The following is a 112428-nucleotide window of genomic DNA, read 5'->3' as shown; positions in this document are numbered from 1 at the left end:
GCGGGTTGGCATAGATGGGGAAGTTGCCGGACAGGTAGCCCAGCCCGGTTTTGAGCACGCGCGCGCCATAGCGCAGCCGCGCCAGCTGGCCGTTGTAGCCGTAGATGGCCCAGGCGTCCAGGTCGCCCCGGTCAAAGGCCGAGAGGCCATCGGCCGGGGTGAGGTTGATGGCCTGGATGTCGTTGAAGCCCAGGCCCGCCTCGGCCAGTTGCTTGCTCAAAAAATAGTGCGACGTGGTGGCACGCACATAGCCCACGCGTTTGCCCTTGAGGTCGGCAATGCGCTGGATGGGCGCATCCTTGCGCGCCAGCGTGACCTGGTTGTTGAGGTCTTCGCGCGTGACGGCAATGAAGCGCACCTGCGCCTTCTGGCGCGCGGCAAACAGCGCCGGGATCTCGCTACCAGAGCCCACGTCCAACGCATCGCCGTTCAGGGCCTCGATGTGCAGCACGCCGTTGTTCAGCTCGCGCCATTCAATGCGGTACGGCGTTTGCCCCAGACCTGCGGCGGTGATCAGCGGGCGCCACAGTCCCTTGTAGGTGCCGATGCGCAGCGTCACTTTGGACAGGTCTGCCGCCGTGGGGGCCGGGGGTGCAGCCCAAGCAGGCGCGCTGGCCGTGGCAGCCCAGGCGGCAGCGCCCAGGCTGGCTTGCAGGAGGTGGCGGCGGTTCAGTGGATGGGTGTTTGACATGGCAGTGGGTAAGGCGGGTGAATGAAACAGACCATGAGGTTCTGCCAAGCGCGGCCACTGCGCAAAGACTGTTCCGTAGCATCGATATGCAAGAAATGTGGCGGCCTTGTCGCAACACGGCAGTGACTGTTCGCACCGCAGCCGTACATGCCAAAACCGCATGTGGTCACGCGAAATTCTTCGTTGGCGGGACGGGAGTGGACTTCTATGGTGGACGCATAACGCGTTCTTTTTCTATTGAATCCCACCCCCTATGAAAGTCGTAGCCATGTCCGCAGTTCTCAAGCCCGTGCCCGATGCGTCCGTCAACCCCCACCCACAGCGCAAAGACTGGTTTGACCCCGCCCCGGCACGCCCCACGCTGGAGGCCGAGCGCCGCTACCGCAAAGAGCGCCTGGCCGTGGCCTTTCGGCTGTTTGCGCAGTTTGGTTTTGACTACGGCCTGGCGGGCCACATCACCGCCCGCGACCCGGAGCGGCTGAACCACTTCTGGGTCAACCCGCTGGGCATCCACTTCTCGCAGATCAAGGTGTCTGACCTGCTCTTGGTCAACGCCGCTGGCGAGATCGTGGTGGGTGAAGGGCCACTGAACCGCGCAGCCTTCGCCATCCACGCCGCCCTGCACGAGGTGCGCCCCGATGTGGTGGCTGCCGCCCACACCCATTCCACCTACGGCAAGGCCTGGTCGGCCCTGGGCCGCAAGCTCGACCCGCTCACGCAAGACTCTTGCGTGTTCTATGGCGACCATGGTCTGTTCGACGACTTCAGCGGCGTGGTGCTGGAGACGGACGAAGGCTTTCGCATTGGCAAGGCCCTGGGCCAGCACAAGGCCGTGATCTTGAAGAACCACGGCATCCTCACGGCCGGGCCTTCGGTGGAGTCGGCGGCTTGGTGGTACATCGCGCTAGAGAACGCCTGCCAGGCCCAGCTGCTGGCCGAGGCGGCCGGTACACCCAGCCCGATTTCGCCCGAGGTGGCGGCGCTCACGCATTCGCAAATCGGCCGCCCCGGCGGGGCCGAGCACGCCTTCCAAAGCCTGTACGACATCGTGGTGCGCCAGCAGCCCGAGGTACTGCAGTGAACGCGCCACTGACCTGGGAGCAGACGGCGCGCACGCTGGCGGTGGAGTTTGCCAGCCGCGCTGCGGCGCACGACGCCGAAGGCAGTTTTCCGTTTGAGAACTTTGAGGCGCTGCACCAGGCCGGGCTGCTGACGCTGGCCGCACCCCAGACGCTGGGCGGCCAGGGTGCCACGCTGGCGCAGCTGGGTGCGGTGATTGGCGCCGTTGGCTACGCCTGCCCGGCCACCGCCTTGGTGTTGACCATGCAATACATGCAGCACCGCAGCATGGGCCGTGCACCTCCGGCGCGCTCGTGGCCCGAGCCACTGGCGCGCAAGCTGGTGGCCGAGGCGGCGGCGGGCGTATCCCTCGTCAACGCGCTGCGCGTGGAGCCCGAGCTGGGCTCGCCCGCACGCGGCGGCCTGCCCGCCACCGTGGCGCGGCACACGCCCCAGGGCTGGCGCATCAGCGGCCACAAGGTCTATTCCACCGGATCGCCCATCCTGCGCTGGTACAGCGTGTGGGCCCGCACCGACGAGGCCGTGCCCCGCGTGGGCAATTTTCTGGTGCAGGCCGGTCTGCCCGGCACGCGCATTGTCGAGACCTGGGACCACCTGGGCCTGCGCGCCAGCGGCAGCCATGACGTGGTGTTGGACGACGTGCTCATCCCGCACGACCACGCGCTGGACCTGCGCGCCCCGGCTGACTGGGTGGGGGGTGAGCCCTGGCTGCAGGTGGAGATGGCGGTGATGCTGGGCGCGCTCTACACCGGCGTGGCCCAGGCCGCGCGCGACTGGCTGGTGCGATTTCTGCACGAGCGCAAGCCCGCCAGTCTGGGCGCAGCGCTGGCCACCCTGCCCCGCGCGCAAGAGGCCCTGGGCCACATCGAAGCCCTGCTGCTGACCAACCAGCGCCTGGTGGCCAGCCTGGCCCGCGATGCGGACGAGGGCGCGCCGCTGTCTGCCGTGCACAGCGGCCTCATCAAATCCATCACCACTGGCAACGCTGTGCAGGCGGTGGAGCAGGCCCTGGCCTTGACCAGCAACCACGGCCTGGCCCGCAAGAACCCGCTGGAGCGCCACCTGCGCGACGTGCTGTGCGGCCGCATCCACACGCCTCAAGACGACAGTGCCCGTGTGGCAGCGGGGCGGCTGGCGTTGGGCTTATGAGTGCGCCGGGCATGCACGCAGTTCGAGAGTGAATTTTCGGCCTCTCTGGGGCATTGTTTCCAGCAGTGGCACTGCGCTACAAACCGCATATTCAAGTACCAAACGCTTCGTTGGTTTTTGCGTTGTTGACTGATGGAATGAGGTCAGTTTCATCCTTGACCCATTCAGCATGACCATGCAACGCCGCCAATTCCATCGCCTGCTCACCGCTTCGGTGTCCGCCGCCTCGCTCCTCTCGCCCGTGCTGGTACACGCCCAGACCAAAACCGTATTGCGCGCAGGCGACCAGAAGGGCGGATTGCGCGCCCTACTTGAAGCAGCAGGCGAACTGAAGAATCTTGCTTACGACATCAAGTGGACCGAGTTCCCTGCGGCCGCGCCGTTGGCAGAGGCACTCAATGCAGATGCTGTGGACTTTGGCCCTATTGGGGATGCACCACTTCTTTTCACTCTGGCTGCAGGCAGCCGCGTCAAGGCCTTCGCGGCCAATCGCTCTGACGCATATGGCACGGCCATCCTGGTATCACCGGAATCGCCCCTCAAAGACGCCAGCAGCCTCAGGGGCAAGAGCATCGCCACAAATCGCGGCTCCATTGGTCACTTCGTCACACTCAAGGCGCTGGAATCCGTGGGCCTTACGGCTGACGATGTGCAGATCAAGTTCATTCCACCGGCCGATGCCAAGCTCGCACTCACACAGGGGGCTGTGGACGCCTGGGCCACATGGGAGCCCTATACAGCGCTGGCCGAAACCAGCAAACACGCTCGCGTGCTGGTCAACGGGCGAGGCCTGTCGTCCGGATTGAGCTTTCTGGCCGCTACCGACTCGGCCTTGCTGAACAAGCGCTCCATCCTGCAGGACTTCAAGGGGCGCGTCGAACGCGCACAGGTCTGGTCATACAAGCACCCTGCGGAATTTGGCGCAGCACTGGCCCGCATTGTCGGCATTCCAGAAGAGGCAGCACGACTGCAGTTTGAGCGAAGGGCCACACGCTGGGTGCCAATAGATGCGCAAGTGATAACGGATCAGCAGCGCACAGCGGACTTCTATCTCAAGGTGGGGCTAGTCAAGCAAAAGCTGGATGTCAGCAAGACCTTTGACAGCCAATTTTCCGGTCAAGCCTGATCGATTGCGCTGTTGCACGGGCAACAAGCACGTCTTCATCTCGGCACTCGACTGCAGAGGTTTCCGGAACTACTCTCGCACCGAGAAGCGGCTGGCTGAACACCCGAAAGCCTAGCGAGATAGTTGTCCATGCGATTCAATCACGAACTTTGTAGGTGATCCCGCGTCGAACTGTGCATCCCCTTCAGGGGCCTGGTTGAGCGACAGATCTGGTTCTGTGGCCAACAACCTTGACCCTACAAATTTCTCCACACTCTGGACATCCGACAGGGTCAAACGCAAAACGTCCATAGCGCGAACCCTGCTGCGCCATATCCGCCGTCGCGACCAGAAAGAAGATGGGGCGGTGCTCCGTGTGGATTCAGGGTTGAGAGGAGCGAGTCGCAATCCAGCGGCTCTCTTCAATCAGCTCTTGTAACCCAGCCTGGATGATGTCCAAGGTAGGCTTGTCAACCAACTGGCCCTCTTGAATACGCGTTGCCACTCCAGCAATCGCGATATGTTGGCGCACCAAAGGGCGCGCCAGCGTAGCTGCCAATGCGTCACGAATCTGGGCTTGTGCGCGCACGCCCCCAGCTGTGCCTGGCGACGCTGTCATGACGAGGGCGGGCTTGCCCTTGAGCGGCGATGCAAAGCCAGGGCGCGACGCCCAGTCAATGGCATTCTTGAGCACTCCCGGTATTCCGTAGTTGTATTCAGGCGAACAGAAAACCAGGCCATCGGCGCTCTCGATCGCTCGCTTGAGCTGCGCCACTGCGGCGGGTGGTTGATCCCCGTCCAGATCGGCGTTGTACAAGGGAATCTCGTCGAGAGGGAACAATTCCAGTGTCGCCTCCGGCGGCAGCAGAGGCTGCAGGCTGCGCAGCACGGCCGAGCAATGCGAGGCGCGGCGGATGCTGCCCGAGATGGCCAAGAGGCGCACTGGGGATGGGGTCGAGGCGGTGGTCACTGAGGTTTTCTCCTTATTTCAATGGGCCAAGTTTATGCATAAAATTCAAAACATGTATAAAAATGACACTTCCCAGCGCACCCCGCCCCTGGTGGATCAAGCCTTTGCGCAATTGCGCAGGGATGTGTTGAGCGGCACCTACAGCCCAGGCGCCAAGCTCAAGCTCGATGAATTGCAAGCCGCCTATGGCTTTTCAAGCAGTCCTCTGCGAGAAGCACTGAGCCGTCTGGCCCAGGAAGGGCTGATCCGCGCCGACGAGCGCCGGGGGTTTCGCGTTACGGCGATCTCTGCAGAAGATTTGATGGATATCACCCGCATGCGGGTCATGCTCGATGTGCAGGCGCTGCGCGAGTCCATAGAGCACGGAGATGACGCATGGGAAGCGCAGGTCGTGGCAGCCTTCCACCGCCTTGAAAAGGTGGAAGGTCGGCTGAGCGATGGGCCGGTCGTTTTGGATCAGGGATGGACCGACGTACACACGGCCTTTCACATGGCCCTGATATCGGCAAGCCCCTCGGAGCGCCTGCGCACCTGGAGTGCCAGTCTCTTTGACCAAGCAGAGCGCTACCGGCGATTTTCTGCACGTTATCGGAAAACCTTCAAGAACAAATCCAGCGAGCACCGCAAGCTCATGGATGCCACTTTGCGGCGCGATGCGGACACCGCCTGTGCGCTGTTGCGAGAGCACATCTTGGGCACGGAGCGCAATGTGCTGGCCGTGCTGAGCAAGGTGGAACCTGATCGCGGCGGCTGAGCGTCGCCTCACAATTGCACACTAGGCCTTTGCCTGGTGGCGGCCATGGAGACCGTCTTTCCACGGACGATCCCCTCATTCTTCAACGCACGCCGCTCCCGCGGCACACAGCCCGCAGGCCTCGCACTGCGGGCTTTTTTGCTTCTGGGTTCCTCTCCTTTTACGTGGGCTGCGCAGCCTTCTGCAACTCGTTCCACACAAGTTCCCGGAAATTGCTCGGTAGAAACCACTATGCATGAAACATGTTTTATGCATAAAAATAACTTCATGCATTTGTCTGGGCAATGCGGGGTTGTTAGATCACTCCCCTCCGCGCCTCTTTCCATCCCTCTCTAAGGAAACCCATGAAACTGATGTCCTACTCGATCGGCGGCCGTGAAACCTGGGGTGTCGTCCTCGGCGACGGCGTGGCCGAACTGGCCGGTCGCACTGGCCAGGCCACCTTGGCCGACTTCATTGCCAGCCCGGATTTCCAACGCCGTGATGCGCTGGTGGAGGGGCTCAAGGCTGATGCGAAATTGGCTGAAGTGACCTTCTTGCCTGTGATTCCCCGTCCAGAAAAGATCGTCTGCGCGGTGCGCAACTACATGGATCACCACCAGGAAGTGCTCGCCGCAGGCATGCAGCGCGAGTTGTCCGAGCAGCCACCGATCTTCTTGCGCGTGTGGCGTTCGCAGACACCCCATCAAGGCCCCATCATCCGCCCCCACGTTTCGGAGTCGCTGGACTGGGAAGGCGAGCTGGCGGTGGTGATCGGCAAGGAAGGTCGCGACATCAGCGAGGCAGACGCCTGGTCTCACATTGCCGGCTACAGCTGCTACAACGACGCCAGCGTGCGCGAGTGGCAGTTCCACGCCAAGCAAATCGCATCCGGAAAAAACTTTGAATCCACCGGCGCCTTCGGCCCCTGGATGGTGACGGCCGACGAGATCGCACCGGGCCGGGAACTCAAGCTGGAGACACGTCTGAACGGCGCCGTAGTGCAGTCCAGCCACACGGGACACATGATCTTCCCCATCCCCCGACTGATCGCCTACGCCTCCACCATCTTCACGCTGGTGCCGGGCGACGTGATCATTACCGGCACCCCGGCTGGCGTGGGCTGGAGCAAAAAGCCGCAGCAGTTCATGAAGCCGGGTGACGTGGTGGAAGTGGAAATCGAAGCCATTGGTGTGCTGCGCAATCCGGTGGTTGCGCAGGGCTGATCCCCATCCGTCCACCGTCACCTTTTCGACCTTCCACCCAATCCCTGCAAGGGCAGAGCCAGGTCCCATGCGGCCGCCGCCCACGGAGACAAATACGATGCACAGAAGACATGTCCTGGCCGCCTGTGGCGCGGCTGCCCTTGGATGGCCGACTTTGTCGGCCTGGGCCCAGGCGTACCCCGAGCGAGCCATCAAGCTCTACCAGGGGTTTGCCCCCGGCGGCAACGCCGACGCTATCGCCCGCGCCGTTGGAACGGAAATGGCCAAAGCCTTGGGCCAGCCGGTCGTGGTGGAAGCACAGTCGGGCGCGGGGGGGACCATCGCAGCCACCACGGTGGCACGCGCCAAACCCGATGGGTACTCGCTGCTGCTGGCCACCGGTGGCCATGCCGTGGCGGGCGCCCTGTACAACACGCTGCCCTACAAATCGGTGGCGGACTTCGAGATGGTTTCCACCATCACCTTCTTTCCCTTCTTGATGGTGGTCAACGCCAACTCAAAGATTCAGAGTCTGCGCGAAGTGATCGCCAACGCACAGGCAGCGCCGGGATCGGTGGGGTACGGCACTGCGGGTGTCGGCTCCACCCACCATTTGGCGGGCGAGTTGCTGGCCAAGATGGCCCGCGTGAGCCTGCTGCACGTACCCTATCGGGGCGATGCTGCATCGATCACCGCCTTGTTGGCGGGCGATGTGCCTTTCATCATCGCGCCTCCTACTGCGGTGTTGACCAACATCCAGGCCGGCAAACTACGTGCCATTGCTACCACGGGGCTGCAGCGGTGGCCCGGCCTGCCCAACGTCCCTACTGTGGCGGAGCAAGGCGTGACGGGGTACGACGTGCGGTCGTGGGCAGGTTTGATGGCCCCGACAGGCACGCCCCGTGCGGTCGTGGAACGCCTCCATGCCGAGGTTCTCCGCGCGCTGCAAGCGCCCGCCGTGCGCCAACGCCTGGAAGACATGGGGGGCGAGGCACGAGGGAGCACGCCCGAAGAAATGAAAACCATGGTGAGCCACGAAATCGAAAAATGGCAGCAGGTGGTGGCCGACGCCAAGATACCCAAACAATGATTGCCACCAGTTTCATCGAAGGACCTATTGCATGACCTTGATCGCTATCCGCAAGCGCAGCTTGACCATCGAAACGGTTTACCACGAAGGCGGCCCGCCGCCGCAGACCCCACTGCGCGTCGCCTCTGCCTGTGCTGTGATTCGCAATCCCTACGCCGGCCGGTATGAGCCGGACCTCTTGCCTTTCATGGCCGAGCTGCGCAGCCTGGGCACGACGCTTGCCGAAGAACTTGTCGCGGTGCTGGGCCAGGACAACGTGCAGGCCTACAGCAAGGCAGCGATTGTTGGTGTCAACGGCGAGCTGGAACACGGTGCCGTCTGGCACGAAGCTGGCGGCTGGGCGATGCGCCAGGTGCTGGGTGAGCCCAAGGCTATCGTGCCGTCGGCCAAGGTCGTCGCAGCGACGGGCTACCGGTTGGTGGTGCCGCTGCACTACATCCATGCGGCCTATGTCCGTAGCCATTTCAACAGTGCCGAGGTCGGCATCCAGGATGCACCGCGCCCCGACGAGATCCTCTTTGCGCTGGTGATGGCCGATGGCGGTCGCATCCATGCGCGCCTGGGCGGGCTCACGCGTGAGCAGGTTTCCGTACACGACGGCCAACGCTGAGGGTGAAGATGGCGACCTCTTCTGAAGGCACGATGAAAGCCGTGCAACTGCGGGTGACGGGTGGTCCAGAAGTACTGTCCTGGGTCGATCTGCCGATGCCCCAGCCCGGACCGGCCCAGGTGCGCGTGCGAGCGCATGCCATTGGTGCGGGCGGCCCGGACGTGCTGATCCGCAACGGAACCTACAAATGGATGCCGCCGCTGCCAGCCATACCCGGCAATGAGCTGGCCGGAGTCGTGGACGCCGTGGGCCCGGGCGTGGCACGGCTGCAAGTAGGGGATCGGGTGCTGGTAAGTGCGCGCGAGCTGCCCCAGCGCGGCGGCTGCTATGTGCAGGCCATCTGCGTGCCGGAGTCGGTGCCTTTTGTGCTGCCCTCCAGCATCGCGTGGGAAGACGCGGTGAGCCTGGGCAACTTCCAGTTGGCCCTTGCTCTGCTGGCCAGCAACGGCAACCTGCCGGCCCAGGCCATCCTGGTGCCGGGCGCAGCCGGTGGGGTGGCCACAGCGCTCGCGCAGGTAGCGCGCTCGCGTGGCCTGCGGGTGATCGGCACCGCCTCCACGCCAGTGAAGCGGGCATTCGCATTGGAGAACGGTGTGACCGACTTGGTGGACGGCGACGTGCAGGCGCTGCCGCAGCGGGTGATGGAGCTGACCGGTGGCCGCGGCGTGGACCTGGCTTTCGACCACGTGGGTGCCGCGCTCTTCATCGCCTGCCTGCGCTCGCTCGCGCCGTCGGGCATGGCCGTGTCGTACAACATTCTGGGTGGCCCGCCTTCGGCCGACGTGTTCGATGAGTTGCGCAAGCTGCTCGCTAAAAGCCTGGCCATCCGCACCTTCTCCATCCACGCGGTGGACGCCGATGTGGCGCAGCGCCGTGGGTTGATGGAGCAGGCCATCGCCCTCATGGCCAGCGGCCAGGTGCGTGCGCCGCGCTCCATGCGCATGCCGCTGGCAGAGGCCCGCCGGGCCCACGAGCTTCTCGACAGCGGTGGCACGCTCGGCAAGCTGGTCCTCATCCCCTGAACCCATGGAGTCCGACACCGTGAACCCACCCTATACCGCCAACCTCTCCCATTGCGGCATCTTCTGCCGTGACCTGGAGGTGATGAAGACCTTCTACACCGGTGTGTTCGACATGCAGGAGACCGACCGGGGCGAGGGCGTGACCTTCCGTTTCGAGATCGTGTTCCTGAGCGGGCGCGACGACCAGCACCACCAGCTGGCTCTGGCCGGGGGCCGTGGAGCGGACGCACCCAGTACGGTGATGCAGTTGTCCTTCAAAGTCCAGACCCTCGACCACCTGCGCGAGGCCCGCCGCCGCGCTCTGGCCCTGGGTGCAACGAAGATGCGCGGCCTCAACCACGGCAACGCGATATCCATCTACTGCATGGACCCGGAAGACAACACCGTGGAGATTTACCTGGACACCCCTTGGTACGTGAGTCAACCACACGGCGACCCCTTGGACCTGGATCAGACCGACGAAGCCATCTGGTCCCAGACAGAGCGCGTTGTGCGTTCGGACCCTAGCTTTATGCCGGTATCCGAATGGGCCGCGCAGTTTGCGAAACGAAAAGCGGCTTTGAAGGCGAGGAGCATGTAGAGAAGACAGCCTTTCGTGATGACACGGAACTCTCGGGTTGAGCGTCGTTGCCTACCCACCACGCTTCAACCTGCTTGCACTACTGCAGATGCTTCTTGGACCGCTGTGACCGCCTTCCACACAAGTGCGAGGTGAATGCAGCGTGACTCTATTAGGCAAGAATATAAAGGCCATCGGCAGCACATCTCTCACTCCACAGTCACGGATTTTGCGAGGTTCCTAGGCTTATCTACATCCGTCCCCCGCGCGCACGCCGTGTGATACGCCAGCAGCTGCAGCGGCACCACGTGCAGCAGCGGGCTCAAGGGGCCGTAGTGCTCGGGCATGCGGATCACGTGCAGACCCTCGCTGCTTTCGATGCGGGTGTCGGCGTCGGCCAGCACATACAACACGCCGGCGCGGGCACGCACCTCCTGCATGTTGCTCTTGAGCTTTTCCAGCAGCGCATCGTTAGGCGCCACGGTGACGACGGGCATGGCGCTCGTCACCAAGGCCAAGGGGCCGTGCTTGAGTTCACCGGCCGGGTAGGCCTCGGCGTGGATGTAGCTGATTTCCTTGAGTTTCAAGGCGCCTTCGAGTGCGATGGGGTAGTGCAGGCCCCGGCCCAGGAAGAGTGCGTTTTCCATGCGTGCAAAGTCTTCGGCCCAGCTGATGATTTGTGGCTCCAGCGCCAGCACGGCTTGCAAGGCCACGGGCAGGTGGCGCATGGTTTTGAGGTGGGCGGCCTCCTGCGCGTCGCTCAGTCGGCCTTTGGATTGGGCCAGCGCCAGCGTCAATAGGAACAAGCCTGCCAGCTGCGTGGTGAAGGCCTTGGTGCTGGCCACGCCAATCTCGACCCCGGCGCGTGTGATGTAGGCCAGCTTGCATTCGCGCACCATGGCGCTGGTGGCCACGTTGCAGATGGTGAGCGTGTGTTGCATTCCCAACGACTGCGCATGGCGCAGCGCGGCCAGGGTGTCTGCCGTTTCGCCGCTCTGGCTGATGGTGACGACCAGGGTGCGTGGGTTGGGCACACTGGTGCGGTAGCGGTATTCGCTGGCCACCTCGACCTGCGTGGGGATGCCCGCGATGTCTTCGAGCCAGTATTTGGCGGTGCAACCGCTGTAGTAGCTGGTGCCGCAGGCAAGGATCAATACGTTGTCGATCTCCTTGAACACGCGCCATGCGGCGGCGCCGGGCTCGCCGTGCAGGCCTGCGCCGTCAAACAACTCAGGCACGATGCCTTCCACGCCTTCGAGCGTGTCGGCAATGGCGCGGGGCTGCTCGAAGATTTCTTTTTGCATGTAGTGGCGGTAGGGGCCCAGCTCGGCGGCTCCGCTGTGGGCTAACACGGTGCGCACGGGGCGCTGTGCGGGGGGCAGCGCGTTGCCGTCCTTGCCCACGATCCAGTAGCGGCCCAGTTGCAGGTCCACCAGGTCGCCCTCTTCCAGGTACACGATTTGGTCGGTGACGCCCGCCAGGGCCATGGCGTCACTGGCCAGAAAGTGCTCGCGCGACGCCGAAGCCCCGACGGCGGCATCCTTGCCAACCCCCAGGATCAGTGGCGACCCGGCGCGTGCGCCCACCACGCGGTGGGGTTCGTCCTTGTGCATGACGGCGATGGCGTAGGCGCCATGCAGTTCGGCCACGGTGGCCTGCACGGCTTCGAACAGGTCGCCGCTGTAGTGGCTGTCTACTAGGTGGGCGATGACCTCGGTGTCGGTCTGGCTCGCAAACACATAGCCACGCGCCTGCAGGCGGGTGCGCAGTTCTTCGTGGTTTTCGATGATGCCGTTGTGCACCAGCGCTACGCGGCCTGTGGCCTGCGCGTGGGCGTCCGCTCCCGTGCCGTGGCTGAAATGCGGGTGGGCGTTGTGCACAGCGGGCGCGCCGTGGGTGGCCCAACGGGTGTGGGCAATGCCAGTGGCGCCGTCGATGTGTTCGGTGCTCACCTGCTCCAGCAGCTCTGCCACGCGGGCGGTGCTGCGGGCGCGCTGCAAACCGGCGGGGCGCGTGGCGTCCAGGCTGGACGCATGTACGGCCACGCCGCAGGAGTCATAGCCCCGATATTCAAGCCGCTGCAGGCCCTGCACGAGGATGGGAACGATGTTGCGCGTGGAGACTGCGCCGACGATGCCGCACATGGTGATTGCCTCTGGGTTGGATTGGATGGGGCGATCGTAGGCAGCACATTGAAAAATTATTGATTTATATTGGCATAAATTTGAAATTTAATTTCATCATTCTCTATTGATGAAATTTTCACTCAATTTCATTAAATTTATGGAATCCATATCCATCGACACCATTGACCTGCAGCTGCTCAATCTGCTGCAAACCGACGCGGCGCAGAGCAACCAGTCCCTGGCCGAACAGGTGCATGTCTCCCCGCCCACCTGCCTGCGCCGCGTCAAGCGCCTGCACGATGCGGGGCTTATCGAGCGGCAGGTAGCCATCCTGCAGCCCGACCGGCTGGCAGCGCTGCAAGGCCATGGGCTGGCTTGCATCGTGGAGGTGTCGCTGGACCGCCAGGGCGCCGAGCAGCTCGACGCCTTTGAGGCCCGCGCTGTGCAAGAGGCCGCCGTGCAGCAGTGCTGGCGCGTGTCGCCTGGGCCGGACTTTGTGCTGGTGGTGCATACGCGGGACATGCCAGGCTACCTGGCGCTGTCGCAGAGGCTGTTCACGGGCGATGCCAACGTGCGCAACGTGAAGACATTTTTTGCGACCCGGCGGGCAAAATTTGAGACAAAAGTGCCGGTAGCGCAAGACTCATAATCCTTAATAGCTATCAATAACATAGCAATCAACACCTGCTGCTGCTGCGCCTGCATCGGGTGGTCGCGTTGTCCTATTGCCTTAGGGCCGCATCGGCATAGAGTGTCCCGATACACAGGGTATGCGCCGCGCATGTTGCCAACGCCCCCTGTGCAGGAGCCTGCCGCATGGAGTTCAAGGACTACTACCAGACCCTGGGCGTGAGCCCCACAGCCACAGCTGACGAGATCAAGAAGGCCTACCGCAAGCTGGCGCGCAAATACCATCCCGACGTGAGCAAAGAGCCCGACGCCGTCGCCCGCATGACGGCGCTGAATGAGGCCAACGCCGTGCTGTCCGACCCCGAAAAACGCGCCGCCTACGACCGTCTGGCACAGGAGCCCCACGCGCAGCCAGGCCAGGACTTTCGCCCACCGCCCCACTGGGATGCAGGTTTCGAGTTCTCCGACGGCGCGAGCAGCCAAAGCGGCCCCCATGGGCCCGGCGGCGCACCGGGCGACTACAGCGACTTTTTTGAGCAGCTGTTTGGCCGCGCCGCGCGGGCACGTGGCACATCAGGCCGCACCGAGTGGCGTGATGAACCACAGGGCCCACAAACCCACGCACAGCGCGGCACCGACCACCATGCCCGCATCGAGCTTGATCTACCTGACGCCTACCGAGGTGCCGAGCGCACCCTCACACTGCAAAGCGCACACCAGGCCGACGACGGAGCGCTGGTACGCGACGAACGCCGGCTGGTCGTCAAGATTCCCCAGGGCGTGCGCGAGGGTCAACTCATCCGCCTGGCTGGGCAAGGCAGCCCAGGCTGGGGCGGTGCACCAGCGGGCGATTTGTTTCTGGAGGTGCTGTTCAAGCCCGACCCGCGCTGGCGTGCCGAGGGCCGCGATGTGTACCAGCCACTGGCCGTTGCGCCGTGGGAGGCCACCCTGGGCGCGTCGGTCGAGGTCAGCACGCCGAGCGGATCGGTGATCGAAGTGACCGTGCCCGCAGGCTGGAAGCCCGGGCGCAAGCTGCGCCTGAAGGGCCGGGGCATTCCAGGTCAGTCCCCAGGCGACCTGTACCTGGAGCTGCACCTGGCCCTGCCTCCGGCCACCAACGATGCCGAGCGCGCCGCCTACGCCGCCTTGGCGCAGGCGTTTGCCCACTACCAACCACGCCCCAACACAACGGCGCAGCCAGGAGCCCAGCCATGAGCCACCCCACGCCCACCAGCCCACTCGCCGAGTTGCTGGACGACACCGACCACGCCACAGCCGCCTCGCCCCAAGGTGCGGCCCTGACCCTGGACGCCCTGGCCCACGCCTGCCGCATGGACGCCGACTGGGTCATTGCCCGACTGCAGGACGGCCTGCTGCAGCCGGGCGCCGAGGGTGTTGAAGACCCCAGCGCCTGGCACTTCAGCGGTGCCACCGTAGTGCGCGCCCGCCGCATCGCCCACCTCGAGGTCACCTTTGACGCCGACCCCCACCTGGCCGCGCTCACGGCCGACCTGATCGAGGAAGTGACGGCACTGCGCCAGCAACTGCGGCACCTGCGGGCGCGCTAAATGCCATGGCCTCCTTTCCACAAATCGGCCTGTAGGCCTATGCCCCAATAGGTCCGAACGACGATTGCTATCCGCTGGCACAGGCCCTGCCAGGGCTCTACGGCAGCGCAACACGGCGGCCCGGTGCGTGCGGGTGGTCATTTCGTGCTGGCATCGCCCTGCAGCGCGTTGTAAGCTCCGCCGCACCTTCCACCCATGGCCCGTGAACGCCCTCCGTGGCGGCCCCGGCCCTGCCGCACACCCATGCCCACGCCCCGCCGCCAGATGCCCTTGCGCATCTACCCCTTACGTGTCCTGGGCATGGGGCTGGGCGGCATGGTGGTGGCGATGGTGTTGTGGGAGCGCCAGGCGTCCGCCATGGCATGGGCGGCGCTGCTGCTGTCCGCGCTGGTGTGGCCACATGTGGCCTACCTGTTCACACGCCGCGCGGCCGACCCCTATGCCGCCGAGGTGCGCAATCTGCTCATCGACTCGGCCCTGGTCGCCATGCTGGTGCCACTGATGCACTTCAACCTGTTGCCCAGCGTGCTGCTGCTCACCCTGACCATGGTGGACAAGATCTCCACCGGCATCCGGGGGCTGTGGGGGCGCGCGCTGTGGGTGATGCTGGCCGCAGGCGTGGCCAGCACCGCCATCGTGGGCCTGCACTGGGCGCCCGAGACCTCCATGCGCGTGATGGTCGCCTGCCTGCCGGTGATGTCCCTGCACACGCTGTCGGTCAGCATCGTCAGCTACCAGCTCATCCGCCAGTCCGCGCGACAAAACCAGATGCTGGACGAACTGCGGCGGGTGGACGCGCTGACCGGCCTATTCGGGCGCGGCCATTGGCAGGAGCAGGCCGAGGCCGCGCTGCGCCGCCACCACACCACCGACGAACCGGCCTGCATGCTGATGCTGGACATCGACCACTTCAAGGAGATCAACGACGCCTACGGCCACACGGTGGGTGACGAGGTGATCCGTGCACTGGCCCATGTGGTGCGGGGCAACGTGCGCGCGGGCGACTGCGCGGGGCGCTATGGGGGAGACGAATTTGCCATCGTGCTGCCCGGCATGCAGGCCAAGGACGCACTGGCCATTGCCCACCGCATCCGCGAGCAAACCGAAGGCGTGCGCCTGCGCAGCCTGCCCGGAGTGCGCATCACCAGCAGCATCGGCGTAGCCCCGGCCGACCACCGCCACAGCAGCCTGCGCGCCTGGATCGACGCCGCCGACGCCGCGCTGTACGCCGCCAAGAACGGCGGGCGCAACCGCGTGGCGGGGTGCATGGAACCGGCGCTGGCGCCAGCGGTGTAGCAGCCCGCCCTGTGGGTGGCCTCAGCGCTGGTGGGCGTTGGCGTTGACGTTGGCAGCCACGTTGACGGTACCGGCGGCGGCGGCATCCACGGGCCACTGCACGCGCACCGCGCAGCCGCCCCCTGGCACCGCTGTCGCACTGATCTGCGCACCATGGCGCTGCGCAATGGCGCGGCACAGCGCCAGCCCCGCGCCCACGCCGTCAAACTCGGTCTCGCGGTGCAGGCGCTGGAACACGCCAAACAAGGTGCCCGCACGCGCGGGGTCAAACCCCACGCCGTTGTCCTGCACCGCAAAAGCCACCTGGCCTGCGGGTGCCGCGTCGGCCAACACCGCGATGCAGGGCTGGGCCACCGGGCGTGTGAACTTGAGGGCATTGCCCAGCAACTGCACCAGCAGCTCCTGCAGCAGAGTGGAGTCGGCCTGCAGCGTGGGCAGATCAACACCCACACGCCACTCCACGGTGCGCCCCCTTTCGGCCGATGCCAGGGTGGTGCGCGCATGGGCGATGGCATCTGCCAGCGGCACGGGCTGCAGGCGCAGGGGCGCGCGGCTGGCGCGCACCAGGGCTTGCAGCCCGTCGATCATGAGCCCCATGCGCCGGGCCGACTGGTCCATGGTGGCCAGGAACCCCAGCGCCTCCTGCACTTCAGCGCCCTGCAGCACCTCGGGTGGCAGGTCGCCCAGCACCTCGCGCACCAGCGCGCCGTAAGACGTCACATGCCTCAGCGGCGCGCGCAGGTCGTGCGATACGGCACGCAAGAACTCCTCTTGTGCAGCGGCCATGTCGGCCACCTGCTGCTGGCTGCGGGCCAGCGCGGCGCGCAGTTGCTGCAGTTCGTGCTCAGCACTGGCGTCTGGCTCGTTCATGGCTTGGGTTGTTTGGCAGGACGAGACCAGTTGGCAATGCTCACCTGCTTACCCCGCGCCACGCTCAGCGAGCCCGGCGCCGTGCTCTTGGTGATGGTGCTACCACCGCCCACCGTGCCACCCGCACCAATGGTTACCGGGGCCACCAGCACGCAGTTGCTGCCGATGTGCACGTCGGCCTCGATCACCGTGCGGTGCTTGTTGGCGCCGTCGTAGTTGGCGGTGATGCTGCCCGCGCCGTAGTTCACGCGTTCGCCCACCGTGGCGTCGCCCAGGTAGGCGAGGTGGTTGGCCTTGGCGCCATCGGCCATCGTCGAGTTCTTCACTTCCACAAAGTTGCCGATGTGCACTTCGCGGCCCAGTTGTGCGCCGGGGCGCAGGCGGGCAAAGGGGCCGATCAAGGCGCCTTCACCCACGGTGGCGCCCAGCTTTTCACCGTCGATGTGGGTGTAGGGGTGGATCACTGCGCCCGCCGCGATGCGCGCGTTGGCAATGCAGCAGTTCGCGCCAATGCTCACGCCCTCGCCCAGCTCCACACGTCCGGTGAAGACGCAGTTCACGTCGATCTCCACGTCCTGCCCGCACACCAGCTCGCCACGCACACCGGTGCGCGCATCGTCGCGCACATCGAACCGGGCCGGGTCGGCCAGACGCACGCCCTGCTCCATCAGGCTGCGCGCAGCGCGCTGCTGGTGCGCCCGCTCCAGCTCGGCCAGCTGCAGCGGGCTGTTGACGCCCGCCACCTGCAGCGCATCGGTGATGCGGTGGGCCACCACGGACACGCCGTCGGCCACGGCCATGGCGACGATGTCGGTGAGGTAATACTCGCCCTGGGCGTTGTCATTGGTCAGCCGCGCCAGCCAGGGCGTGAGCAACCGCGCGGGCACGGCCATGATGCCGCTGTAGACCTCGGTGATGACGCGCTGGGCGTCGCTGGCGTCCTTATGCTCCACGATGCCTTGCACGGCGCCCTCTGCATTGCGCACGATGCGGCCGTAGCCCGTGGGGTCGGGCAGGGTCACCGTCAGCAGGGCCAACTTGCCACCTTCGCTGGCAGTCACCAGCGCGCGCAGGGTGTCGGCCTGGGTCAGCGGCACATCGCCCGACAGCACCACCACCGTGCCGTCATCGCGCAGGTGGGGCACGGCCTGCAACACCGCGTGGCCCGTGCCCAGTTGGGGTTCCTGACGCACAAATTTCAAGTCAAAAGTGCCGATAGCGCGTGTTGCACCTGCGGTAGCAGCTTCTACTTCTATAGCGCCGTGACCGGTGATAACGATGGCGCTGCGGGCCTGCAGGTGGACGGCCTGGTCCAACACATGGTGCAGCAGCGGGCGCCCGGCCAGACGCTGCAGCACTTTGGGGAGGCGGCTCTTCATGCGAGTGCCCTTGCCGGCCGCCATGATGAGGATGTCGAGTGAGGTCATGAAAAAGGAGGTGGGGTTGCGCAACCAAAGCCCGGCGCGCGGGCATGGCGTGGATTATCGGCTGCGGCCAATGTGGCACAACGCGCCGAAAGACGGGGCAAGACGCTATTTAAACCATAGCTTCTCGCGCTTACCCCATAAGCACCAATGGCCATTTTGGCCAAATTTCTACCGCCACAACCACTCTACAGCAGCGGCATCAGCCAGGGCTGCGTGTCGTAATACTCGGCGCCTTACGCAGCCTCGGTCCAGCGCCGCAGTATCAGCGTGGCATTCACGCCCCCAAAACCAAACCCGTTGAGCATGGCATGCGTGAGCGCCATGGGCCGGGGCCGCAGCGCCACCATGTCCAGCCCCTCGGCCAATGCATCGGGCGTGTGCAGGTTCAGCGTGCCCGGCACCACCTGGTCGCGCAGCGCCAGCGTCGTGAAGATGGCTGCCACGGCGCCCGCAGCCCCCAGCAAGTGGCCGGTGGCCGACTTGGTGGAGCTGATGGCTACCTGCGCCCCCGCGCCGAACACCCGGCGGATGGCGGCCAGCTCGCCCCGGTCGCCCACGCCGGTGGACGTGGCGTGGGCGTTCAGATGCTGCACGTCCTGGGCCGTGAGCCCTGCCTGCGCCAGCGCGACCTCCATGCTGCGCGCGGCGCCGTCACCGTCTTCGGGGCCGGAGGTGATGTGGTACGCGTCGGCCGACGTGCCGTAGCCCACCAGCTCTGCCAGCGGCTGCGCGCCGCGCGCGAGGGCATGGTCCAGCGCCTCGATCACCAGCATGCCCGCGCCCTCGCCCATCACAAAACCGTCGCGCTGCGCATCAAACGGGCGCGATGCCTGCTCGGGGGTGTCATTGAACGCCGTGCCCAGGGCCTTGGCGGCCGCAAAGCCGCCCAGGCTCACGCGGTCAATGGCGGCCTCGCTGCCGCCACACACGGCCACATCGGCCTCGCCGCTGCGGATCAAGCGCACGGCGTCGCCAATCGCCTGCACGCTGGCAGCGCAGGCGGTGACCGGCGCCCCCAGCGGCCCCTTGAGCCCGTGGCGAATCGACACCTGCCCCGCCGCCAGATTGACGAGGAACGATGGCACCGTGAACGGCGACAGGCGCTGCGGCCCGCGCGTGTCGGTGGTGCGCACGGCCTCGGCAATCGCGCCGAAGCCGCCAATGCCCGAAGCGATCACGGTCGCCGTGCGCTCGCGCGCACGCTCATCGGCAGGCGGCCAGTCGGCCTGCGCCAACGCCTGTTGCGCGGCTCCCAGCGCAAAGGGGATGAATCGGTCCATCTTGCGCTGGTCCTTGGACGAGACGATGGAGTCCACATCCCAGCCGCCCTCGGGGTCTTGCGCTATACCGGGAACCTGCCCAGCGACCTTGGCGGCAATGCCTTCCGTCACCGCGTCCGGCAAGCGCGAGAGGCCGGAGCGCCCAGCCAGCAAGCGCTGCCAGACCAGTTCCACACCGCAGCCCAGCGGCGACACCAGGCCCATGCCCGTGACCACAACGCGCCGCATCAGGCCACCGCCTTGTTGCAGCACACACCGCTCCACACGTCGCCACCACGGCCGCCAGGGGTCATTTTTTTCATGGATTCACCTCGTCAGACAGATAGACAGGGCGCAGCACCAAGGCACTGCACCGAGGCACAGAAAGAGTCCGCGCCTTTATGATTGCAGCCATCATCATAAAGGCACAACCAGCTTTTGCGTATGGTCACAATCAATAAGAGGCCCCCATGAAGGTTTCAAAAGCACAGGCCGCAGAGAACCGGCAAGGCATCCTGGACGCGGCGGCCCGCCTGTACCGCGAGCGGGGGCTGACCGGCGTGGGCGTGGCCGACATCACGCGCGATGCAGGGCTCACGCATGGCGGGCTGTACCGGCATTTCGCGTCCAAGGATGCGCTGGTGCAGGAGGCGTGTACACGAGCGTTTGATTGGTCGATCCCGGTTCTGGATGGCGCCCAGCCCCATGCCACCGTGAGCGATCGAATCGAGCGCTACCTCTCGCCCGAACACCGCGACGCTCCGGGCTCGGGCTGCCCCGTCGCCGCGCTGGCGGTGGACGCCGCGCGGGCGGGCGGCGAATTGTCAGAAGTGTTTGCCCAAGGCATCGAGCGCAACATCCAGCGGTTTGCCCAGTTGCTGGCAGACAGCGCTACCGATGCAGGTGGTGCCACCATATCGCCACAAGACCGCGCCCGCGCCATCCATGTGCTGGCCACCATGGTTGGCGGGCTGGTGCTGGCCCGCGCCACCGCTGCGGCGCAACCCGCGTTGTCGGACGAACTGCTGACGACGCTGCAGGCCCAACTGATCGGGCTGCTGGACGAAGAAACGCGCTGAAGGTCTGGCGCCTCATTCGCTATCAAAAAAAGAGCTGCTGGCGCTTTATGGAAAAGCGCCAGCAGCTCTTTGAGCTCAAAATCCCCACCAAAAACGGGGCGACCAAGCCCCCTCGGATCAGGTCAGGCGCAGCAGGCGTCGCCCCAGGCGGGAGCCCCGTTGCCCACAGACGCACGGCGCCACCACGTGGCAGGGCGCGCATCGGCGGCATCGCCGCGCACCCAGCGGTATTGCAGACGACGGCCATTCAGGGGCTCGACCACCACCGACTGACCTGCGGCCACGGGCAGCGACTGGCCGGCGCACAGAAACACATCGCTGCTGTCGCCCAGGCCCTTGCCCAGCGTGACCCAGGCCTGGCCTTCGGCAATGCGCAAGGTCATCGCAGCCTTGGGGGCCAGGGTGACGGCGGCGCCTGCGGCCACGCTGCCAGCCTCACCGGCAGCAGCGCCCGTGGCGCGGGAAGATGCAAACAGATGAAGAGCGCGAGAGGTTGTCATGATTTTCTCCGGGTTAACCCTAATAAGACCGTATGGTGCGCGGCTTGCAGAACAACGTCCAATGAAAAGCACGGCACCTATTGATGCTTTTCCTGCATGAGCTACTCAAGCGGGCCTGCGCTGTAGCGGCGCTGCTATCCGAAGCAGAGCAAACCGGGCGAAGCCGACGGCAAACCGGCCGCCCGCGCCCGCCACACTCGCCAGCGCCGTGCCCAGGGCGCGTCCGCCCTGCCCTAACGCCTGCCCCAGATCGCGCAGCGGCTGCACCACGCCACATTCCCAATCCCTGGCGGCCGTGCTGGCGGGCTGCGCCAGAGCGGGGGCTGCCAGGACGTCCCAGCGGAAAGCCACCGGCTCTGCGCAGCCGGAACCGCTCCAGGCTTCCATCACCACATGCTGCCCCGGCGCAACAGTCAGCTGTTCGCCGGGCCGCAGTACGTGGTCTACAGCGGCGCCCGGCATGTCCGCCAAAACGCCACGCAAGGTGACCCACGCCTGCCCCTGGGCGATCTGCAGCACGCCATGGGTATCTGGGTGCAATGACAAGGCCTGGCCTGTGGCCAGTTTCCAGCAACCGGCCGCGCGACGGCCAGCCGTGGCGGCGTGGACGAATTGTTGCGATTCCAGAACGTTGCGGGGGGACATGACAGGCTCCTTGGCTTCATCAAAAGGTGTTGAGGAGCCTGAATGGTGCGCTTTGCACCGCACACAGTCCAATGAAAACGCGGTACGCTATTCATTCCATCAACGCATGAATCCTCCTCTACAGGAATGCCGCCATGTCCTCCGCCGAATACTCTCCCGCCGTCTTGCGCACCCGGCCCGTGGCCACCGGGCACTGGCGTGCCTTTCTGGCCGTGGCCAAGCACCTCAACTTCCGCGCGGCCGCTGACGAGCTGGCGCTCACCCAGTCGGCCGTGAGCCGCCAGATCCAGGCGCTGGAGGAGGAAGTGGGCGTGCCCCTGTTTCTGCGCCACACGCGTGCCGTGGAGCTGACCAGCGCGGGCGCGCAGCTGCAGCGCGCCGTGGTGCCCGCACTGGAGCGCATGGACGCCGCCGTGCGCCAAGTGCGCCAGACGGCTGGGCGCCGCAGTGTGGCCATCACCACCTGGGCCAGTTTTGCGTCGATGTGGCTGATCCCGCGCATGGAGGAGTTCCAGCGCGACAACCCAGGCATCGACATCCGCATTGATGCCAGCGATGTGCAGGTCGATCTGGAAACCTCGGACGTGGACCTGGCCCTGCGCTACGCCATGCCCGCAGGCGCCACGCAAGGCGGCATCCGCCTGTTTGGCGAGCAACTGGCCGTGGTGGCCAGCCCCTGGCTGCTCAAGAGCGGCAAGCCGCTGCGCACCCCGGCGGATGTGGCGCAGTTCACCCTGATCGAGGCGGGTGACGCCCACCGCACCCACTACCTGGAGCACCTGAGCTGGCGCCGCTGGTTCGACACACGCGACCTGACCAAGCTGCAGCCCCAGCGCTGGCTGTACTTCAACTACGCCCACCAGATCGTGCAGGCCGCGCTGGCCGGCCAAGGCCTGGCGTTGGCGCGCATGCCGTTGATTGCCGACGCCCTGGCTGCAGGCGACCTGGTGGAGGTGCTGCCCGGCCACCGCATCGACTCGCCGCTGTCCTACTGGCTCATGGTGGGGCCGCGCAGCGCGCAGCGGCCAGAGATCAAGGCGTTTTGCGCCTGGTTGCAGGTACAGGCCGAGGCCACCCGCCAGGCGATTGGCGATGTGCCCGACCCGGATTTGAATGACAACCTGGACTGACAACAAAAAAAGCGCTGACCCAGCCCGGCTCAGCGCTTTTATTTTGATAGCTACTAGCGCTTATCCATCAAGCGCCAGCGGCCATTTTTACCCAAAAATCAGGCCAACGTCACCCTGGCGAACTTGCGCTTGCCCACCTGCACCACGTAGGTGCCGACCTCGAGCTTGAGGCCCTTGTCGCTGACCACGCTGCCCTCCACGCGCACGCCGCCGCCGTCGATCAGGCGGTTGGCCTCGCTGGTCGAGGGCGCCAGGTTGGCCTGCTTGAGCAGAGCACCAATGCCCAGGGGCGCGCCAGACACGCTCACCTCGGGGATCTCGTCCGGCACCCCACCCTTGCTGCGGTTGATGAAGTCCTGCTCGGCCGCGTCGGCCGCAGCCGCGCTGTGAAAGCGCGTGGTGATCTCCTTGGCCAGCATCACCTTGGCGTCCTTGGGGTTGCGCCCGCCAGCGATCTCAGCCTTGAGCGCCGCGATGTCGGCCAGGCTCTTGAACGACAGCAACGTGTACCAGTCCCACATCAGGGTGTCGCTGATCGACAGCACCTTGGCAAACATGGTGTTGGCGTCTTCGGCAATGCCGATGTAGTTGTTCTTGGACTTGGACATCTTGTCCACGCCGTCCAGCCCCACCAGCAGCGGCATGGTGAGCACACACTGCGGTTCTTGGCCATACTCCTGCTGCAGGTGGCGACCCATGAGCAGGTTGAACTTCTGGTCGGTGCCGCCCAGCTCCAGGTCGCTTTTCAAGGCCACGGAGTCGTAGCCCTGCATCAGCGGGTACAAAAACTCATGCACCGCAATGGACTGGCCGGTGGTGAAGCGCTTGTGAAAATCGTCGCGCTCCATCATGCGCGCCACGGTGTACCGGGAGGCCAGCTGGATCATGCCGCTGGCACCCAGGGGCTCACTCCACTCGCTGTTGTAGCGGATCTCGGTCTTGGCCGGGTCCAGCACCATGCTGGCCTGCTTGTAGTAGGTCTCAGCATTCACCTTGATCTGCTCGGGCGTGAGCGGTGGGCGGGTGCTGTTGCGGCCCGAGGGGTCGCCGATCAGGCTGGTGAAGTCGCCAATCAAGAAAATGACCTGGTGGCCCAGATCTTGCAATTGCCGCATCTTGTTCAGCACCACCGTGTGGCCGATGTGGATGTCGGGGGCCGTGGGGTCCAGGCCCAGCTTGATGCGCAGCGGCTGGCCGGTGGCCTCCGAGCGCGCCAGCTTTTTGACCCATTCGTCCTGTGGCAGCAGCTCTTGCACACCACGCAGCGAAATTTCGAGGGCCTGTCTTACACCATCAGAGACCGGGGTTGTTGTAACAGCAGATTGATTCATAAGGGTTTTTTTGGATGTCTAGACAGCATGCGCCGCTATACTTCAGCCCACATTGCAGAGGCGGATTCTAGTGGGCCCGCCGTTTCGACCTGTTTTTCACCATCCTGTCGAATGGCTGCAGCCTGACAGTCTGTGTTCCCCGCCTTGCCCCGTCTTCGCACCGGGGGAGTGTCACGGGTTCGCAATCACCCTGGGGATAGACCTTTGATTCACGGCCTAACTACGGTCCGCACCGCCAGCATCGCTTTGCTTGACCGGCTGTCCCACACGATCCAACAACATCCCAAACGCATCACCGCCGCTGTCGCAGCCATCCTGCTGACAGGTGGCGGCGGCGCATTTGCCGTGGCCTCCTTCGCGCCCGATCCGGCCGAGCTGCCGGTGCGCATGGTGAACTACCCGGTCGAATCGCTGGCCGAAGACCTCGTGCTGGGCCAGCTGGACGCCCCCAGTTTTTCGCTGTTCCGCTCCGAACAGGTGCGCAGCAGCGACACCCCCGAGTCGCTGCTGCAGCGCATGGGCGTGGCCGACCCGGCCGCCGCCGCCTTCATGCGCAGCGACACGCCGGTGCGCCAGAACGTGCTGGGCCGTACCGGCCGCATCGTGTCGGCAGAAACCACGGACGACCACCGCCTGATTCGCCTGACGGTGCGCTGGGTGCCGGACGACAGCGGCAACTTCCGCCGCCTGATCGTTGAGCGCACGAGCGACAACCAATTTGCGACGCGCATCGAAACCGCCAAGATGACGACCAACAGCCGTCTGGCGGGCGGCATCATCCACAGCTCGTTGTTTGCCGCCACCGATGCGTCCAACATCCCCGACGCCGTGGCCGTGCAGGTGGCCGAACTGTTCTCGGGCAACATTGATTTTCGCCGTTCGCTGCGCAAGGGCGACCGCTTCTCGGTGGTATACGAAACGCTGGAAGCCGATGGCGAGCCGCTCTCCAGCGGCCGCGTGTTGAGCGCTGAATTCGTCAACAACAACAAGACCCACCAGGCCATCTGGTTCCAGGAACCCCAGGCCACCAAGGGCGCCTACTACACGCTGGACGGCGAAAGCATGCGCCGCGCCTACCTGACTTCGCCCGTCGAGTTCTCGCGCGTGACCAGCGGCTTTAAGATGCGCCTGCACCCCATCCTGCAGACATGGCGCGCTCACCTGGGCACCGACTTTGCCGCCCCCACCGGCACCGCCGTGCGCACCGTGGGCGATGGCGTGGTGGAGTTTGCGGGCGTGCAAAACGGCTACGGCAACGTGGTGTTCATCAAGCACCGCAACCAGCACGTCACGGTGTATGCCCACCTGAGCCGCATCGACGTGCGCCAGGGCCAGTCGATCGAACAGGGCCAGACGCTGGGCGCCGTGGGCGCCACCGGCTGGGCCACCGGCCCCCACCTGCACTTTGAGTTTCGCGTCAACGGCGTGCACCAGGACCCGATGACCATCGTGGCCCAGAGCGAAGCCGCCGCCCCCGTATCGGCGGCTGCGCGCCCTGCGTTTAACCGCCTGGCTGCCAACATGCGCGTTCAGCTGAACGCCGCGGCGCTCATCGAGCAAGCCAGCGCAGACTGATCTCGCCCCCGCAGCCCAAGACATCACCCAACAGGCCATGTCCGATCTGTACATCGGCCTGATGTCAGGCACCTCGCTCGACGGGATCGACGGGGTGTTGGCCGACTTTTCCGGCCCGCGCATGCGGGTCCCGCTCCATGCCAGCACAGCTTTTGCGCCCGCGCTGCGCGCCGAGCTGCTGGCCCTCAACACCCCCGGCGACAACGAGCTGCACCGTGCCGCGCTGGCGGGCAACGCCCTGTCGCGCGCCTATGCCGAGGTGGTGCACACGCTGCTGCAGCGCAGCGGCTACCCGGCGAGCGCCATCCGTGCAATAGGCGCCCACGGGCAGACGGTGCGGCACCGCCCCCAGGAATTCGACGGCATGGGCTACACGCTGCAACTGGGCAACCCAGCCCTGCTGGCCGAGCTGACGGGCATTGCCGTGGTGGCCGACCTCCGCAGCCGCGACGTGGCCGCGGGTGGCCAGGGTGCGCCGCTGGTGCCCGCCTTCCACCAGGGCGTGTTCGGGCGGCCGGACGAGACGGTGCTGGTGCTGAACATTGGCGGCATCTCCAACCTCAGCGTGCTGGGGGCGGACGGCAGCGTGCTGGGTTTTGACTGCGGCCCTGGCAACGCCCTCATGGACCACTGGTGCCAGCAACACACCGGCCAGCCATTTGACAAGGATGGCGCCTGGGCCGCCACGGGCCAAGTGCTGCCGGACCTGCTGGCTACGTTGCTGCAGGAGCCGTATCTGCACAAGGCGCCCCCCAAAAGCACGGGCCGCGACCTGTTCAACCCCGTCTGGCTGGCAACGCACCTGCAGCCCTTTGCGCAGGCCGCAGCGGCCGACGTACAGGCTACATTGACCGAATTCACCGCAAGCGCTAGTGCTATATGCGCTAACAGCTATCTAAACAATAGCAAAACTCTGGCCGTATGCGGCGGTGGCGCGCTCAATGGCCAGCTCATGCAGCGGCTGCAGACCGCCTGCCCGTCCTTGCAGGTGGTGGCCACCGATGCGCTGGGCCTGCCCGCCCTGCAGGTGGAGGCCGCCGCCTTTGCCTGGCTGGCGCGCCAGGCACTGTGCGGTGCGCCGGGCAACCTGCCCAGCGTGACGGGCGCTGCCGGCCCCCGCGTGCTGGGTGCGGTGTACCCTGCTTAAATCGTCCTGGCTAGGCGCCCCTTTGCAGGGCGCTCAGCCGTGATCCCCGGCATCGACCGAAGCCCCAGCCTGGCTGCCGGACCGGTCTTGCGGCGACAGTTGCCAGAAGATGCCCGCTGAAGCCACCGTGATCAGCCCCATGCAGGCAAACGTGGCCTGAAAGGCTTGCAGGGTCTGGGCCGTGCCAGTGGGCTGGAAGAAATCAGTGAACGCCGCCAGCACCGCCCCCGCCGCAGCCACCCCCATGCCCATGGCCACCATCTGCACCATCGACAGCAGGCTGTTGCCGCTGCTGGCCATGTCGTGCCCCAGATCTTTGAGGGTCACGGTGTTCATAGCCGTGAACTGCAGCGAGTTGACCGCACCAAACACCGCCAGCTGCACCACATGCACCCACAGCGGTTGCGAGGGTGCCGCCAGCCCGAAGCTGGCCATGGTCAGGCCCACCAGCAACGTATTGCCCACCAGCACCTGGCGGTAACCAAAGCGGGTGATCAGCGTGGTGGTGAACCGCTTCATCGACATGCCCGCCACCGCCACGGGCAGCATCATCATGCCCGCCTGCAGCGGCGAGTAGCCCATGGTGACCTGCAGCAGCAACGGAATGAGGAACGGCATGCACGAGCTGCCCAGCCGGGCAAACAGATTGCCCAGCAGCCCGATGCGCAAGGTATCCACCGAGAACAGCCGGGGCGAAAACAGTGGGTCAGGCCGCCGCGCCGCGTGCAGCCAGTAGGCCACCAGGCTGGCCAGCCCAAAGATCATGAGCACCAGCACACTCGCCTGCCGCAGCCCCAGGCTGGCCAGGCCGTCCAGCGCCAGCGACAGCGCCACCATGCCAAAGGCCAGCATCAGGTAACCCGCCAGGTCAAACCGCGCCACCGTCGGCGCTGGCACCCCCGGCATGTAGCGCATGGTGGCCGCACAGCCCAACAACCCCACCGGCACGTTGATCAGAAAGATCCAGTGCCAGGATGCGACCTCGACCAGCCAGCCACCCAGGGTGGGGCCGATCAGCGGGCCAATCAGCCCGGGAATGGCCACAAAACTCATGGCCTGCAAGAACTTCTCGCGCGGGAAGGTGCGCAACACCACCAGCCGTCCCACGGGCAGTAGCAAGGCGCCTCCCAGGCCCTGGACCACCCGCGCGGCCACCAGCTGAGTCAGACTGTGCGACAGCGCACAGAACACCGAGCCCGCCACAAAAAAGACGATGGCCAGAAAGTACACCCGGCGCGCACCAAACCGGTCGGCCACCCAGCCCGACGCCGGGATCAGCATTGCCATGGCCAACGAATACGCCACCACCACCGACTGCATGCGCAGCGGGCTCTCGCCCAGACTCTGGGCCATGGCGGGTAGCGCGGTGTTGACGATGGTGGCGTCCAGCGTCTGCATGAAGAAGCCGACGGCCACCAGCCACAGCAGCACTTTCTGGGAGGGTTCCTGGCGCATGGTTTGCAGGTCTTTCAAAAACGAAACAAACGACCCCATGAAAAAACCGCCCGAAGGCGGTTGATTCATTCAGAGGCGCAGGTCTTTGCCTGGCACGGTGCCGCTCAGGCCGAGAAGCTGGAGCCGCAGCCGCAGGTGGTGGTGGCGTTGGGGTTCTTGATCACGAACTGCGCGCCTTGCAGGTCTTCCTTGTAGTCGATCTCTGCGCCCACCAGGTACTGGTAGCTCATCGCATCGATGAGCAACGACACACCATTCTTGGTCATGGTGGTGTCGTCTTCGTTGGTGATTTCATCGAACGTGAAACCGTATTGGAAGCCGGAGCAACCACCACCCTGCACGAACACCCGCAACTTCAGGTCAGGGTTGCCTTCTTCGGCAATCAGGTCCGCCACCTTGGCCGCCGCGCTGTCGGTGAACAGAATGGGGGCGGGCATTTCGGTCTGGATGTTTTCGGCAACTGCGCTCATGGGGTACTCCGGGTTCAGTGTTTGCAGGGAATACTACTGCAAACCTCTCGGGAATTCAGGTCACTGGCTGTTTGACGCTAACTTCAGTGGGGGCTTTTCTGCCACCAGCACGGCCATTGGAATCAATTGCCCCGCGATCACGGCGCCCTGGTGCATCTCCAGGGCCTTGTAATGCACATTGCCGCTGATCTGCGCCTTGGGCTGCAGCTCCAGCAGCTCGCCCGCATGCACGGGGCCCAACACCTGGCCGTTGATGATCACATGGTCGGCATGCACCGCCCCCTCAACCCGCGCGGTCTCCGAGATCACAAGGATGCTGGACTGGTCCGCCGCAGCCCGGATATCGCCGACCACTTCACCATCAATGCGCATGCCCTCGGCAAAATGCACATTGCCTTCAATCTTGGTGCCCTGCGCCACCAGGCTTTTGATGGGCGGCTGCTTTTTGCGTGAGAACATGGTCGGGGGACTCCTGAAGGGGCAGGCGGGCTCTGAGACCCGCTTGCGGATGGAATGAGGCCAGATCGGCTACGGGTGACGGCAGGTGGCACGGGCTAACTGAGCGAGTGCGTCGGGACCTTGCCGGGGCATCATCACCAACCTCACACTATTCGATGGCCATGGTCTGGCTGGTGCGGACGGTAGCCCCCTCCAACACACGTGCGGTCACGGTTTTTACCACGGCCTGGGGCGGCAAATCGAGCACGCCCTCGATGCGGCGGTATTGTTTGACCTGCAGCGACTGGCCCTGGGGCGGCTGGGTTTGCGTCCAGGGCTTGCCATCCAGCGTGCCCGCCAGCACCAGCTCCAGCCGCCCGTTGAACTCCGGCGCATTGCGGGCGGCCTGGATCACCAGCACCTGCCAGCGCAGTTGCATCCCGCCCAACACCTCGGCCTGCAGCGCGCGAATCGCCAGCCCATCGGTCTTGGCCGCAGGAATCAGCTTTTCGAAGAAGCCCAGATCCTCGCGCAGCGTGCGGTTGTCGGCTTCGAGCTGGCGCACCTGGGCCATCAGGCTCTCCTTGGCCGCGCGCTCGGTGGCCAGCAGGCTCTCGGCAGTTAATGCGACGGTCTGGCGCTCCTGGCCCTCTTCGCGCAGGCGGCTGATCTCCGCCTTCATCTGGACCACTTCGTCACGCGAAACGGTATCGAGCCCCGCAATGGACTTGCCAAACTCGAAGGCCCACAACGCCACGGCGGCGCAAAACCCCATCACCACAGCCAGGGCCATCCAGCGAAAGGGCCATGGCAAGGCGCTGCGGATGGCCACCCGGGGGGCGCTGATGGTCAACCGACGGCGAAGCAGGCGAAAGCGCATAGGCTCAACAGGCGGACCATGGAAGCCCCCCCCAAAAAAAGAAAGAGCGCACCATAAACGAAAAAACCGCCCGAAGGCGGTTTTTCTCTGTAAAGCACTCGCGAGGAGTGCCTTGCAGTGGATGCTGCCCAGGGCAACATCCGGCAGGGCCAAAGCTTAACGCTTGGAGAACTGCTTGGCGCGGCGTGCGGAGTGCAGACCGACCTTCTTACGTTCGACTTCACGCGCATCGCGGGTCACAAAGCCGGCTTGGCTCAGGACGGGCTTGAGGGATGCGTCGTAATCGATCAGAGCGCGGGTGATACCGTGGCGGGCAGCGCCAGCCTGGCCGGATTCACCACCACCGTGCACGTTGATCTGGATGTCGAAGGTTTCGACATGGTTGGTCAACGCCAGGGGTTGCTTGGCAATCATGATCGAGGTTTCGCGGCCGAAATAGGACTGGATGTCCTTGCCGTTCACCGTGATCTTGCCGGAGCCTTTTTTCAGAAACACGCGGGCGACGCTGGACTTGCGACGGCCTGTGCCATTGTTCCATTCACCAATCATCTCAAGGCTCCTTAGATTTCCAGCACTTTGGGCTGCTGGGCGGTGTGGGGATGCTCAGCACCACCGTACACCTTGAGTTTCTTGATCATCGCGTAGCCAAGGGGACCCTTGGGCAGCATGCCTTTGACAGCCTTTTCCAGCGCGCGGCCGGGGTGCTTGGCTTGCATGTCGCGGAAGTTCGTGGCCGTGATACCGCCGGGATAACCCGAGTGACGGTAGTACACCTTGTCCAGGGACTTGGTGCCGGTGACCTTGAGTTGGGCTGCGTTGATAACGACGATGAAGTCACCGGTATCGACGTGAGGCGTGTAAATGGCCTTGTGTTTGCCGCGCAAACGGAGAGCAACTTCGCTGGCTACTCGTCCGAGGACCTTATTGGTCGCGTCAATCACAAACCACTCGTGCACGACCTCAGCGGGCTTTGCGCTGAAAGTAGTTGTCATGAGTTTTCTCTTCAAAAGAGGGTTTGGCGGGTCCTTTTCCACGGTCGGTGCTTCTCTGAAGGAAGCCTCTTAGGTGGCAAAAAGTCTTCGCCGCGGGACCACAAAAGCGCTGCGAAGCCTTCCATTATACGAAAGAGCCATGCTTTCGCGCAAGAGCATCACCGTGATTGCCCTGACGCGGCCTACAGCAACTAGTTCGGCGTCTGACGGCGGCGCTGCTCGTCGGCCTCGTAACGGCGGCGGTTTTCCACGCAGATGGTTTGATTGGCCTGGGACGGCTTCTGGCATTCCTGGTGGATGCACATCGGCCGGGCTAGGAAGTTGGCATCGGCGCACACCTCCTGCGGCGAGGGCAGGCGGGGCGGCGGCGCAGGGCGGGGTTTGGGCTCGGCCACCACCGGAGGCGGCGCGGGCACGGGCTCTTCATGCACCACGATGGGAGTGGGCGTGGGTTCGGCGCGTTTGGAAGGTCTGGGCACCGCCTTGGGTACAGAGGCGACAACAAAGGCGGGCGCAGGCGCGGCCGCAGAGGCTGCGTTGGCTGCTGCAACCGCAGCCCCCTGGGTTGCGGCTTGCGTGTCGCCTCCGCCGACGGTGGGTACGGAAGCCTCGGCCAGGGGCGCATCAGCGGGGGCGGCCACCGCAGGGCGCTCGGCCATCTCGGTGATGATGTCGTCGCGGGGCGGCTTGTTGCCCTGGCTCCAGCGCCAACCGGCTCCGGCCACCACGGCCACCAGGGCAGCCACCACAATGCCGACCACCAACGGCGAGCGCCGTGGCGACTTGGCAGGCTTGCCGTTGCCGCGCACCAGGTCCCGCTCCAGCGGCGCAGAGCGATGGTCGGCAGCCCGCGGGCCGCCCGCCCCCTGGGAGCGGTGGTACGGCAGGTCTTCGAAACGCGAATCATCATCGGCCACTACGGTGTCACCGGCGTCAATGAATACGGTGTCGCCAGCATCCGCCGCCACCGTGTCCGGACCGGCCAACATCACCGTATCCCCACCCAAGTCATCGCCAGGGCGACCGGCATCCGATGCCGCAACCGCCACTGCAGCGTCCTCACGCGAGGCCAGCGCCTGCATTTCGGCCGCGATCTTGGGAGCGGAGGTCACGTCCACAGTGGGTGTTGGCAGGCCTGGGCCGGGCTGGTCGGCAGGCTCCACCCAGATGTCACCCAACTCCGCCCGAAAGTCGAAGTGCTGCACATCGTCGGGCGCCGAAGTCATCTCCATGGTCTGGAGGAAGGCGTCAATGTTCTGGGGGCGGTCCTCGGGCCGCAGGGCCAGCGACTGGGCAATCGCCGCGACAAAAGGCGCTGAATACTCCACGCCAAACTGCCGCTTGACGGTTTTGGCGATGCGTGAGAACGACACCATGCGGTCGCGGATGGAGCGCAGCGTGGCGGGTAAGGGCGTGTCGTTGGTCAGGCAGCCGTGCATGACGGCAGCCAGCGAGTACAGGTCGCTCCACGGGCCCTGGCGCAGTTCCTCGTCGCCGTCGGAATACTGCTCGATGGGCGCGTAGTTCACCTTCAGCACAGCCGTGTGCTTGCGATCCTGGTCATTGATGGCATGCCGGGCAGCGCCCAGGTCCAACAGCACCGGAGGGCCGTTGTCCTGCAGGAAGATGTTGTCCGGCGAGATGTCGCGGTGCAGCGTGTTGCCGTCGTGCAGCACACGCAGCGCGTCCAGCACCGACCACAGCAGCTTGCGCAGCCAGGCCTCGGGTGGGGGGGTGCGCATCTGGGCACGGGCTTGCTTGAACGTCATGCCCGAGTACAGCGGCATGACCATGTAGGCCGTGTTGTTGGCCTCCCAGAAACGGAACACCTTGACCAGCGAGGGGTGGTCAAACTGCGCCAGCAGGCGGGCCTCGCCCACAAAAGACACCAGCCCGGTCTGAAAAGTCTGCTGGTCAGACGAGGACCGCACCCACAGGGACTGCCCCTGCGAACGCCCTGCCAGCGCCGAGGGCATGTATTCCTTGATGGCCACCGCTCGGTGCAGGGAATGGTCAAACGCCTTGTAGACCATGCCAAAACCACCAACCCCCAGCAAAGCCAGGATCTCGAACTCTGCCAGGCGGGTGCCGGGGGGCAGCGCGTCAATATGGCTGACACCACTGGCGGGGGCTGTGCTGGAGCTTGCGGTCATGGTCAGAAGACGGGGCGGGCTGGCAGTGTCAAAGGCAAATCAATAGGGGCAACGGTGGAGCACTGGCCCGCCGCAGGCGCGATCATGAAGCATGGCGGCCCCGGATTTGGCAACAAATGGCTAACAAAGTGCTGCCTGTCTGCCAAAAACATCACGTACCCAACGGTCACACGGCCCCGGATTGTGCCGCCCCCGGACATGGGAGCCCACTCTTCACGGAGCACACTCGTTACTATTGGGCCATGTTCAGTTATCGCCACGCCTTCCACGCAGGCAACCATGCCGATGTGCTCAAGCACACCGTCTTGATTGCTGCATTGCAACACCTTACCGAGAAAGACGCGGCGCTGACCGTGCTGGACACCCATGCGGGCGCGGGCCTGTATCGGCTGGACGGGGACTATGCCAGCACCAGCGGCGAAGCCGCCGATGGCGTGGCCCGGCTGTTTGCACCGACCACGCCCGCCCTCACACCAGCCCTGCAAGCCTACGTGGACATGGTGGTCGCCTTCAACCAGGGCAAGGCGCTGCGCGTGTACCCCGGCTCGCCCTTCATCACCCAGCGCCTGCTGCGCGACCACGACAAGCTCAAGCTGTTCGAGCTGCACCCCACCGACCTGCGCGCACTGGCTGGCAACGTGGCCCAGCTGGAGGCGGGCCGCCAAGTGGCGGTGCTGCACGAAGACGGCTTTGAGGGCATCAAGAAGTTTTTGCCCCCACCTGCCCGGCGCGCCCTGGTGCTGTGCGATCCCAGCTATGAAATCAAGAGCGACTATGCCAAGGTGCTCGACATGGCGGCCGATTCGCTCAAGCGCTTTGCCACCGGCACCTATGCATTCTGGTACCCCATCATTCCGCGCCCCGAAGCCCATGACCTGCCACGCCGCCTGAAAACGCTGGCCACCAAGGCGGGCAAGGGATGGCTGCACGCAACGCTCACGGTCAAGTCCAGCAAGATCACCGAGAACGCCGCTGGCGACACCAAACGCCCCGGCCTGCCGGCGAGCGGCATGTTCCTGATCAACCCGCCTTACACACTGAAGGCCGCACTCAAAGACGCCCTGCCCCAGATGGCTGAGCTGCTGGCGCAGGACAAACACGCCACCCATACGCTCGAATCGGGCGGCTGACCGGCCAGAAGGGCCCATTGGGGGGCACGAGGCCCCAGCCGTGACATCACGGCGCCGGGCAGTCCTCGTCGTCCTCCTGAAGGGCAAACAATTCCACCGGCTTGAGCCCCAGGCCCACCATGCCCAGGGCCTCGGCGGCGCCCCGGCTCAGGTCGATCACCCGGTTGCGGACGTGTGGGCCACGGTCATTGATGCGCACGATCACGGTGCGCCCCGTGGCCTGGCTGCGCACGCACACACGTGAGCCAAAGGGCAGCGTGGGGTGCGCGGCCGTGAGCGCTCGCATGTCAAACAGCTCCCCGCTGGCAGTACGCCGCCGGTGGAACTGAGCCCCGTACCACGAGGCCAGCCCCACCTCATCCGCCTCCAGATTGAGCGGCGACGCGCCGGGAGTGCTGGGTTCCGGTTTTGCGGGAGGATCGATCAGCATCGCCTCCCCCGGCACGGACAGGAGGTTGGGTGCCAGCGCATCCGGCTCAGCCTGCAGCCCCTGGGCCTGCGCAGCCGTGCAGGCGCTGCACAGCAGCCACAGACCCACCGCTCGCCGCAGCAGCACCCGCAGGGCAGCGCCGCGATGGGCCCCGGGAGGCTGGGTGCCCCCCGCCATCAGATCCCCAGCCGGCGACAGATCTCCAGCGTCGCGGCGCTTTGGTTCATGGTGTAGAAGTGCAGTGCGGGCACGCCGGCACTGCGCAGCTGGTCGCACAGGTCGGTCACCACATCCAGGCCAAACGCCTTGATGCTGGCCGTGTCGTCGCCAAACGCCTGCAGGCGCAGGCGGATCCAGCGCGGGATCTCGGCACCACAGGCATCCGAAAACCGCATCAGCTGCGTGGAGCTGGAAATCGGCATGATGCCCGGCACCACCGGCACGTCGGCGCCCAGCTGGAGGGCGTCTTCGACGAAGCGGAAATACGCATCGCCGTTGTAGAAATACTGAGTGATCGCGGAGTCCGCGCCCGCACGCACCTTGGTCACGTAGGCCTGCAGGTCCGCCTCGGGCGACTTGGCCTGGGGGTGCACCTCGGGGTACGCAGCCACTTCAATGTGGAAGTCGCGGCCCGTTTCTGCGCGGATGAACGCCACCAGGTCGCTGGCGTACTGGAACTCGCCGCCTGCGCCGTAGCCGCTGGGAAGGTCGCCGCGCAAGGCCACCAGGCGCTTGACGCCCATGGCCTTGAGCGTGGCCAGCTGCTCGCGCACCGACTGGCGCGTGGCCCCGATGCACGAAAAGTGCGACGCGGCACCGACGCCTTCGGACAGGATCTCACGCACCGTGCCAAACGTGCCTTCTTGTGTGGAGCCCCCTGCGCCGTAGGTCACCGAACAAAAATCTGGGTGCAGTGCATACAGCTGCCGGCGCGCCACACGCAGCTTGTCGGCCCCTTCGGGCGTCTTGGGCGGAAAAAACTCGAAACTCACCGGGAACCCGGTGCCTTGCGCGTTGGCAGCATTCATGCGGCTCTCCTTGCGTGTACAAAAAATTCTCGGTTGCCATCGCCGCCCTGGATGGGGCTGTCGATCCACGCCAACACCTCCAGGCCCAGCGTGGCGCAGCAATCGCGGATGCGCTGCTCCACCACCGCATACAAGGACTCGTCGCGCACGATGCCACCCTTGCCCACCTGCCCCGGTTGCAGCTCGAACTGCGGCTTGACCAGCATGACCAGATCACCCTGCGGCGCCAGCAGCGGCACCAGCGCGGGCAGCACCAGGGTGAGCGAGATGAACGACAGGTCGCCCGTCACCAGGCCAAATTCGGGCGTGATGTCCACGTCGGCACGGTCCGCGCGGCGGCGGCGCTCCACCGGCAGCGTTCCCTGCGCGCGCGCCTTGGCCAGTTCGGCGCGTTCGGACTTGAAGGCTTCGATGTCTTTTTCCTTGGCATCGTCGCTGTCGTCGTAGTCCTCATCCACCTGGCCGCCATTGCGCATCCAGCTGTAGGGGGCTTCGGGCTGGGTCTCGTTGTCTTCTTCCAGCTCGATGACTTCCGAGAGCGCCAGCTCGCAGGCCTGCCGCAGCGCTTCGGCCGTCAGCGAGCGCGCGTTCACGCCCTCGACACACACCACCCGCAGGTCGCTGCGCAGCCGCTCGTGCAACTGGTCGTGGCCCACGTCCACGCCAATCACCTGCGCCGCGCCGCGCTGCAGCAGGCAGTCGGTAAAGCCGCCGGTGCTCTGCCCCACGTCCAGGCACCGCACACCCGGCACCTTCAGGCCCAGCGTGTCGAGCGCGCCTTCCAGCTTGAGCCCGCCGCGCGAGATGTACTTGGCCTCGGAGCTGTCGAGCAACTGCACCTCGGCAATGGCCGGGATGTCGTCGCCATTCTTCGCCACCTTCTGCCAGGGCGCGAGCGGCGACAGGCGCCATTCGACACCCGACGCAATCAGGCGCTGCGCCTGCGAGCGCGTGGCAGCGTGGCCACGTTCCACCAAAAACACATCTGCGCGCATCGCGCCCATCCTTTTTGAGTCAAATCGGCTGGTAGCGCTAGTGAATCATGCGCCAGCAGCTATAAATTTAGGAGCAATCAAAAACTACTCCGTACAACCGCGCCAGTCCACCGTGCGTGCGCCCCGTAGCAAGGGCGCGCAGCACCGGGATCAATAGCGGTACGTGTCAGGCTTGTAAGGGCCTTGCTTGGGCACACCAATGTAGGCGGCCTGCTCGTCGGACAGCTCGGTCAGCATGGCGCCTACCTTCTTGAGGTGCAGGCGCGCCACCTTTTCATCCAGGTGCTTGGGCAGCACATAGACCTTGCCGTTTTCATAGTAGTCGCTGTGGGTGAACAGCTCGATCTGGGCAATGGTCTGGTTGGCAAAGCTCGACGACATCACAAAGCTGGGGTGGCCCGTGCCGCAGCCCAGGTTCACCAGGCGGCCCTTGGCCAGCAAGATGATGCGCTTGCCGTCCGGGAAGATCACGTGGTCCACCTGGGGCTTGATCTCTTCCCACTGGTACTGCTCCAGCGTGGCGACCTGGATCTCGTTGTCAAAGTGACCAATGTTGCAGACGATGGCCTGGTCCTTCATGGCCAGCATGTGCTCGTGGCGGATCACATCCTTGTTGCCCGTGGTGGTCACGAAGATGTCGGCCTTGTCAGCGGCATATTCCATCGTCACGACCTTGTAGCCTTCCATCGCGGCCTGCAGGGCATTGATGGGGTCGATCTCGGTCACCCACACCTGGGCGCTCAATGCACGCAGGGCCTGGGCACTGCCCTTGCCCACATCGCCGTAACCGGCCACGCAGGCCACCTTGCCGGCAATCATCACGTCGGTAGCGCGCTTGATGCCATCCACCAGCGATTCACGGCAACCGTACAGGTTGTCGAACTTGCTCTTGGTCACCGAGTCGTTCACGTTGATGGCGCGGAACATCAGCGAGCCCTTGGCTGACATTTCCTTCAGACGGTGCACGCCGGTGGTGGTTTCTTCGGTCACGCCGATGATCTGCGCGCTCTTGCGGCTGTACCAGGTCGGGTCTTGCTCCAGCTTGGCCTTGATGGCGGCGAACAGGCAGGTTTCTTCTTCGCTGGTGGGGTTGGCGATCAGCGAGGCGTCCTTTTCGGCGCGCTTGCCCAGGTGCATCAGCAGTGTGGCGTCGCCGCCGTCGTCCAGGATCAGGTTGGGGCCTTCGCCTTCGGTACCCGCCGCGCCGAAGTCAAAGATGCGGTGGGTGTAGTCCCAGTATTCGGCCAGGGTCTCGCCCTTGATGGCAAACACGGGCGTGCCAGCAGCAGCAATCGCCGCAGCCGCGTGGTCTTGTGTGGAGAAGATGTTGCACGAGGCCCAGCGCACTTGGGCACCCAGGGCCTGCAGGGTTTCAATCAGCACAGCGGTCTGGATCGTCATGTGCAGCGAGCCAGTGATGCGTGCGCCCTTGAGCGATTGCTTGGCTGCGAATTCTTCGCGGATGGCCATCAGGCCAGGCATTTCCGTTTCAGCGATGCGGATCTCTTTGCGACCCCATTCGGCCAGGCCGATGTCGGCAATGATGCAGTCGGTGTTGACCGGGGCGTTGACGCGTGCGTTCATGGTTTGCTCCAAAGCATGTTTGAAAAAACCACTCGCCGGGGGGAAGGGAAAAAGCTCACCACGCGGAAAGTGGATGAGCGTCGTTGCTTGATGACTCCGAGCCTCACGCCCCGCCAATATGGGTTGCGCTGCAACGCTCCTCGGATGGGTGGCGATTATACGGACTCGCGCACCCGGCGCCAGCCCATCTCAGCCTCTGGCGTTTGGCAGCCCCGTGGAGCGGATGGAGTGGGCGGCAAGCCAAAGGCGGCCGGAACACGGCGGCGAGGATGGGAAACCGCAGGCCTGCGGACGGCGCACAGAGCGAAGCATCCGCAGCCGGGGGGCGCATTTTCACCAGCCCCATGGCACAGCATGCGCAGGGCCTACTGGCCTACTGGTGCAGGCACGGCAGCCCCCTTCATTTTTCGCCGTAAACCACGAGTGCACTGGCATCAATCTGGACATTGCCATCGGGGAATTTTTGCTGAACGGCCCGATACACCTCTTCCCGGATCTTCTCTTGCGTGGCTTCATCGGCTTGGCTCAGTGCGGCGACCACCGGTGCGGCCACTTCGGTCATGGCATGCCAGTACACATCGGCGGTCTGGCAGTTGAACCGCCCCGCCACCTCCCGGACCGATACGTTTTTCAGCCCGGCCTGCGAGAACAGCGTCTCGCCCCAGCCCCCCTGGGCACAACGGAACATGCCAGGCGCGCCTGGCACCGGAGCCGGCAGGGCCATGTTCCGGTTGATCGCGCCCATGATGGCTGTGACCCAGAAATTTTTCTCCGCGACGTTCCAGACCGCGGTGGCCAGGCGCCCACCGGGCTTCAGGACACGCGCCATCTCCCGGGCCGCCAAGGCCATGTCGGGGAAGAACATGAAGCCGAAGCGGCAACTGATGGCATCAAAGCTCTGGTCCGCAAAAGGCAGCGCGCACACGTCGCACACGCGGGTTTCCACATTGGTCAGCCCGCGGCGCTGCGCGTTCTCCCCGGCGATTTCCAGCATGCTCGCCGCCAGATCGGTGATGACCACCCGCCCCTGCGGTATGCGCGCGGCAATCGTCAACCCGGGCTCGCCGGTTCCGGCGGCGACATCAAGGACCACGTCCTGGCCCTTCAGGTCCAGCAAGTGGATGATTTCCTGGCCCATGGGGCGCAGAAAGTCCATGAACAGTTCATCCCATTTCTTCCAGCCCGCAGAGAACCGGTTCCAGGACGCTTTCTGTTGTTCGCGAATGCTTTCCAATTGCGAGTCCATTTGGGGTGCCTCCATAGAGTATGTGCAAACGTCCGCCCCTGCAGCGCGACCGCGCCGACAGAGGACCGATCAGACGCGGATGATGTGGCCCTTGAGTGAGTAGAGGATGCCGACGACCTCGTTCTTCGTGCCATCGTCCAGCTGGTTCTTGCCCATGGCGCCCACGATGTCATCCATGACCGCCAGATACTCCTGCTCACTGATGTTCATGCCCTTGTGCGCCGCGAGCATGTCCTTGCCGGTGTAGGCCTGCGGCCCCCCGGCACCGGCACAGAAGAACTCGGTCGCCATCTTCTTGGTGCGCTCCAGATCCTTGATGTTCTCGAAGCGGGTTTTGACGATGGGGTTGGCCAGGTGCGCGGCGATGACATCGTCTACGAGGCGGGCAATGCCCGCCGATTCGCCCAGCCGCTGGTAAAGCGTGGTACCCATGGTGAACTCCTTTCGGTCATGAAGGCTTTGCATTCGGTGTCCGGATGGCCCGGGCCACTGCAGAGAACCATACCCAAGTCCGCACCGGATTGCTTGGCGCCGGGATGGGGATGGCGTGGGGCTTTGATGGGGATGAATGGGCGCCGTATGATCCCGGTTGTGTCGGTGAAGGAGTGGCCCGTGCTGCTGACTTTCAGAGACTGTGAACTCGATACCCGTCTGTTCACCTTGCGTTGCCAGGGGCTGCCACGCCAGGTCGAACCGCAGGTGTTCGACCTGCTGGTTTACCTGGTGCGGCACCGCCACCGCATCGTGCCCCGGCAGGAGCTGCTGGATGCACTGTGGGCCGGCAAGGTGGTCAGCGAGTCGGCCCTGAGCAGTTGCCTCAAGGCGGCACGCCAAGCCATCGGGGACAGCGGGGAAGAACAAGCCTGCATTGCAACCCTCCACCGGCGTGGCTACCGTTTCGTGGCGGCGGTCACGGAACACGAGCCACCCGAGCCCCGGCAGGAGGACGAACCCGACACAGACGCACAGCCCGTGCCCGGCGACGCCCGCGCCATGCCCCCACACCGCGCCTCCATCGCCGTCATGCCCTTCGCCGATCTCTCGCCCGTGGCCAGTGCACGGGGCGGCACGGCCGATGCGCTGGCCCACGACGTCATCACCCGGCTGGCCCAACTGCGCAGCCTGTTCGTCATCGCCCAGGGCACCATGTTCGCGCTGCATGAACGCGACATGGGCCCGCAGGAGGCCGCACGCCTGCTCGATGTCGACTATGTCGTGAGCGGCACCGTGCGCCGCCACGCGCAGCGCCTGGTGGTGACGGCAGAACTGGTCGAGGCCCGCACCGCACGCGTGGTCTGGGCCGACATCTTCGACCGCCCCCTGGGCGACGCCTTTTCCGTGCTCGACGACATTGGCAGCCAGATCGTCGCCATCGCCGCCAGCGAAATCGAGCTGGCCGAGCGCAACCGCGCCCTGCTGCGCCCACCCAACACCCTCGATGCCTGGGAGGCTCACCACCGCGGCCTGTGGCACATGTACCGCTTCAACCAGGCCGACAACGAGCGCGCCCGCCAGTTCTTTGCCATGGCCGTGCGCCTCGACCCCACTTTCGCGCGCGCCTACGCCGGGCTGTCGTTCACGCATTTCCAGAACGCCTTCCAGGGCTGGTCCGAGCGCGCAGCCGCCTGCGACTTGGCCCTGGCCACCGCCCGCCAGAGCCTGGGCGCCGACGACCGCAACCCGGCAGCCCACTGGGCCATGGGCCGGGCACTGTGGCTGCGCGGCCAGCAGGATCCGGCCGTGGCCGAACTGGAGCAGGCCATCCACCTGAGCCCCAGCTTCGCGCTAGGGCACTACACGTTGGCCTTTGTCCAATCCCAGGCGGGCGACCCACAGGCGGCCATCGCTGCGTCCGACCACTCGCGCCTGCTCAGCCCCTTCGACCCGCTGCTGTTCGGCATGCTGGGGGCCCGCGCCATCGCGCTGGTGCGTCTGGGCCAGTTTGAAGAGGCGGCGGACTGGGCCGTCAAGGCCGCCGCCCGTCCCAACGCACATGCGCACATCCGTGCCATCGCCGCCTACAGCCTGGCACTGGCGGGCTCGCTCGACCTGGCGCGAACCTACGCGGCCGAAATACACCAGGCACTGCCGAACTACCAGACCGGTGACTTCTTCGCGGCTTTCCGCTTCGATCCCCAGGGCACAGCCCTGTTTCGCCAAGGGGCCGCGCGCATCGGCATGGGGTGAAGCCCGCCAGGGCTCTCAGGCCACCGGTTAAAATCCCCCTTCGAGCTTCGCCCCGCTGCAACGCAGCGGGCTGCCCCATTCTTGCGCAGGTTCACACCTGGCCTGCCCCACTATTTTCTGGAACCGTCGTGTCCCACGCCTCTGAAACACGGCGCCGCCGCACCTTTGCCATCATTTCCCACCCCGACGCCGGTAAAACGACGCTGACCGAAAAGCTGCTGCTGTTCTCGGGCGCCATCCAGATCGCTGGCGCCGTCAAGGGCCGCAAGGCCAGCCGCCATGCCACGTCCGACTGGATGGAGATCGAGAAGCAGCGCGGCATCTCGGTGGCGTCATCGGTCATGCAGATGCTGTACCGCGAGCACGTGATCAACCTGCTCGACACCCCCGGCCACAAGGACTTCTCGGAAGACACCTACCGCGTGCTCACCGCCGTGGACTCCGCGCTGATGGTGATCGACGCGGCCAACGGTGTGGAAGCACAGACCCGCCGCCTGATCGAGGTCTGCCGCCAACGCGATACCCCGATCATCACCTTCGTGAACAAGATGGACCGCGAAGTGCGCGACCCGCTGGACATCATGGACGAGGTCGAGCGCGAGCTGGGCATGCCCTGCTGCCCCATGACCTGGCCCGTAGGTCAGGGCAAGGCCTTCGGCGGCATCATCAACCTGCGTACGAAAACCATGACGGTGTTCGAGTCCGGCAGCGAGCGCCGCCCGCAGGACTTCGAGGCCATTCCTCTGTCGGATGAAACCACACTGCGCGCGCGCTTTGGCGCCGAGTTCGACACCGCGCTGGAGAGCATGGAACTGGCCGTGGGCGCCTCCCCCGCGTGGGACCACGAGGCCTTCCTGGCCGGAAAACTCACCCCCGTGTTCTTCGGCTCCGGCGTGAACAACTTCGGGGTGATGGAAGTTCTGGACGCACTGGTAGACATGGCACCCCCCCCCGGCCCGCGCGTGAGCACGCTCGAAGTCAACAAGCAGCCGGTGGTTAAAACCATCCAGCCCGAAGACGAAGGCTTTGCCGGCGTGGTGTTCAAGGTGCAAGCCAACATGGACGCCAACCACCGCGACCGCATCGCCTTTGTGCGCGTGGCCTCGGGCAAGTACATGCCGGGCATGAAGCTCAAGGTGCAGCGCACCTCCAAGGAGCTGCGGCCCACCAGCGTGGTGACCTTCATGTCGCAACGCCGCGAGGCCGTCGAAGAAGCCTACGCGGGCGACATCATCGGCTTTACCACCCACGGCGGCGTGCAACTGGGCGACACCATCACCGACGGCGCCAACCTGCAGTTCACGGGCCTGCCGTTCTTCGCGCCCGAAATGTTCATGACCGTGGTGCTCAAGAACCCGCTGCGCACCAAACAGCTCCAGCAGGGCCTGGCCCAGCTGGGCGAAGAAGGCGCGATCCAGGTCTTCAAGCCGGATGCTGGCGGCAACATGCTGCTGGGCGCCGTGGGCCAGTTGCAGTTTGAAGTAGTGCAACACCGCCTGAAGGCCGAGTACGACGCCGACGTGCGCCTGGAAGGCTGCCAGTACACGGGAGCGCGCTGGATCACCGCTGACGCCCCGGCCGACCTGCGCGCCTTTACCGACGCCTATCCGCTGCGCCTAGCGCATGATGCGGCTGACACGCTGGCGTATCTGTGCACATCGCCCTACGACGTGCGGCTGGCGCAGGAGCGCTTTCCGAAGATCCACTTTCATCCGCTGCGGGAGCATGCGGGGTTGGCGTTGCAGAAGGCGGGTTGAACCCGCATGCAGCCTTTGGACCTCTGGCCGTCTGCGGCCCGCCACGATCTGGTGGGCGTTTTTACCGACATCGACGACACCCTGACCACCGAGGGCGCCATCACGCCCGATGCGCTGCAGGCGCTGGCTGACCTGAAAGCGGCGGGCCTGGTGGTCATTCCCATCACCGGGCGGCCGATTGGCTGGTGCGAGCCTTTCATGGCGGGGCCTGCCGGTTCGACCTGGCCTGTCGAGGCCATGGTGGCCGAGAATGGTGCCGTGGCATTTACCCTGGGCTCCAGCCCGCAACAAACGCTGGTCAAGCGCTACCAGCAAGACGCCGCCACGCGCAGCGCCAACCAGGTACGCATGCGTGAGATCGCCGCCCAGGTGGCTGCGGAAGTGCCAGGTGTCGCCCTCAGCCGCGACAGCGCAGGGCGCGAGACGGACTTGGCCTTTGACTACGCAGAGTTCGCCCGCCACACGCCCGACACCGTGCAGCAGGTGCTGGCCGTGCTGCAGCAGGCGGGCATGCAGACCACGGTGAGCAGCATCCACATCCACGGCTGCTTTGGTGACTTCAACAAATGGCAGGGCGCCAACTGGATCGTGCGCGAGCTGTTGGGCCGCAATCTGGCGCAGGAGCTGGACCGTTGGGTGTTTGTGGGCGACTCGGGCAATGACCAGGCGATGTTCCAGCACTTCACCCACAGTGTGGGCGTAGCCAACATCGCGCGATTTGTGCCGCAGCTCACGCACCTGCCGCGTTATGTGACCCAGGGCGAGCGGGGCGCAGGGTTTGCCGAGGTGGCTCGGGCGATTCTGGCGAGCAGGTAACGCAGCGGGCTCGTCCTCTGAAGAGGCCTCGACCAGGAAACTTTGGTGAGACTTACCCAAATCGGGGGGTAACGGCCGCCTCGCATTGAGGCGATCCGCTTACCGTAACCCTGCTATGCGCAAAGCATGTTTGAATAAAACTCCGGCCTGGCGCCTGATGGATATGCGTCAATAGCTATATTTTTAATAGCAAACACGCCATCTCACGCCCTTCTCAAGCCTTGAGAAAGATGTCCGTATCCGGCGCAAAACACGCATGCAGCGGCAGCAGCGCCCCGCCCAGCGCCCGTGCGTCCGAGCCCATGGTGCCCAGCTCCAGCCGGGGCGGCTGGTGCAGGCCTTCCCAGTTGTAGTCGGCGAGCGCGTGGCGGGCGCCTTCGCACAGGGCCTGCAGTAGCTCGGGGGCGGCGGCGCCATCGACCACCACGGCGTCCAGGTCCAGGAACGCCGTGGCCGAGACAATGCAGTGCGCCAGGCCCGCAGCCGCACGCGCGATCCAGCCCCGGCTGTGTTCCAGCCACGGGGCTTGCAGCACGCGCTTGTCGTAGGCGGCCATGGGGTCCAGGCCATGTTCGCGAAAGCGCTGCTCCAGCTCCCACAGGGATGCCTGGCTGATGAGCTGCGCAGGGGCCTGGCCCGGCTGGGCCGGTGCCAACGGCAGCGAGGCCACCGCGCCTGCGTTGCCATGCAGGCCCCGGTGCAGGTGTGAATTGATGACCAGCCCGCCGCCCACAAAGGTGTCCATGAACAGGTACAAAAAGCTGGGGATGTCGCGCCCGCGCCCCTGCAGCAGCTCGGCCACGCAGGCTGCGGAGGTGTCTTTGGCAAAGCTCACGGGCAGCTCGGTCATCTGCTGCACCTGCTCGGCCAGGTCGATGTTGTTCCAGGCTTCGGACTGCGCTTCGGTCAGCCCCAGCATGCGGTGCCAGCCGCCGAGCTGGAACGGCGCTGCCACGCCCACGCCCACCACGCGCGAGCGCAGCGGGCCCAGGCCGTCGAGCAGCTGGTTCAGGTGTGTGCGGATGGCGGGCAGCAGCACGTCGATGTCAGGAAAGGCGTAGTCGAGCACGATGCGCTCGCGCACATGGCCGGTGAAGTCCACCAGCAGCCAGTCGGCGCTGCGGCGGCCGATCTTGATGCCGATGGCAAACGCGCCGTCGGGGTTCAGGCCAATCGGCACCGAGGGCTGGCCCACACGGCCGCGCACAGGCGCTTCGCGGCGCAGCAGTTGGTCTTCATCGAGCCGCGCGGTGATGAGGCCGATGGTCTGGGCCGTGAGGCCGGTGACGCGCGCCATCTCGGCCTTGGCCAGGCTGCCGTGGGTGCGCAGCGCCTGCAGCACCACACGTTCATTGAACTGGCGCAGCCCCACGTGGTTGGAGCCGCGCTGGCGCAGCAGCGCGGGGCTGGCGGCAGTGTTGTCAACGGCGGGTAGGGATGCGTCGGTGTCCAGCATGGTGATGAAACGGTCAGGCGTTCAGAGTGTCGCCGATGACGCCCTTGCGCAGCAGGAAGTTCCCCCAGGGCTGCAGTTCGCCCGTCACCACGATGGCATAGGCCTTTTTGACGCGTTCGTAGAACGCAAAACGCTCCACGCCTTCGGCCTGCTCGCTGGCCACACCCTCGCGCGCCAGCACATCCAGAGTCTCGCGCTGCAGGGCCGAGCGGTACGGCACCTCGGTGCCACCCACCTGCATGTAGGCCACGGGGTGCGGCACATCCTGCGCCAGGGGCAGCACGCTGGCCACGGCCTGCACAGCGCGCGCCATGCCAATGCCGGGCAGGCGCAGCACGGGTTTGCCCGCGCCCAGGCTCATGGCGGTGAAGTTGGCGTCGGCCAGCACGATGGCGTCGTCGTGGCCCATCTCGGCCAGCACCTTGAGCAGGTCGGGGGTCAGCAGGGGATCAATGTTTTTCAGCATGGATTCAAGCAAGGCATTCAGCAGGCAAATCAGACGCAGCCATGGCCCCGGTCATCACGGCCACGGTGTCGCTCATGCTGATCTTTTTGGGGTTGACCACGGCGGCGCGCTTGCCCAGGCGGGCAATGTGGATGCGGTCGGCAATCTCGAACACATGGGGCATGTTGTGGCTGATGAGGATGACGGGCAGGCCCTTGTCGCGCACGCGGCGGATCAACTCCAGCACCATGTTGCCCTCCTTCACGCCCAGGGCGGCGGTGGGCTCGTCCATGATGACGACATGGCGGGCAAACGCTGCGGCGCGTGCCACAGCCACGCACTGGCGCTGGCCGCCTGACAGGGTTTCGACCGCCTGCGTCATCGAGCGAATGCCCACCTTCAGCTCAGCCATGCGGGCCACGCTTTCTTCCAGCATCTTCTTCTTGTCGAGCATGCGCAGCGCGCTGCCCAGCAAGCCGGGGCGCAGCAGTTCGCGGCCCAGGAACAGGTTCTCGGCAATCGTCATGGCGGGGGCCACGGCCAGGTCCTGGTACACGGTTTCGATGCCGGCCTTGCGCGCGTCGATGGGGCTTTTGAAATGGATGCGCTGGCCGTCGAGCAGGATCTCGCCTTCGTCCGGCACGGTCGCACCCGACAGCGCCTTGATGAGGCTCGACTTGCCCGCGCCGTTGTCGCCGATCACGGCCAGGATCTCGCCCGCGCGCAGTTCAAAGTCGACACCATCGAGTGCGACGACTTGCCCGTAGCGCTTGACCAGGCCCTTGGCCTGCATCACCAGCGGGGCAGTCGTTTGAGTGGAATTCGTCATCAACGCACTCCTTTGCGCGAGAGTTGGTCGGTGGCCACGGCCAGGATCACGAGGATGCCGGTGACCAGGATTTGGTACACCGACGACACGCCCATGAGCGTGAGTCCGTTACGAAACACGCCCACAATCAGCGCCCCCACGAGCGTGCCCAGGATGACGCCGCGCCCGCCAAACAGGCTGGTGCCGCCCAGCACCACGGCGCTGATGGCGTCGAGGTTTTCGGTCTGCCCGGCATTGGGGTCGCCCGCCCCGGTGCGCGCCACCGACAGCACCGACGCGATGCCGTAGAACAGGCCCGCCAGCACGTACACGCCCAGCAGCACCTTGTCGGTGGCAATGCCGGTAAGGCGTGTGGCTTCGGGGCTGTTGCCCACGGCGTACACGTGGCGGCCCGGCGCGGTCTCGCGCAGCGCAAACCAGGTGACGAGGTACAGCACCAGCATGAGCACCGCGCCCCAGACGATGGCGGTCTGCCCCAGCTGGAAGGTATTGCCCAGTGCGGTCATGCCAGCGGGGATGTCGGTGATGGTCTGCGCGCCCGAATACAGCTGCGTGGCGGCAAACGCGATGTTGAGCGTGCCCAGCGTGACGATGAAGGGCGGCAGCTTGATCTTGGTGACGAGCAGGCCGTTGATCAACCCGAACAGCATGGTCACCGCCATGCCGCAGGCAATCGCCACGGGTGCCGAAAGGCCGTAGTCCGCCGCCATCTTGGTCATCACGATGCCGCCCAATGCCATCACCATGCCACACGACAAATCGATGCCCGCTGTGAGGATGACCAGCGTCTGGCCAATGGCGATGACCGCCACCACCATGACCTGCTGCAGGATGAGCGCGAAGTTCTGCGCCGACAGAAAGCGCTCGCTCTGCGTGGCAAAAAAGGCGCACGCCAGGATCAGCGCGATGAACGGCCCCAGCGTAGCCAGCGGCGGTAGTTTGGAAGCGGTCGAGGACATGGCGGCTCCGTGCGGGTGGACAAAGGTGGCGCTCAGAAAGCAGTTGACGGTTGGGAGCCGATTGCAAAACTCAGCGAAGCGGTTCTGGCTAGGCGCTGCGTCGCAGGCAGTACGGTCGTACGACAAGACGCAGCAACGACGCCAGAAGAGTTTTTCGAACGGCTCTTACTTGGCGCCCCAGCACAGGTCGGTGCCAGTCTTCACATCCTTGCTGTCCACGCCGGCCATGGGCTTGGCAGCGATCAGCGTCACGCCGGTGTCGGTGTAGCCGCTGACCTTCTTGCCGGTCTTGGCGTATTCCACGCCGGCTGCCACGCCCATGGCCGCCATGCGCAGCGGGTACTGCTGGCTGGTGGCGGCGATCACGCCCTTGCCCACGTCGGCAATGCCCGCGCAGCCACCGTCTACCGAGACGATGAGCACATTCTTCTCCTTGCCAGCGGCCTTGAGCGCGTTGTAGGCACCGGCGGCGGCGGGCTCGTTGATGGTGTAGACGATGTTGATGTCGGGGTTCTTCTGCAGGCAGTTTTCCATGCCGGTCTGGCCCTTGGCGCGGTCGCCAAAGCTGTCGGCCATGCAGACCACTTCGGCGGGGCGTGACAGCTCGTTGCTCTTGGCGTCATTCGCCTGCAAACCAAAGCCTTTCAGAAAACCGTTGTGCCGCTGCGCGCCGACCGGATGGCCGGGGAACAGGTCCAGCGTGGCGATCACGGGCTTCTTGCCCGCAGCGGCGGCCTTGGCGTACTGGCCGATCAGCTCGCCCGCCTTGTAGTTGTCGGTGGCAAACAGGGCGTCGGTGGCGTCCACGGGCTCGGTAGGGCTGTCCAGCGCAATCACCATCACGCCCTTGGCCTGGGCCTTCTTGATGGCGGGGACGATGGCCTTGGCATCACTGGGGGTGATGAGGATGGTCTTGGCGCCTGCGGCCATCAGGTTTTCCATGGCCGTGACCTGGCCCGCGTTGTCGCCATCGGTCTTACCAGCAGCAGACACCAGCTTGGCGCCGAGCTTCTTGGCCTCGGCCGTGGCGCCTTCTTTCATCTTCACGAAGAAGGGGTTGGTCTCGGTCTTGGTGATGAGGCCGATCACGGGCTCGGACGTCTGTGCCTGGGCCAGGCCACCGGCAAGGGCGCCGGTGAGGGCAAGGGCAGAAAGCGCGAAGGCGGGGGTGCGTTGCATGGCGTTGTCTCCGGGTTTTGGGATGGCAGATTCCTGTCGGCCCCGTGCTGCGCGGCTGGCAGGTGAACCACTCTTGTCGGGTGGATGGGATCGAACTATAGTGGCCGACAAGTTAATAAATCAAGTGGATTTACTTATGGTTTTCCCTATCCAATCCGCCAACTCCAGCCACGCCCACACGGCACCGCCGCTGCGTGTGGCCACGGCGGGCGAGGCCCTGTTTGACCTGATCGAAGAGCCCGATGGCCGACTCAAGCCCTGCGCGGGCGGCGCGGTCTACAACCTCACGCGCGCGCTGGGCCTGCAGGGCGTGGGCACGCTGTACCTCAACCCGCTGTCGGGCGACCTGCTGGGGCGACAACTGGCGCGCGGCCTGCACGATGCGGGCGTGGCCCTGGCCTCCCCCACGCCTGTGCGTGAGCCCAGCGCGCTGGCGCTGGCCGCGCTGGATGCCGAGGGCAAAGCCAGCTACAGCTTCTACCGCGACGGCGTGGCCGACCGCCAGGTGACGGCCGATGCGCTCATTGCCGCGTGCGCGGCCCAGCCCCACCTGCAGGTGGTGGCCACGGGCTGCCTGGCGCTGATGGCGCAGGACGCCGCCATCTACCAACCCTGGCTGGCGGCACAGCGCGCAGCGGGCCGCATGGTGGTGGTGGATGCCAACCTGCGCCTGTCAGCCGTGGACGATGCCGACGCCTACCGCGCCAATGTGATGGCCGCCCTGCAGCACGCCCACCTCATCAAGGTGAGCGACGATGACCTGGAGGCGCTGGGCATTCCGGGCGCCAATGCCCTGGAGCGCGCCCACTATTTGCAACAACAGACGCAGCCGCAATGGCTAGCCCTCACGCTGGGGCCGGATGGTGCCTGGCTGCTGCAGCGCGACGGGCTGGCCGTGCATGCGCGCGAGGAGGCGCCGATCACGGTGGTGGACACGGTGGGTGCGGGCGATTGTTTTTTGGCGGGCTTGATCACCGGCTTGCTGGCAGGGCCCGAGCGTGGTGAAGAAACGTTGGCTCTGCGCACAGGTGGCCTGACTGCGCCCGTCACGGAAGCCCGGTTGCGCGCCGTGCTGCACCATGCGCTGGCCAGCGCCAGCCACTGTGTGGAGCGGGCGGGCTGCACTCCCCCGCGTTACGAAGAAGTGCGGGAAAGGCTGTCGCTGCGGCGCTCAGCGACCGCAGCGGGCCGATAGCCCTTACTCGGCGGATTTGGTTGCCGGTTTGCGGGCCCGGCTGCGTGGACGCGCAGCGGCCGCCTTGGCGGGTGTCGCGCCTTCTGCCTCAGCAGCAGGGGCCTCGGTTGCAGAAGCTGAGGCCTCGGCACCGGCGGCATCTCCAACATCCACCACGGCACGCGTACCGCGCGCTCGGGGCGTGGTGGCAGCCTTGGGGGAACCAGCAGCTGGCTTGGCACCACCTCCACTGCGGGCGCGGCCACGGCGAGGAGCAACAGGCTCGGCCTCATCGTTCTCAGGAGGCATCTGCTCTGCAACAGCCTCGGCGCCTTCCAAAGCCTCCGAGCGCGCACCCTGCTCAGGGGTTCCCTCGATCACCTGCGCCAATGGCGCGACCTCGGGGGCCACGGGCTGGCTGAAATAGCGGCTGGCCGGGCGCTCTGACGGAGCATCCGTCTGCTCAGACTCCTGTGGCTCAGGGTACGCGTCATTGCGCGACTCGTTGCGCTGCGTGGGACGCGTGTCTGGACGGTCCGCGCCCTCGCTGCGGCGCCCTCGGTTCCGCCCCGACGGGCCCTGCCCTTCGCCACTGTCAGAACGCAACTCAGGAGCTGTCGCCACCGCATGAAAGTCGTGCCGCGTGGCCCCGCCCTGGTTGGCGCGCTCACCGCCTCCATCGGGCCGCGCGGGCGCCGCCGCTGCGCTGGGCTGGCCATGGCTGCGGTACACATACGCGCCCGATTTTTCATCGCGCCCAAACTCCAGCAGCCCACGCGCCTGCGCTTCTTCGAGCAGGTTGCCAAAGGTGCGGAAGCCATAACGGCCTTCGCTGAAATCAGGCTTGCGGCGCTTGATAGCCTCTTTGAGCACCGACGCCCAGATCTTGCCGGTGTCGCCCCGCTCGGACAGCAGGGCCTCAAACGTCTCGGCCGCCAGCTCCACACCCTGGGTGCGGCGCGCATCCTGGGTTTCCTTGCGGCTGCGCTCCTCTTCGGGGCTGCGGCGCGGTGCGGGTGGAGGGGTGCTGCCCGGGGTCTGGCGGCGGGCCTGGGCGCGCTGGTTCTCACGCACCAGGTCGTCGTAAAAGATGAACTCGTCGCAGTTGGCGATGAGCAGGTCCGAAGTGGACTGCTTCACGCCCACACCGATCACCTGCTTGTTGTTCTCGCGCAGCTTGGACACCAGCGGCGAGAAGTCCGAGTCGCCGCTGATGATGACGAAGGTGTTGACGTGCGACTTGGTGTAGCAGAGGTCCAGCGCGTCCACCACCAGGCGGATGTCGGCCGAATTTTTGCCCGACTGGCGCACATGGGGGATCTCGATCAGCTCGAAATTCGCCTCGTGCATGGTGGCCTTGAAGCCCTTGTAGCGCTCCCAGTCGCAATAGGCCTTCTTGACCACGATGGAGCCCTTGAGCAGCAGGCGCTCCAGGATGGGCTTGATGTCGAACTTTTCGTACTGCGCATCGCGCACGCCCAGGGCGACGTTTTCAAAGTCGCAGAACAGGGCCATGCTGATGCTGTCGGAGGGGGATGCCATATCGTGTGTGAGTTCCGTTCAATGCTGCGGATCATCACACGGAACGCATTGCGCCCTCCGAAGGGAGTGGCCTCAGGTCGGTTTGGCCAAGCCCAGTTTCTCTACCAGCGCCTTCTCGCGCGTGAACGTATCCTGCGCAAACTTCTTGTACGCCGACGTGCTCATGTACATGGGCACCATGTCGTAGCGGGCCAGGGCCGTGCGGTAGCTTTCCTGCTCCATGGCCTGCTTGAAGGCATCATGCAGGCGCTTGACCACCGCGTCGGGCGTGCCCTTGGGTGCGCCAATGCCAAAGGGCGAGTTCTGCACCAGGTTCAGGCCCAGCTCCTTGAGCGTGGGCGCATCGGGGAACTTGGCCAAGCGCTCGGCGCCCCAGGTGTTGAGCACGCGCAGCTTGCCGGCCTCGACTTGCGGCGCAAAGCCGGTGGAGTCGGCGGCCGCCATGATCTGCCCACCCAGGATGGATTGCATGAGGTCGGCACTGCCCTTGTAGGGCACATGCAGCAACTCCAGGCCCAGCTGCTGGGCGATGAGCTCCATGGTCAGGTGCGGGCTGGTCATGGTGCCGGTGGAGCCGTAGCTGAGCTTGCCAGGGTTGGCCTTGGCCCAGGCCACGAAGTGTGTCCAGGTCTTGAGGGGCGAATCGGCGGGCACCACCAGGCCAAACGCATAACCGGTGACGTTGAGCACGTAGCTGATGTCCTTGACCGGGTCCCAGTTGATCTTGGTGGTGTAGGGCAGGCGGAACACGCCCAGTGGGATCTGCGCCACCGTGTAGCCATCGGCAGGCACGGTTTGCAGGGCCTGCGCAGGCAGCGTGCCACCCGCACCGGGCTTGTTCTCCACGATCACGGGCTGGCCCAGGATCTTGCTGGCGTTGTCGGCCAGCGACCGCATGGTGATGTCGGTGGGGCCACCGGCCGGGAAGGCGATGACCAACTTGATGGGCTTGTTGGGAAAGCTCTGGGCCTGCGCCATGAATGCGGGGGCGGCGAGGCTGGCGGCTCCCCATTGGATGATCTGGCGACGTTGCATGGCGGGGCTCCTGAAAAAACAAAAACAAAGACTTCGCCATTGGACTGCAGCCCGCGCCGCGAGGGCATGCGGAAACCCCTAGCCGCTGTCGCCCAGGTGCCAGCGGCGGCGCCAACCGCGCCGTATCAAGCCTTGTACGTGGACAACAGAATGCTGGTTTCGGTGTTCGCAATACCGGGCGTGAGGCGAATGCGGCCCAGTGCCGCGTCAAACGCCTCCAGGCTCTCAGCGCGCACCTCGGCCACGATGTCCCAGCGGCCATTGGTGGTGTGCAGCGTACCCACCGTGGGCTCGCCGCGCAGCGCGCGGATGACGGCGGGGGCGGCATTGCCCTCCACCGCAATGCTCATCCAGGCGCGGATGCGCTGGGGCTCGGAGTCGGGCCGCAGGCGCACGGTGTAGCCGGTGATGACGCCGCTCTCCTCCATCTTGTGCAGGCGGTTCTGCACCGTGCCGCGCGACACGCGCAGCTTTTGCGCCAGCGTGGCCACAGGGGTGCGCGCGTCGGCGCGCAAGATGCTGATGATTTCGCGGTCGGTGTCGTCGAGCTTGGTCATAGTGGGTTTCAAAACTGGCAGAACGGCAATTTACCAGTCATTTTGACCAATTCTGAGGCTAGGGGATAGCGGGGTCTGCCAAGAAAATTCTGGAACTCCTTCCCTGTTCTTTCACACACCACCTCGCCATGCATGCCTCAGTCCAAGCCCCCAGCGCCGTTGTGATGGTGCGCCCGCACCGCTTTCACCCCAACCCCGAAACCGCTGCCGACAACGCCTTTCAGGTGCGCACCGCGCAGCCTGCCGCCAGCGACACCTCGCGCCGCGCGTTTGCCGAGGTCACTGCTGCTGCGGCGCAGTTGGAGGACGCCGGTGTGCGCGTGCACCTGTTCGACGACTCCGGCGAGCACGACACGCCCGACGCAGTGTTCCCCAACAACTGGTTCTCCACCCACGCGGGCGGCCATGTGGCGATCTACCCCATGTACGCCAGGAACCGGCGGCGCGAGCGGCGCAGCGATGTCATCGAGCTGCTCAAGGCCGAATATCGCGTGCAGGACGTGATCGACTACTCGGGGCTGGAGGCCGACGGCATGTTTCTGGAAGGCACGGGCGCCATGGTCCTGGACCACATCGGCCGCATTGCCTACACCGCGCAATCCCACCGCGCCGATCCCGTGGCCCTGGAGCGCTTTTGCACGCACTTCAACTACGAGCCCATGGCCTTCGCCACAGCGGACGAGGGTGGTCAGCCTTGCTACCACACCAACGTGATGCTCTGCATCGGCACCGCGTTTGCGCTGGGGGGCTTTCACATGATCACCGACCCTGCGCGCCGCTCTGCCGTGTGCGAGCGCCTGCGCGAGACGGGCCGCGAGGTCATCGCCCTGAGCCCCCACCAGATCAGAGAATTTGCCGGCAACGCGCTGGAGCTCTCAGGCACCCAGGGCCGGGTGCTGGCGCTGTCGGCGCGCGCCGCTGCCAGCCTCACACCGGCGCAGCGGGCCACCATCGAGCAAAGCGCCCGCTTGCTGCCGCTGAACGTGCCAACCATCGAACTGGCGGGTGGATCGGTGCGCTGCATGCTGGCGGGCGTGCACCTGGCACGGCGCAGTGCCAGGGTGTGAAACTTCAGTCAAATCGACTGCTTGCGCCCTTAGGATATGTCTTAATAGCTATTATTTTTATAGCAATCTACCTCGACTAACGACTAGGCGGCGCAGCCTGCACGTCCAGCCGCGCATCGCAACCCACACCCGATGCGATCCAGCGCCGCGCCAGCGCCGACATGGCACGCACTGCCCAGGGGTGGGTGAGCCCCGTCACCCCAGCCGGGTCGGCCACCATGCCGCACCAGTAGCGCTGGTCCGCATCGCTCCAGCGCAGGGCCACGCAGGCGCCCCGGCGGCGACGCGAGACCAGTACACCCAGAGGGCAAGGCTCTGCCAGGCAGCACAGACCACAGCCATTGCAAGGCGCACCTTCGGCCGGCTTGGCGGGTGCTTCGGGATGCAGCCACACCACAATGGATGGGTCAGGGGGTTGTGCAGGCATGGGCGACGGATGGCGTGCGACGCGACGACAGCGCCGCACACGCACCGGCACATTGTGCCGCCAGCAAACCCTTGCACGCACCGAGAGCGCGCAGCATGCAAGTGCGAAGAGCGTGCGGGGCAACCCGCACCCTGCCCATGCGCCATAAAAAAGCCCCTGCAGTTATCGCAACAGGGGCTGAACCGGCCGAAGGGGCCGGGGAGGAAGGCAAGCAATGAGAGGGGTCGAAACGCGGACTCAGCAGCCCAAAGGACGGTTGGGGCGCATGGGCACGATGCCACTCACGCGGAGCGTGGCGCCAGATCCGTCCGAGGCCGTCAGCGTCTTGCTGGTGAACCGCACCTGGTCGCTTTCGCGCACCACGGCGGTGTCGGTGGGTTCGCCGCTGCCGTATTCCTTGCCATCAAACGTCAGGAACACCTGGTGCAGGCTGGTGGCGTCGGGGCGGTAACGGATATCGCCAAAGGCCGTGGCGGACGAGCCCACCTTGTTGGCGCCGTCAAAACGGAAGGTGCACAGCTCCGGCACCGACCCGACAGGGTTCTTCTTGTCCACCTCGGTGAGGTTGAGTGCGCCGTTGCCATAGATGCCATTCAGGCCATCGATGGTGGCGTTGCTCACCGTGAGCACACCGGGCTCATTGCTGGGTGTCGGGTCGTCGTCATTGCCGCCGCCACAGGCGACCAGCAGCACAGAGGCAGCCGCGAGGGCGGTACAGGTCTTGAGGAAATGAAAAGCGTTCATGATGATGGGCGTCCGTAGATGTGGATGGAAGGTGGGGAGCCGATCCCCTGCAACCCATCGTAGAAAGCCCACCCCGCGCAGCGCGTGCGCCATGTTCCGCGTTGTGCGTAGGACATGGGCCGACAGGGGTGTGCACCGACCTGGGGGCTGGCACCCCGGCCACCATACTTTCTCAGCGAGCCAGAACCGCCGCCAGCGCCTTGTCGGTGCGCAGGCCCGGCGTGCTGCATTTCACGCCGCGAAGGACCGCCATTCCAACGCGGACACGGGCCTAGTATGTAATTACACAAGCTTCGCCGATCCATTGCGCCATGCCTGCATCCCCCCACCCCCACGCCTCCCCATCCCAGTCCCCGGCCTCCGCCCAGCAGCGGCTGTGGCAGGAACTCGATCTGCTGTGCCGCCTGGGACTGGGGCTCGCGCCCATCGCGCCGGACGTCTGTGCGGTGCTGCGCGCACTCGTTGGCGCAGAAGCGGCGGCCCTGTTCTGGCTGGACGAGCACGGCCTGCCCGAAGGTTTTTTCCACGAAGACTCGCCCGCCGCAGCGCAGGACCTGTTTCTCAACGAATTCGAGCGTCTGTTCGTCGGCGAGGGCGAGACCAACGTCGTTGCCCTCGCCAGGGCAGACGGCCCCGCAGTGGGCCGCCTCCTCACGCCCGATGCGCAGTACTTTCGCTCCAACACCTACAACCTGCTCATCCGCGCCGGCGGCCACCACCACACGCTGGACCTGCGCGTGGAGGCGCATGGCCGCACGCGCGCCGTGCTGCTGCTGTTTCGCGCGCAAGGCAGGGCTTTTGGTGCGGCGGAAGCGGCCCTGCTGGAGCGCGCATCGGCCAGCCTGCAGCGCGCCTTCGGTCCGGGCCCCATTGCCGCGCACACGCTGCCCCCCCGGCCGGACGGCGGCACGGGTCACATCGTGCTGGACGCCATCGGCCAGCGCCCCGTGCTGGCCGATGCAGCCGCACTGGCGCTGCTGCAAGGTGCGCGACTGCGCGGCCTGGGCGTGCTGGGCCCCCACGCCGCGCTGCCACCCGACCTGGCCCTCCGCCTGGGCGTGCGACCCGGCTGCTCCAGCCACATTCCGGTGCCCCACGGCCTGCTGCTGGCACAGGCCCATGAGCTGCTGACGCCTGCGGGTAACACGGCGCAATGGCTGATCACACTGCAGCTGCAGCGCCCGCGCCAGATCGATGTGGTGCGCCGCGTGCTGCAACTGCCGCTGTCGCCCCTGCAGCGAGAGATCGCCGCCCTGGCGGGCCTGGGCTATGCGCGTGCCGATGCAGCCCCCCTCACCGGCGTGGGCGATGCTGCACTGAAAAAGCACATGCGCTCCATCCTGGAAGCGGCGGGCGCGGGCGATTGGCACGAACTGGGCATGCACCTGCGCGGCTGACACCGCGCTCTGGAAAGAATCACCCCCTGCGCTCTTCCGACGGTCGTGAAACGCTATCAACCATATAGCAAACCAGAGACCGTACCCCTTGGGGGAATGGTGCACACACCGCATTCTTTGAACAATCGCGCGGCCTCCACATGGACCCCTGAAGACCGCGCATGCCCCCTCACACCGACCACTCACTCCGCCTCCGCCTGGCTGCCTTGCTGGCGCTGGCGGCCACGCTGACCTCCCCCGCCGCCACAGCGGCCCCCCTCACCTTTCCCGGCTGCGGCGCTACGCTGCAGGCCTGCGTGAACGCAGCCGCCAACGGCGACACGGTGGAGCTGGCCACCGACAGCTGGATCAACGAGGCGGTCACCGTCACCAAGAGCCTCACCGTACAGGCGGCGGCAGGCAGGCGCCCCGGCGTGCGCTCGCTGGTGGCCGTGGCCAGCGTGGCCGACATGCGCGTGGAGTTCGCCGGCCTGCACGGCGACACCTTGCTGGCTGGCATCCTGGCGCCCGGCGGCGCCAGCCTGGACTTCACGGCCACGCGCAACCAGTTGGAAACCGGCGCCAACGCTGCCATCGAAGCACGCCACAGCACCCAACCCGGTACCTATGGCACGCTGACCGCGCACATCACCGACAACGCCATCATCCACCGCCGCAACGGCAGCGGGTGCAGCGCCCCGATGAGGGTGCTTGCGTCCTACCCCGGCCTCATCTCCACCACCATTGCCCGCAACCGGATCACGGCAGTGAACCTGACGGAGTGCGCGCTGATCGAGCTGTACGCCACCACCGGCCCGTTCCAGGTGCTGGCCCAGCACAACACCCTTCGCGGCACCGGAGGCTTCAACAACGGCATCTCCCTGCGCAGCCAGGGCGGCGCGGTGACGGCAGCCCTTCTCAACAACGTCATCAGCGGCCAGAAAAATTTTGCAGGTGGTCCCGCTGCCATCACGCTGTACGCCGAGGCCGACAACGCCCACATTGATGCCCAGGTGCTACACAACACCATTGCGGGCAACGAGGTCGGCCTGAACGCAGGCGCCCGCACGGACCTGGGCGCGCGCCTGACGGGTCGGCTAGCCAACAACATCTTCGCCCACCACACCCGCCATGCCTTCTGGCTGGACAACGACCAAGTGCCCGGTTTCCTGGACAGCCACAACCTGGTCTTCGACGCGCCGCCGCTGCCGCCCTCAGGCGGCCCCCGCCCCTACGGGCCGGGAACGCGCACCGGCGACCCTCAATTCGGCGATCCCGAGCCAGGCGATTTTTCCCTGCTACCGGGCTCCGACGCCATCGACTACGGCAGCGACACACTGGCCGATGCCCGCGTCGCGCAAGACCTGCTGGGCCAGCCGCGCCGGGTGCGCACCGTGGACATGGGGGCCTATGAATTCCAAGGCACGCCACTGCCCCAGGTTCGCATCACCAACGCATCCGCAGTCGAAGGCCCGGCGGGCGGCACCCCGCAGTTGCGCTTCACCGTCACCCTCTCGGCCACGCCCACCGCGCCCGTCAGTCTGCGCTGGCGCACCGCAGACGGCACCGCCAACGCGCCCGCCGACTACGCCAGCGGCCTGGGCACGCTCACCTGGCCGGCGGGCGACAACAGCGCACGCACCATCAGCATCAGCGTGCAAGGCGACGACGACCCCGAGCCCGGCGAGACCCTGCACTTGCTACTCGAAAACCTCACCGGCGCCACCGCAGCCACGGCACAGGCCATAGGCACCATCGTCAGTGACGACGGCGCGCCCGGCCCAGCCGACGGCGCGCACTCCGTGCCCGCGCTCGGCCCGGAAGGCCTGGCCGCCTGCGGCGCGCTGCTGGGGGCCTGTGGTGCAATAGCCGCACGGCGCAGGCGCAAAGGCCAGCAAGGGGCCTGACGCCATGCCCGTGCGCCAACGGCTTTGGCAAGAGCTGGACATGCTGTGCCGCCTGGGGGTCGGGCTGGCGCCCATCGCGCCCGACGTATGCGCACTGCTGCGCGCGCTCGTCGGCGCCGATGCGGCAGCGCTGTTCTGGATGGACGGCAATGGCCAGTCCGCGGGCTTTCACCATGAAAACTCGCCCACCAGCGTCAGGAATCTATTCCTCAACGAACCCCACCTCTTCACGGGCGCTGGCGAGACCAACATCTCAGCCCTCGCCCAGCCAGACGGTCCGCGCACAGGCCGACTGCTGGCGCCAGGGGCCCAGTACTTTCGCTCCAACAGCTACAACCTGCTGGTGCGCGCCAATGGCCACCACCACACCCTGGACCTCCGCGTGGAAGCGCTGGGCCGCACGCGTGCGGTGGTGGGGCTATTTCGCCCGCCCGGCCCCGGCTTCAGCGACGCGCAGGCCGCCCTGCTGGAACGCGCGGGAGCCAGCCTGGCGCGCGCCTTCCTGCCCGGTGCGGCCGCACCGGGCAGCACGGCGGCCCAAGCCACCGGCCACGTGCTGCTGGATGCGGACGGCCAGCGCCCCGCACTGGCCGATGCCACAGCACTGCAGTTGCTGCAGAACGCCCACCTGCCGGGCCTGGGCCTGTACGGAGCATCCACCGCCGATCTACCCGCAGACCTGCTGCACCGCTTGCGCCTGCAGCCCGACGGGCAGCGGCACATTCCCGTGCCGGACGGCGTGCTGCACGCCCAAGCACATCCACTGCACCCGGTGGCGGGCGGGGCGCTGCAATGGCTTGTCACGCTGCAACTGCAGCGCCTGCCGCAAATCGAGGTGGTCCGCCGCGTGCTGCAGTTGCCGCTGACGCCACTGCAGCGCGAGATCGCCGTCACCGCTGGCCTGGGCCATGCACGCACCGACTGCTCCGCCCTCATCGGCATTGGCAATGCCCTGCTGAAAAAGCAGCTGCGCACCATCCTGGAAGTGGCCGGTGCGAGCGACTGGGAGGACCTGGCCGCCCACCTGCAAGGAAAAAATACAACCCATTCGATGCATAGCGCTTATACACAAAGCGAAAGCAGCTATTAAATAGATAGCAAACAAACGTTCTCCATATCCCTTGGGGGAATGGCGCAGCCCGGGTCAAGACCCAAAAATCCAGGCACTTTGCAACCTGAAGAACCCCTGACGATGAAACGATGGATGCTGGCCGCGCATGCGGCCCTGGCCCTGGCCTTTGGATCTGGCGCACATGCGGATGTGACGTACTACTTCACATCACCGCTCTACCAAACCGTCACCAACTACACCCCGCCCTGCAGCACGGGCACCTGCACCAACCTGCAAACAGGGGCTGGCATCAACGGCTGGTTCCGCACGGCCTCGCCGCTGCCCCCCAACCACCTTCTGAGCGACGACATCACCCCGCTGGTCACGAGCTGGTCGTTCAGCAACGGCTCGATCGGCATGTCAAGCCAGCCCGCGCGCGCCGACATCCGGGTCCACGGCTTCAAGGCCGCCACCGATGCGCAGGGCAACATCGTCCAGTCGATCATCACGGTCAGCCGCTGGGCGGACGGTGCAGCCGGCCCACACGCCACCGACGCCCTGGTGGACACCATCAGCGCCAACACCCACGGCAGCGGCAGCACCATGCTCAACGCCCTGTGCAAGGGAACGGCCACCGTCGGCGGCGTGGGCGATACCTGCATCCTGTTCGGCACCCACGCCAACATCACCTCGCAAGCCACCTACCCTGCTGGCGGCACCTGGACGCTGGACGCGCCGCGTCCCGCTTTCAGCGCAGCAGCCCTCAGCGCCACGGAAGGCTTCGCGGGCACCAAGGTGCTGGTGTTCACCGTCACACCCGACAAACCCTCGGCCACCGTGCCCATGAGCCTGGACTGGCGCACCGTGGCCGGCACAGCCAGCGCTGGCAGCGACTACACAGCGGGCAACGGCACACTGACCTGGCCCCCCGGCAACCGGGACCCGCAGCGCATCGAAATCACCCTCCACGGCGACACCACGCCCGAGGCGGACGAGAGCTTCTCCATCGAGTTGTCTCACTTCATCGGCATGGCGCCTGGCGCAACCAGCCTGGCCACGGGCACCATCCTCAACGACGACGCGCCTGCGCCCACACCCACCGTCACCCTCGGCAACGCCACCCTCACAGAAGGCCACGCGGGTACGTCGTTGATGACATTCACAGCGGCCCTCTCATCCACCCCCACCGCCGTCGTCACCATGCAGTGGGGCACCGCCAACGGCACGGCCGCCGCCGGCAGCGACTACACCGCAGCCACAGGCATGCTGCAATGGGACGCGGGTGACGACCTGGCTAAAACGTTCACCGTCACCATCCACGGCGACACCGCCTCCGAGGCGGACGAGACCTTCACCGTGGCGCTGTCCAACTTGGCGGGCGCCACCGCAGGCGCCTCCACCACAGGCACGGGCACCATCACCAACGACGACGGCACACCGCCACCCGCCCCCGGCGGTGTACAGCCGGTGCCCACCTTGTCGGAATGGGCGTTGATCACCCTGTCTGCAGCCCTCGCGCTTGCCGCCGCCCTGCTGCGCAGGCGGCCGGACTGACGGCCTTTTACCCATCTCCCAGAAGTCCCCTGCGAGATCGTCAACAGGTTCTGATGGGCAGGCCCGTTCCCGGCCGCAGTCCCAACCCGCATTTTTTTTGGAGAACTCGATGTTTCGTCATTTCATCTGCGCCTTGGTCCTGGGGGCCGCAAGCACAAGCCTCTGTGCAGCCCCTGCCGCCCCTGCGGAGCGATTCAGGCTCACGCCCGCGCTGCTGGACCGCATGGAGGCCGTGCAGGCGGCATCACAGGCCATCGCGCACGACAGCGAAGACCAGGATGTGGATGCGCAATCCGTGGAGGAGCTTGCGCGCGAGCTGGAGGCCGACCCACGCATCCGGTCGCTGCTGGCACAGCACAAGATCACCAGCACCGACTACGCGGCTGCGGTGTTCGCCGCAGTCCACGCGGGCACCTTTCTGGCCATGGAATCTGCCGCACACAAGAAAGACCGGGCCGCCGCTCTCGCGTCCTTCACACCAGAGCAGCGCGCCAACATCGAGGTGCTGCGCAGCCGCAAGAAGTAGCACACCGGCGAACCGAGGGAACGGTAGCGCGGGTCAGTTCCGCGCCAGCACGGGCGCGAGGGCCTTGCCGGTGTGCGTGCCCGCCGCCACTACGTCCTCGGGCGTGGCGGCGGCCACGATGCGGCCCCCTGCGCCACCGCCCTCGGGCCCCAAGTCCAGGATCCAATCGGCCTCGGCGATCACATCCAGGTCGTGCTCGATCACGATCACGCTGTGGCCACCGTCCACCAGGCGGTGCAGCACGCGGATGAGCTTGTCCACGTCGGCCATGTGCAGGCCCACGGTGGGCTCGTCCAGCACATATAGCGTGTGCGGCACCTTCTGCCCCCGGCGGCCCACCTCGTCACGCACCTTGGTCAGCTCGGTCACCAACTTGATGCGCTGCGCTTCACCGCCAGACAGCGTGGGCGACGGCTGGCCCAGCGTGAGGTAGCCCAGGCCCACGTCCTGCAAGAGCTGCAGCGGGTGCGCAATGCTAGGCATGGTGGCGAAGAAGCCCACGGCCTCGTCCACCTCCATCTGCAACACGTCACCAATGCTCTTGCCGCGCCAGGTCACGGCCAGCGTTTCGGGGTTGAAGCGCGCGCCGTGGCAGGTCTCGCAGGGCACCTTCACATCGGGCAAGAAGCTCATCTCGATGGTGCGCACGCCCGCGCCTTCGCAACTGGGGCAGCGGCCTTCGCCAGTGTTGAAGCTAAAGCGCCCGGCTGCGTAGCCGCGCGCCTTGGCCTCCAACGTTTCGGCAAACAGCTTGCGGATGGTGTCCCAGAAGCCGATGTAAGTGGCAGGGCAGGAACGTGGCGTTTTGCCGATGGGCGTCTGGTCCACTTCGAGCACGCGGTCGATGCTCTCGAAGCCCGACAGGCCTGTGCACCCGACCAGCGGCGGCGCCTTGCCCGCGTCCATGGCATCACGCCCGGCCTTGGTACTGCGCTGTTGCACCCAGGCCTGCACGTTGGCCAGCAGCACATCGCGCGCCAGGGTGGACTTGCCCGAGCCACTCACGCCCGTCACCGCCACCAGGCGGTGCAGCGGCACGGTGGCCGTCACGTTCTGCAGGTTGTGCAGTTGCGCGCCGTGCACCGTGAGCCAGCGCATGGCGGCACGTTCCTTGGCCTCGGTCAGCGCATCGGCCGCCAGCGCTGCGGCCTGGGCGGCGCGCTTCTTGACGGCGGCGCTTTGCCGACCGGTGGGTGCTGCGGCTTCGGCCCGGGCAAAGGCGGCCGTCGCTTCGGCACTGACCTCGCTGGCCGACATGCTGCGGCGCAGTTGCAGCGGATGCTTCATGGCGTGCAGCAGGTAGCGGCCGGTTTGCGAATCTTCGGCGCCGGTGATGTCGGCCACGCTGCCCTGCGCCACCAGGCGCCCGCCGCGTTTGCCCGCGCTGGGGCCGATGTCGATGATGTGGTCGGCGCGGCGGATGGTGTCTTCGTCGTGCTCCACCACCACCAGCGTGTTGCCCTTATCACCCAGCTTGTGCAGGGCGTTGAGCAAAATCTGGTTGTCGCGCGCATGCAGGCCGATGGTGGGCTCATCCAGCACATAGCACACGCCCTGCAGGTTGCTGCCCAGCTGCGCGGCCAGGCGGATGCGCTGGGCCTCGCCACCGCTGAGCGTGGGCGCGCCCCGGTCGAGCGTGAGGTAGCCCAGGCCCACTTCTTCCAAAAATTCAAGGCGGCTCTGAATCTCGGGCACCAAGTCACGGGCGATGTCGGCCTCGCGCTGGGTCATGCCACCTTCAATGCGCAGGGTCTCGACCCAGCGGCGCACATCCGTGACCGACAGCGCGGCGATATCGGTAATGCCCACGCCCGCAAACTTCACAGCCCGGGCCGTGGCGTTGAGGCGCGTGCCGCTGCAGGTGGGGCAGGCGGTGTCGGCCAGGTCTTCCACCTCGGGCTCGGCAAAGGTTTGCTCGCGGCCTTTTTCCTTGTCGTCCTGCACTGAGTCGTCAAACACCTTGCGCTGGTCTTTGGTGAGCTTGACGCCCGTGCCCACGCAGTCGGGGCACCAGCCGTGTTTGCTGTTGTAGCTAAAGAGGCGCGGATCCAGTTCGGCGTAACTCGTGGCGCACACGGGGCAGGCGCGCTTGGTGGAGAAGGCCTGCAGATGGCCGATGCCAGCCGTGGCCGCGCCGCTTTGCATGGCTGCCGCCAGCGTGCTGATGCTGCTCAGCACATGCACCACGCCTTTGCCGTGCGTGAGCGCGTCAGCCAGCGCGGTACGCAGCGCGGCCTCGTTCTCGGGCGACACATCCAGGCTGGCCACGGGCAGCTCGATGGTGTGTTCCTTGAAGCGGTCGATGCGCGGGAAATTGGTGGTGGGCAAAAAGTTTCCGTCCACGCGCAGGTGCGTGTAGCCACGCGGGCGGGCCCAGTCGGCCAACTCGGTGTACACGCCCTTACGGTTCATCACCAGCGGCGCAAGCAGCCCGATGTGCTGGCCACGGAACTGCGTGAGCAGCTGGGCGGCAATGCTCTCGGGTGTTTGCGGCTGCACGGCGGCGCCGTCTTTGGTGCAATGCTGCGTGCCGAGCTTGACGTACAACAGACGCAAAAAGTGCCACACCTCGGTGGTCGTGCCCACGGTGGACTTGCGCCCGCCGCGCGACAGGCGCTGCTCGATGGCCACGGTGGGTGGGATGCCGTACACCGCATCCACCTCGGGCCGCCCGGCCGGTTGCACGATGGAACGCGCATAGGCGTTGAGCGATTCGAGGTAGCGGCGCTGGCCCTCGTTGAACAGGATATCGAACGCCAGCGTGGACTTGCCCGAGCCGCTCACGCCCGTCACCACATTGAACTTGCCGCGCGGGATGTCCACGCTCAGGTTCTTGAGGTTGTGCTCCTTGGCGTTGACGATTTCAATGGCATTTTTGGCCGCTGGCGCTTTATCCATAAGCGCAAGGCGCTCTGATTTTCGTAGCATCGCAGCTTTTTCGTGCACAGAGTGGCCGCCCACGCCCAGCGCCAGTTCGTAGTCGCGCAGCGCCTGCCCGGTGTGCGAGGTGGCGTGGGCCCGCACGTCCTCGGGCGTACCCTCGGCCACGATGAGCCCGCCTGCGTAGCCGCCCTCGGGGCCCAGGTCGATGAGCCAGTCGCTGGCGCGAATCACATCGAGGTTGTGCTCGATGACGATGAGCGAGTGCCCCGCATCGATGAGCTTGCGCAGCGCGCGCATGAGCTTGGCGATGTCGTCAAAGTGCAGGCCGGTGGTGGGCTCGTCGAACAAAAACAGCGTGCCTTTGCGGGCTACCGACTGGCGCGATTTGCTTTGTGCGCGTGCAGCCTCGGCCAGAAAGCCTGCGAGCTTGAGGCGCTGCGCCTCGCCGCCGCTGAGCGTGGGCACGGGCTGGCCCAGCGCCACGTATTCGAGCCCCACGTCCACGATGGGCTGCAGTGCGCGGATCACATCGCGGTCATTGGCAAACAGGTCTGCTGCCTCGGCCACCGTGAGGGCGAGCACGTCGGCCACATTGAGCGAGCAGCCACCGCGTTCGATGGTGATCTCCAGAATCTCGGGCCGGTAGCGCTTGCCATCGCAGTCGGGGCAGCGCAGGTACACGTCCGACAGGAACTGCATCTCCACATGCTCAAAGCCTGAGCCGCCGCAGGTCGGGCAACGCCCGTCGCCACTGTTGAAGCTGAACTTGCTGGCGGTGTAGCTGCGCTGTTTGGACAGCGGCGCCACGGCGTACAGCTCGCGGATGCTGTCCCACGCACCCACGTAGCTCACGGGGTTGGAGCGGGCGGTTTTTCCGATAGGGGATTGATCGACAAACACGACATCCGACAGATGGTCGACGCCCAGCATGCGGTCGTGCACGCCCGGCGTGTCGGTGGCCTTGCCAAAGTGGCGCAGCAGCGCGGGGGCCAAAACGTCCTGGATCAGGCTCGACTTGCCCGAGCCACTGACGCCGGTCACGGTGACCAGGCGCTGCAGCGGGAACTCGACCGACACGTTCTGCAGGTTGTGCTCACGCGCGCCTTCGAGGATGAGGCGCGGCGTGGATTCGGTGACCATGCGCTTGAAGCCAAAACCCACGTGCTTGCGCCCGCCCAGGTAGGCGCCGGTCAGCGTGTCGGCGTTGCGCAAATCCGCCGTGGTGCCGTCAAAAACGATCTGCCCGCCCAGGCGTCCGGGGCCGGGGCCCATGTCGATCATGCGGTCGGCCGCGAGCATCACGGCCGGGTCGTGCTCCACCACCACCAGGGTGTTGCCCGCATCGCGCAGGCGCAGCATGGCCTCGGTGATGCGGTGCATGTCGCGCGGGTGCAGACCGATGCTGGGCTCGTCGAGCACAAACAGGGTGTTGACGAGGCTGGTGCCCAGGGCGGTGGTGAGGTTGATGCGCTGCACCTCGCCGCCACTCAGCGTGCGGCTTTGCCGGTCGAGCGTGAGGTAGCCAATGCCCACGTCGCACAGGTATTTGAGGCGCGTGGTGATTTCTTCGTGCAACAGCTTGAGCGCCTGAGCGTCACCGCCCTTGGCGTCGTCACCCACCGGCAGTTGCATGCGCGCGAAGAACTGGCGCAGGCGGTCGATGGGCAGCAGCATCAGGTCGTGCAGACACAGGCCGGGCAGCGCTTCGAGTTGCTCACGCGACCACTGCACCCCCTCGGGCAGGAAACGTTTGCCGGGCTCCAGCACCGCGTCGGCGTCTTCCTTGCGGCCAATGCGCCAGAGCAGGCTTTCGGTCTTGAGCCGCGCACCCGCGCAGGTGGGGCATGGCGTGTAGCTGCGGTACTTGGACAAGAGCACGCGGATGTGCATCTTGTAGGCCTTGCTTTCCAGGTACTCGAAGAAGCGCTTGATGCCGTACCACTGCTTGCTCCACTGCCCGTCCTTGTAGCCGGGTGCACCACCGATCACCCATTTCTTCTGGTCGTCGGTGAGCTTGTTCCAGGGCGTGTCGCGCGGGATGCCCGCCGTCTCGGCGTGGCGCATGAGGTCGTCCTGCGCCTCCTTCCACGCGGGGGTCTGGATGGTCTTGATGGCACCCGCGCGCAGCGTGAGCTTGTCGTTGGGGATAACCAGGCCGTAGTCGACGCCGATCACGCGGCCAAAGCCCCGACAGCTATCGCACGCGCCCACGGCGGAGTTGAACGAGAAGGCGGACGGAATGGGGTCGCTGTAGCGCAGGTCGCTGTCGGGGCAGTGCAGGCCGGTGGAGAAGCGCCAGAGTTCGGCTTCACCTTCGTCAACGAGACGATAGACATTCAGCCGCCCCGTTCCGCGCTTCAGGGCCACCTCAATGGCCTCGATCACGCGCACCTTCTCGGCATTGCCCAAGCGGAAGCGGTCGGCCACCACATCCAGCACCTTGCGCGGGCCGGTGGGCGTGGCCACTTCGCGCTCGGCCTGCACCTTGGTGAAGCCGCTGGCGGACAGCCATTGTTCGACCTGCTCAGCGCTGGTGTTCGCAGGCAACTCCACGGGGAATGTCAGGACGATGCGCGGATCTCCAGCGGCAGCACTGCGCTGCTGCAACTCGGCGTAGATGGTCTCGGGCGAGTCATGCCGCACCGGCTGCGCCGTCTGCTTGTCGAACAACTGGCCTGCGCGCGCAAACAACAGCTTCAGGTGGTCGTTCAGCTCCGTCATCGTGCCGACGGTGGACCGGCTGGAGCGCACGGGGTTGGTCTGGTCGATGGCAATGGCGGGGGGCACACCCTCGACCTTGTCCACGGCGGGCTTGTCCATGCGGTCGAGAAACTGGCGCGCGTAGGCGCTGAAAGTTTCCACATAGCGGCGCTGGCCTTCGGCATAGAGCGTGTCGAACACCAGGCTCGATTTACCCGAGCCGCTGGGCCCCGTGACCACCGTGAGTTCGCCGGTGCGGATGTCCAGATCCAGGTTCTTGAGGTTGTGCTGGCGTGCGCCGCGGATACGGATCAGTCCCTGGGTCATGGAAGCAGTCTTTCGGGTGTGAGGCGGGACATTCTAGGGACGCACCTGGCGTTTGCGCCTGCGCGCGCCGATTACCCCCGGGGCGCGCTGCGGTGCTTTTGACCGTGAACAAAGCAAGGGCAATGGGTCAGTTGCAGGGAAAAAGCCGATGTTCTGGCCCAAAACATCGGTTTAGACTGCGGCCTCCACATACAACAAGAGGAGACCGCCATGACAAAACAATGGCAACTGCGAGCGGCTGGCGTTGTCCTGGCGCTTGCTGCCAGTGCGGCCTGCCATGCACAGGTCCTGATCGGCCAGACGGCAGGTTTCAGCGGTCAGGTGGCCGCCGGGGTGAAGGAGACCACGGACGGAGCGCTGCTGTACATCGACGCCGTCAATGCCAAGGGCGGTGTCAATGGCCAGAAGATCGAACTGATCTCCCTGGATGACAAGTTCGACCCCAAGCTGGCGGCGGAGAACGCACGCACGCTGATCGAAGACAAGAACGTCTCGGCCCTGTTCCTCAACCGGGGCACGCCCCACACCGAGGCCATCCTGCCGCTGCTGGACAAACATGGCGTGGCGCTGGTGGCGCCCTCCACCGGGGCCATGGTGCTGCACCAGCCGGTGCGCAAATACGTGTTCAATGTGCGAGCCACCTACCAGCGCGAGGCCGAAAAGGCGATCACCCACCTGGCCTCCATGGGCATCACCCGCGTGGCGCTGGTGTATGCAGACGACAGTTTCGGCGCCGACGGCATCCAGGGCGCGCAGAAGGGGCTGGCGGCCACCAAATTGACAGCCGTGGTGACCGAAAAATTCAACCGTGCCAAGCCCGATTTCGCCCCCATCGCAGCCAAGGTGGCCAAGGCCGATACGCAAGCAGTGCTGATGGTGGCCTCGGGATCAGCGGTAGTGGATGCCGCTAGCGCATTCCGCACGGCGGGCTCGGCAGCACAGATCGTGACGCTGTCCAACAACGCATCCAGCGGCTTCATCAAGAGCCTGGGGGCCAATGCGCGGGGCGTGATCGTCACCCAGGTGTTCCCCAACGAACGCGCCGTGACCTACCCGATGGTGAAAGAAGCCCAGGAACTGGCCAAGGCCAAGGGGCTCACCGAAATCAGCCCCGCCATGCTGGAAGGGTTTGCCGCCGCCAAGGTGCTGGTGGAAGGGCTCAAGCGCGCAGGCCCCAAGCCGACCCGCGAGAAGATCCATGCCGCACTGGAGAGCATCAAGAAGCTGGATCTGGGCGGGCTGGAAGTGAATTTCAGTCCCGAGGACCACAGCGGGCTGGATTTTGCCGACCTGTCCATCATCGGCACGGACGGGCGCTTCAAACGCTGAGGATGCTGCGCCAGGCACTCCTGGCGACACCACAAAAAAGGCCCTGCCAGCAATTGCTGGCAGGGCCTTTGTCTTTGTTATACCGGGCAGCGAGCTTATTGCGCGCTGGCAGCCGATGCGGGGGCAGCGGCTGGCGCGGGCGCGGTGGCAGCCGCAGGTGCTGCTGCGCTGGCGGGTGCCTCGGGGGTATGCACGGCATCGGCACCGTGCTTTTCACCGCCCATGTCGGCCTTGTCACCCGCCGTGATGATCACGTACATCGACACGGCAGCAAACAAGACGAAGCCAACAACAATCTTCCACATATCAATATCTCCTGGGATGGGTTTGTTCAATCAAGGGGCCTGGCCAGGGATGCTGTGCACGATTCGTCGCGCCGTATGCATCTGCGGGCTCGGGCGGTCTGCCGCGTTGCAAAACCTCGCAATAGCTACGGCTATTACTGCGTTTTGCGCCTTGCAGCCCATCCCGATCCGCAGCGCACACTTACCGCTCGAATCATGCACAGCATCCCCAGGGTTGTGGGTTGTACTGGTGCGCGGCACAAGCCCCTTGATGGAACACAGGGCCCGACCCTTGCGGGGCGGGCCCTGTACACCGGTCAGTAACGATCAGTCGTTGGCGTAGATGTCCACGTCCTTGGTTTCCTTGATGAACAGGCCACCGATCACCACCGTGGCACCGGCAATGATGATGGGGTACCACAGGCCGTTGTACATGTTGCCGGTCTGGGCCACGATGGCAAATGCCGTGGTGGGCAGCAGGCCGCCGAACCAGCCGTTACCGATGTGGTACGGCAGGGACATGGACGTGTAGCGGATGCGGGTGGGGAACATTTCCACCAGCATGGCGGCGATGGGGCCGTACACCATGGTCACCAGCAGCACCAGGTAGGTCAGGATGATGGTGACCATCACCTTGTCGATGCGGGCAGGGTCTGCCTTGGTGGGGTAGCCCGCTGCCTTCAGCGCATCGGCCACAGCCTTCTTGAACTCGCCATCCTTCTTTTTGGCTTCGTCAGCGGGCAAGCCCTTGCTGGTGTACGAGGCGATGACGGTTTCACCGATCTTGATGGCGGCGGGGGTACCAGCGGCGCCCACGGCGTTCTCGTAGCTCACCGAAGCGCCAGCCAGCACCTGCTTGGCGATGTCGCACGAGCTGGTGAACTTGGAAGTGCCGGTGGGGTTGAACTGGAACGAGCATTCCTTGGGGTCTGCCGTCACGATCACCTGGTTCTTGGCCTGGGCTTCAGCCAGGGCGGGGTTGGCCGCCTTGGTCAGTGCACCGAACACGGGGAAGTACGTCAACGCGGCCAGCAGGCAGCCTGCCAGGATGATGGGCTTGCGGCCGATCTTGTCTGACAGAGCGCCGAACACGATGAAGAACGGCGTGCCAATCAGCAGCGACACGGCCACAAAGATGTTGGCGGTAGCGCCATCGACCTTCAGGGCTTGTGTCAGGAAGAACAGCGCATAGAACTGGCCCGAGTACCACACCACGGCCTGGCCGGCGGTCAGGCCCACCAGCGCCAGGATCACGATCTTCAGGTTCTTCCACTGGCCGAAGGACTCGGTCAGCGGGGCCTTGGAGGTCTTGCCCTCAGCCTTCATCTTCTGGAAGGCAGGCGATTCATTCATCGACAGGCGGATCCAGACCGAGACGGCCAAGAGCAGGATCGACACGATGAACGGAACACGCCAGCCCCAGTCGGCAAAGGCTTCTTCGCCCAGCGCGGTGCGGGTGCCCAGAATCACCATCAGCGACAGGAACAGGCCCAGCGTGGCGGTGGTCTGGATCCAGGCGGTATAGGCGCCACGCTTGCCATGCGGAGCATGCTCGGCCACATAGGTGGCTGCGCCGCCGTATTCACCGCCCAGTGCCAGGCCTTGCAGCAAACGCAGGGCAATCAGGATGACGGGAGCGGCCACACCAATGGAGGCATAGGCCGGCAAGATGCCCACGATGAACGTGGACAGGCCCATGATCAGGATGGTCACCAGGAACGTGTACTTGCGGCCGATCATGTCGCCCAGGCGGCCGAAGAAGATGGCGCCGAAGGGACGAACAATGAAGCCCGCCGCAAACGCCAGCAGCGCGAAGATGAAGGCCGAGCCGGCATCCAGACCGCTGAAGAACTGCTTGGCGATGATGGCTGCGAGCGAGCCGTACAGGTAAAAGTCGTACCACTCGAAAACGGTGCCGAGCGACGAGGCGAAGATGACCTTCCTCTCCTCGGGCGACATCGGCCGCGGTGCGGGATGAACAGTTGCCATGGTGTGTGTCTCCTATTGGTGTTACAGACCGCACTGCGGCGGGCTGTACGCATTCTTGGAGATGGCACTGACCACCCTCTGACACGAAACCAACAAGAGCTTTCACCAAACTGACCGCTCTCTGACAACTTAAGGTGAAACCCGCAACACCCCTTTCAGCATCCGGAAATTGCTCAAGGCTTGCCGGGTAAACCCGATGGGAGCTGGCTGACAGCATCCCAGGCCGGGCCGTCGAACCAGGCATCGCCGTCCAAGTAGGCACGCAGCATGGGCAGGCCATCGAGCCCCCAGAACAACTTGCCATCCACCCCGAACGCAGGCACACCAAACACACCGGCAGCTTGCGCGGCTTCCGTGTTGGCGCGCAGCAAAGCCTTGGGGCCGTCGCTGTTCACGTCCTGCCCGGGGCGCGCCTGCTCCGCCAATGCCTCGGCCAGCGCAGCCAGGCGCGTGGGGTCCAGCGCGTCGCCGCCGCCCTGCCACACATGGCGCAGCACCGTGCCCGCCACGTAGCGGTTGATGCTGCCGTCGTCGCTGCAGGCCAGGGCCTGACGCAGCAGGGGCAGCGGGTTGAACGGGTGGCGCGCAGGCATCTGCAGCGGCGTGCCTTGCGCATGGCCCAGCCAGGTCACGTGGCGGTAGGTCCAGTCGCGCTTGGGGGCAATGCCCGCAGGGCCGGGGTTACCGTGCTGCTGCAGCAAGGCGCCCAGCAGCACGGGCTGGTAGGCCACGCTGTAGCTCAGCCCCTCCAGCACCTCGGGCAGGCGCTCAAACGCCAGCCAGGCGTAGGGCGAAACAAAGTCCAGGTAGAACGTGATGCGCTTCATGTCTCGGCCTCCTGCAGGTTCGGCAGGTCCTGCACGCCCTGCGTGGGCAGCGCAATGCCCGCGCGTTGCAACAGCTGCGCCCAGATGGCACGCCGCTGCGGGGCGTCGGCACGTGACCAGGCGCGGATTTCATCCAGCGTGCGAAAGCAGCCTTCGCAGTGGCTGCGGTCGGGCGTCATGCGGCACACCGAAATGCAGGGCGAGGGCACAGGCTCCGTACTTTTGGGGTCAAATTGGCCGGTAGCGCTAGTCTCTATTGCCCGAGCAGCTAGCAAATCAATAGCATTCATGCGGCAGCCTGGGGCGCAGAAGCATCGGCGGCAGGCACTTGCACCACGTCCACCACAGGTGCGCCCGTCAGGCGCTGCAGGTCGCTGGGGTGCAGGGGGAACACGCCGTGTGGGTGGCCTGCTGCGGCCCACACCACCTCAAAGCGCAGCAGGTCCTGGTCGATGAGCGTGACCGGCGGCGTGGCATGCGCCACGGGCGACACGCCACCAATCGAAAAACCGGTGCGCGACTTCACAAATTCGGCATCAGCCCGGCCGATCTTGCCGCCCACATGGGCTTCCACCTTTTTTTCGTCCACGCGGCGGTCGCCCGATGTGACCACCAGCACCGCCACATCGTCGCTCTTGCGCCGGAAGATGATGCTCTTGGCCACCTGCCCCACCAGGATGCCCAGCGCATCGGCGGCCTGCTGCGCGGTGCGCGCGGCATCGTCCAGCATCTGCGGCAGGTGCGGATGGCCGCGCCGCTGCAGCTCGGCAGCCACACGCTGTACGCCCTCGGGCAGGTTCTTCAGTTCAGCTCCACACATGCGCGTTGGTCTCCAGCGGGTCCACGGGGGACATGTTTCGGTCGGGTCTCCCTCCATTTTGCCGCGCGTTGGGGCCACCGCCGTGCGGGGGCTGGCATGCCCCTGCACGGCGCTCCGGCACCCAGGCCAAATCAGGCCACTTTACAAACAGGAAATGTGCACGCCCCACAATGCGCCGAGCCCTCCCAACCCCACCGCTCCCACACCCATGAACGATGCCGTGTTGTCCCTGCTGCGCCCGAGCCTGCCCGCGCCCTCCCCTTCCGACACAGCCCCAGGCCGCGCCGCCTTCGGGGCACAACCGTACCGGGGAGCATTGCTGGGACTGCTGCTGATCGCCGGCGCCCTGACGGGCTGCAGCAAACCGAGCGAAGCGCCCGCGCCAGCCAAGGCCGCCCCCGAAGTGGGCGTGGTCACGCTCAAGCAGCAAAGCCAGCAACTCGAAGCCACCCTGCCCGGCCGCACCCGCGCCTCGCTCACGGCCGAGGTGCGGCCCCAGGTGTCGGGCATCCTGCAAAAGCGCCTGTTCACAGAGGGCGCACTGGTGCGCCAGGGCCAGCCGCTGTACCAGATCGACGACGCCTCGCTGCGGGCCACCGAGGCCAGTGCGCAAGCGGCGCTCGCCAAGGCAGAGGCCACCGCGCGCACCCAGGAAGCCACGGCCAAGCGCAATGCCGAACTGGTGAAGATCGACGCCATCAGTCGGCAGGCCTTTGAAGAAAGCCAAGCCGCCGCCGCCCAGACACGGTCCGACGTGGCCGTGGCGCAGGCCAACCTGACTACGGCACGCATCAACCTCAAGTACAGCCGCATCGAGGCCCCGATCAGCGGGCGCATCAGCCTGTCCAACGTCACCCCGGGGGCACTGGTCACGGCCAACCAGGCCGATGCGCTGACCTCCATCGTCCAGCTCGACCCGATGTACGTGGACTTCACCCAGTCCACGACCGAGCTGATGCAGTTGCAGCGGGACTGGGACGCAGGCCGCTTCCAGAAGGTCGAGGGCGACAAGATCCCGGTGCGCATCCGCCTGGACGACGGCACCGAGTACCCGCAGCGCGGCCAGCTGCAGTTTGCGGGCGTGATCGTCAACGCCACCACCGGCACCGTCACGCTGCGCGCCGTGGTGCCCAACCCCAAGGGCACGCTGATGCCCGGCATGTACGTGCAGGCACTGCTGCCCACCGGCCTGGCGCCAGAGGCCCTGCTGGTGCCCCAGCAGGCCGTGACACGCGACCTCACCGGCAAGCCCAGCGTGCTGGTGGTCAAAGACGGCGATGTGGTGGAAAAGCGCCCGATCAGCATCGACCGTGCGGTGGGCAACCAGTGGCTGCTGCAGGGCGGGCTGGCGGCGGGCGAACGTGTGGTGACCGAAGGGTTCCAGCGCGTCAAACCCGGCGACAAGGTGCGCGCGGTGGAAGTGGACCCCAAAGCCCCCGCCAAGGGCCGCAAGGGAGCAGCAGGCGCCGACGCGCCGCCCTCTGCTGGGGCTGCGCCCGCTTCGTCCCCCGCCCCAGCGGCCTCCCGCTGAGCACGAGGGACGCAGCACATGGCTCAGTTCTTCATCAACCGGCCCATCTTTGCCTGGGTCATCGCCATCATCATCATGCTGGGCGGTGCGCTGTCCATCGTCACGCTGCCGCTGGAGCAATACCCCGACATCGCTCCGCCGCGCGTGACCATCGGCTCGCAATACACCGGCGCCTCGGCAGAGACGGTGGAGAACTCGGTCACGCAGATCATCGAGCAGCAGCTCAAGGGCATCGACAACATGCTCTACATGAGCTCGACCTCGGATGCCTCGGGCCGCTCGCGTACCACGCTCACCTTCGCGCCCGGCACCAACATCGACGTGGCGCAGGTGCAGGTGCAAAACAAGCTGCAGGCCGCCACCAACCGACTGCCCGATGCCGTCAAGAGCCGGGGCGTGTTCGTGAACAAGGGCGGGCAGGACTTTCTGGTCACCTACAGCTTCTTCGCCAAAGACCCGTCGATGAGCGCCGTGGATATCGGCGACTTTCTGACCAGCAGCCTGGTGGACGTGATCGGCCGCATCGATGGCGTCGGTGACGTCACGGTGTTCGGCACCAACTACGCCATGCGCATCTGGATGGACCCGGCCAAGATGGAGAAGTACGCGCTGATGCCGTCGGACCTGGTCAATGCGCTCAATGCCCAGAACGCCCAGGTGTCTGCGGGCCAGCTGGGCGCCCTGCCCGCAGTGGCCGACCAGCAGCTCAACGCCACCATCACCGCCCGCACCAAGCTCAAGACGGTGGAGCAGTTCAAGGCCATCGTGCTCAAGTCGGCGCTCGACGGGTCGGTGGTCACCATCAAGGACGTGGCCCGCGTGGAGCTGGGCGCAGAGAACCTGACCGTGAAGGCCAAGCTCAACGGCATGCCCGGTGCAGGCATGGGCATTGTGCTGGCCGACGGCGCCAACGCCATGCAGGTGGCCGACGCCATTGCCGCCAAGCTGGCCGAGCTCAAGCCCTACTTCCCCAACCAGATCGACTACTTCGTGAGCTCGGACTCCACGCCCTTCGTGCGCGCTTCGATCAAGGAAGTGGTCAGCGCACTGGGCGAGGCCATGCTCCTGGTGGTGGTCGTGATGTTCGTGTTTTTGCAGAACTTCCGCGCCACCCTGATCCCCGCCATCGCGGTGCCGGTGGTGCTGCTGGGCACCTTTGGCGTGCTGTCGCTGGCGGGTTACTCGATCAACACACTGACCATGTTTGCCATGGTGCTGGCCATCGGCCTGCTGGTGGACGATGCGATCGTGGTGGTCGAAAACGTCGAGCGGGTGATGCACGAGACCGGACAATCGGCCAAGGAGGCTACCCGCCAGTCCATGCGCGAGATCACGCCCGCCCTGGTGGGCATCGGGGTCACGCTGTCGGCGGTGTTTGTGCCCATGGCGTTCTTTGGCGGCTCCACCGGCGTGATCTACCGGCAGTTCTCCATCACCATCGTCGCGGCCATGGCCTTGTCGGTATTTGTGGCGCTGACCCTCACCCCGGCGCTGTGCGCCACGCTGCTCAAGCCCGCAGCCGGATCGGCCGGGCATGACCGGCCGATCCGGCGCGGCCTGCTGGGCCTGAACGACCGGTTCTTCCGCTGGTTCAACCACCACTTCGACGCTACTTCGGCACGCTACCAGGGCACGGTGGCCTACACACTGCGCCGCACCAAGCGCATGGTGCTGATCTTTCTGGCGGTGTGTGGCGTGGTGTGGCTGCTCATGGCGCGCCTGCCCACATCGTTCCTGCCCGACGAGGACCAGGGCTTCCTGTATGTGAACGTGAACCTGCCCTCGGGCGCCGCCGACGCGCGGCTGCAGAGCGTGCTGGACCAGGTACGCGACTACTTCTCTGAGCAGCCCGATGTGCTGAGCTTCTACCAGGTCTCGGGCATCAACGGCGACCAGGCTTCGGCGCGCGGCTTTGTGCGCCTGAAGCCCTGGGGAGACCGCCCCCTGGCCAACCAGGCGGCCGCGCAGATCGCCCACAAGGCCACGCGCGACCTGGCATCCATCCGCGATGCGCGGGTGCTGGTTGTCATGCCCCCTGCGGTGCGGGGCCTGGGCTCCAGCTCGGGCTTCAACTTTGTGGTCAAGGACATGAACGGCCTGGGCCACCAAGCGCTGCTGGCGGCCACCAACACCTTCCTGACCGAAGCACGCAAACGGCCCGAGTTGACCAACCTGCGCATGACCAACCTGGAGGACGCCAGCGAGTTGCGCCTGGAGATCGACGACCGCAAGGCGGCCGCGCTCGGGCTCTCCTACAGCGACATCAACAGCGTGCTGTCCAGCGCCATTGGCGGCACCTACGTGAACGACTTTCTGAACAACGAGCGGGTCAAGCGCGTGTACGTCCAGGGCGACGCCCCTGCGCGCATGCTGCCGCAGGATGTGGCCCGCTGGAGTGTGCGCAACAGCAAGGGCGAGATGGTGCCGTTCGGCGCGTTCTCGACCAGCTACTGGGCCTACGGCTCGCCCCAGCTGATGCGCTACAACGGCAACCCGGCGTATGAACTGGAAGGCCGCGCAGCACCGGGCGTGAGCTCCGGCGCGGCCATGAAGATCGTGGAAGACATCCTGCGCACGCTGCCCCCAGGCATTGGCTACGAATGGACGGGCGCCTCGCTGCAGGAACGCCAGTCCGGTGCCCAGGCCCCCATGCTGTATGCGATCTCGATCCTGTTCGTGTTCTTGTGCCTCGCGGCCCTGTACGAAAGCTGGACCGTGCCGCTGTCGGTGATCCTCGCCGTGCCGCTGGGTGTGGTGGGCGCTCTGGCGGCCACCTACACGCGGGGCCTGACCAACGATGTGTACTTTCAGGTGGGGCTGCTGACCACGGTGGGTCTGGCGTCGAAAAACGCGATCCTGATCGTCGAGTTTGCGGTGCAGCTGCAGGAGCAGGGCAAGAACCTGTTCGACGCCATCGTCGCCGCCGTGCGCCTGCGGCTACGGCCCATCCTGATGACCTCCCTCGCGTTCGGCTTCGGGGTGATCCCGCTGGCCATCGGCACCGGCGCGGGCGCAGGGGGGCGGGTGGCCATTGGCACCGCCGTGCTGGGCGGCATGCTGGCCTCCACGGTGCTGGGCATCTTCCTGGTGCCGGTGTTCTTCCTGCTCATCCGCCGCTGGTTCAAGAGCCGATCACGCAGCGAGGACGACGCGGCGCCAACCCCTGCCACCGACACACCACACCCCACTCAGGAGCGCGCAGCATGAAGCGCCCACCCTTGCCGCAGGGCCACCAGCGCCGGTCCTCTGCCATCGCCGTAGCCCTGGCAACCGCCGCGCTGCTCGCGGGCTGCAACCTGGCCCCCACGCACCAGACACCCGCCCTGCCGGTGCCTGACACCGTCGGCACGACCAGCGGACAGCCCACCCTGGCCAGCGACGCCAGCCGGCAGGCGGCAGCGGCGCTGGGCTGGGTCCAGACACAGTCGCTGCGCGATGTCATTGCCCTCGCGCTGTCGAACAACCGCGACCTGCGCGTGGCCGTCGAGGCCATCGAACGGGCCCGCGCCCAGTACGGCATCACCCGCGCCGACCTGTTGCCCAGCGTCACGGCGCAGGCGCAAGCCAGCCGCGCGCGCACCGCCGCTGGCATGAGCAGCGCCACAGCCCCTGCGCAGGTGGCCACGCAGTACACGGCCCAACTGGGGTTTGCCAGTTACGAGATCGACTTCTGGGGCCGCGTGCGCAACCTCAACGAGGCTGCGCTGCAGCAGTTTCTGCAGAGTCAGCAGAACCAGCGCAACATCCAGACGGGCCTGATTGCCGATGTGGCCAACGCCTGGCTCACGCTGGCCGCCGATGAAGCCCGGCTGCAACTGGCGCGCGACACCCTGGCCAGCCGCGAAAAGGCCTATGCGCTGACCGAACGCATCCACGCCATCGGCTCCACCTCGGGCCTGGTGCTGGCCCAGGCGCAGACCACGGTGGACTCTGCGCGCGGCGATGTGGCGACCTATCAGGCACAGGTAGAGCGCGACCGCAACTCCTTGCAATTGCTGGTGGGAGGCCCGGTGCCCGCCGCCCTCTGGCCCAACGCCAGCACGCTGCGCGCAGAGGCACAGGCCCCTGCGGCCCTGCAAGCCGTGCCCGTGCCGCTGGCATCCAACGTATTGCTTTCTAGGCCCGATGTGCATGCCGCCGAAAACGCCCTGCGCGCCACCGAGGCGAACATCGGCGCAGCCCGTGCTGCCTTGTTCCCCACCATCAGCCTCACAGCCAACCTGGGTACCGGCAGCCGCGAGCTGGACGGTTTGTTTGGCGCGGGCAGCGGCACCTGGAGCTTTGTGCCGCTGGTCAGGCTGCCCATCTTCGACGCCGGCCGCAATCGCGCCAATGTGCAGGTGGCCGAGGCCAACCAGCGCATCGCGGTAGCCCAGTACGAAAAGGCCGTGCAGACCGCGTTCCGCGAGACCGCCGATGTGCTGGCCGACCGCGCGCAATGGGACGAACGCATCGCTGCACAGACGCGCCTGGTGGCCTCCACCCAGAAAGCGTTTGACCTGTCGGAAGCGCGCTTCAAGGCGGGGGTGGACAACTACCTCACAGTGCTGGATGCGCAACGCAGCCTCTACGCGGCCCAGCAAACCCTGATCGGCCTGCGCCTGGCCGAGCAGGTCAACCGCGTAACACTCTGGAAGGTGCTGGGCGGCACCCCGGACGCTGGTTGACAGCACCCGAGGGTAGGTGCTGCGAGGGCTAGGGCCGCAGGTCAGCCAGCGCGCTTGGTCAGCAGGGCATTGGCCGCACGCGAGTGGGGCTTGCGGTCCAGAAAGCCGCTGATGTAGGCCCCGGCATCGATGAGCAGGTCCAGGTCGATGCCGGTTTCGACGCCCATGCCGTGCAGCATGTAGACCACGTCTTCGGTGGCCACGTTGCCGGTGGCGCCCTTGGCATAGGGGCAGCCGCCCAGCCCGGCCACGGACGACTGGTAGTTCCACACACCCAGCTCCAGCGCCGCCAGCGTGTTGGACAGCGCCTGGCCATAGGTGTCATGGAAGTGGCCCGACACATCGTCGATGCCAAAGTGCTGCAGCGTCGCCTCCAGCGCCTTCTGCACCTTGCGCGGCGTGCCCACGCCAATGGTGTCGGCCACATCCACGCGCTGCACACCAATGCCCTTGAGCAGGCCCGCCAGGTACGCCACGCGCTCGGGGGCAATATCGCCTTCGTACGGACAGCCCACGGTGCAGCTCATGGCGCCGCGCACGCGGATGCCAGCGGCCAGCGCGGCCTCCACCACGGGGGCAAAACGCTCGATGCTCTCGGCAATGCTGCAGTTGATGTTGCGCTGGCTGAAGGCCTCGCTGGCCGAGCCGAAGACGACAATCTCGTCGGGCTGGTCCAGCACCGCCGCATCAAAGCCCTTGAGGTTGGGCGTGAGCACCGAATACGCTACGCCGCTTTGGCGCGTGATGCCGCTCATCACCTCGTGGTTGTCGGCCATCTGCGGCACCCACTTGGGCGATACGTAGCTGGTGACCTCGATCTCTTTGAGGCCCGCCTGCTGCAGGCGGTGCACCAGCTCGATCTTCACGGCGGCGGGCACCGGCGTCTTTTCGTTCTGCAGGCCGTCGCGGGGGCCAACGTCGATGAGCCGTACACGGGAAGGGATGGAGGAGGTCATGGGGAATCCTGAGAAGAAAAAGCGCGGGGTGTTCAATACCCCCGCGCCGGGTTGACGATGCCCGCCACCGCCTCGCCCCGCTGCAGCGCCGCCATCTTGCGCGCAATCTGGGCAATGCTTTCCTCGCGCAGCGTGCGCGCCGAAGTGTGGGGGGTGATGGTGATGCGCGGGTGGTTCCAGAATGCGTGGCCCGCAGGCAGCGGCTCAGTGCGGAACACATCGAGCGTGGCGCCCGCCACATGGCCGCTGTCGATGGCGGCGAGCAGGTCTTCGTCCACCAGATGCGCGCCACGCGCCACGTTGATCACGTAGGCGCCGGGTTGCAGGCGGGCGAGCGTTTCCTTGTTGATCACATCGGCCGTGTCGGGCGTGAGCGGCAGCAGGTTGACCAGCACACGGCTGGCAGCCAGAAATTCGTTGAACTGCTCTGTGCCCGTGAAGGCACGCACACCATCAATGGCTTTGGCGCTGCGGCTCCAGCCGTTGATGGGGAAGTCAAACTGCGCCAACGCCTTGGCCACCCGCTCGCCCAGCACGCCCAGGCCCATCACGCCGATGGGGTAGTCGCTGCGCAGGCGCGGCTTGCGGTAGCCCCAGCGCCCGGTCGCCATGTCGGCCTCGTAGCCGTCAAACTCCCGAAAGTGGCGGATGACCGCATGGCTCACGTACTCGGCCATCTGCACGGCCATGCCCGCATCATCGAGCCGCACCACCAGCGTGTCGGGCGGCAGGCGCAGCTTGAGCAGCGCATCCACGCCCGCGCCGATGTTGAACAAGGCTTTGAGGCCCGCTTGTTCATCCATGAACTGTTGGGGAGGCGCCCAGACTACGGCGTAGTCGGCTTGTGGCGCGCCCGGTTGCCACACGGAAATGTCAGCGCCGGGCAGTGCAGCAGACAGCCCCTGGAGCCAGGGCTCGGCCTTGGTGCCGGTACAGCAGAAGGTGATTTTCATGGCGTGCAAGGGTAACGGCATTGCGCCACCTGCGCTGTCACGCACGGGGGTGCCCACCAGCGCATTACGCCTTTTCTGCCACCACCAGCTTGAGTAGCTCAGCGCCTTCGGTCACCTGGTCGCCGGGCGCATACAGCAGCTCCTGCACCACGCCATCGGCCGGGGCGGCGATGGTGTGCTCCATCTTCATGGCTTCCATCACCGCCAGCGGCTGCCCCTTGGTCACGGCATCGCCCGCCTTCACGGCGAAGGACACGACCTTGCCGGGCATCGGGGCCGTGAGGCGCCCGCCTTCGGCCGCTGCCTCGCCCGCGTGGGCCAGCAGGTCGATGGCGGTGATCTGTGTGGCACCCAGCGGGGTAAACACATGGTCCACCTCGCCCTGGGCGTACACAGCGGCGCGCGTGCGCTGGCCTGCGAAATGCAACTCGATGCCTTCGGCCCGCTCTGAAAACACCAGCGGTCCGGCCACCGCGGCATCGCCCTCGCCGACGGCCAGATGCAGGCTGCCGCCTCGCTCGTAGGTCAACCAGGCCTTGGCGTGTTCGCCGCCAAACTCAAACTCAAACCGGCGCTGCACCACGCCATGCGTGTGAAAGCCATCGCGGCGGCTGAACGGGTCCACGCCCTCGCTGGCGCGCTCGCGCAGCAGCGTCTGGGCCACGGCAGCCGCTGCAGCCAGGGGCAGGCCCACACTTTCTTGGTGGAACAACACGGCCTGCTCGCGCGGGATGAGCGCGGTGTCGAGGTTGGCCTTGGCAAACGACTCGGTGCGCGCCACGCGGCGCAAAAACTGCACATTGGTCGCCAGGCCCACGATGTGGGTCTGGGCCAGCGCTTCGTCGAGCCGCGCCAGCGCCTGCTCGCGCGTGTCGCCGTGCACGATGAGCTTGGCCACCATGGAGTCGTAGAACGGGCTGATCGCATCGCCCTGGCGCACGCCAGAGTCCACGCGCACAGAGCCCCGCTCGAAGGTCACGCACTCGGGCAATCCGTACACGTTGAGCGAACCCGTGGCGGGCAAGAAGTTGTTGTCGGGGTTCTCGGCGCAGATGCGCGCCTCAATGGCGTGCCCTGTAATGCGCAATTCGTCTTGCTGCAGCGGCAGCGGCTCGCCCGAGGCCACGCGCAGTTGCCACTCCACCAGGTCCTGTCCGGTGATGGCTTCGGTCACGGGGTGCTCCACCTGCAGGCGGGTGTTCATCTCCATGAAGAAGAAGTTCATAGACCCGTCTGCACGTTGCTCGACGATGAACTCCACAGTGCCTGCGCCCACATAGTTCACCGCCCGCGCCGCCGCCACTGCGGCCAGGCCCATCTGCGCGCGCATTTCGGGCGTCATGCCAGGGGCGGGCGCTTCTTCCAGCACCTTCTGGTGGCGGCGCTGCACCGAGCAGTCGCGCTCGAACAGGTACACATAGTTGCCCAGCGTGTCGCCAAACACCTGAATCTCGATGTGGCGCGGGCGCTGCACGTATTTTTCGATGAGCACTGCGTCGTCGCCAAAGCTGTTGATGGCCTCACGCTTGCACGAGTCAAGCGCGGCCGCAAAGTCCTCGGCCTTGTCCACCGCACGCATGCCCTTGCCACCGCCACCGGCGCTGGCCTTGATGAGCACAGGGTAACCAATGCGGTCGGCCTCGGCCTGCAGCAGGGCGCGGTCCTGGTTGGCGCCGTGGTAGCCAGGCACCAGGGGCACACCGGCCTTTTCCATGAGCTGCTTGGACTCGGCCTTGAGCCCCATGTCCTTGATGGCCGAAGGAGGTGGACCGATGAAGACCAGGCCCGCGTCGGCGCAGGCCTGCGCGAATTCTTCGTTCTCGCTCAAGAAACCGTAGCCAGGGTGGATGGCTTGGGCACCTGTCGCTTTGGCGGCGGCAATGATGCGCTCCCAGCGCAGGTAGCTCTCCTTAGGCGCGCTGCCGCCGATGTGCACGGCCTCGTTGCACACGGCGACATGTTTGGCGTTGGCGTCGGCATCGGAATACACAGCGACGGTTTTCACGCCCAGGCGTTGGGCCGTGGCGGCGACTCGGCAGGCGATCTCGCCGCGATTCGCAATCAGGATTTTTTTAAACATGGCGCCCTCCTGCGGCGAGATCGCCTGCGCACGCTACGCGTGCCAAGCAATTTGTAGAAACATCCGCTGCGCGGCTGTTTTCGCCACGGTTTGCAATAAGGATCTTGTTGAACATGTTTAAGCCACCTTGGCAGAACCAGAAAAGAAAGAGGACAAGCGCCGCACCACGGCGCGCAGAAACTTGAACAGCACCACCAGCAGCAGCACCGACACAACCACCATCACGACCAGCGCAATACCAAATGCCACCGGGTGCTGCGTGGCCAGCCACACCACGGCGACCACCAGCCCGTCTTCAAAGAACGACAGGCCCCAGTTGGAAAACGGCTCGGGTGAGGTGTTGACTGCGGCCCGCGTGGTCATCTTGGTGGCCAGCGCCGTGGCCGAGAGGGAGCCGCCCAGCAGCCCCGCCACCACAGCCATCGTGGCGTTGTCGGCACCGAACACGCCATACGCCAGGGCCGCGCCTGCAGGCACGCGGATGAAAGCGTGCACGGCGTCCCAGGCGCTGTCCACCCAAGGCACCTTGTCGGCAAAAAATTCCACCATCAGCATGAAGCCGCTGACCATCAGCACCAGAGGGTGCTGCAACATGGCCAGGCCGGACGGCAGAGGCATCCAGCCCAATACGCCCATCATCCCGACGAGAAACACCACGGCGTACAGCCGGAACCCGCTGGCCCAGCCCAGTGCGGCGGCCAAAGCCAGCAGGCTGGGCATGTCGAGCCTTGCTGTCACGGTAGCTGCGGCATCGCCCACAGCGCGCGCGGTGCCGCCATCCACATGCAGCCCCAGCGTATGGAGCCACTGCACGATGTTGAACCAGAGGGTGTCCATGTCAGTCCTCCACCGTGTCCAGCCTTGCCTCAGGCGTGCGAGACCGCCATGGCTTCATGCCAGGGATACCGAGCAAGGGCCTACGCCGGCCGCGCCGCCCCGCAGCGAGGGCATCGCCCCCCTCCCGCGAAGCGAGAGAGGGGGAAGGCGCGCAGCGACTCAGGGGGTGTTTCATACCAGCCAGGCGGGTTTGCGTTTGTTCAAGAACGACTGCACGCCTTCCTTGCCCTCGTCGCTGGCACGGATGTCGGCAATGCCCTGCACCGTGGCGGCGATCAAGCCTGCGTTGATCTCGCGCTCTGCCACATCCATCACCAGTTTCTTGCACGCGCGCACGGCATTGGGGCTGGCGCTGGTCAGGGCCTTGAGCAACTCTTCCACCTTGGCGTCGAGCTGGTCAGCGACCACGACCTCGTGCACAAAACCAAGGCGCAAGGCTTCGGCCGCGCCAAAACGCTCGGCCGTGAGGAAGTAGCGGTGCGCAGCGCGTGCGCCCATGGCGCGGATCACATAGGGACTGATGGTGGCGGGGATGAGGCCCAGCTTCACTTCGCTGAGGCAAAAGCCCGCCGTGTCCACCGCCACGGCCATGTCGCACGCGGCCACCAGGCCCATGCCACCCGCGTACACATCGCCCTGCACGCGTGCCACCGTGGGCTTGGGGCATTCATAGATCACGCGCAGCATCTCGGCCAGCTTGCCCGCGTCGGCGATGTTTTCGCCCTGCGTGTAGTCGGCCATGCGGCGCATCCAGTTAAGGTTGGCGCCTGCACAAAAGGCAGGGCCTTCCGCCGCCAGCACCACGGCTCGCACATCGGCACGCCCGCCCACGTCGGTAAAAGCAGCGGTGATCTCGGCAATGACCTCGTCGCTGAAGGCGTTGCGGATCTCGGGCTGCGTGAGCGTGATGCGCGCCACGGCGCCGGTTTGGGTGATGGACAGGTTCTGGCTCATGGCGTGGACGGGTTTTGCAGGAAGTAGACAAGGTCCAGCTCGGGGCTGGGCTGGCCCAGGGCGGTCAATGCGGCGGTGATCTGGCCCCGGTGGTGCGTGCCGTGGTTGAACACATGCGCCAGCGTGGCCGCGAACGGCAGCGATGCCGCCGTGCCGCGCATGGTGGTGTAGTCCAGCGTGCCGCCCCAGCGACCTGGAGCGAACGAAGCAATCAGCGGTGCCCAGCGGGCGGCCCCTTCACGCAGGCGGGCATCGAGCCGCGCACGGTCGGTCTCCAGCTCGGCGTCCAGCGCCACATGGGGCGAGGTGCCTTCGGCAAACCGCACAAACCACAGATGGTGCTCGCCCACCAGCAGGTGGTTGAGCGTGCCATGGATGCTTTTGAAGAACAGGCCCACATCGCGCCGGTAGGCCTCTTCAGGCAGCGTCCGCACGGCTTCGAGCAGGCGCGCGGTGGCCCACACGTTGTAGCGTGCGAGCTGGGCGAAGTGGGCGACGGCGTCCATGGCGGCTCCCGGCACGGTCACATGCGGAACAGGCCGAACTTGGTGTCTTCGATGGGTGCATTGCGCGTGGCCGCCAGGCCCAGCGCCAGCACGCGGCGCGTGTCGGCCGGGTCGATCACGCCGTCGTCCCACAGGCGGGCGGTGGCGTAGTAGGGGTGGCCCTGGTCTTCGTACTGGCGGCGGATGGGGGCCTTGAAGGCTTCTTCTTCCTCCATGCTCCACTGCCCACCCTTGGCCTCGATGCCGTCGCGCTTCACCGTGGCCAGCACACCGGCCGCCTGGTCGCCGCCCATCACGCTGATGCGCGCGTTGGGCCACATCCAGAGGAAGCGGGGGCTGTACGCGCGGCCGCACATGCCGTAGTTGCCGGCGCCAAAGCTGCCGCCGATGATGATGGTGAACTTGGGCACACTCGCCGTGGCCACGGCCGTGACCATCTTGGCGCCGTTGCGGGCAATGCCTTCGTTCTCGTACTTGCGGCCGACCATGAAGCCGGTGATGTTCTGCAGGAACACCAGCGGGATCTTGCGCTGACAGCACAGCTCGATGAAGTGCGCGCCCTTCAGGGCCGACTCGCTGAACAAGATGCCGTTGTTGGCGATGATGCCCACCATCATCCCTTCGATGCGCGCAAAGCCCGTGACCAGCGTGGTGCCGTAGCGGGCCTTGAACTCATCGAACTCGCTGCCATCGACGATGCGGGCAATGATCTCGCGCACGTCGAAGGGCTTGCGCGTGTCCACGGGGATCACGCCATAGAGCTCATCCGCTACAAATTTAGGAGCTATTGGCGCTTGATCTGCGGGCGCTAGAGCCTTATTTTTATTCAAGTTGCGCACTGCATTGCGCGCCAACTGCAACGCGTGCATGTCGTTCTGCGCCAAGTGGTCGGCCACACCCGACAGGCGCGTGTGCACGTCGCCACCGCCCAGGTCTTCGGCCGTGACGACCTCGCCCGTGGCGGCTTTGACCAGCGGCGGGCCGCCCAAAAAGATGGTGCCCTGGTTCTTGACGATGATGGATTCGTCGCTCATCGCGGGCACGTAGGCGCCGCCCGCCGTGCACGATCCCATGACCACGGCGATCTGCGAGATGCCCATCGCGCTCATGTTGGCCTGGTTGAAGAAGATGCGGCCGAAATGATCGCGGTCAGGAAAGACCTCGTCCTGGTTGGGCAGGTTGGCACCGCCGGAGTCCACCAGGTAGATGCAGGTCAGGTGGTTCTGCTGCGCCACTTCCTGCGCGCGCAGGTGCTTCTTCACCGTCAGCGGATAGTAGGTGCCGCCCTTCACCGTGGCGTCGTTGCACACGATCATGCAGTCCACACCGCTCACACGGCCGATGCCTGCGATGAGCCCCGAGCAGGGCGCATCGTTGTTGTACATGTTGAGCGCGGCCAGCGGCGCGAGTTCGAGGAACGGCGTGCCGGGGTCCAGCAGCATCTGCACGCGCTCGCGGGGCAACAGCTTGCCGCGCGCGGTGTGCTTGGCGCGGGCCGCCTCGCCGCCGCCCTGGGCCACCTTGTCGAGCTGGGCGCGCAGGTCATCCACCAGCGTGCGCATGGCAGCGGCATTGGCCAAAAAGTCCGCCGAGCGGGCGTTGAGTTGGGTGTCGAGAATGGTCATGCTGTGTTGCTTCTTGTGTGTTTCACGCGGTCTTGGCTTCGACCAAACCGAGCTGATCCTTCATCTCGTCGCGGATCTTGAACTTCTGGATCTTGCCCGTCACCGTCATCGGAAAGCTGGTGACAAAGCGGATGTAGCGCGGCACCTTGTAGTGCGCGATCTGGCCCTTGCAGAAGGCACGGATGTCGTCTTCGGTGGGCTTTGTGCCCGGCTTGGCGATGATCCAGGCGCACAGCTCCTCGCCGTACTTGGCATCGGGCACGCCCACCACCTGCACGTCCTGCACCTGGGGATGGCGATACAAGAATTCTTCGATCTCGCGCGGGTAGATGTTCTCGCCGCCACGGATCACCATGTCTTTGATGCGGCCGACGATGTTCACGTAGCCCTCGGCGTCCATGGTGGCCAGGTCGCCGGTGTGCATCCAGCCGCCTTCGTCAATCGCCTCGCGGGTCTTGGCTTCGTCGCCCCAGTAGCCGTGCATCACCGAATAACCCTTGGTGCAGAACTCGCCGCGCTCGCCACGGGGCACCACAGCGCCGGTGTCGGGGTCCACGATCTGGATCTCCAGGTGCGGCTGCACCTGGCCCACGGTCGATACGCGTTTGTCCAGCGGCGTGTCGGTGCTGCTCTGGCAGCTCACGGGGCTGGTCTCGGTCATGCCGTAGGCAATGGTGATCTCGCGCAGGTTCATCTGCTCCACCACGCGCTTCATCACCTCGGTGGGGCAGGGTGAGCCCGCCATGATGCCGGTGCGCAGGGTGCTGAGGTTGAACTCGGCAAAACGCGGATGCTGAAGCTCGGCAATGAACATGGTGGGCACGCCATGCAGCCCGGTGCAGCGCTCGTCCTGCACCGTTTGCAGCACGGTCAGCGGGTCGAAGCCATCGTTGGGGTAGACGATGGTGGAGCCGTGCGTCAGGCACGCCAGGTTGCCCAGCACCATGCCAAAGCAGTGGTACAGCGGCACGGGGATGCACAGGCGGTCTTCGGGCGTGAGCTTCATGCACTCGCCGATGAAGAAGCCGTTGTTGAGGATGTTGCGGTGCGTGAGCGTGGCGCCCTTGGGGAAACCCGTGGTGCCGCTGGTGAACTGGATGTTGATGGGGTCGGTGGCCTTCAGCGTCGCTGCGGTGGGTGCCAGGCGCGAGTCGGCTGCGTTGCCGCGTGCCAGCAGGTCGGTAAAGCGCATCAGGCCGGGCTCGTCGGCGCCCTGCCCCGCCTCATCGATCCACACCACCGTGTTCAGGTGGGGCAGCTTCACGGAGCCCAACTGGCCCGGCTGCTGGTGATGCCATTCGGGCGCCAGCTCGCGCAGCATGCCCAGGTAGTCGCTGGTCTTGAAGCGCGCCATGGTCACCAGCAGCTTGCAGCCCACCTTGTTCAGCGCGTATTCCACCTCAGACGTGCGGTAGGCCGGGTTGATGTTGACCAGCACCAGGCCCACCTGCGCGGTGGCCAGCTGCATCAGCACCCATTCGGCGTTGTTGTGCGACCAGATGCCCACGCGGTCGCCGGGCGCGAGCCCCATGCCCAGCAGCGCGCTGGCCAGGCGGTGCGCCTCGGTCTGCAGTTGCGCGTAGGTGTAGCGGCGGCCTTGGTGGCCGCTGACCAGCGCCTCGCGGTCGGGCTGGCGGGCCACCATGTCGGCAAAAAAGGTGCCGATGGTCTGCTCGATCAGGGGAACATCGATGGCGCCACGGGCGTAGCTGTCCACCAGCGGTGCGGGGTTCGTTGCGGTTGCACTCGTCACGGGGTTTGTCTCCTCTGTCATCCAGCCCTGCGCCATGGGTAGTCTGCGGGCGGCGATCCGTAAGCATAGAAGCCCGAACACCCGACGGGTGGACACAATGGTTGCAAATCGTGCCACGGCTGGCACACTCTGCGGCGTGACACCGCCCACCCCACCTGCCAATCGCTTGCCCCCGCCCGCCGCAGCCCCCGCCGCTACGCCCATCGCCTTTGTGCGCGCCATTGTTTTGGCCTACGAGCGACGCGGCCTGAGCCCCGAACGTGCCCTGACCCAGGCACAGATTGCGCCGCAGCTGCTGCACGACGACCGCGCCCACATCACCGCCTGGCAGATGGAGCAGATCTCCGACGCCGCCATGCAGGAGCTGGACGACGAAGCCCTGGGCTGGTTCAGCCGCCGCCTGCCCTGGGGCAGCTACGGCATGCTGGCGCGCGCATCCATCAGCTCGCCCACGCTGCAGGTGGCCCTGGCCCGCTGGTGCCGCCACCATGGTCTGCTGGCGGATGACATTGCACTGCACCTCACCACCGTAAGCGACACCGCCACACTGGCGATCACCGAGGCGCGCGACTTGGGCGCGCTGCGCGAGTTCTGCCTGGTGTCGGTGCTGCGCAATGCGCACGGGCTGGCGTGCTGGCTGGTGGACTCGCGCATCCCCCTCATCGCTGCCGAATTTGCGTTTGACGCGCCGCCGCACGCCGATGCCTATGCCGTGCTGTTCCGTGGCCCCGTCACCTTCCACGCGCCACGCACCGCCATCCACTTTGACGCCCGCTACCTGCACCTGCCCCTGCGCCGCGACGAACAGGCCCTGCGCCAGATGCTGCAGCACGCCCTGCCGCTTACGGTGCTGCACTACCGCCGCGACCGCCTGCTGGTGCAGCGCGTGCGCCAATTGCTGGCCGCCCCCCTGCCGGGCCAGCCCGCCCATGCCCTGCCCCAACACAGCGCCGAATCGCTGGCCACGTTGCTGCATGTGTCGCCGCGCACGCTGCACCGGCAACTGAAGGAAGAAGGCGCCACCCTGCAGGGCCTGAAAGACGAGGTGCGCCGCACCCGCGCGGTGGAGCTGCTGCACCGCACGCAACGGCCCATCAAACAGGTGGCCGAGGCGGCGGGGTTTGAGAACGAGAAGAGTTTTATTCGTGCGTTTAGGGGGTGGACGGGACAATCGCCTGCGGAGTTCCGGCGCCAGGCCGGCCAAGCCTGATGGCGTGATGGCGGATGGCCCGGTGGCGCGATCTGCACCCTGCATGGCCGTCACAGCGGGGCCGCCCGTAGCCAGCCGCCACTACACTGGCCCACGCTCCCGCCACCGCCCGCCCTATCGCCGCCAGCCCCCATGCTCCACCTCCACCACTGCATCAGCGCCCGCTCCTTCCGCCCCCTGTGGATGCTCGAAGAGCTGCAACTGCCCTACCAACTCCACATGCTGCCCTTCCCGCCCCGCGCCAAGGCCCGGTGGTTTCTGGAAGAGAACCCGCTGGGCACGGTGCCGCTGCTGGTGCAGGGTGATGTGCGCATGACCGAATCGGCCGCCATGTGCCAGTACCTGGCCACCACGCACCCTGACGCGGGGCTGGATGTAGCGACCACACACCCGGCCTATGGTGCTTATCTGAACTGGCTGCACATGAGCGATGCGACGCTGACGTTTCCGCAGACGCTGGTGCTGCGCTACGGGCGTTTTGAATCCTCGGAGCGGCTGCAACCGCAGGTGGTGCAGGACTACACGCGCTGGTTTCTGGCGCGGCTGCGGGCGGTGGAGGCTGCGGTGGCGCACAACGACTATCTGTGCGCAGGCCGCTTCACGGCGGCCGATGTGGCGGTGGGCTACGCGCTGCTGCTGGCGCAACACCTGGGACTGGTGGAGCAGTTTGGCCCCGCCACACAGGCCTATTGGCAGCGGCTGCAGCAGCGGCCCGGCTACCAGCGGGCCATGGCAGTGCAGGTGCAAGCGGCTGAAGAACAGGGCGTGCCCACCACACCCGCGCCCGATACGCAGCCATGAAGCGGCCCTAAAAGCCTGTCTGCGATCTCGCAGGAATCGCAAACACGTTCTAGCGCAACGCGCTCAGCAGCCCAGCAGCGCAGGCAACTCAGCCATGCTGCGAAACACATGCTGCGCCCCGGCGGCCCGCAGCGCGGCGCCATCGTCCAGCGGGGCGTAGGCAAACACCGTGGCTCCGGCGGCCACACCAGCGGTCACCCCGGTCACGGTGTCTTCGACCACCGCACAGCGGGTGGGCGCGGCCTGCAGCGCTGCGGCGGCGGCCAGGTACACGTCGGGTGCGGGCTTGGTGGCGGGCATCTCGTGGCCGCTAAAGATGCGGCCCGCAAAGTACGGCGCCAGGCCCACCTTGGCCAGCTGCATCTCGACCTTGAAACGGTCGGCCCCCGAGGCACAGGCAATGCGCCCGCCGTGGTGGGCGTGCACACGCTCGACAGCCCCGTGGATGTGTTCGATAGCCGTGAGCTGCGACTCCAGCGCGGCATTGCGGCGCGCGTAGAAGTCGGCCATCCACGCGTCGGTCAGTGGGCGGCCGGTGTGGTGTTCGATGCGGGCGGCCTCGCTGCGCACCATCTTGCCGATGAAGATGCGCATGCACTCTTCGGGCGTCAGCGCCCAGCCGGCCTCGGCCAGCATGCCGCGCAGCACGCCATTGGTGATGGGCTCGCTGTCCACCAGCACACCGTCGCAGTCAAACAGGATTGCTTCAAATTTCATAGCTATCAAGGCATATTCTTCCGGCGCATGGAGCGGTTTTGGCTTGTATCGCAGCCATGTTGATCTCCATCGACGTAAAACCACCGCCCACCCTCGCGCACAAAGCGGCTGGTCTCGTGCAGGCGCACGGCGCGCCCACCGACGCGGTAGCGGGCCACAAACTCGACCACGGCGTGGTCGGCATCCGAGGTGCTGTGACGGCGCACATCCAGGCCCAGCCATTTGGCACCGGTCTCAAAATCCAGCGTCGCCGGGCGCGTGCTGGCATGCCAGGTGGCCTGCAGGTAGTCGGCCCGCTCGCACACAAAGGCGGTGTAGCGCGACCGCATGAGGCTTTCTGCATCGGGGGCAGCGAGTCCGTCGGCTTCCGGGGCAGGGAGGTAGCGGCCGCAGCAGCGGGCAAAAGGCAAGTGCGCTGCTCCTTTGCCCTTGCTGCCGCCCGGGCCTGCGGGCGCCAGGCGCCCGCAGGGGCAGGGGTCGGTGGGCAATGGCAGGGGCATCGTGGCGTCCGTCTCAGCGCAAGGAGCCAAACACCTTGCGCGCGATGGCGCTGCCCGCAGCGGCCGGGTCCTGGCGGATGCGGCGCTCTTCCTCGCCGATCATGAGGTACAGGCCGTCCAGCGTCTTGCCGGTCACGTACTGCGCCAGGTTGGCGTCTTCGGCCTTGAGCAGCCCAAAACTCGCGGCCTTGCCCGCGAAGGCGTTGTACTTCTGGGTGAGGCCGACCTTCTCCGTGGCCTCGTTCACCACTGGCAGAAAGCGCTGGCCCAGCGGCGTGCGGGTCTTGTCGGCAAAAAAGGTGGTCACCGAGTTGTCGCCACCGGTGAGGATGTTCTTGGCATCGGTCACTGTCATGTTCTGCACCGCGCCCACCAGCAGGTCTTTGCCCATGGGTACGGCCGCTTCGGCGGCGCGGTTGATGGACGCCACCAGCTCATCGATGCGCTTGCCCTGGCCCAGCGACTTCATCACCTTGGCGGCGTCGTCCAGGTAGCCCGGCAGGCCGATGCGCACCTTGGGGTTGCCCAGAAACCCATCATTGCGGCCCAGCAGCGACACCGCAGCCTGCGCGCCTTGGCTCAGCGCAGCCTTGAGTCCGCTGGATGCGTCGGCATTGGTGAGGTCGCCCAGCGACAGGGCCCAGGCGTGTTGTGCGGTAGCGCACAGCAGCGCCCCCACGAGGCTGGTTTGGTGGAATTGGCGGCGTTGCATGGGGCGGTTCCTTCGGTAGCGGAGCAGAGGGTGCCCGCTCGGCGGCCACTGCAGTGAGGGTGTACTGCGCCGGGACCGTGCGGGGGACTGCCTGTGATTTTCGCTCAGCGAATCAAGGGCACGCCGCAGACCGTAGACTGCCCCCACCCAAGCATCCAACAAGGAACCTTGCAATGTGGCAAATGAGCGTGCCGTGGTGGGAGTTTGTGCTGCGCGGCGTGGTGGTGTATCTGTTCTTGCTGGTGTTCATGCGCCTGTCGGGCAAGCGGCAGACGGGGCAGTACGAGCCGTTTGACCTGATCCTGCTGCTGATCCTGTCGAACGCGGTGCAGAACTCGATGAACGCGGGCGACAACTCGCTGGTGGGCGGACTGATCTCGGCCAGCACGCTGATCCTGCTGCATGTGGCGCTGGCGCGGCTGGCGTTTCACTTCCCGCGCATCGGGCGCTGGGTGGACGGCAAGGCCCAGGTGCTGATCCACCAGGGCGAGCTGAACCAGGCGCTGATGCGCAAGGAGCTGCTGACCCGCGACGATGTGGAGGCTGCACTGCGCGCGGGCGGCTGCCTGCACGCGCACGAGGTGGAACGCGCCACCATCGAGACCAACGGGCAGATCACCGTGGTGCTGCGCCGCCGGGGCGAGGACGGCTGACCCGTCGCGCGTCCACCTCAACGATCTGCCTCTCACCGCCCCTCACAACACACGCGACTTACGCGACCCGATATGACTGCACTGAACGTTCTGGGCACCTTGCTGATGCCCTGCTCCTACGACCCGCTGACCGGCTACTACCGCGACGGCTGCTGCAACTCCGACGAGCAAGACCACGGCACCCACGTGATCTGTGCACGCATGACGCAGGCGTTTCTGGACTTCTCGCTCTCGCGGGGCAACGACCTCGTCACCCCCCGGCCCGAGTACCGGTTTGCAGGCCTCAAGCCCAACAACCGCTGGTGCCTGTGCGCCTTGCGCTGGAAGGAAGCCTATGAGGCGGGCGTGGCACCACCGGTGGTGCTGGAATGCACCCATGCGCGCGCGCTGGAGTTTGTGACGCTGGCGCAGCTGCAAAGCGCGGCCCTGCCCGGCAACTGACCCCGTTGCCGCGCGCGGTGGCGCAGGCTGGGTTGGCGGCTGCAGCCAGCCGCCAACCCCTACTTCAGTCGGGTTGCGGGTAGCGGGTGGCACGGCGAAAGATCAGGACTTTGTGTTCCTCTCTTTCGCTGCGCACCCGCAGCAACTCCAGCAACCATGACCACCACCTTCCCTGTCGGCCTGCGGCCCGCGCGCTCCGCCGCATCCCTGCCCCGATCCTTCGCCCCGCTGCGCCTGGGCGCCATCAGCACGGCCGTGGCCGCCGCACTGCTGCTCAGTGGCTGCGAGACCACCAACATGCGCATGGGCAGCGCCGATGCCAAGACCGTGGCCACCGGCAGCGCTGCGGGTGGAGCCTCCACCGGCGCCAGCGACTCGCTGGAGCGTTGCGAAAGCCCGCTGGGCACGGTCTCGCTGATCGAAAACCAGCAGGCTGGCTGGTACACCATCCTGCGTGACCAGTACCGCCTGCCGCCCACGGCCAACCTGCTGCGCCTGCTGGTGCAGCAGTCCAACTGCTTTGTGGTGGTAGAACGCAGCGCTACAGGCATGAACGCGATGACGCGCGAGCGTGCGCTGATGCAGTCTGGCGAAATGCGGCAGGGCAGCCAGTTTGGCCAGGGCCAGATGGTGGCGTCCGACTACGGCCTGTCGCCCGAAATCGTGTTCCAGAACAACAACGCAGGCGGTGCCTCCGCCTCGCTGGGCGGCCTGGTCGGTGGCCGTGCGGGGGGCTTGCTGGCAGCCATCGGCGGCAGCATGAACACCAAGGAGGCCAGCGCGCTGCTCACGCTCATCGACAACCGCTCGGGCGTGCAGGTGGCGGCATCGGAAGGCAGTGCCGCCAAGACCGACTTTGGCGCCATGGGGCAGCTGCTGGGCGGCTCGGGCGGGGCCCGCATGGGCGGCTACTCCAACACGGCAGAAGGCAAGGTGATTGCGGCCGCCTTCATGGATGCGTTCAACCAGATGGTGCAGTCGCTGCGCAGCTACCGCGCCCAGACGGTGAAAGGCCAGGGCCTGGGCGGTGGCGGGCGGCTGAGCGTGGACGGCGCCGCCCCACCATCGCAGACCTCGGCCGCGCGCGCAGCAGCTGCCAGCGGAGCTGCCAGCGTCGGGCTTCCGCTGCGCGATGCGCAGGCCCGCCTGAACGAACTGGGCTACAACGCGGGCACGCCCGACGGGGCGATGGGCGGCAAGACCACCGCAGCGCTGCGCGCCTTCCAGAAGGACAAAGGGCTGCCCACATCAGGGCGGCTGGATGCAGCCACGGCGGCTGAACTCGCACGCTGACGCCCAAGGATGCCCCGGACACCGGGGCGGGCTGTAACCGCCACCGCAAGAGCCATACCGAGAAGCGCAACCCACCCAGTAAAAAGCCCCCGCAACACCTTCGCTGCGGGGGCTTTTCTTTGAAGGGCGACGAGGCCGCCCGCACTCAGTTCTGCGTGTAGCAGTTCTTGTTCTGTATCGACAGATTGGCTGATGTTTCGACCGCCGCAGCCGTGGGGAAGAGGCTGGGGTTCAGATCGCCCAAAATGCACAGGTAGGGCCCCTTGCGCGCCCATACAGTGCGGGAGGTCAGACCCGTGATCTGCGCCCAGCTGCCAAACGAAGCGCTGAGCGTGGGGGTCGACGCAGTGCGGTCAAAGTTGAACGTACCACCGTCGCCTCCTTGCCCGCCAATGACCGGGCCGGACGCCGTGCAGTTGGCATCGGTGTACGTTGCCACACCAAGGCTGACCGTGGCGCGTGTTTCGCTTTGCTTGGCGATACGCCACAGCGACCGCCCCCATTGGCCGGGGCCGAGGGGTACGCAGCGTTCCTGCTTCCAGTCGCCTACCGGCAAGGCTACCACCGTGCCGCAGCTCACCTCCACCGATCCCACGTTGGCGGAGCCCACACTGCCAGCGCCGTTGCGCACCGTGCAGCTCTGACCGGAAGGCTGCGTGCGCACGGTGACCGCGTAGGCAGTTCCGCCCGCGAGCGCAGTGCCAAACGTGAAGCCGCCGTTGCTGGAAACCGACAGATCGTCGCCACCTTTGTTCTGGAGCACCACGGCACCACCCGCCAGGCCCGAAATCGAACCGCCCACGGTGTAGGTGGCGGCCGCCAGGTTCTCGCAACGCACCTGCACGCTGGTGACGTTGGCGGTGGCCGTGCCGGTGCCTTCGGTCACCGTGCAGCGCTGCCCGCTGGGCTGGGTCTTGACGGTGACGGCATAGGCAATGCCGCTGTCCAGGCGCGTCACGAAGACGAAGTTGCCATTGGCATTCACCGTCAAGTCGTCCTTGCCGATGTTTTGCAGCGTCACCATCTTGCCAACGCCCAGGCCCGTGACCGTACCGCCAATGCTGAACGCGCCAGCGGTGGGCGGCGGCGTGCCATTGTTGTCATCGTCACCGCCGCCACAACCCACCAGCAAGGCGGCCGCCAGGCCCAGGGGTGCCCAGCGGAAGAGGGGCCGTACGGAATGCCAGGTGCGCCCGGCACCCGTTGCGCTTGCTTGTCGTGTCATGAACAGAAACCTCTTGACCGTGAATGAAGGGCGGATTCTGTGCACCGCCCGACCCGGCGTGGAACCCTACCCAGGTAGGGTTTGTGCGCCGTCCGTCCTGCCTAACACTTGGCAGAATTTGCCCTACCTCTGCTCTGTCCGCGCACTTGCGCCGCAGGGCGCAGCCACCCTCACCCATCGCATGGCCCCCACCTCCCACTACGCACTCATCCTGGACGACCATCCGCTGGTGGCACACGGCATGGCCGAATTCCTGCGCGCGCGCCTACCGCAGATGGAGGTAGTGGTGGCGGGTGGCGCTGACGATCTTCTCCGCTGGGTGGAAATGCGAGGCTCACCGGCCATCGCGCTCATCGACTTCTGGCTGGCGGAAGGCGCGGCAGTGGGCCTGATCGGCCAAGTGCGTAGCCACTGCCCCGGCACACCCATCGCCGTGATCAGCGGAGACGATGACCCTGCCGTGATGGCGCAGGCGCGGCAGGCAGGCGCACAGGGTTTCATCCACAAGCAGGCGGCGCCCGAAACTTTTGGCCTGGCGGTGGAAGCCTTGCTGAGCGGGCTGGTCTGGTTTGAGCCGAGCCTGCTGGGCAGCCAGCCGTCGCGCAGCCGCGACCTGCAGGTGACTCCGGCCGATCTGGGGCTTTCGGCTCGCCAGGGGCAGATCCTTGCGCTGGTGCTGCAGGGCCTGCCCAACAAGCGCATTGCATCGCAACTGGACATTGCCGAGAGCACCGTGAAGGAGCACGTGACAGGCATCCTGGAGCGGCTGCGTGTGCGCACACGGGTCGAGGCCATCACCCTGCTGCGCGGGCGGCGGCTGGAGCTGCCCTGATGCGCCCCTTCCGGGCCGTGGTGCTGACTGCGGCCTTGTGCCTGCTGGCGGCTCTGCCCGCAGGGGCCCAGGCACCGAGCAACCCGGACCTGGCCGAGCTGGACCGGCTGCAGACCCTGTCACAACGCAACAGCGCCGAGGCCGTGCAGGCGCTGCAGGCCGCCGCTACGCGCTTTGCCAACGCGGCCGATATCGAGACCCGGCGCACCTACCTGGCGGCGCTGGCGGACGCAGCCTTTGAGATCGGACAGGCCCCGGTGGTGACGCAGGCCATCGCGCAACTGAAGGCGCTGGCGGCCGCGCAGAACGACGCCTCGTCGCAGGTGCTGGCCGTCTGCTTCGAGGCCAGGCAATTGGCCGTCGCGGGGAAGACGCGCGTCGGGCTGGACGCACTGGCGCGCGAAGCGGCCGCAGCCGAGCAGGCCCGCGACCCCTGGGTACGCTGGCTCTACCACCTGACGCTGGGCGCCCTGCACAGCGGCAGCGGCCAGTTCGAGGACGCGCTGACCCACCTGCTGCGCAGCCTGGAGCTTTCGCGCACGCTGCCGCGCCAGGCGGCCACGGCCGAGCTGCGGTCACGCACCCACCTGGAGCTGCTCCACTTCGACATGAAGAACCCGGACCGGGCGCTGCAGACCATCCGCGAGGCGCTGCCCCTGGCCGAAGAGCTGGACGCCCAGCAGGCGCTGGGCTGGCTGCACCTGCACCGCGGCAATGTGGAAAACGTGCAGGGCGACCTCGACGCCGCCATGGCCGCGTACCGCCAGTCCCTGCAGATCGCCCGGGCCGGAGGACTGACCGGGCTGCGGGCCACGGCGCTGAACAACCTGGGCGACATCCTGCTGCAGCGCAAAGCCTATGCAGAGGCCGAACCCGTGATGCGCGAGGCCATGGCCGCCTATCGCGACGCACACGAACTGAGCGGCGCCGCACTGGCGCAGGCCAACCTCGGTTTCGCACTGATGGGCCAGGGCCGCATCGCGGCCGGCGCGCACGACGTGGAGGCCGGCATCCGGTTTGTGCACGAGGCAGGCTCCCAGCCCATGGAGGAGCAACTGCTGGGCGAGCTTTCGCGCATGTACGAGCAGGCGGGTCTGTACCGCGAGGCCATAGAAACCACCCGCAAGCAGCAGACACTGGCCAAGGCCCTGTTCCACACCGAGCGAGAGCAGGCCGTGGCGACGCTGCAGGAGCGCTTCAACAGCGCCGAGCGGCAACGCCAGATCGAGCAGCTCGCGCAGGCCAACCAGGTGCAGGATGCCGAACTGCGCGTGCGGCGCATGCAGCAGATCGGCCTGATCGGCACGGTGGCGCTGGCCCTGCTGGCGGCAGGCTTCAGCTTCTGGCTGTACCGCCGCACCCGCTCGGCCAACGAGGCCCTGGGCGCGGCCCGGCGCCAGGCCGAGGACGCGCTGACCGAGAAAAACCTGTTCCTGGCCACCGCCAGCCACGACCTGCGCCAACCGGTCCATGCGATGTCGCTGATGGTGGAGGCGATCGGCCTGCGCAACAGCGACCCGATCCTGCGGCCGCTACTGGCCGACCTGCGCACCAGCATGCAGGCCATGAACCAGCTGTTCAATGCGCTGCTGGACCTCTCGCGGCTGGAGTCTGGCCAGCCGCAGGGCATGTCGAGCGCGGTGAATCTGAATGCGCTGCTCGCGGACCTGATGTGCCTGTTCCGTGAACAGGCCTGCCTCGGCGGCCTGGTCCTGCGCCTGCACCTGCCGCGCGGCGGCGCCACCGTGTGGGCCAAGCCGGTGCTGCTGCGCCAGGCGCTGGCCAACCTGGTGCAGAACGCGATCCGCTACACCCCGCAGGGCAAGGTGCTGGTGAGCGTGCGGGCGCGCGGCGGCGACTGGCTGGTGGAGGTGCGGGACACCGGCATCGGCATCGCCCTGGCCGACCAGGAACAGGTGTTCAACCCCTACTACCGAGGGGAACGGGCGGACCAGATGGACGACGCGGGGCATGGCCTGGGGCTGGCCGTGGTGGCGCGCTGCGCCGAACAACTGGGTGCCGCCTACGGCATGCAGTCGCGGGCTGGCCGGGGCTCACGTTTCTGGCTGCGGCTGCCGGCTCGCACCACTGTGGCAGCAGCCGGGCCCTACGAGCCCGTGGCCATGCGCCGCGATGCGCTCGCAGTGCACCCGCTGCAGGGCCGCTGCCTGGTGCTGGACGACGACCCGCAGGTGATCAAGGCCTGGCGCGCCATGCTCGACGCCTGGGGCGTGACGGCGGCGTACGCCACCACGGGGGCGCAGGCGCATGCCCAGCTCGACGACGGGTTCGAGCCCGACGCCATCTTCTGCGACCAGCGGCTGCGTACGGGCGAGAGCGGCTTTGACGTGCTGCGCACGCTGCTTGCGCGCTGCCCCGCCGCGCGCGGCGCCATGGTCAGCGGCGAATTCGACGCGCCCGCCTTGCAGGATGCCGAGGACGAGGGCTACCTGGTGCTGCGCAAGCCGGTGAATCCAGCGGAGTTGCACGCGGTGCTGGCGCAGTGGCTGGCCCACGATGGAAGCAAGCAAAAACAGCCCTCAGCGCTTTAGCATTAAGCATAGACAGCTATATTTTTGATAGCAATCCAGATTCCTCTGGCAACCACTGCCGCAGCAAGGTATGCAGTTGGTCAGGCGCCACCGGCTTGCGCAGCACCAGGTAGCCCTCGTCCTCCGCCTGGCGCAGCGCTGGCGAATCCCATTCACCGCTGACCATGGCCAGCGCGGCATCGGGGCACAGGGCCTGCAAGCGCTGGAGCAGCGCGAACCCACTTTCGCCCGAGCGCAACCGCTCGTCGCAGAGGATGGCCTGCGGCATGAAGCCCTGCGCCAGCCACCCCAGTGCCTCGGCGCCATCGGCCGCGCAGCGCACCTGCACGCCCCAGTCCTGCAGCAGTTGCTGCCAGCCTGCGGCCACCTGAGGGTCGTCGTCCACCACCAGGCAGCGGCCTTGCAGCCCACCCCGCCACGCGGACGCGGGGGGTGCGGCAATGGCCACTTCGCTGGACGCGGCTTGGGGCAGCCGCAGCCAGAAGCGCGAACCGTGCCCCAGGCGCGACACCAGCCCCAGCGGCGCGTTCATCAGCTCGGCGCAGCGCGCCACCACAGCCAGCCCCAGGCCGTAGCCCGCATCGTCTGTCGCGCGCGTGGCGGCGCTGCGGGTGAAGGGCGAGAAGATGCGCTCGCGCTCCTCGGCGGCCACGCCCGGGCCGGTGTCCCACACCTCCACCTGCCAATGCCCGGCGCGGCGGCGCACGGCCAGCAACACACCGCCGCGTTGCGTGTACTGCAGCGCGTTGTGCACCAGGTTCACCACGCACTGGCGCAGCAGCATCGGGTCGGCCTGCACCCGCGCACTGGCTGGCGGCGGACGCAAGCGCAACACGAGGCCCCGGGTGCGCGCAGATTCCCCCAGCAGCATGGCCACCTCGCGCAGCAGCGGCGCGAGCGCCACTGCCTGCGAGCGCGCCTGCACGGCGCCAGCCTCGATGCGAGACAGGTCGAGCAGCGCATTGCACATCCATTGCAGCGACTGCACGCCCTGGCGCAGGTTCTGCAAGGTAGCGTCCAGCGCCGGGTCCCGGTTGCGCAGCACGATGGATTCGGCCAGCAGCCCCACGGCGTGCACGGGCTGGCGCAGGTCGTGGCTGGCGGTGGCGAGGAACTGGTTCTTCACGGCCAGCGCCTGCTCGGCCTCGCCCTTGGCGGCGCGGAATCGCTCCGTCAGGTCCACATTGCTCAGAAAAAATTGGTGGCTGATGCGCGCGTTGCGAAAAAACACACCAAACGCCAGATGCATGGGCAACAGGTACTTCCAGTGATCGGGGAAGACATAGGGCACCGACAACAGGCTGACCGCGTAGCTGGTGAAAAAGAAACGCTTGAAAACCACCAGCGCCGCCGACTGGTGAGCGGCATGCGCCGACACCACCAGCGTGGAGCCACAGATGAACACCACGCGCAGTTCAAAGGGCGTGTCGGGTCCGGCAGAAGCCACCACGCTCATCAGCACCGCGCCGTAGACAGCCGCCAACATCTGCACCCGACGCAGCCAACCAGCGACGAACTTTGGACTGACCTCACCGCCTCCTTGGCGCAGCAGGTCACGTTGCCACCAGATCCAGAGACCCCATGCCGCAGCGGTCAACAACAAGGCTGCCAGCCACCACCAGGGGATACCCGACGGCTGCAAGCCCAGCGAATACAGCCAGATCGCCCCCGGCAGCCCCAGTAACGGCATGACCGTACAGCCGTCGCGCACGCGCATGAAGCTGTTGCCCAACAACTGCAGCCGGGCGGCGGGCGCCAAAGTGTCCCAGGAGAGCACGCGTTCGGAGTTCATCGGGCCGATGTTGGCATCTTCCCGCACCAATCACCCCCTACCTTGGGAGGGTTGCGTGTTGACACCGATGCATGGCAGCGCTTTCCAGTGCGTGCGGCAACCGGCTCAGGCCAGTGCGCGCTGGATGATGATCTTCTGCACGTCGCTCGTGCCTTCGTAGATCTGGCACACGCGCACGTCGCGGTAGATGCGCTCCACCGGGAAGTCGTTGACCACGCCGTAGCCACCCAGCGTCTGGATGGCCGCGCTGCACACGCGCTCGGCCATTTCGCTGGCAAACAGCTTGGCCATGGCGGCTTCCTTCAGGCAGGGCTTTCCGGCATCGCGCAGCGCGGCGGCGTGCCAGATGAGCTGGCGCGCGGCCTCGATCTGCGTGGCGCAGTCGGCCAGGCGAAAGCCCACGGCCTGGTGGTTGAAGATGGCCGTGCCAAAACTCTCGCGCTCTTTGGAATACGCCAGCGCCGCGTCGAACGCGCTGCGCGCCATGCCCACGCTTTGCGCGGCAATGCCGATGCGGCCGCCTTCGAGCGCACCCAGGGCAATCTTGTAGCCCTCGCCCTCGGCGCCAATCAGGTTCTCGGCCGGGATGCGGCAGTTGTCAAAGTTGATCTGCGCCGTATCGCTGCTGTGCTGGCCCAGCTTGTCTTCCAGCCGCGCCACCACATAGCCGGGGTTGCTGGTGGGCACGAGAAACGCGCTCATACCCTTCTTGCCCGCACCCTTGTCGGTGACAGCAATGACGATAGCGACCTGCCCGTTCTTGCCGCTGGTGATGAACTGCTTGACGCCGTTGATCACGTATTCATCGCCCTGCTTCACAGCCGTGGTGCGCAGGGCAGAAGCATCCGAGCCCACATGCGGCTCGGTCAGGCAAAACGCGCCCAGCATTTCGCCACGGGCCAAGGGCGTGAGCCAATCGCGCTTTTGCTGGGCATTGCCGTAGCGCATGAGGATGGCGTTGACGGGGCAGTTGGTCACGCTGATGGCGGTGCTGGTGCCGCCGTCGCCGGCCGCAATCTCTTCGAGCACCAGGGCCAACGTGACGTAGTCCAGGTGGGCGCCGCCGAACTCTTCGGGCACGCAGATGCCGTAGGCGCCCAATGCGGCCAAGCCTTGGTGCGCCTCCTTGGGGAAGTGGTGTTCCTTGTCCCAACGCGCGGCGTTTGGCCACAACTCGGTCTGGGCAAAGTCGCGCACCGCGTCGCGGATCATTTCCTGGTCTTGGGTCAGCAGCATGGGAGTGTCTCCAGAGTCGTTGTTCAGAAATTCGGGGGGCTTACCGGCTTACCAATGGGATGCGCGGCGGCCGTCGTGGTGCAGCAGGCGGCCTTTGTCGGCGGCGGTCACGCTGGCCAGGGTGCTGCACAGGCCGCGCACGCTGTCTTCCACCGTCAGTGGCGCACTGCCGCCGCCCATGTCGGTCTGCACCCAGCCGGGGTCGATGGTGACCAGCGTGGCGCCGGGGTAGTCGTGCTGGGCGGCCGCCACGGCCATGTTCAGCGCGGCCTTGCTGGTGCGGTACAGCCACGAGCCGCTGTTCGACACGCTGCCGATCTGCGACATGGAGGACGACAGAAACGCAAACACGCCGCCCGCATCGGCCACCAGAGGGGCCACCTGCGGAATCGCCTGCATGGCGCCCAGCACGTTGGTGTGCATGACGGCATCAAAGTCTTGTTGTGTGGGTGGCGTGAGTGCGTTGGGGCGGCGGATGACACCGGCCACGTACAGCGCCAGGTCGATCTTTTCGCCGTCGAGCTGCCAGGCCAGGCCGCTGACGCTGGCGGGGTTGGCCACATCGACGGTGAGCGCCTCTGCGCCCAGCGCCAGCACGCGTTCACGGCCTGCGTCGTCGCGCACGGTGGCGATCACGCGGCGGCCTGCGCTGGTGTACTGGCGCACCAGCTCCAGGCCGATGCCCCGCGATGCGCCCATGACGAATATGGAGTTCATTTTCAAGCCCAATATGCCGCAAGCGCCCGTTAATCAAGCGCAATCAGCTATCAATTCAGGAGTAAACACAAAACAACGGTGAAAGGCTAGGCAGACAGGTAACCGGCGTACTCGAAATAACCCGACCACGCGGGGTCGTACGCCACCTTCAGCTCCAGCGACGCCGCCTCGTCGCGCAGCAGCAGGGGCGCCAGCGCCTGCTTGGCCAGTTGTTCGTCGCTCACGTAATACAGCGCCTGGCGTCGGCCCGCGCGCATCAGCGTCAGCACCAGAACGCCCAGCTGCGGCACCTGCAGTAGCGTGGCGGCCTGCTCGTGCAGGTCTTGCACGGCAGTCAGGGTGTCGCTGTCAGGCACCGCCAGGTCCACGGTGAGGGCATAGGCCAGGTCAGCCCGCATGGCCACCGCGTTGGCGCTGGTGTTGACCATGACCACGCCGGTCTCGGGCGCGTCGCCGCCGTCTGCATCGTCAGCGAGCAGCTCGTTGCCGTCTTCGTCGATGGGGCAGTCAAACTGCAGCTCCAGTCCATCCCACTCGGCATCGCCCATCGGGAAGTGGCCGGTGTGGCCCAGGGTGTCGGTCCAGTAGCGGTCAAACACCGGGGGCAGCTGGCTCAGCGGCACCCAGGGGGTGCGGGCGTCACCCGGTGCGCCCACAAAGTCCACAGCGCCCACCTTCACGGCAAAGTCGTATTCGCCCAGCACATGGTCGAGCATGATGAACGCCATGTTGCGCGCGTGGTCCTGGTAGTCACTGGGGATCTCGCGGCCAAAGCGGATCTCCAGCGCCGCCTGGCCGCCGTCCGGCTCCAGCGCCACCAGCACTTCGGATGTGGCCAGCTCGAAGCCCTCCATGCCGATGGGGAAGTCCGGCTGGGTGGTGCGCTCGCGAAACGCACGCACCCGGTAGTGGGGCAGCGCGGGCGCGGCCGCCACCACCTGCGCCAGCAGCGGAAACTGCTCAATGCTGCCGTGGGCCGTGATGATGAGGTCCACCACCGCATCGGTATCGTCGCCAGACATCTCCAGCGCCAGGCCTTCCAGGTGCTGATCAATGAGCGCATTGGCCGACCCCACGCGCTCGCGCAACGGCTGGGCCTGGAGCGATGCCTGGGCATCGGAGAACGCGCGCCAGAAGGCGCCGATGGCGGGAGAGGGGGTGGTCATCGAGGTCCTTGTGCAAAGTCGGGAATCATCCCATCTCCAGCCAGCAGCATCAGACGAGTTCCAGCGCCACCGCCGTGGCCTCGCCGCCGCCAATGCACAGCGTGGCCAGGCCCTTGGTGAGACCACGGGCCTTGAGCGCGTACATCAGCGTAACCATGATGCGCGCACCGCTGGCACCAATGGGGTGGCCCAGGGCGCAGGCGCCGCCGTTCACGTTGACCTTGTCGTGGGGCAGGTCCAATTCCTTCATCAACGCCATGGGCACCACGGCGAAGGCTTCGTTGATCTCCCACAGCTGCACGTCGCCCACTTGCCAGCCGGCCTTGGCGAGTGCCTTTTGTGTGGCGCCCAGGGGGGCGGTGGCAAACCACTCGGGCTCTTGTGCGTGCGTGGCGTGGCTCACGATGCGGGCCAGGGGCTTGGCACCCAGCTTCTTGGCCGTGGACTCGCGCATCATCACCAGCGCGGCCGCGCCGTCGTTAATGCTGGAGCTGGACGCGGCGGTGATGGTGCCGTCCTTCTTAAAGGCGGGCTTCAAGGTGGCGATCTTCTCGAGCTTGACCTTGCCCGGGCCTTCGTCCACCGACACCACGGTCTCGCCCGCACGGGTCTTGACGGTGACGGGCACGATCTCGGCCGCGAACGCACCGGACTCGGTGGCCGCCTTGGCGCGCTGCACGCTGGCGGTGGCAAACGCGTCCTGCTGCTCGCGCGTAAAGCTGTACTTGGCCGCGCAGTCTTCACCAAAGGTGCCCATGCTGCGGCCCGCTTCGTAAGCGTCTTCCAGGCCGTCGAGCATCATGTGGTCGAAGATGCGGTCGTGGCCCAGGCGGTAGCCGCCGCGGCCCTTTTGTAGCAGGTAGGGGGCGTTGGTCATGCTTTCCATGCCACCCGCCACCATGACGTCGTGCGTGCCGGCCAGCAGCATGTCGTGCGCCATCATCGCGGCCTTCATGCCGGAGCCGCACATCTTGCTGAGCGTGACGGCGCCCGCGCCCTTGGGCAGGCCGCCTTTGAACGCCGCCTGGCGAGCGGGTGCCTGGCCCTGGCCGGCCATCAGGCAGTTGCCGAACAGCACTTCACCCACGGCGTCGGGCGACACACCGGCACGCTCGATGGCGGCCTTGATGGCGGCGCCGCCCAGGTCGTGCGCGGCCAGGCTGGAAAAGTCGCCTTGCAGCGAGCCCATGGGGGTGCGTGCGGCGCCGACGATGACGATAGGGTCTTGGGTAGAGGACATGGTGGATATCTCCTTGGAGGGGTTCGGTGGTGGAAAAGGGGATGGCTGCGACCTAGGCCACATGCGGCAGCGCCTGGCGCACGGACGACACGCTGTGCGCGAAGCGCCGGTCCGTGTCGTAGGGAAACACGTCAAACATATGGCCTGCCTGGATGCGCTCCTTGTGCGACTGCCAGAACGCGGCGTCGAGCAGGTCAGCGTGGTGCGACATGAACACCTCGCGCACGGCGTCGTTGCCGAGCAGGAAGGGGCCGAAGGTTTCGGGGAACACATCGCGCGGGCCCACGCTGTACCAGACCTCACCGCTCATTTCTTCCTCCTCGTTGCGCGGCGTGGGCACGCGGCGGAAGTTGCAGTCGGTGAGGTATTCGATCTCGTCGTAGTCGTAGAACACGACCTTGCCGTTGCGCGTGACGCCGAAGTTCTTCCAGAGCATGTCGCCAGGGAAGATGTTGGCGGCCACCAAGTCCTTGATGGCGTTGCCGTATTCGATCACGCTGTGCTCCATCTGCTGGCGCGCGCGCGGGTCTGCGAGGCCGGTGTCGAAAGCCTCCTGCAGATAGATATTGAGCGGGATCATGCGCCGCTCGATGTACAGGTGCTTGATGATGACTTCGGTCTGGCCGTCGCCATCGCGGTCGCTGATTTCGAGCTGGCTGGGGGCGAACTTCTCGATCTCGGCAATGAGAGCGTCGTCAAAGCGGTCGCGCGGGAAGGCCACCTCGCTGTATTCCAGCGTATCGGCCATGCGGCCCACGCGGTCGTGCTGCTTGACCAGCAGGTACTTGGCCTTGATCTGCTCGCGCGTGGTTTCCTTCTGGTGCGGGAAGTAGTCCTTGATGAGCTTGAACACGAACGGAAAGCTCGGCAGGTCGAACACCAGCATCACCATGCCCTTGATGCCGGGCGCGATGCGGAACTGGTCGCTGGAGTGCTTCAGGTGGTACAGAAAGTCGCGGTAAAACAGGGTCTTGCCCTGCTTGGCCAGGCCCAGGGCGTTGTAGATCTCGGCGCGCGGCTTGCGCGGCATGAGGCTGCGCAAAAACTGCACGTAGGCACTGGGCACCTCCATGTCCACCATGAAGTAGGCGCGTGCAAAGCTGAACAGCATCTGCATGTCGTCTTCACCAAACAATGCGGCGTCGATGAACAGCCTGCCGCTGTCGTCATGCAAGATGGGCAGCGCAAACGGCACTTCGTGGAAGCCGTTGATGATCTTGCCCACCACATACGCGCCCTTGTTGCGAAAGAACAGGCTGGTGAGCACCTGGATCTGGAAGTTGGCGCGCAGCCGCACCTTGTCGAGGCGGCCTCGCATGGCCGCCACCACGCAGGTGGTGTCGCGCGGCAGGTCGGCAAACTCGCGCTGCAGCTGGAAGTTTTCGATGATGGTCTGGAACGTTTCGCCCAGCGTGTCCCGCGACGGGTAGTAGGCGCGGTAGGTGGGGCGCGCTGCGGGTTCGTCGTTCTCGATGTATTCGGTGCTGACCGCCGGTCGCACAAAGATGAAGTCGTTGTGAAAATGCGTGCGGTGCAGGATCTTGGTGGTGACCGAGTTGAAGAAGGTCTCGGCCAGCTCGGGCTGGTGGTGGTTCACCAACAGCCCGATGTAGTGCAGCTTGACCTGGTGCCACACGTCCATGGGCTGCCCACCCGCGCCAAACTCCTTTTCGAGCCGCCGCACGCATTCCTTCACCCGCAGGTCGTAGAACTCGATGCGCTCGCGCTGCGCCCGCTGCTGGCCGTGCCAGTCACCGGTTTCAAAGCGGTGTTTGGCCCGCGCAGACTCGGTGCGAAACAGCCGGTAATGCCGGTTGAAGCCGTCCATCATGGCCTTGGCAATGCCGTAGGCCTGGGGCGCATCAAGGCGTTGCGGGAACATGGCGGGTGCTCAGCCGTTGCAAAGGGGCGGTGGTGGGCTATTGCCTTTGGACGGCAGCCACGCCAGCAATCGCCGCCTTGTACAGCGAGTCTAGGCCTTCGGTACTGCCCACGGACATGTGCAGATTGTTGATGAGGCCGTCCTTGAGGCCATAGCACCAGCCGTGCAGCGTGACCTTCTGGCCCCGGCCCCAGGCATCGAGCATCACGGTGGTCTGTGCGATGTTGACGACCTGCTCAATGGCATTGAGCTCGCACAGCACATCATGGCGCCACTCGGGCGCGGTGGCCGCAATCAAATCGCGGTGGCGATCGCGCACGTCCTGCACATGGCGGATCCAGTTGTCGGCCAGGCCGACGCGCGTCCCCTCCAGCGCCGCCAGCACGCCACCACAGCCATAGTGGCCCACCACCATGAGGTGCTCAATGTGCAACTGGTCCACCGCGTATTGGATGGTGGACAGGCAGTTGAGGTCCGTAGGTACCACCACGTTCGCCACGTTGCGGTGCACGAACACTTCACCAGGCTCCAGGCCCGTGATCTGATTGGCTGGCACCCGGCTGTCGGAGCAACCGACCCACATGTACTTGGGCTCTTGCTGCGCCAGCAGACTGGTGAAGAAGCCAGGCCGATCGCGCTCCATCTGGGCCGCCCAGGCGCGGTTGTGAACAAACAGGTCGTCGATCGAGGAAGGCATGTGGTCCTTGAGGGATCAGTGGAAACAAAAAAACTCAGCAGGTTTCAGCAAACAGCTCGCGGCCGATCAGCATGCGGCGGATCTCGCTGGTGCCCGCGCCGATCTCGTACAGCTTGGCATCGCGCCACAGACGGCCCAGCGGGTATTCATTGATGTAGCCGTTGCCACCGTAAATCTGCACGCCTTCGCCAGCCATCCAGGTGGCCTTCTCGGCACACCAGAGGATGACACTGGCGCAGTCCTTGCGCACCTGGCGCACGTGGTCGGTACCCAGCATGTCGAGGTTCTTGGCCACAGTGTAGGCAAACGAGCGCCCCGCTTGCAGCACGGTGTACATATCGGCCACCTTGCCCTGGATGAGCTGGAACTCGCCAATGCTCTGGCCGAACTGCTTGCGGTCGTGGATGTAGGGGATCACGTTGTCCATCACGGACTGCATGATGCCCAGCGGGCCGCCGGTCAGCACTGCACGTTCGTAGTCCAGGCCACTCATCAGCACCTTGGCGCCCTGGTTCAGGCCCCCCAGCACATTCTCGGCGGGCACTTCAACGTCCTGGAACACCAGCTCGCCGGTGTGGCTGCCGCGCATGCCCAGCTTGTCGAGCTTTTGCGCAATGGAGAAGCCCTTCATGCCCTTTTCGATCAGGAAGGCGGTCACGCCGCGCGCGCCCATCTCGGGCTCAGTCTTTGCGTACACCACCAGGGTGTCAGCGTCGGGGCCGTTGGTGATCCACATCTTGCTGCCGTTGAGCAGGTAGTAGCCGCCCTTGTCCTCGGCCTTGAGCTTCATGCTGATCACGTCGGAGCCCGCGCCGGGTTCACTCATGGCCAGCGCGCCCACGTGCTCGCCGCTGATGAGCTTGGGCAGGTACTTGGCCTTTTGTGCCTCGTTGCCGTTGCGGTTGATCTGGTTCACACACAGGTTGCTGTGGGCGCCATAGGACAAGCCCACCGACGCACTGGCGCGGGAGATTTCTTCCATCGCCACCATGTGGGCGAGGTAGCCCATGGCGGCGCCGCCATATTGCTCGGGCACCGTGATGCCGAGTACGCCCAGATCACCCATCTTCCGCCACAGGTCCATGGGGAATTGATCGTTGCGGTCAATCTCGGCCGCACGGGGAGCGATCTCTGCCTGCGCGAAGTCGCGCACGGCATCGCGCAGGGCATCGATATCTTCGCCCAGCTGGAAGTTGAGGCCGGGAAGGTTGGCGGGAATGCTCATGGGGTTTGTCTCCTCGTAGAAGGTAGGGAAATGGGCAGGGCTCAGCCCTGGATGCTGTCGCGTCCGGTGACCGCCATGAGAGTGCACCCCATGGTGGCGACCAGCTTTTCTTGGTTGCCGTCGATAGCGAAGGCTCGGCCTTCGCAGACGGTGATGGTGCGGCCGGGCTTCAGCACCCGTCCTTCCATGCGGAATCGCTCGCCTTTGGCAGGGGCCAGCAAGTTGATCTTGAATTCGATGGTGAGCACGGCGGCATCTGCCGCCATGAGGGTGAAACCGGCATATCCGCACGCTGAATCCAGCGCTGTGGACACCATGCCCGCATGGAGAAATCCATGCTGCTGGGTCAGAGCGGCTGCCCAGGGGAGTTCAATGTCTACAGCGCCTGGCGCCACCAATCCCAGCGACGCGCCAAGCGTCTGCATGGCCCCTTGCCGCGCAAAGCTATCGCGCACGCGGTCGGCAAAGTCAATGCAACGCGGCTCAAAGGGGGGCGTGCTCACTGCAGTCTCCTAATTTACGTTTACGTAAACGTCAATTATGGATCAATTTTGCTTTTCTACCTTGGCCAGTAGCGTGCGCGCCTCTTCTTCGTGCTCGCGCACCTCTTCCAGGTTGGCCTGCAGATCGGCCATTTGCTCTTCGAGTTGCTTGCGATGGACCACCAGCACGTCCAGAAACTTGCGGAGCTGTACGCCGGTATCGCGGGGGCTGTCATAGAGGTCGATGATCTCCTTGGCTTCCGTGAGAGACAGTCCCAGGCGCTTGGCCCGCAACGTCAGCCGAAGTCGCGTGCGGTCGCGTGCGCTGTACACCCGGTTGCGGCCAGCGGCACCGGTGCGTTCAGGCTGCAGCAAGCCCATGTCTTCATAAAAACGGATCGCCCGGGTGGTGAGATCGAACTCTTTGGCGAGGTCGCTGATGGTGTAGGTGTTGGCCATGGTAGGTGCTGCACACAGCAGGATCGGTTTCGCACAGGAGACAGCCCAGTGGCTGCAGCTCCCTACAATGCGTCGAGTGCATGACGTTTACGTTAACGTCAATGCTAACCCACCGGACCGTCGCCATGAACCCACTCGAACACCAGATCCACTATCCGTTAGGCGACGCGCTCCCTCCCGAGGGAGGCACCATGGAGGTCGCGCCCGGAATTCACTGGGTCCGTATGGGTCTTCCCTTTGCGTTAGATCACATCAATCTGTGGCTGCTGCGTGACCGCCAGCCAGGTGCTGACGGTGTGATGACAGACGGGTGGACCGTCGTGGACTGCTGTATCGACAGCGCAGCGACCCGTGCGCAATGGGAGCAGATTTTTGTGAACTGCCTGGGCGGCTTGCCCATCCTGCGCGTCATCGTGACCCACATGCATCCAGACCATATTGGCCTGGCCCATTGGCTGTGCGAGCGTTGGGATGTGCGCTTGTGGATCAGTTCCACCGACTACAACGTGGCGCGGGTCGCTGTCTATGACCCGCAAGGGTTTGGCGGAGAAGCAGGGGCAGATTTTTATGCCTTGCATGGCGCCCAAGATCTAGCATTTCTGGCCCATGTACGAGGACGGGCTTCGTATTTTCCGACCCTGGTTCCCGCATTGCCACCCCGCTTTCGCCGAATCATGGACGGAGACACCCTGGACATCGGAGGACGTGTCTGGCGTTGTATCAGCGGCTACGGCCACGCACCCGAGCACATGGCGCTGTTCTGCCCTGAGTTGACCACCTTGATCAGCGGCGACATGGTGTTACCGCGCATCTCGACCAATGTCAGCGTCCATGCCAGTGAGCCCGAGGCCAATCCGCTGCAGTTGTTCTTGACTTCGCTGTTGCGGTATCTGGGCCTGCCGGAGAACACGTTAGTGCTCCCATCGCACGGCAAGCCGTTTACGGGCTTGGCCACGCGCATTGCTCAGCTGCAAAACCACCACCGGGAACGGCTGGAGGAAATCCTACAGGCTGCCCACGACCATGCATTGAGCGCTGCGGATACCTTGCCAATCCTGTTTCAACGCAAGCTGGACACCCATCAGATGACTTTTGCCATGGGTGAAGCGTTGGCGCATCTGCACCATCTGTGGATGGATGGGAAGTTGGAGCGCTTTCTCGATCAGGGCCGTGTTCAGAGATTTCGCGTACCGGACCGCGGATAAACATATCCAGTCCGCTGCCGTCATGCGCTCATTGCGCAGCGCATGTTTTACGCCACGCCAAAGCAAAAAACCCCAGTCATATCTGACTGGGGTTTTCTGGGCTGTAAGAGCCTGACGATGACCTACTTTCACACGGGAACCCGCACTATCATCGGCGCAAAGTCGTTTCACTGTCCTGTTCGGG

The 112428-nt window shown here is 65.8% G+C and carries 100 protein-coding genes and 1 riboswitch (1 of these 101 only partly in view); of the genes, 40 read left to right on the top strand and 60 right to left on the bottom strand.

The annotated features are described in order from the left end of the window. Positions 1 to 691, bottom strand: partial view of an ABC transporter substrate-binding protein gene (locus OIN59_RS10795; protein ID WP_274110115.1) — the 5' portion only. The gene continues 347 nt to the left of window position 1, outside the view; only the first 691 of its 1038 coding nucleotides appear in the window; its start codon is at positions 689 to 691; its stop codon lies beyond the left edge, outside the window. A gap of 268 nt (positions 692 to 959) precedes the next feature. On the opposite strand from OIN59_RS10795, the gene OIN59_RS10790 reads away from it, so the two are divergent. The 3 genes from OIN59_RS10790 to OIN59_RS10780 all read left to right on the top strand — a co-directional run bounded on the left by OIN59_RS10790 (position 960) and on the right by OIN59_RS10780 (position 4046). Then, entirely contained in the window at positions 960 to 1772 is an 813-nt protein-coding gene (locus tag OIN59_RS10790) for a class II aldolase/adducin family protein (protein ID WP_274110113.1), read from the top strand. Continuing rightward, entirely contained in the window at positions 1769 to 2920 is a 1152-nt protein-coding gene (locus OIN59_RS10785) for an acyl-CoA dehydrogenase family protein (protein ID WP_274110111.1), read from the top strand. Before OIN59_RS10790 ends, OIN59_RS10785 begins: the two co-directional genes overlap by 4 nt. A gap of 175 nt (positions 2921 to 3095) precedes the next feature. Beyond that, positions 3096 to 4046: an ABC transporter substrate-binding protein gene (locus OIN59_RS10780; RefSeq protein WP_407655084.1), complete on the top strand. Its 951-nt coding sequence runs from the start codon at positions 3096 to 3098 to the stop codon at positions 4044 to 4046. A gap of 361 nt (positions 4047 to 4407) precedes the next feature. Here the strand turns inward: OIN59_RS10780 and OIN59_RS10775 are convergent, their stop codons facing one another. After that, positions 4408 to 4914 carry an NADPH-dependent FMN reductase gene (locus OIN59_RS10775; RefSeq protein ID WP_274110107.1) on the bottom strand — a complete coding sequence of 169 codons (507 nt, stop codon included), beginning with the start codon at positions 4912 to 4914 and terminating at the stop codon, positions 4408 to 4410. A 115-nt stretch (positions 4915 to 5029) separates the two neighbouring features. Between OIN59_RS10775 and OIN59_RS10770 the strand changes: the two genes are divergently transcribed. The 6 genes from OIN59_RS10770 (at position 5030) to OIN59_RS10745 (ending at position 10235) form a co-directional block, all read left to right on the top strand. Continuing rightward, positions 5030 to 5749, top strand: a complete 720-nt coding sequence (locus OIN59_RS10770) for a GntR family transcriptional regulator (RefSeq protein ID WP_274110567.1) — start codon at positions 5030 to 5032, stop codon at positions 5747 to 5749. 344 nt (positions 5750 to 6093) lie between these two features. Further along, a complete protein-coding gene (locus OIN59_RS10765; protein WP_274110105.1) occupies positions 6094 to 6954 on the top strand; it encodes a fumarylacetoacetate hydrolase family protein in 861 nt (286 codons plus the stop codon). 97 nt (positions 6955 to 7051) lie between these two features. Beyond that, complete coding sequence (locus OIN59_RS10760) at positions 7052 to 8023, top strand: tripartite tricarboxylate transporter substrate binding protein (RefSeq protein ID WP_274110103.1); 972 nt, start codon at positions 7052 to 7054, stop codon at positions 8021 to 8023. 31 nt (positions 8024 to 8054) lie between these two features. Next, positions 8055 to 8633: an amino acid synthesis family protein gene (locus OIN59_RS10755; protein WP_274110101.1), complete on the top strand. Its 579-nt coding sequence runs from the start codon at positions 8055 to 8057 to the stop codon at positions 8631 to 8633. 8 nt (positions 8634 to 8641) lie between these two features. Continuing rightward, positions 8642 to 9655, top strand: coding sequence for a zinc-dependent alcohol dehydrogenase family protein (locus tag OIN59_RS10750; RefSeq protein WP_274110099.1), 1014 nt, complete (start codon positions 8642 to 8644; stop codon positions 9653 to 9655). Between the two features lie 19 nt (positions 9656 to 9674). After that, the gene (locus tag OIN59_RS10745) at positions 9675 to 10235 is read left to right on the top strand and encodes a VOC family protein (protein WP_274110097.1); all 561 of its coding nucleotides are present in this window, start codon (positions 9675 to 9677) and stop codon (positions 10233 to 10235) included. A gap of 188 nt (positions 10236 to 10423) precedes the next feature. Here OIN59_RS10745 and glmS read toward each other — a convergent pair whose 3' ends face one another. Then, a complete protein-coding gene (gene glmS / locus OIN59_RS10740) occupies positions 10424 to 12358 on the bottom strand; it encodes a glutamine--fructose-6-phosphate transaminase (isomerizing) (RefSeq protein WP_274110096.1) in 1935 nt (644 codons plus the stop codon). Positions 12359 to 12497: 139 nt separating this feature from the next. Between glmS and OIN59_RS10735 the strand changes: the two genes are divergently transcribed. From OIN59_RS10735 to OIN59_RS10720, 4 genes are all read left to right on the top strand, one after another. Then, complete coding sequence (locus OIN59_RS10735; protein ID WP_274110094.1) at positions 12498 to 12989, top strand: Lrp/AsnC family transcriptional regulator; 492 nt, start codon at positions 12498 to 12500, stop codon at positions 12987 to 12989. Positions 12990 to 13156: 167 nt separating this feature from the next. After that, positions 13157 to 14185 (top strand): DnaJ C-terminal domain-containing protein, encoded by a 1029-nt coding sequence (locus tag OIN59_RS10730; RefSeq protein ID WP_274110092.1) that lies wholly within the window; start codon positions 13157 to 13159, stop codon positions 14183 to 14185. Further along, complete coding sequence (locus OIN59_RS10725) at positions 14182 to 14538, top strand: MerR family transcriptional regulator (RefSeq protein ID WP_274110090.1); 357 nt, start codon at positions 14182 to 14184, stop codon at positions 14536 to 14538. Before OIN59_RS10730 ends, OIN59_RS10725 begins: the two co-directional genes overlap by 4 nt. Before the next feature lie 243 nt (positions 14539 to 14781). Further along, on the top strand, positions 14782 to 15834 hold the full coding sequence (locus tag OIN59_RS10720) for a GGDEF domain-containing protein (RefSeq protein WP_274110088.1): 1053 nt from the start codon (positions 14782 to 14784) through the stop codon (positions 15832 to 15834). A gap of 21 nt (positions 15835 to 15855) precedes the next feature. Here the strand turns inward: OIN59_RS10720 and OIN59_RS10715 are convergent, their stop codons facing one another. The 3 genes from OIN59_RS10715 to fabF form a co-directional block, all read right to left on the bottom strand. Then, positions 15856 to 16704 carry a sensor histidine kinase gene (locus tag OIN59_RS10715; protein WP_274110086.1) on the bottom strand — a complete coding sequence of 283 codons (849 nt, stop codon included), beginning with the start codon at positions 16702 to 16704 and terminating at the stop codon, positions 15856 to 15858. Further along, a complete protein-coding gene (gene glmU, locus OIN59_RS10710) occupies positions 16701 to 18131 on the bottom strand; it encodes a bifunctional UDP-N-acetylglucosamine diphosphorylase/glucosamine-1-phosphate N-acetyltransferase GlmU (protein ID WP_274110085.1) in 1431 nt (476 codons plus the stop codon). The genes OIN59_RS10715 and glmU overlap by 4 nt, the downstream gene beginning before the upstream one ends. A 233-nt stretch (positions 18132 to 18364) precedes the next feature. Next, a complete protein-coding gene (gene fabF / locus OIN59_RS10705; protein WP_274110565.1) occupies positions 18365 to 19639 on the bottom strand; it encodes a beta-ketoacyl-ACP synthase II in 1275 nt (424 codons plus the stop codon). Positions 19640 to 19860: 221 nt separating this feature from the next. Between fabF and OIN59_RS10700 the strand changes: the two genes are divergently transcribed. Beyond that, a complete protein-coding gene (locus OIN59_RS10700) occupies positions 19861 to 20469 on the top strand; it encodes a TetR/AcrR family transcriptional regulator (protein WP_274110083.1) in 609 nt (202 codons plus the stop codon). A 122-nt stretch (positions 20470 to 20591) separates the two neighbouring features. Here the strand turns inward: OIN59_RS10700 and OIN59_RS10695 are convergent, their stop codons facing one another. Both OIN59_RS10695 and OIN59_RS10690 read right to left on the bottom strand, forming a co-directional pair. Further along, on the bottom strand, positions 20592 to 20969 hold the full coding sequence (locus OIN59_RS10695; RefSeq protein ID WP_274110081.1) for a DUF2917 domain-containing protein: 378 nt from the start codon (positions 20967 to 20969) through the stop codon (positions 20592 to 20594). Positions 20970 to 21074: 105 nt separating this feature from the next. Further along, entirely contained in the window at positions 21075 to 21614 is a 540-nt protein-coding gene (locus OIN59_RS10690) for a DUF2917 domain-containing protein (protein ID WP_274110079.1), read from the bottom strand. Between the two features lie 134 nt (positions 21615 to 21748). Here OIN59_RS10690 and OIN59_RS10685 point away from each other — a divergent pair, with 134 nt between their 5' ends. Then, positions 21749 to 22744: a LysR substrate-binding domain-containing protein gene (locus tag OIN59_RS10685; protein ID WP_274110077.1), complete on the top strand. Its 996-nt coding sequence runs from the start codon at positions 21749 to 21751 to the stop codon at positions 22742 to 22744. Between the two features lie 98 nt (positions 22745 to 22842). On the opposite strand, the gene tyrS is transcribed toward OIN59_RS10685, so the two are convergent. Next, positions 22843 to 24075, bottom strand: a complete 1233-nt coding sequence (gene tyrS, locus OIN59_RS10680; RefSeq protein ID WP_274110075.1) for a tyrosine--tRNA ligase — start codon at positions 24073 to 24075, stop codon at positions 22843 to 22845. A 204-nt stretch (positions 24076 to 24279) separates the two neighbouring features. Here tyrS and OIN59_RS10675 point away from each other — a divergent pair, with 204 nt between their 5' ends. Both OIN59_RS10675 and OIN59_RS10670 read left to right on the top strand, forming a co-directional pair. Continuing rightward, on the top strand, positions 24280 to 25650 hold the full coding sequence (locus OIN59_RS10675) for a M23 family metallopeptidase (RefSeq protein WP_274110073.1): 1371 nt from the start codon (positions 24280 to 24282) through the stop codon (positions 25648 to 25650). Between the two features lie 37 nt (positions 25651 to 25687). Beyond that, entirely contained in the window at positions 25688 to 26797 is a 1110-nt protein-coding gene (locus tag OIN59_RS10670) for an anhydro-N-acetylmuramic acid kinase (protein WP_274110071.1), read from the top strand. A gap of 33 nt (positions 26798 to 26830) precedes the next feature. Here OIN59_RS10670 and mdtD read toward each other — a convergent pair whose 3' ends face one another. The 7 genes from mdtD to OIN59_RS10635 form a co-directional block, all read right to left on the bottom strand. Beyond that, on the bottom strand, positions 26831 to 28252 hold the full coding sequence (gene mdtD, locus OIN59_RS10665; RefSeq protein ID WP_274110069.1) for a multidrug transporter subunit MdtD: 1422 nt from the start codon (positions 28250 to 28252) through the stop codon (positions 26831 to 26833). 104 nt (positions 28253 to 28356) lie between these two features. After that, positions 28357 to 28722 (bottom strand): iron-sulfur cluster insertion protein ErpA, encoded by a 366-nt coding sequence (gene erpA, locus OIN59_RS10660; protein WP_008907234.1) that lies wholly within the window; start codon positions 28720 to 28722, stop codon positions 28357 to 28359. 60 nt (positions 28723 to 28782) lie between these two features. Then, entirely contained in the window at positions 28783 to 29181 is a 399-nt protein-coding gene (locus tag OIN59_RS10655) for a bactofilin family protein (protein WP_274110063.1), read from the bottom strand. A 148-nt stretch (positions 29182 to 29329) separates the two neighbouring features. After that, on the bottom strand, positions 29330 to 30040 hold the full coding sequence (locus OIN59_RS10650) for a DUF6776 family protein (protein ID WP_274110061.1): 711 nt from the start codon (positions 30038 to 30040) through the stop codon (positions 29330 to 29332). Positions 30041 to 30196: 156 nt separating this feature from the next. Further along, complete coding sequence (rpsI, locus tag OIN59_RS10645; RefSeq protein ID WP_005798582.1) at positions 30197 to 30589, bottom strand: 30S ribosomal protein S9; 393 nt, start codon at positions 30587 to 30589, stop codon at positions 30197 to 30199. An 11-nt stretch (positions 30590 to 30600) separates the two neighbouring features. Beyond that, complete coding sequence (gene rplM, locus OIN59_RS10640) at positions 30601 to 31032, bottom strand: 50S ribosomal protein L13 (RefSeq protein ID WP_015015720.1); 432 nt, start codon at positions 31030 to 31032, stop codon at positions 30601 to 30603. 191 nt (positions 31033 to 31223) lie between these two features. Then, positions 31224 to 33185 carry a serine/threonine protein kinase gene (locus OIN59_RS10635; protein WP_274110049.1) on the bottom strand — a complete coding sequence of 654 codons (1962 nt, stop codon included), beginning with the start codon at positions 33183 to 33185 and terminating at the stop codon, positions 31224 to 31226. A gap of 242 nt (positions 33186 to 33427) precedes the next feature. Between OIN59_RS10635 and OIN59_RS10630 the strand changes: the two genes are divergently transcribed. Next, on the top strand, positions 33428 to 34315 hold the full coding sequence (locus tag OIN59_RS10630) for a 23S rRNA (adenine(2030)-N(6))-methyltransferase RlmJ (protein ID WP_274110047.1): 888 nt from the start codon (positions 33428 to 33430) through the stop codon (positions 34313 to 34315). Between the two features lie 46 nt (positions 34316 to 34361). Here OIN59_RS10630 and OIN59_RS10625 read toward each other — a convergent pair whose 3' ends face one another. From OIN59_RS10625 to OIN59_RS10600, 6 genes are all read right to left on the bottom strand, one after another. Next, positions 34362 to 34922, bottom strand: a complete 561-nt coding sequence (locus OIN59_RS10625; RefSeq protein ID WP_274110045.1) for a septal ring lytic transglycosylase RlpA family protein — start codon at positions 34920 to 34922, stop codon at positions 34362 to 34364. Then, positions 34922 to 35773: a methylenetetrahydrofolate reductase [NAD(P)H] gene (metF, locus tag OIN59_RS10620; protein WP_274110043.1), complete on the bottom strand. Its 852-nt coding sequence runs from the start codon at positions 35771 to 35773 to the stop codon at positions 34922 to 34924. The genes OIN59_RS10625 and metF overlap by 1 nt, the downstream gene beginning before the upstream one ends. Beyond that, the gene (locus tag OIN59_RS10615; RefSeq protein WP_274110041.1) at positions 35770 to 36768 is read right to left on the bottom strand and encodes a TlyA family RNA methyltransferase; all 999 of its coding nucleotides are present in this window, start codon (positions 36766 to 36768) and stop codon (positions 35770 to 35772) included. The genes metF and OIN59_RS10615 overlap by 4 nt, the downstream gene beginning before the upstream one ends. 150 nt (positions 36769 to 36918) lie before the next feature. Then, a complete protein-coding gene (gene ahcY / locus OIN59_RS10610; RefSeq protein ID WP_274110038.1) occupies positions 36919 to 38352 on the bottom strand; it encodes an adenosylhomocysteinase in 1434 nt (477 codons plus the stop codon). 68 nt (positions 38353 to 38420) lie between these two features. Then, positions 38421 to 38500, bottom strand: a riboswitch (S-adenosyl-L-homocysteine riboswitch). 252 nt (positions 38501 to 38752) lie between these two features. Continuing rightward, positions 38753 to 39598 carry a class I SAM-dependent methyltransferase gene (locus OIN59_RS10605; RefSeq protein ID WP_274110037.1) on the bottom strand — a complete coding sequence of 282 codons (846 nt, stop codon included), beginning with the start codon at positions 39596 to 39598 and terminating at the stop codon, positions 38753 to 38755. A 69-nt stretch (positions 39599 to 39667) separates the two neighbouring features. Continuing rightward, positions 39668 to 40030, bottom strand: a complete 363-nt coding sequence (locus tag OIN59_RS10600) for a group I truncated hemoglobin (RefSeq protein WP_274110036.1) — start codon at positions 40028 to 40030, stop codon at positions 39668 to 39670. A 147-nt stretch (positions 40031 to 40177) separates the two neighbouring features. On the opposite strand from OIN59_RS10600, the gene OIN59_RS10595 reads away from it, so the two are divergent. From OIN59_RS10595 to OIN59_RS10585, 3 genes are all read left to right on the top strand, one after another. Next, a complete protein-coding gene (locus OIN59_RS10595; RefSeq protein ID WP_274110035.1) occupies positions 40178 to 41785 on the top strand; it encodes a winged helix-turn-helix domain-containing protein in 1608 nt (535 codons plus the stop codon). A 128-nt stretch (positions 41786 to 41913) separates the two neighbouring features. Then, on the top strand, positions 41914 to 43542 hold the full coding sequence (locus OIN59_RS10590) for a peptide chain release factor 3 (RefSeq protein ID WP_274110032.1): 1629 nt from the start codon (positions 41914 to 41916) through the stop codon (positions 43540 to 43542). 6 nt (positions 43543 to 43548) lie between these two features. Then, entirely contained in the window at positions 43549 to 44358 is an 810-nt protein-coding gene (locus OIN59_RS10585; protein ID WP_274110030.1) for an HAD-IIB family hydrolase, read from the top strand. A gap of 214 nt (positions 44359 to 44572) precedes the next feature. On the opposite strand, the gene OIN59_RS10580 is transcribed toward OIN59_RS10585, so the two are convergent. The 5 genes from OIN59_RS10580 to OIN59_RS10560 all read right to left on the bottom strand — a co-directional run bounded on the left by OIN59_RS10580 (position 44573) and on the right by OIN59_RS10560 (position 49226). After that, complete coding sequence (locus tag OIN59_RS10580; RefSeq protein ID WP_274110027.1) at positions 44573 to 45814, bottom strand: ROK family transcriptional regulator; 1242 nt, start codon at positions 45812 to 45814, stop codon at positions 44573 to 44575. 13 nt (positions 45815 to 45827) lie between these two features. Next, on the bottom strand, positions 45828 to 46280 hold the full coding sequence (locus OIN59_RS10575) for an RbsD/FucU family protein (protein ID WP_274110025.1): 453 nt from the start codon (positions 46278 to 46280) through the stop codon (positions 45828 to 45830). Between the two features lie 4 nt (positions 46281 to 46284). After that, positions 46285 to 47088 (bottom strand): ATP-binding cassette domain-containing protein, encoded by an 804-nt coding sequence (locus OIN59_RS10570; RefSeq protein WP_274110023.1) that lies wholly within the window; start codon positions 47086 to 47088, stop codon positions 46285 to 46287. Further along, complete coding sequence (locus tag OIN59_RS10565) at positions 47088 to 48047, bottom strand: ABC transporter permease (protein ID WP_274110021.1); 960 nt, start codon at positions 48045 to 48047, stop codon at positions 47088 to 47090. The genes OIN59_RS10570 and OIN59_RS10565 overlap by 1 nt, the downstream gene beginning before the upstream one ends. 165 nt (positions 48048 to 48212) lie before the next feature. Then, a complete protein-coding gene (locus OIN59_RS10560) occupies positions 48213 to 49226 on the bottom strand; it encodes a sugar ABC transporter substrate-binding protein (RefSeq protein ID WP_274110019.1) in 1014 nt (337 codons plus the stop codon). 136 nt (positions 49227 to 49362) lie between these two features. Here OIN59_RS10560 and OIN59_RS10555 point away from each other — a divergent pair, with 136 nt between their 5' ends. Further along, positions 49363 to 50421 (top strand): PfkB family carbohydrate kinase, encoded by a 1059-nt coding sequence (locus OIN59_RS10555; protein ID WP_274110016.1) that lies wholly within the window; start codon positions 49363 to 49365, stop codon positions 50419 to 50421. A gap of 3 nt (positions 50422 to 50424) precedes the next feature. Here OIN59_RS10555 and OIN59_RS10550 read toward each other — a convergent pair whose 3' ends face one another. From OIN59_RS10550 to OIN59_RS10540, 3 genes are all read right to left on the bottom strand, one after another. Continuing rightward, positions 50425 to 51942 (bottom strand): NYN domain-containing protein, encoded by a 1518-nt coding sequence (locus OIN59_RS10550; RefSeq protein ID WP_274110014.1) that lies wholly within the window; start codon positions 51940 to 51942, stop codon positions 50425 to 50427. 72 nt (positions 51943 to 52014) lie between these two features. Next, positions 52015 to 52977, bottom strand: coding sequence for a Bug family tripartite tricarboxylate transporter substrate binding protein (locus tag OIN59_RS10545; protein ID WP_274110012.1), 963 nt, complete (start codon positions 52975 to 52977; stop codon positions 52015 to 52017). A 125-nt stretch (positions 52978 to 53102) separates the two neighbouring features. Continuing rightward, complete coding sequence (locus OIN59_RS10540) at positions 53103 to 53534, bottom strand: Lrp/AsnC family transcriptional regulator (protein WP_015015737.1); 432 nt, start codon at positions 53532 to 53534, stop codon at positions 53103 to 53105. Between the two features lie 128 nt (positions 53535 to 53662). Here OIN59_RS10540 and ctlX point away from each other — a divergent pair, with 128 nt between their 5' ends. After that, complete coding sequence (gene ctlX, locus OIN59_RS10535) at positions 53663 to 54601, top strand: citrulline utilization hydrolase CtlX (protein ID WP_274110007.1); 939 nt, start codon at positions 53663 to 53665, stop codon at positions 54599 to 54601. Positions 54602 to 54677: 76 nt separating this feature from the next. Here ctlX and OIN59_RS10530 read toward each other — a convergent pair whose 3' ends face one another. Further along, positions 54678 to 55028 carry a hypothetical protein gene (locus OIN59_RS10530; protein ID WP_274110005.1) on the bottom strand — a complete coding sequence of 117 codons (351 nt, stop codon included), beginning with the start codon at positions 55026 to 55028 and terminating at the stop codon, positions 54678 to 54680. A gap of 237 nt (positions 55029 to 55265) precedes the next feature. Then, a complete protein-coding gene (locus OIN59_RS10525) occupies positions 55266 to 55772 on the bottom strand; it encodes a hypothetical protein (protein WP_274110003.1) in 507 nt (168 codons plus the stop codon). Positions 55773 to 56083: 311 nt separating this feature from the next. Between OIN59_RS10525 and OIN59_RS10520 the strand changes: the two genes are divergently transcribed. The 5 genes from OIN59_RS10520 (at position 56084) to OIN59_RS10500 (ending at position 62186) form a co-directional block, all read left to right on the top strand. Then, positions 56084 to 57169, top strand: coding sequence for a hypothetical protein (locus OIN59_RS10520; protein WP_274110001.1), 1086 nt, complete (start codon positions 56084 to 56086; stop codon positions 57167 to 57169). Between the two features lie 161 nt (positions 57170 to 57330). Beyond that, a complete protein-coding gene (locus OIN59_RS10515) occupies positions 57331 to 59055 on the top strand; it encodes a Calx-beta domain-containing protein (protein ID WP_274109999.1) in 1725 nt (574 codons plus the stop codon). A gap of 4 nt (positions 59056 to 59059) precedes the next feature. Then, the gene (locus OIN59_RS10510; protein ID WP_274109997.1) at positions 59060 to 60145 is read left to right on the top strand and encodes a hypothetical protein; all 1086 of its coding nucleotides are present in this window, start codon (positions 59060 to 59062) and stop codon (positions 60143 to 60145) included. 102 nt (positions 60146 to 60247) lie between these two features. Next, positions 60248 to 61660, top strand: a complete 1413-nt coding sequence (locus OIN59_RS10505; protein WP_274109995.1) for an IPTL-CTERM sorting domain-containing protein — start codon at positions 60248 to 60250, stop codon at positions 61658 to 61660. Positions 61661 to 61769: 109 nt separating this feature from the next. Then, complete coding sequence (locus tag OIN59_RS10500) at positions 61770 to 62186, top strand: hypothetical protein (RefSeq protein WP_274109993.1); 417 nt, start codon at positions 61770 to 61772, stop codon at positions 62184 to 62186. A gap of 33 nt (positions 62187 to 62219) precedes the next feature. On the opposite strand, the gene uvrA is transcribed toward OIN59_RS10500, so the two are convergent. Beyond that, positions 62220 to 68096, bottom strand: a complete 5877-nt coding sequence (uvrA, locus tag OIN59_RS10495) for an excinuclease ABC subunit UvrA (RefSeq protein WP_274109991.1) — start codon at positions 68094 to 68096, stop codon at positions 62220 to 62222. A gap of 210 nt (positions 68097 to 68306) precedes the next feature. On the opposite strand from uvrA, the gene OIN59_RS10490 reads away from it, so the two are divergent. Further along, positions 68307 to 69425 carry an ABC transporter substrate-binding protein gene (locus tag OIN59_RS10490; RefSeq protein ID WP_274109989.1) on the top strand — a complete coding sequence of 373 codons (1119 nt, stop codon included), beginning with the start codon at positions 68307 to 68309 and terminating at the stop codon, positions 69423 to 69425. A gap of 95 nt (positions 69426 to 69520) precedes the next feature. On the opposite strand, the gene OIN59_RS10485 is transcribed toward OIN59_RS10490, so the two are convergent. From OIN59_RS10485 to OIN59_RS10465, 5 genes are all read right to left on the bottom strand, one after another. Continuing rightward, positions 69521 to 69730: a hypothetical protein gene (locus tag OIN59_RS10485; protein ID WP_274109987.1), complete on the bottom strand. Its 210-nt coding sequence runs from the start codon at positions 69728 to 69730 to the stop codon at positions 69521 to 69523. Between the two features lie 306 nt (positions 69731 to 70036). Beyond that, on the bottom strand, positions 70037 to 71698 hold the full coding sequence (locus OIN59_RS10480; protein WP_274109985.1) for an MFS transporter: 1662 nt from the start codon (positions 71696 to 71698) through the stop codon (positions 70037 to 70039). 173 nt (positions 71699 to 71871) lie between these two features. Continuing rightward, positions 71872 to 72525: a 2-hydroxychromene-2-carboxylate isomerase gene (locus OIN59_RS10475; protein WP_274109983.1), complete on the bottom strand. Its 654-nt coding sequence runs from the start codon at positions 72523 to 72525 to the stop codon at positions 71872 to 71874. Beyond that, positions 72522 to 72815, bottom strand: coding sequence for a DUF1289 domain-containing protein (locus tag OIN59_RS10470; RefSeq protein ID WP_274109981.1), 294 nt, complete (start codon positions 72813 to 72815; stop codon positions 72522 to 72524). Before OIN59_RS10470 ends, OIN59_RS10475 begins: the two co-directional genes overlap by 4 nt. After that, entirely contained in the window at positions 72812 to 73345 is a 534-nt protein-coding gene (locus OIN59_RS10465; RefSeq protein ID WP_274109979.1) for a YbaK/EbsC family protein, read from the bottom strand. Before OIN59_RS10465 ends, OIN59_RS10470 begins: the two co-directional genes overlap by 4 nt. 208 nt (positions 73346 to 73553) lie before the next feature. On the opposite strand from OIN59_RS10465, the gene OIN59_RS10460 reads away from it, so the two are divergent. Genes OIN59_RS10460 through OIN59_RS10450 form a run of 3 tightly spaced genes read left to right on the top strand, consistent with a single transcriptional unit; the run spans position 73554 to position 79543 of the window. Beyond that, positions 73554 to 74876: an efflux RND transporter periplasmic adaptor subunit gene (locus tag OIN59_RS10460; protein ID WP_274109977.1), complete on the top strand. Its 1323-nt coding sequence runs from the start codon at positions 73554 to 73556 to the stop codon at positions 74874 to 74876. A gap of 18 nt (positions 74877 to 74894) precedes the next feature. After that, on the top strand, positions 74895 to 78083 hold the full coding sequence (locus tag OIN59_RS10455) for an efflux RND transporter permease subunit (RefSeq protein WP_274109975.1): 3189 nt from the start codon (positions 74895 to 74897) through the stop codon (positions 78081 to 78083). Further along, entirely contained in the window at positions 78080 to 79543 is a 1464-nt protein-coding gene (locus OIN59_RS10450; protein WP_274109973.1) for an efflux transporter outer membrane subunit, read from the top strand. Before OIN59_RS10455 ends, OIN59_RS10450 begins: the two co-directional genes overlap by 4 nt. A 41-nt stretch (positions 79544 to 79584) precedes the next feature. On the opposite strand, the gene OIN59_RS10445 is transcribed toward OIN59_RS10450, so the two are convergent. The 8 genes from OIN59_RS10445 to OIN59_RS10410 all read right to left on the bottom strand — a co-directional run bounded on the left by OIN59_RS10445 (position 79585) and on the right by OIN59_RS10410 (position 89228). Next, positions 79585 to 80499 carry a hydroxymethylglutaryl-CoA lyase gene (locus OIN59_RS10445; RefSeq protein WP_274109971.1) on the bottom strand — a complete coding sequence of 305 codons (915 nt, stop codon included), beginning with the start codon at positions 80497 to 80499 and terminating at the stop codon, positions 79585 to 79587. Positions 80500 to 80531: 32 nt separating this feature from the next. Beyond that, positions 80532 to 81452 (bottom strand): 2-hydroxyacid dehydrogenase, encoded by a 921-nt coding sequence (locus OIN59_RS10440; RefSeq protein ID WP_274109969.1) that lies wholly within the window; start codon positions 81450 to 81452, stop codon positions 80532 to 80534. A 64-nt stretch (positions 81453 to 81516) separates the two neighbouring features. After that, positions 81517 to 83532: an acetyl/propionyl/methylcrotonyl-CoA carboxylase subunit alpha gene (locus OIN59_RS10435; RefSeq protein WP_274109967.1), complete on the bottom strand. Its 2016-nt coding sequence runs from the start codon at positions 83530 to 83532 to the stop codon at positions 81517 to 81519. A 117-nt stretch (positions 83533 to 83649) separates the two neighbouring features. Continuing rightward, entirely contained in the window at positions 83650 to 84369 is a 720-nt protein-coding gene (locus tag OIN59_RS10430) for a DUF4126 domain-containing protein (protein ID WP_274109965.1), read from the bottom strand. Positions 84370 to 84540: 171 nt separating this feature from the next. Next, entirely contained in the window at positions 84541 to 85323 is a 783-nt protein-coding gene (locus tag OIN59_RS10425) for an enoyl-CoA hydratase/isomerase family protein (protein WP_274109963.1), read from the bottom strand. Beyond that, the gene (locus OIN59_RS10420) at positions 85320 to 85829 is read right to left on the bottom strand and encodes a DinB family protein (RefSeq protein ID WP_274109961.1); all 510 of its coding nucleotides are present in this window, start codon (positions 85827 to 85829) and stop codon (positions 85320 to 85322) included. Before OIN59_RS10420 ends, OIN59_RS10425 begins: the two co-directional genes overlap by 4 nt. A gap of 17 nt (positions 85830 to 85846) precedes the next feature. After that, a complete protein-coding gene (locus OIN59_RS10415; RefSeq protein WP_274109959.1) occupies positions 85847 to 87454 on the bottom strand; it encodes a carboxyl transferase domain-containing protein in 1608 nt (535 codons plus the stop codon). A 22-nt stretch (positions 87455 to 87476) separates the two neighbouring features. Continuing rightward, positions 87477 to 89228 (bottom strand): AMP-binding protein, encoded by a 1752-nt coding sequence (locus OIN59_RS10410; protein WP_274109957.1) that lies wholly within the window; start codon positions 89226 to 89228, stop codon positions 87477 to 87479. Positions 89229 to 89304: 76 nt separating this feature from the next. Here OIN59_RS10410 and OIN59_RS10405 point away from each other — a divergent pair, with 76 nt between their 5' ends. Both OIN59_RS10405 and OIN59_RS10400 read left to right on the top strand, forming a co-directional pair. Continuing rightward, positions 89305 to 90417 (top strand): AraC family transcriptional regulator, encoded by a 1113-nt coding sequence (locus OIN59_RS10405; RefSeq protein ID WP_274109955.1) that lies wholly within the window; start codon positions 89305 to 89307, stop codon positions 90415 to 90417. Between the two features lie 132 nt (positions 90418 to 90549). Beyond that, positions 90550 to 91218, top strand: a complete 669-nt coding sequence (locus OIN59_RS10400; protein WP_274109953.1) for a glutathione S-transferase family protein — start codon at positions 90550 to 90552, stop codon at positions 91216 to 91218. A 63-nt stretch (positions 91219 to 91281) separates the two neighbouring features. Here the strand turns inward: OIN59_RS10400 and OIN59_RS10395 are convergent, their stop codons facing one another. Genes OIN59_RS10395 through OIN59_RS10385 form a run of 3 tightly spaced genes read right to left on the bottom strand, consistent with a single transcriptional unit; the run spans position 91282 to position 93147 of the window. After that, positions 91282 to 91935: an HAD family hydrolase gene (locus OIN59_RS10395; protein ID WP_274109951.1), complete on the bottom strand. Its 654-nt coding sequence runs from the start codon at positions 91933 to 91935 to the stop codon at positions 91282 to 91284. Between the two features lie 5 nt (positions 91936 to 91940). Continuing rightward, positions 91941 to 92435, bottom strand: a complete 495-nt coding sequence (locus OIN59_RS10390; protein ID WP_274109949.1) for a YchJ family protein — start codon at positions 92433 to 92435, stop codon at positions 91941 to 91943. Between the two features lie 13 nt (positions 92436 to 92448). Further along, positions 92449 to 93147 carry a DUF4197 domain-containing protein gene (locus OIN59_RS10385; RefSeq protein WP_274109947.1) on the bottom strand — a complete coding sequence of 233 codons (699 nt, stop codon included), beginning with the start codon at positions 93145 to 93147 and terminating at the stop codon, positions 92449 to 92451. A gap of 173 nt (positions 93148 to 93320) precedes the next feature. Here OIN59_RS10385 and OIN59_RS10380 point away from each other — a divergent pair, with 173 nt between their 5' ends. From OIN59_RS10380 to OIN59_RS10370, 3 genes are all read left to right on the top strand, one after another. Then, positions 93321 to 93800 (top strand): DUF421 domain-containing protein, encoded by a 480-nt coding sequence (locus OIN59_RS10380; RefSeq protein WP_274109945.1) that lies wholly within the window; start codon positions 93321 to 93323, stop codon positions 93798 to 93800. A 72-nt stretch (positions 93801 to 93872) separates the two neighbouring features. Then, complete coding sequence (locus OIN59_RS10375) at positions 93873 to 94241, top strand: DUF2237 family protein (protein ID WP_274109943.1); 369 nt, start codon at positions 93873 to 93875, stop codon at positions 94239 to 94241. A 156-nt stretch (positions 94242 to 94397) separates the two neighbouring features. After that, on the top strand, positions 94398 to 95534 hold the full coding sequence (locus tag OIN59_RS10370; protein ID WP_274109941.1) for a peptidoglycan-binding domain-containing protein: 1137 nt from the start codon (positions 94398 to 94400) through the stop codon (positions 95532 to 95534). A 145-nt stretch (positions 95535 to 95679) separates the two neighbouring features. Here the strand turns inward: OIN59_RS10370 and OIN59_RS10365 are convergent, their stop codons facing one another. Then, on the bottom strand, positions 95680 to 96759 hold the full coding sequence (locus OIN59_RS10365; RefSeq protein WP_274109939.1) for a hypothetical protein: 1080 nt from the start codon (positions 96757 to 96759) through the stop codon (positions 95680 to 95682). A 181-nt stretch (positions 96760 to 96940) separates the two neighbouring features. Here OIN59_RS10365 and OIN59_RS10360 point away from each other — a divergent pair, with 181 nt between their 5' ends. Continuing rightward, positions 96941 to 97591 carry a LuxR C-terminal-related transcriptional regulator gene (locus tag OIN59_RS10360; protein ID WP_274109937.1) on the top strand — a complete coding sequence of 217 codons (651 nt, stop codon included), beginning with the start codon at positions 96941 to 96943 and terminating at the stop codon, positions 97589 to 97591. Further along, the gene (locus OIN59_RS10355) at positions 97591 to 100143 is read left to right on the top strand and encodes an ATP-binding protein (protein WP_274109935.1); all 2553 of its coding nucleotides are present in this window, start codon (positions 97591 to 97593) and stop codon (positions 100141 to 100143) included. The genes OIN59_RS10360 and OIN59_RS10355 overlap by 1 nt, the downstream gene beginning before the upstream one ends. 16 nt (positions 100144 to 100159) lie before the next feature. On the opposite strand, the gene OIN59_RS10350 is transcribed toward OIN59_RS10355, so the two are convergent. From OIN59_RS10350 to OIN59_RS10305, 10 genes are all read right to left on the bottom strand, one after another. Further along, positions 100160 to 101935 carry an ATP-binding response regulator gene (locus OIN59_RS10350; protein ID WP_274109933.1) on the bottom strand — a complete coding sequence of 592 codons (1776 nt, stop codon included), beginning with the start codon at positions 101933 to 101935 and terminating at the stop codon, positions 100160 to 100162. Between the two features lie 105 nt (positions 101936 to 102040). Next, positions 102041 to 103171 carry an acyl-CoA dehydrogenase family protein gene (locus OIN59_RS10345; RefSeq protein ID WP_274109931.1) on the bottom strand — a complete coding sequence of 377 codons (1131 nt, stop codon included), beginning with the start codon at positions 103169 to 103171 and terminating at the stop codon, positions 102041 to 102043. A 48-nt stretch (positions 103172 to 103219) separates the two neighbouring features. Then, positions 103220 to 103888, bottom strand: a complete 669-nt coding sequence (locus OIN59_RS10340) for an SDR family oxidoreductase (protein WP_274109929.1) — start codon at positions 103886 to 103888, stop codon at positions 103220 to 103222. Between the two features lie 86 nt (positions 103889 to 103974). Next, complete coding sequence (locus tag OIN59_RS10335) at positions 103975 to 105054, bottom strand: DUF695 domain-containing protein (protein WP_274109927.1); 1080 nt, start codon at positions 105052 to 105054, stop codon at positions 103975 to 103977. Between the two features lie 49 nt (positions 105055 to 105103). Further along, positions 105104 to 106294, bottom strand: a complete 1191-nt coding sequence (locus tag OIN59_RS10330) for an acetyl-CoA C-acyltransferase (protein ID WP_274109925.1) — start codon at positions 106292 to 106294, stop codon at positions 105104 to 105106. Positions 106295 to 106346: 52 nt separating this feature from the next. Beyond that, the gene (gene aceK / locus OIN59_RS10325) at positions 106347 to 108176 is read right to left on the bottom strand and encodes a bifunctional isocitrate dehydrogenase kinase/phosphatase (protein WP_274109923.1); all 1830 of its coding nucleotides are present in this window, start codon (positions 108174 to 108176) and stop codon (positions 106347 to 106349) included. Positions 108177 to 108213: 37 nt separating this feature from the next. After that, positions 108214 to 108873 carry a carbonate dehydratase gene (gene can, locus OIN59_RS10320; protein ID WP_274109921.1) on the bottom strand — a complete coding sequence of 220 codons (660 nt, stop codon included), beginning with the start codon at positions 108871 to 108873 and terminating at the stop codon, positions 108214 to 108216. 34 nt (positions 108874 to 108907) lie between these two features. Continuing rightward, positions 108908 to 110098: an isovaleryl-CoA dehydrogenase gene (locus tag OIN59_RS10315; protein WP_274109919.1), complete on the bottom strand. Its 1191-nt coding sequence runs from the start codon at positions 110096 to 110098 to the stop codon at positions 108908 to 108910. A gap of 41 nt (positions 110099 to 110139) precedes the next feature. After that, positions 110140 to 110601, bottom strand: a complete 462-nt coding sequence (locus OIN59_RS10310; protein ID WP_056743734.1) for a PaaI family thioesterase — start codon at positions 110599 to 110601, stop codon at positions 110140 to 110142. Positions 110602 to 110643: 42 nt separating this feature from the next. Further along, positions 110644 to 111039, bottom strand: a complete 396-nt coding sequence (locus tag OIN59_RS10305) for a MerR family transcriptional regulator (protein WP_056057775.1) — start codon at positions 111037 to 111039, stop codon at positions 110644 to 110646. Positions 111040 to 111164: 125 nt separating this feature from the next. Between OIN59_RS10305 and OIN59_RS10300 the strand changes: the two genes are divergently transcribed. Then, the gene (locus OIN59_RS10300) at positions 111165 to 112244 is read left to right on the top strand and encodes an MBL fold metallo-hydrolase (RefSeq protein WP_274109914.1); all 1080 of its coding nucleotides are present in this window, start codon (positions 111165 to 111167) and stop codon (positions 112242 to 112244) included. Positions 112245 to 112428: the final 184 nt, after the last annotated feature.

It is taken from the genome of Acidovorax benzenivorans, assembly GCF_028680575.1.
Taxonomy (GTDB): domain Bacteria; phylum Pseudomonadota; class Gammaproteobacteria; order Burkholderiales; family Burkholderiaceae_C; genus Acidovorax; species Acidovorax benzenivorans.
This window is presented reverse-complemented; position numbering and strand designations above follow the sequence as displayed.

What these genes read in the sequence shown, in the direction of transcription:
- OIN59_RS10790 (WP_274110113.1), top strand. Translation starts at nt 960, where the DNA reads ATGTCCGCAGTTCTCAAGCCCGTGCCCGATGCGTCCGTCAACCCCCAC.
- OIN59_RS10780 (WP_407655084.1), top strand. Translation starts at nt 3,096, where the DNA reads ATGCAACGCCGCCAATTCCATCGCCTGCTCACCGCTTCGGTGTCCGCC.
- OIN59_RS10770 (WP_274110567.1), top strand. Translation starts at nt 5,030, where the DNA reads ATGCATAAAATTCAAAACATGTATAAAAATGACACTTCCCAGCGCACC.
- OIN59_RS10765 (WP_274110105.1), top strand. Translation starts at nt 6,094, where the DNA reads ATGAAACTGATGTCCTACTCGATCGGCGGCCGTGAAACCTGGGGTGTC.
- OIN59_RS10760 (WP_274110103.1), top strand. Translation starts at nt 7,052, where the DNA reads ATGCACAGAAGACATGTCCTGGCCGCCTGTGGCGCGGCTGCCCTTGGA.
- OIN59_RS10755 (WP_274110101.1), top strand. Translation starts at nt 8,055, where the DNA reads ATGACCTTGATCGCTATCCGCAAGCGCAGCTTGACCATCGAAACGGTT.
- OIN59_RS10750 (WP_274110099.1), top strand. Translation starts at nt 8,642, where the DNA reads ATGGCGACCTCTTCTGAAGGCACGATGAAAGCCGTGCAACTGCGGGTG.
- glmS (WP_274110096.1), bottom strand. Translation starts at nt 12,358, where the DNA reads ATGTGCGGCATCGTCGGCGCAGTCTCCACGCGCAACATCGTTCCCATC.
- OIN59_RS10735 (WP_274110094.1), top strand. Translation starts at nt 12,498, where the DNA reads ATGGAATCCATATCCATCGACACCATTGACCTGCAGCTGCTCAATCTG.
- OIN59_RS10730 (WP_274110092.1), top strand. Translation starts at nt 13,157, where the DNA reads ATGGAGTTCAAGGACTACTACCAGACCCTGGGCGTGAGCCCCACAGCC.
- OIN59_RS10725 (WP_274110090.1), top strand. Translation starts at nt 14,182, where the DNA reads ATGAGCCACCCCACGCCCACCAGCCCACTCGCCGAGTTGCTGGACGAC.
- OIN59_RS10720 (WP_274110088.1), top strand. Translation starts at nt 14,782, where the DNA reads ATGCCCACGCCCCGCCGCCAGATGCCCTTGCGCATCTACCCCTTACGT.
- OIN59_RS10715 (WP_274110086.1), bottom strand. Translation starts at nt 16,704, where the DNA reads ATGAACGAGCCAGACGCCAGTGCTGAGCACGAACTGCAGCAACTGCGC.
- glmU (WP_274110085.1), bottom strand. Translation starts at nt 18,131, where the DNA reads ATGACCTCACTCGACATCCTCATCATGGCGGCCGGCAAGGGCACTCGC.
- fabF (WP_274110565.1), bottom strand. Translation starts at nt 19,639, where the DNA reads ATGCGGCGCGTTGTGGTCACGGGCATGGGCCTGGTGTCGCCGCTGGGC.
- OIN59_RS10700 (WP_274110083.1), top strand. Translation starts at nt 19,861, where the DNA reads ATGAAGGTTTCAAAAGCACAGGCCGCAGAGAACCGGCAAGGCATCCTG.
- OIN59_RS10695 (WP_274110081.1), bottom strand. Translation starts at nt 20,969, where the DNA reads ATGACAACCTCTCGCGCTCTTCATCTGTTTGCATCTTCCCGCGCCACG.
- OIN59_RS10690 (WP_274110079.1), bottom strand. Translation starts at nt 21,614, where the DNA reads ATGTCCCCCCGCAACGTTCTGGAATCGCAACAATTCGTCCACGCCGCC.
- OIN59_RS10685 (WP_274110077.1), top strand. Translation starts at nt 21,749, where the DNA reads ATGTCCTCCGCCGAATACTCTCCCGCCGTCTTGCGCACCCGGCCCGTG.
- tyrS (WP_274110075.1), bottom strand. Translation starts at nt 24,075, where the DNA reads ATGAATCAATCTGCTGTTACAACAACCCCGGTCTCTGATGGTGTAAGA.
- OIN59_RS10670 (WP_274110071.1), top strand. Translation starts at nt 25,688, where the DNA reads ATGTCCGATCTGTACATCGGCCTGATGTCAGGCACCTCGCTCGACGGG.
- mdtD (WP_274110069.1), bottom strand. Translation starts at nt 28,252, where the DNA reads ATGCGCCAGGAACCCTCCCAGAAAGTGCTGCTGTGGCTGGTGGCCGTC.
- erpA (WP_008907234.1), bottom strand. Translation starts at nt 28,722, where the DNA reads ATGAGCGCAGTTGCCGAAAACATCCAGACCGAAATGCCCGCCCCCATT.
- OIN59_RS10655 (WP_274110063.1), bottom strand. Translation starts at nt 29,181, where the DNA reads ATGTTCTCACGCAAAAAGCAGCCGCCCATCAAAAGCCTGGTGGCGCAG.
- OIN59_RS10650 (WP_274110061.1), bottom strand. Translation starts at nt 30,040, where the DNA reads ATGCGCTTTCGCCTGCTTCGCCGTCGGTTGACCATCAGCGCCCCCCGG.
- rpsI (WP_005798582.1), bottom strand. Translation starts at nt 30,589, where the DNA reads ATGATTGGTGAATGGAACAATGGCACAGGCCGTCGCAAGTCCAGCGTC.
- rplM (WP_015015720.1), bottom strand. Translation starts at nt 31,032, where the DNA reads ATGACAACTACTTTCAGCGCAAAGCCCGCTGAGGTCGTGCACGAGTGG.
- OIN59_RS10635 (WP_274110049.1), bottom strand. Translation starts at nt 33,185, where the DNA reads ATGACCGCAAGCTCCAGCACAGCCCCCGCCAGTGGTGTCAGCCATATT.
- OIN59_RS10630 (WP_274110047.1), top strand. Translation starts at nt 33,428, where the DNA reads ATGTTCAGTTATCGCCACGCCTTCCACGCAGGCAACCATGCCGATGTG.
- OIN59_RS10625 (WP_274110045.1), bottom strand. Translation starts at nt 34,922, where the DNA reads ATGGCGGGGGGCACCCAGCCTCCCGGGGCCCATCGCGGCGCTGCCCTG.
- metF (WP_274110043.1), bottom strand. Translation starts at nt 35,773, where the DNA reads ATGAATGCTGCCAACGCGCAAGGCACCGGGTTCCCGGTGAGTTTCGAG.
- OIN59_RS10615 (WP_274110041.1), bottom strand. Translation starts at nt 36,768, where the DNA reads ATGCGCGCAGATGTGTTTTTGGTGGAACGTGGCCACGCTGCCACGCGC.
- ahcY (WP_274110038.1), bottom strand. Translation starts at nt 38,352, where the DNA reads ATGAACGCACGCGTCAACGCCCCGGTCAACACCGACTGCATCATTGCC.
- OIN59_RS10605 (WP_274110037.1), bottom strand. Translation starts at nt 39,598, where the DNA reads ATGGACTCGCAATTGGAAAGCATTCGCGAACAACAGAAAGCGTCCTGG.
- OIN59_RS10600 (WP_274110036.1), bottom strand. Translation starts at nt 40,030, where the DNA reads ATGGGTACCACGCTTTACCAGCGGCTGGGCGAATCGGCGGGCATTGCC.
- OIN59_RS10595 (WP_274110035.1), top strand. Translation starts at nt 40,178, where the DNA reads ATGATCCCGGTTGTGTCGGTGAAGGAGTGGCCCGTGCTGCTGACTTTC.
- OIN59_RS10585 (WP_274110030.1), top strand. Translation starts at nt 43,549, where the DNA reads ATGCAGCCTTTGGACCTCTGGCCGTCTGCGGCCCGCCACGATCTGGTG.
- OIN59_RS10580 (WP_274110027.1), bottom strand. Translation starts at nt 45,814, where the DNA reads ATGCTGGACACCGACGCATCCCTACCCGCCGTTGACAACACTGCCGCC.
- OIN59_RS10575 (WP_274110025.1), bottom strand. Translation starts at nt 46,280, where the DNA reads ATGCTGAAAAACATTGATCCCCTGCTGACCCCCGACCTGCTCAAGGTG.
- OIN59_RS10570 (WP_274110023.1), bottom strand. Translation starts at nt 47,088, where the DNA reads ATGACGAATTCCACTCAAACGACTGCCCCGCTGGTGATGCAGGCCAAG.
- OIN59_RS10565 (WP_274110021.1), bottom strand. Translation starts at nt 48,047, where the DNA reads ATGTCCTCGACCGCTTCCAAACTACCGCCGCTGGCTACGCTGGGGCCG.
- OIN59_RS10560 (WP_274110019.1), bottom strand. Translation starts at nt 49,226, where the DNA reads ATGCAACGCACCCCCGCCTTCGCGCTTTCTGCCCTTGCCCTCACCGGC.
- OIN59_RS10555 (WP_274110016.1), top strand. Translation starts at nt 49,363, where the DNA reads ATGGTTTTCCCTATCCAATCCGCCAACTCCAGCCACGCCCACACGGCA.
- OIN59_RS10550 (WP_274110014.1), bottom strand. Translation starts at nt 51,942, where the DNA reads ATGGCATCCCCCTCCGACAGCATCAGCATGGCCCTGTTCTGCGACTTT.
- OIN59_RS10545 (WP_274110012.1), bottom strand. Translation starts at nt 52,977, where the DNA reads ATGCAACGTCGCCAGATCATCCAATGGGGAGCCGCCAGCCTCGCCGCC.
- OIN59_RS10540 (WP_015015737.1), bottom strand. Translation starts at nt 53,534, where the DNA reads ATGACCAAGCTCGACGACACCGACCGCGAAATCATCAGCATCTTGCGC.
- ctlX (WP_274110007.1), top strand. Translation starts at nt 53,663, where the DNA reads ATGCATGCCTCAGTCCAAGCCCCCAGCGCCGTTGTGATGGTGCGCCCG.
- OIN59_RS10530 (WP_274110005.1), bottom strand. Translation starts at nt 55,028, where the DNA reads ATGCCTGCACAACCCCCTGACCCATCCATTGTGGTGTGGCTGCATCCC.
- OIN59_RS10525 (WP_274110003.1), bottom strand. Translation starts at nt 55,772, where the DNA reads ATGAACGCTTTTCATTTCCTCAAGACCTGTACCGCCCTCGCGGCTGCC.
- OIN59_RS10520 (WP_274110001.1), top strand. Translation starts at nt 56,084, where the DNA reads ATGCCTGCATCCCCCCACCCCCACGCCTCCCCATCCCAGTCCCCGGCC.
- OIN59_RS10515 (WP_274109999.1), top strand. Translation starts at nt 57,331, where the DNA reads ATGCCCCCTCACACCGACCACTCACTCCGCCTCCGCCTGGCTGCCTTG.
- OIN59_RS10510 (WP_274109997.1), top strand. Translation starts at nt 59,060, where the DNA reads ATGCCCGTGCGCCAACGGCTTTGGCAAGAGCTGGACATGCTGTGCCGC.
- OIN59_RS10505 (WP_274109995.1), top strand. Translation starts at nt 60,248, where the DNA reads ATGAAACGATGGATGCTGGCCGCGCATGCGGCCCTGGCCCTGGCCTTT.
- OIN59_RS10500 (WP_274109993.1), top strand. Translation starts at nt 61,770, where the DNA reads ATGTTTCGTCATTTCATCTGCGCCTTGGTCCTGGGGGCCGCAAGCACA.
- uvrA (WP_274109991.1), bottom strand. Translation starts at nt 68,096, where the DNA reads ATGACCCAGGGACTGATCCGTATCCGCGGCGCACGCCAGCACAACCTC.
- OIN59_RS10490 (WP_274109989.1), top strand. Translation starts at nt 68,307, where the DNA reads ATGACAAAACAATGGCAACTGCGAGCGGCTGGCGTTGTCCTGGCGCTT.
- OIN59_RS10485 (WP_274109987.1), bottom strand. Translation starts at nt 69,730, where the DNA reads ATGTGGAAGATTGTTGTTGGCTTCGTCTTGTTTGCTGCCGTGTCGATG.
- OIN59_RS10480 (WP_274109985.1), bottom strand. Translation starts at nt 71,698, where the DNA reads ATGGCAACTGTTCATCCCGCACCGCGGCCGATGTCGCCCGAGGAGAGG.
- OIN59_RS10475 (WP_274109983.1), bottom strand. Translation starts at nt 72,525, where the DNA reads ATGAAGCGCATCACGTTCTACCTGGACTTTGTTTCGCCCTACGCCTGG.
- OIN59_RS10470 (WP_274109981.1), bottom strand. Translation starts at nt 72,815, where the DNA reads ATGAATGCTATTGATTTGCTAGCTGCTCGGGCAATAGAGACTAGCGCT.
- OIN59_RS10465 (WP_274109979.1), bottom strand. Translation starts at nt 73,345, where the DNA reads ATGTGTGGAGCTGAACTGAAGAACCTGCCCGAGGGCGTACAGCGTGTG.
- OIN59_RS10460 (WP_274109977.1), top strand. Translation starts at nt 73,554, where the DNA reads ATGAACGATGCCGTGTTGTCCCTGCTGCGCCCGAGCCTGCCCGCGCCC.
- OIN59_RS10455 (WP_274109975.1), top strand. Translation starts at nt 74,895, where the DNA reads ATGGCTCAGTTCTTCATCAACCGGCCCATCTTTGCCTGGGTCATCGCC.
- OIN59_RS10450 (WP_274109973.1), top strand. Translation starts at nt 78,080, where the DNA reads ATGAAGCGCCCACCCTTGCCGCAGGGCCACCAGCGCCGGTCCTCTGCC.
- OIN59_RS10445 (WP_274109971.1), bottom strand. Translation starts at nt 80,499, where the DNA reads ATGACCTCCTCCATCCCTTCCCGTGTACGGCTCATCGACGTTGGCCCC.
- OIN59_RS10440 (WP_274109969.1), bottom strand. Translation starts at nt 81,452, where the DNA reads ATGAAAATCACCTTCTGCTGTACCGGCACCAAGGCCGAGCCCTGGCTC.
- OIN59_RS10435 (WP_274109967.1), bottom strand. Translation starts at nt 83,532, where the DNA reads ATGTTTAAAAAAATCCTGATTGCGAATCGCGGCGAGATCGCCTGCCGA.
- OIN59_RS10430 (WP_274109965.1), bottom strand. Translation starts at nt 84,369, where the DNA reads ATGGACACCCTCTGGTTCAACATCGTGCAGTGGCTCCATACGCTGGGG.
- OIN59_RS10425 (WP_274109963.1), bottom strand. Translation starts at nt 85,323, where the DNA reads ATGAGCCAGAACCTGTCCATCACCCAAACCGGCGCCGTGGCGCGCATC.
- OIN59_RS10420 (WP_274109961.1), bottom strand. Translation starts at nt 85,829, where the DNA reads ATGGACGCCGTCGCCCACTTCGCCCAGCTCGCACGCTACAACGTGTGG.
- OIN59_RS10415 (WP_274109959.1), bottom strand. Translation starts at nt 87,454, where the DNA reads ATGACCATTCTCGACACCCAACTCAACGCCCGCTCGGCGGACTTTTTG.
- OIN59_RS10410 (WP_274109957.1), bottom strand. Translation starts at nt 89,228, where the DNA reads ATGACAGAGGAGACAAACCCCGTGACGAGTGCAACCGCAACGAACCCC.
- OIN59_RS10405 (WP_274109955.1), top strand. Translation starts at nt 89,305, where the DNA reads ATGGTTGCAAATCGTGCCACGGCTGGCACACTCTGCGGCGTGACACCG.
- OIN59_RS10400 (WP_274109953.1), top strand. Translation starts at nt 90,550, where the DNA reads ATGCTCCACCTCCACCACTGCATCAGCGCCCGCTCCTTCCGCCCCCTG.
- OIN59_RS10395 (WP_274109951.1), bottom strand. Translation starts at nt 91,935, where the DNA reads ATGAAATTTGAAGCAATCCTGTTTGACTGCGACGGTGTGCTGGTGGAC.
- OIN59_RS10390 (WP_274109949.1), bottom strand. Translation starts at nt 92,435, where the DNA reads ATGCCCCTGCCATTGCCCACCGACCCCTGCCCCTGCGGGCGCCTGGCG.
- OIN59_RS10385 (WP_274109947.1), bottom strand. Translation starts at nt 93,147, where the DNA reads ATGCAACGCCGCCAATTCCACCAAACCAGCCTCGTGGGGGCGCTGCTG.
- OIN59_RS10380 (WP_274109945.1), top strand. Translation starts at nt 93,321, where the DNA reads ATGTGGCAAATGAGCGTGCCGTGGTGGGAGTTTGTGCTGCGCGGCGTG.
- OIN59_RS10375 (WP_274109943.1), top strand. Translation starts at nt 93,873, where the DNA reads ATGACTGCACTGAACGTTCTGGGCACCTTGCTGATGCCCTGCTCCTAC.
- OIN59_RS10370 (WP_274109941.1), top strand. Translation starts at nt 94,398, where the DNA reads ATGACCACCACCTTCCCTGTCGGCCTGCGGCCCGCGCGCTCCGCCGCA.
- OIN59_RS10365 (WP_274109939.1), bottom strand. Translation starts at nt 96,759, where the DNA reads ATGACACGACAAGCAAGCGCAACGGGTGCCGGGCGCACCTGGCATTCC.
- OIN59_RS10360 (WP_274109937.1), top strand. Translation starts at nt 96,941, where the DNA reads ATGGCCCCCACCTCCCACTACGCACTCATCCTGGACGACCATCCGCTG.
- OIN59_RS10355 (WP_274109935.1), top strand. Translation starts at nt 97,591, where the DNA reads ATGCGCCCCTTCCGGGCCGTGGTGCTGACTGCGGCCTTGTGCCTGCTG.
- OIN59_RS10350 (WP_274109933.1), bottom strand. Translation starts at nt 101,935, where the DNA reads ATGAACTCCGAACGCGTGCTCTCCTGGGACACTTTGGCGCCCGCCGCC.
- OIN59_RS10345 (WP_274109931.1), bottom strand. Translation starts at nt 103,171, where the DNA reads ATGCTGCTGACCCAAGACCAGGAAATGATCCGCGACGCGGTGCGCGAC.
- OIN59_RS10340 (WP_274109929.1), bottom strand. Translation starts at nt 103,888, where the DNA reads ATGAACTCCATATTCGTCATGGGCGCATCGCGGGGCATCGGCCTGGAG.
- OIN59_RS10335 (WP_274109927.1), bottom strand. Translation starts at nt 105,054, where the DNA reads ATGACCACCCCCTCTCCCGCCATCGGCGCCTTCTGGCGCGCGTTCTCC.
- OIN59_RS10330 (WP_274109925.1), bottom strand. Translation starts at nt 106,294, where the DNA reads ATGTCCTCTACCCAAGACCCTATCGTCATCGTCGGCGCCGCACGCACC.
- aceK (WP_274109923.1), bottom strand. Translation starts at nt 108,176, where the DNA reads ATGTTCCCGCAACGCCTTGATGCGCCCCAGGCCTACGGCATTGCCAAG.
- can (WP_274109921.1), bottom strand. Translation starts at nt 108,873, where the DNA reads ATGCCTTCCTCGATCGACGACCTGTTTGTTCACAACCGCGCCTGGGCG.
- OIN59_RS10315 (WP_274109919.1), bottom strand. Translation starts at nt 110,098, where the DNA reads ATGAGCATTCCCGCCAACCTTCCCGGCCTCAACTTCCAGCTGGGCGAA.
- OIN59_RS10305 (WP_056057775.1), bottom strand. Translation starts at nt 111,039, where the DNA reads ATGGCCAACACCTACACCATCAGCGACCTCGCCAAAGAGTTCGATCTC.
- OIN59_RS10300 (WP_274109914.1), top strand. Translation starts at nt 111,165, where the DNA reads ATGAACCCACTCGAACACCAGATCCACTATCCGTTAGGCGACGCGCTC.